General features: G+C 69.7%; 105 protein-coding genes, 1 tRNA gene and 1 CRISPR repeat array (2 of these 107 cut by a window edge). Of the genes, 41 read left to right on the top strand and 65 right to left on the bottom strand.

The genetic code is table 11. The annotated features are described in order from the left end of the window. Positions 1–587: the 3' portion of an NADP-dependent oxidoreductase gene (locus U9J66_RS09130; protein WP_042283827.1), read on the top strand. The gene continues 340 nt to the left of window position 1, outside the view; only the last 587 of its 927 coding nucleotides appear in the window; its start codon lies beyond the left edge, outside the window; its stop codon occupies positions 585–587. Between the two features lie 129 nt (positions 588–716). Here U9J66_RS09130 and U9J66_RS09125 read toward each other — a convergent pair whose 3' ends face one another. The 3 genes from U9J66_RS09125 to U9J66_RS09115 form a co-directional block, all read right to left on the bottom strand. Next, a complete protein-coding gene (locus U9J66_RS09125; RefSeq protein ID WP_161110734.1) occupies positions 717–1,559 on the bottom strand; it encodes a phosphotransferase in 843 nt (280 codons plus the stop codon). Positions 1,560–1,781: 222 nt separating this feature from the next. Beyond that, on the bottom strand, positions 1,782–2,366 hold the full coding sequence (locus U9J66_RS09120) for an HD domain-containing protein (protein WP_017533203.1): 585 nt from the start codon (positions 2,364–2,366) through the stop codon (positions 1,782–1,784). A gap of 199 nt (positions 2,367–2,565) precedes the next feature. Continuing rightward, a CRISPR array of direct repeats spans positions 2,566–2,960; the repeat unit is 29 nt; unit sequence GGGTCCATCCCCGCGTGCGCGGGGAGCAG. Positions 2,961–3,082: 122 nt separating this feature from the next. Then, complete coding sequence (locus tag U9J66_RS09115; RefSeq protein WP_017533202.1) at positions 3,083–3,496, bottom strand: NUDIX domain-containing protein; 414 nt, start codon at positions 3,494–3,496, stop codon at positions 3,083–3,085. A gap of 289 nt (positions 3,497–3,785) precedes the next feature. On the opposite strand from U9J66_RS09115, the gene U9J66_RS09110 reads away from it, so the two are divergent. Both U9J66_RS09110 and U9J66_RS09105 read left to right on the top strand, forming a co-directional pair. Continuing rightward, entirely contained in the window at positions 3,786–4,052 is a 267-nt protein-coding gene (locus U9J66_RS09110) for an AbrB/MazE/SpoVT family DNA-binding domain-containing protein (RefSeq protein WP_017533201.1), read from the top strand. Positions 4,053–4,522: 470 nt separating this feature from the next. Further along, positions 4,523–4,879: a nucleotide pyrophosphohydrolase gene (locus U9J66_RS09105; protein WP_017533200.1), complete on the top strand. Its 357-nt coding sequence runs from the start codon at positions 4,523–4,525 to the stop codon at positions 4,877–4,879. Between the two features lie 95 nt (positions 4,880–4,974). Here the strand turns inward: U9J66_RS09105 and U9J66_RS09100 are convergent, their stop codons facing one another. Beyond that, positions 4,975–5,136, bottom strand: a complete 162-nt coding sequence (locus U9J66_RS09100) for a hypothetical protein (protein WP_017533199.1) — start codon at positions 5,134–5,136, stop codon at positions 4,975–4,977. A 234-nt stretch (positions 5,137–5,370) separates the two neighbouring features. Next, positions 5,371–7,893 carry a tetratricopeptide repeat protein gene (locus tag U9J66_RS09095; protein ID WP_042283823.1) on the bottom strand — a complete coding sequence of 841 codons (2,523 nt, stop codon included), beginning with the start codon at positions 7,891–7,893 and terminating at the stop codon, positions 5,371–5,373. Positions 7,894–8,059: 166 nt separating this feature from the next. Here U9J66_RS09095 and U9J66_RS09090 point away from each other — a divergent pair, with 166 nt between their 5' ends. The 3 genes from U9J66_RS09090 (at position 8,060) to U9J66_RS09080 (ending at position 11,128) form a co-directional block, all read left to right on the top strand. Then, positions 8,060–8,524: a GNAT family N-acetyltransferase gene (locus U9J66_RS09090; protein WP_017533198.1), complete on the top strand. Its 465-nt coding sequence runs from the start codon at positions 8,060–8,062 to the stop codon at positions 8,522–8,524. 159 nt (positions 8,525–8,683) lie between these two features. Continuing rightward, positions 8,684–10,039 carry an MFS transporter gene (locus U9J66_RS09085; protein ID WP_017533197.1) on the top strand — a complete coding sequence of 452 codons (1,356 nt, stop codon included), beginning with the start codon at positions 8,684–8,686 and terminating at the stop codon, positions 10,037–10,039. Between the two features lie 51 nt (positions 10,040–10,090). Next, positions 10,091–11,128, top strand: coding sequence for a nitronate monooxygenase (locus U9J66_RS09080; protein WP_326337493.1), 1,038 nt, complete (start codon positions 10,091–10,093; stop codon positions 11,126–11,128). Positions 11,129–11,149: 21 nt separating this feature from the next. On the opposite strand, the gene fes is transcribed toward U9J66_RS09080, so the two are convergent. Further along, positions 11,150–12,502 carry an enterochelin esterase gene (gene fes / locus U9J66_RS09075; protein WP_042283816.1) on the bottom strand — a complete coding sequence of 451 codons (1,353 nt, stop codon included), beginning with the start codon at positions 12,500–12,502 and terminating at the stop codon, positions 11,150–11,152. 35 nt (positions 12,503–12,537) lie between these two features. On the opposite strand from fes, the gene fepB reads away from it, so the two are divergent. Both fepB and U9J66_RS09065 read left to right on the top strand, forming a co-directional pair. Further along, on the top strand, positions 12,538–13,545 hold the full coding sequence (fepB, locus tag U9J66_RS09070; RefSeq protein ID WP_014910508.1) for a Fe2+-enterobactin ABC transporter substrate-binding protein: 1,008 nt from the start codon (positions 12,538–12,540) through the stop codon (positions 13,543–13,545). 343 nt (positions 13,546–13,888) lie between these two features. Further along, complete coding sequence (locus U9J66_RS09065) at positions 13,889–16,348, top strand: penicillin acylase family protein (protein ID WP_326337492.1); 2,460 nt, start codon at positions 13,889–13,891, stop codon at positions 16,346–16,348. A 142-nt stretch (positions 16,349–16,490) separates the two neighbouring features. Here the strand turns inward: U9J66_RS09065 and U9J66_RS09060 are convergent, their stop codons facing one another. The 9 genes from U9J66_RS09060 to U9J66_RS09020 form a co-directional block, all read right to left on the bottom strand. Beyond that, a complete protein-coding gene (locus tag U9J66_RS09060) occupies positions 16,491–17,363 on the bottom strand; it encodes an oxidoreductase (RefSeq protein ID WP_326337491.1) in 873 nt (290 codons plus the stop codon). Between the two features lie 163 nt (positions 17,364–17,526). After that, positions 17,527–18,189, bottom strand: a complete 663-nt coding sequence (gene leuE, locus U9J66_RS09055; protein ID WP_326337490.1) for a leucine efflux protein LeuE — start codon at positions 18,187–18,189, stop codon at positions 17,527–17,529. A gap of 131 nt (positions 18,190–18,320) precedes the next feature. Continuing rightward, on the bottom strand, positions 18,321–18,866 hold the full coding sequence (locus tag U9J66_RS09050) for a GNAT family N-acetyltransferase (RefSeq protein ID WP_014913033.1): 546 nt from the start codon (positions 18,864–18,866) through the stop codon (positions 18,321–18,323). An 82-nt stretch (positions 18,867–18,948) separates the two neighbouring features. Further along, complete coding sequence (locus U9J66_RS09045; protein ID WP_014912016.1) at positions 18,949–20,262, bottom strand: nucleotide disphospho-sugar-binding domain-containing protein; 1,314 nt, start codon at positions 20,260–20,262, stop codon at positions 18,949–18,951. 55 nt (positions 20,263–20,317) lie between these two features. Next, complete coding sequence (locus U9J66_RS09040) at positions 20,318–21,712, bottom strand: NDP-hexose 2,3-dehydratase family protein (RefSeq protein WP_014911243.1); 1,395 nt, start codon at positions 21,710–21,712, stop codon at positions 20,318–20,320. Further along, positions 21,709–22,830 (bottom strand): DegT/DnrJ/EryC1/StrS family aminotransferase, encoded by a 1,122-nt coding sequence (locus U9J66_RS09035; protein ID WP_014911770.1) that lies wholly within the window; start codon positions 22,828–22,830, stop codon positions 21,709–21,711. The genes U9J66_RS09040 and U9J66_RS09035 overlap by 4 nt, the downstream gene beginning before the upstream one ends. Positions 22,831–22,873: 43 nt before the next feature. Next, entirely contained in the window at positions 22,874–23,440 is a 567-nt protein-coding gene (locus U9J66_RS09030) for an LmbU family transcriptional regulator (RefSeq protein WP_014910516.1), read from the bottom strand. Positions 23,441–24,054: 614 nt separating this feature from the next. After that, positions 24,055–25,320 (bottom strand): nucleotide disphospho-sugar-binding domain-containing protein, encoded by a 1,266-nt coding sequence (locus tag U9J66_RS09025; protein ID WP_326337489.1) that lies wholly within the window; start codon positions 25,318–25,320, stop codon positions 24,055–24,057. Positions 25,321–25,429: 109 nt separating this feature from the next. Continuing rightward, on the bottom strand, positions 25,430–26,695 hold the full coding sequence (locus tag U9J66_RS09020; protein WP_042284000.1) for an activator-dependent family glycosyltransferase: 1,266 nt from the start codon (positions 26,693–26,695) through the stop codon (positions 25,430–25,432). Between the two features lie 312 nt (positions 26,696–27,007). Here U9J66_RS09020 and U9J66_RS09015 point away from each other — a divergent pair, with 312 nt between their 5' ends. The 3 genes from U9J66_RS09015 (at position 27,008) to U9J66_RS09005 (ending at position 30,635) form a co-directional block, all read left to right on the top strand. Further along, on the top strand, positions 27,008–28,321 hold the full coding sequence (locus U9J66_RS09015; RefSeq protein WP_267880659.1) for a nucleotide sugar dehydrogenase: 1,314 nt from the start codon (positions 27,008–27,010) through the stop codon (positions 28,319–28,321). Positions 28,322–28,326: 5 nt separating this feature from the next. Continuing rightward, positions 28,327–29,307, top strand: coding sequence for an NAD-dependent epimerase/dehydratase family protein (locus tag U9J66_RS09010; RefSeq protein ID WP_017533186.1), 981 nt, complete (start codon positions 28,327–28,329; stop codon positions 29,305–29,307). A gap of 101 nt (positions 29,308–29,408) precedes the next feature. After that, positions 29,409–30,635: a class I SAM-dependent methyltransferase gene (locus U9J66_RS09005; protein WP_014910068.1), complete on the top strand. Its 1,227-nt coding sequence runs from the start codon at positions 29,409–29,411 to the stop codon at positions 30,633–30,635. 58 nt (positions 30,636–30,693) lie between these two features. On the opposite strand, the gene U9J66_RS09000 is transcribed toward U9J66_RS09005, so the two are convergent. The 7 genes from U9J66_RS09000 to U9J66_RS08970 form a co-directional block, all read right to left on the bottom strand. Continuing rightward, the gene (locus tag U9J66_RS09000) at positions 30,694–31,548 is read right to left on the bottom strand and encodes an ABC transporter permease (RefSeq protein ID WP_017533184.1); all 855 of its coding nucleotides are present in this window, start codon (positions 31,546–31,548) and stop codon (positions 30,694–30,696) included. After that, complete coding sequence (gene lanKC, locus U9J66_RS08995; protein ID WP_326337488.1) at positions 31,548–34,091, bottom strand: class III lanthionine synthetase LanKC; 2,544 nt, start codon at positions 34,089–34,091, stop codon at positions 31,548–31,550. Before lanKC ends, U9J66_RS09000 begins: the two co-directional genes overlap by 1 nt. A gap of 171 nt (positions 34,092–34,262) precedes the next feature. Then, positions 34,263–35,108, bottom strand: a complete 846-nt coding sequence (locus U9J66_RS08990; RefSeq protein WP_326337487.1) for an SAM-dependent methyltransferase — start codon at positions 35,106–35,108, stop codon at positions 34,263–34,265. After that, a complete protein-coding gene (locus U9J66_RS08985) occupies positions 35,105–36,604 on the bottom strand; it encodes an aromatic amino acid lyase (RefSeq protein WP_161110748.1) in 1,500 nt (499 codons plus the stop codon). The genes U9J66_RS08990 and U9J66_RS08985 overlap by 4 nt, the downstream gene beginning before the upstream one ends. After that, on the bottom strand, positions 36,594–37,736 hold the full coding sequence (locus U9J66_RS08980; RefSeq protein WP_161110749.1) for an AMP-binding protein: 1,143 nt from the start codon (positions 37,734–37,736) through the stop codon (positions 36,594–36,596). Before U9J66_RS08980 ends, U9J66_RS08985 begins: the two co-directional genes overlap by 11 nt. A gap of 126 nt (positions 37,737–37,862) precedes the next feature. After that, positions 37,863–38,858: a dTDP-glucose 4,6-dehydratase gene (rfbB, locus tag U9J66_RS08975; RefSeq protein WP_017533179.1), complete on the bottom strand. Its 996-nt coding sequence runs from the start codon at positions 38,856–38,858 to the stop codon at positions 37,863–37,865. Positions 38,859–38,860: 2 nt separating this feature from the next. Next, entirely contained in the window at positions 38,861–39,760 is a 900-nt protein-coding gene (locus U9J66_RS08970) for a sugar nucleotidyltransferase (protein ID WP_014908547.1), read from the bottom strand. Between the two features lie 276 nt (positions 39,761–40,036). Between U9J66_RS08970 and U9J66_RS08965 the strand changes: the two genes are divergently transcribed. Further along, on the top strand, positions 40,037–41,290 hold the full coding sequence (locus U9J66_RS08965; RefSeq protein WP_326337482.1) for a nucleotide disphospho-sugar-binding domain-containing protein: 1,254 nt from the start codon (positions 40,037–40,039) through the stop codon (positions 41,288–41,290). A gap of 30 nt (positions 41,291–41,320) precedes the next feature. On the opposite strand, the gene U9J66_RS08960 is transcribed toward U9J66_RS08965, so the two are convergent. The 3 genes from U9J66_RS08960 to U9J66_RS08950 are packed head-to-tail and all read right to left on the bottom strand — an operon-like array spanning position 41,321 to position 44,092. Further along, positions 41,321–42,589 (bottom strand): activator-dependent family glycosyltransferase, encoded by a 1,269-nt coding sequence (locus U9J66_RS08960; RefSeq protein ID WP_326337480.1) that lies wholly within the window; start codon positions 42,587–42,589, stop codon positions 41,321–41,323. Positions 42,590–42,635: 46 nt separating this feature from the next. Continuing rightward, a complete protein-coding gene (locus U9J66_RS08955; protein WP_014909297.1) occupies positions 42,636–43,595 on the bottom strand; it encodes a daunorubicin resistance protein DrrA family ABC transporter ATP-binding protein in 960 nt (319 codons plus the stop codon). A gap of 26 nt (positions 43,596–43,621) precedes the next feature. Further along, positions 43,622–44,092, bottom strand: coding sequence for a hypothetical protein (locus U9J66_RS08950; RefSeq protein WP_326337477.1), 471 nt, complete (start codon positions 44,090–44,092; stop codon positions 43,622–43,624). Positions 44,093–44,418: 326 nt separating this feature from the next. Between U9J66_RS08950 and U9J66_RS08945 the strand changes: the two genes are divergently transcribed. The 3 genes from U9J66_RS08945 to rfbH all read left to right on the top strand — a co-directional run bounded on the left by U9J66_RS08945 (position 44,419) and on the right by rfbH (position 47,520). Continuing rightward, a complete protein-coding gene (locus U9J66_RS08945) occupies positions 44,419–45,441 on the top strand; it encodes an NAD-dependent epimerase/dehydratase family protein (RefSeq protein ID WP_042286017.1) in 1,023 nt (340 codons plus the stop codon). A 70-nt stretch (positions 45,442–45,511) separates the two neighbouring features. After that, the gene (locus tag U9J66_RS08940; protein ID WP_017533173.1) at positions 45,512–46,093 is read left to right on the top strand and encodes a dTDP-4-dehydrorhamnose 3,5-epimerase family protein; all 582 of its coding nucleotides are present in this window, start codon (positions 45,512–45,514) and stop codon (positions 46,091–46,093) included. Between the two features lie 104 nt (positions 46,094–46,197). Beyond that, positions 46,198–47,520, top strand: coding sequence for a lipopolysaccharide biosynthesis protein RfbH (rfbH, locus tag U9J66_RS08935; protein WP_014908459.1), 1,323 nt, complete (start codon positions 46,198–46,200; stop codon positions 47,518–47,520). Positions 47,521–48,395: 875 nt separating this feature from the next. Here the strand turns inward: rfbH and mftF are convergent. Further along, the gene (gene mftF, locus U9J66_RS08930) at positions 48,396–49,838 is read right to left on the bottom strand and encodes a mycofactocin biosynthesis glycosyltransferase MftF (RefSeq protein WP_326337475.1); all 1,443 of its coding nucleotides are present in this window, start codon (positions 49,836–49,838) and stop codon (positions 48,396–48,398) included. Between the two features lie 230 nt (positions 49,839–50,068). On the opposite strand from mftF, the gene U9J66_RS08925 reads away from it, so the two are divergent. Then, positions 50,069–51,070 carry an LLM class flavin-dependent oxidoreductase gene (locus U9J66_RS08925; protein WP_442789851.1) on the top strand — a complete coding sequence of 334 codons (1,002 nt, stop codon included), beginning with the start codon at positions 50,069–50,071 and terminating at the stop codon, positions 51,068–51,070. Between the two features lie 120 nt (positions 51,071–51,190). Continuing rightward, complete coding sequence (locus tag U9J66_RS08920) at positions 51,191–52,486, top strand: nucleotide disphospho-sugar-binding domain-containing protein (protein ID WP_161110753.1); 1,296 nt, start codon at positions 51,191–51,193, stop codon at positions 52,484–52,486. Positions 52,487–52,498: 12 nt separating this feature from the next. Here U9J66_RS08920 and U9J66_RS08915 read toward each other — a convergent pair whose 3' ends face one another. Together U9J66_RS08915 and U9J66_RS08910 are read right to left on the bottom strand one after the other, a co-directional pair. Continuing rightward, positions 52,499–53,479, bottom strand: coding sequence for a Gfo/Idh/MocA family protein (locus tag U9J66_RS08915; RefSeq protein WP_234305966.1), 981 nt, complete (start codon positions 53,477–53,479; stop codon positions 52,499–52,501). Positions 53,480–53,654: 175 nt separating this feature from the next. Then, complete coding sequence (locus U9J66_RS08910) at positions 53,655–54,974, bottom strand: activator-dependent family glycosyltransferase (protein WP_326337473.1); 1,320 nt, start codon at positions 54,972–54,974, stop codon at positions 53,655–53,657. Between the two features lie 379 nt (positions 54,975–55,353). Here U9J66_RS08910 and U9J66_RS08905 point away from each other — a divergent pair, with 379 nt between their 5' ends. From U9J66_RS08905 to U9J66_RS08890, 4 genes are all read left to right on the top strand, one after another. After that, positions 55,354–56,622, top strand: coding sequence for an activator-dependent family glycosyltransferase (locus U9J66_RS08905; RefSeq protein WP_326337471.1), 1,269 nt, complete (start codon positions 55,354–55,356; stop codon positions 56,620–56,622). 218 nt (positions 56,623–56,840) lie between these two features. Next, positions 56,841–57,776, top strand: coding sequence for an ABC transporter ATP-binding protein (locus tag U9J66_RS08900; RefSeq protein ID WP_036567616.1), 936 nt, complete (start codon positions 56,841–56,843; stop codon positions 57,774–57,776). 11 nt (positions 57,777–57,787) lie between these two features. Further along, positions 57,788–58,954, top strand: a complete 1,167-nt coding sequence (locus U9J66_RS08895) for an ABC transporter permease (protein WP_014911055.1) — start codon at positions 57,788–57,790, stop codon at positions 58,952–58,954. Continuing rightward, the gene (locus U9J66_RS08890; protein ID WP_014911772.1) at positions 58,951–60,111 is read left to right on the top strand and encodes an ABC transporter permease; all 1,161 of its coding nucleotides are present in this window, start codon (positions 58,951–58,953) and stop codon (positions 60,109–60,111) included. Before U9J66_RS08895 ends, U9J66_RS08890 begins: the two co-directional genes overlap by 4 nt. 97 nt (positions 60,112–60,208) lie before the next feature. On the opposite strand, the gene U9J66_RS08885 is transcribed toward U9J66_RS08890, so the two are convergent. From U9J66_RS08885 to U9J66_RS08860, 6 genes are all read right to left on the bottom strand, one after another. After that, positions 60,209–60,484: a hypothetical protein gene (locus U9J66_RS08885; protein ID WP_014911228.1), complete on the bottom strand. Its 276-nt coding sequence runs from the start codon at positions 60,482–60,484 to the stop codon at positions 60,209–60,211. Between the two features lie 32 nt (positions 60,485–60,516). Then, complete coding sequence (locus U9J66_RS08880) at positions 60,517–61,080, bottom strand: hypothetical protein (RefSeq protein WP_161110756.1); 564 nt, start codon at positions 61,078–61,080, stop codon at positions 60,517–60,519. Positions 61,081–61,325: 245 nt separating this feature from the next. Next, on the bottom strand, positions 61,326–62,540 hold the full coding sequence (locus U9J66_RS08875; RefSeq protein WP_326337468.1) for an amidohydrolase: 1,215 nt from the start codon (positions 62,538–62,540) through the stop codon (positions 61,326–61,328). A gap of 487 nt (positions 62,541–63,027) precedes the next feature. Then, positions 63,028–63,888, bottom strand: coding sequence for a cytochrome c biogenesis CcdA family protein (locus U9J66_RS08870; protein ID WP_326337467.1), 861 nt, complete (start codon positions 63,886–63,888; stop codon positions 63,028–63,030). 4 nt (positions 63,889–63,892) lie between these two features. Then, positions 63,893–64,627: a DsbA family protein gene (locus U9J66_RS08865; protein WP_161110759.1), complete on the bottom strand. Its 735-nt coding sequence runs from the start codon at positions 64,625–64,627 to the stop codon at positions 63,893–63,895. Positions 64,628–64,720: 93 nt separating this feature from the next. Then, positions 64,721–64,921: a hypothetical protein gene (locus U9J66_RS08860; RefSeq protein ID WP_042284494.1), complete on the bottom strand. Its 201-nt coding sequence runs from the start codon at positions 64,919–64,921 to the stop codon at positions 64,721–64,723. 128 nt (positions 64,922–65,049) lie between these two features. Here U9J66_RS08860 and U9J66_RS08855 point away from each other — a divergent pair, with 128 nt between their 5' ends. Beyond that, positions 65,050–65,244, top strand: a complete 195-nt coding sequence (locus U9J66_RS08855; RefSeq protein WP_017533157.1) for a DUF1918 domain-containing protein — start codon at positions 65,050–65,052, stop codon at positions 65,242–65,244. Positions 65,245–65,263: 19 nt separating this feature from the next. On the opposite strand, the gene U9J66_RS08850 is transcribed toward U9J66_RS08855, so the two are convergent. Next, on the bottom strand, positions 65,264–65,770 hold the full coding sequence (locus U9J66_RS08850) for a GNAT family N-acetyltransferase (protein ID WP_036567643.1): 507 nt from the start codon (positions 65,768–65,770) through the stop codon (positions 65,264–65,266). A 56-nt stretch (positions 65,771–65,826) separates the two neighbouring features. Beyond that, a complete protein-coding gene (locus U9J66_RS08845; RefSeq protein WP_161110761.1) occupies positions 65,827–66,654 on the bottom strand; it encodes a class I SAM-dependent methyltransferase in 828 nt (275 codons plus the stop codon). A gap of 171 nt (positions 66,655–66,825) precedes the next feature. Between U9J66_RS08845 and fdhA the strand changes: the two genes are divergently transcribed. Beyond that, on the top strand, positions 66,826–68,046 hold the full coding sequence (gene fdhA, locus U9J66_RS08840; protein ID WP_017533154.1) for a formaldehyde dehydrogenase, glutathione-independent: 1,221 nt from the start codon (positions 66,826–66,828) through the stop codon (positions 68,044–68,046). 55 nt (positions 68,047–68,101) lie between these two features. On the opposite strand, the gene U9J66_RS08835 is transcribed toward fdhA, so the two are convergent. The 6 genes from U9J66_RS08835 to U9J66_RS08810 are packed head-to-tail and all read right to left on the bottom strand — an operon-like array spanning position 68,102 to position 73,421. Continuing rightward, entirely contained in the window at positions 68,102–69,349 is a 1,248-nt protein-coding gene (locus U9J66_RS08835; RefSeq protein ID WP_326337466.1) for a cytochrome P450, read from the bottom strand. Then, positions 69,340–70,644, bottom strand: coding sequence for a cytochrome P450 (locus U9J66_RS08830; RefSeq protein ID WP_326337465.1), 1,305 nt, complete (start codon positions 70,642–70,644; stop codon positions 69,340–69,342). Before U9J66_RS08830 ends, U9J66_RS08835 begins: the two co-directional genes overlap by 10 nt. Continuing rightward, positions 70,641–71,192 (bottom strand): GTP-binding protein, encoded by a 552-nt coding sequence (locus U9J66_RS08825; RefSeq protein WP_326337464.1) that lies wholly within the window; start codon positions 71,190–71,192, stop codon positions 70,641–70,643. The genes U9J66_RS08830 and U9J66_RS08825 overlap by 4 nt, the downstream gene beginning before the upstream one ends. Before the next feature lie 28 nt (positions 71,193–71,220). Then, positions 71,221–71,589, bottom strand: a complete 369-nt coding sequence (locus U9J66_RS08820) for a DUF742 domain-containing protein (RefSeq protein ID WP_014911206.1) — start codon at positions 71,587–71,589, stop codon at positions 71,221–71,223. Beyond that, positions 71,586–71,996, bottom strand: coding sequence for a roadblock/LC7 domain-containing protein (locus U9J66_RS08815; RefSeq protein WP_017533150.1), 411 nt, complete (start codon positions 71,994–71,996; stop codon positions 71,586–71,588). Before U9J66_RS08815 ends, U9J66_RS08820 begins: the two co-directional genes overlap by 4 nt. Then, positions 71,997–73,421, bottom strand: a complete 1,425-nt coding sequence (locus U9J66_RS08810) for a sensor histidine kinase (RefSeq protein ID WP_326337461.1) — start codon at positions 73,419–73,421, stop codon at positions 71,997–71,999. It lies immediately after the preceding gene. A gap of 525 nt (positions 73,422–73,946) precedes the next feature. Between U9J66_RS08810 and U9J66_RS08805 the strand changes: the two genes are divergently transcribed. Then, a complete protein-coding gene (locus U9J66_RS08805; RefSeq protein WP_041561740.1) occupies positions 73,947–75,173 on the top strand; it encodes an FAD-dependent oxidoreductase in 1,227 nt (408 codons plus the stop codon). Positions 75,174–75,222: 49 nt separating this feature from the next. Here U9J66_RS08805 and U9J66_RS08800 read toward each other — a convergent pair whose 3' ends face one another. After that, entirely contained in the window at positions 75,223–75,516 is a 294-nt protein-coding gene (locus U9J66_RS08800; protein ID WP_326337460.1) for a hypothetical protein, read from the bottom strand. Positions 75,517–75,654: 138 nt separating this feature from the next. Here U9J66_RS08800 and U9J66_RS08795 point away from each other — a divergent pair, with 138 nt between their 5' ends. Together U9J66_RS08795 and U9J66_RS08790 are read left to right on the top strand one after the other, a co-directional pair. Then, entirely contained in the window at positions 75,655–75,978 is a 324-nt protein-coding gene (locus U9J66_RS08795; protein WP_326337459.1) for a hypothetical protein, read from the top strand. Positions 75,979–76,077: 99 nt separating this feature from the next. Continuing rightward, positions 76,078–76,905: a helix-turn-helix domain-containing protein gene (locus U9J66_RS08790; protein WP_267880663.1), complete on the top strand. Its 828-nt coding sequence runs from the start codon at positions 76,078–76,080 to the stop codon at positions 76,903–76,905. Between the two features lie 131 nt (positions 76,906–77,036). Here the strand turns inward: U9J66_RS08790 and U9J66_RS08785 are convergent. The 3 genes from U9J66_RS08785 to cysS form a co-directional block, all read right to left on the bottom strand. Continuing rightward, positions 77,037–77,109: transfer RNA gene (locus U9J66_RS08785), tRNA-Thr, on the bottom strand. Between the two features lie 146 nt (positions 77,110–77,255). Next, positions 77,256–78,221, bottom strand: coding sequence for a 23S rRNA (guanosine(2251)-2'-O)-methyltransferase RlmB (gene rlmB, locus U9J66_RS08780; RefSeq protein WP_017533145.1), 966 nt, complete (start codon positions 78,219–78,221; stop codon positions 77,256–77,258). 169 nt (positions 78,222–78,390) lie between these two features. Beyond that, entirely contained in the window at positions 78,391–79,791 is a 1,401-nt protein-coding gene (gene cysS / locus U9J66_RS08775; protein WP_014908988.1) for a cysteine--tRNA ligase, read from the bottom strand. 293 nt (positions 79,792–80,084) lie between these two features. On the opposite strand from cysS, the gene U9J66_RS08770 reads away from it, so the two are divergent. Further along, complete coding sequence (locus U9J66_RS08770; RefSeq protein WP_326337458.1) at positions 80,085–81,932, top strand: DUF2637 domain-containing protein; 1,848 nt, start codon at positions 80,085–80,087, stop codon at positions 81,930–81,932. A gap of 297 nt (positions 81,933–82,229) precedes the next feature. On the opposite strand, the gene ispF is transcribed toward U9J66_RS08770, so the two are convergent. The 3 genes from ispF to phoU form a co-directional block, all read right to left on the bottom strand. After that, entirely contained in the window at positions 82,230–82,700 is a 471-nt protein-coding gene (gene ispF / locus U9J66_RS08765) for a 2-C-methyl-D-erythritol 2,4-cyclodiphosphate synthase (RefSeq protein WP_187294578.1), read from the bottom strand. A gap of 31 nt (positions 82,701–82,731) precedes the next feature. Further along, the gene (locus U9J66_RS08760) at positions 82,732–83,214 is read right to left on the bottom strand and encodes a CarD family transcriptional regulator (protein WP_014910398.1); all 483 of its coding nucleotides are present in this window, start codon (positions 83,212–83,214) and stop codon (positions 82,732–82,734) included. A 436-nt stretch (positions 83,215–83,650) separates the two neighbouring features. Continuing rightward, a complete protein-coding gene (gene phoU, locus U9J66_RS08755) occupies positions 83,651–84,313 on the bottom strand; it encodes a phosphate signaling complex protein PhoU (protein ID WP_014912175.1) in 663 nt (220 codons plus the stop codon). A gap of 124 nt (positions 84,314–84,437) precedes the next feature. Here phoU and U9J66_RS08750 point away from each other — a divergent pair, with 124 nt between their 5' ends. Together U9J66_RS08750 and U9J66_RS08745 are read left to right on the top strand one after the other, a co-directional pair. Then, entirely contained in the window at positions 84,438–85,628 is a 1,191-nt protein-coding gene (locus U9J66_RS08750) for a sensor histidine kinase (protein ID WP_014908148.1), read from the top strand. Beyond that, positions 85,625–86,323 (top strand): response regulator transcription factor, encoded by a 699-nt coding sequence (locus tag U9J66_RS08745; protein ID WP_014912466.1) that lies wholly within the window; start codon positions 85,625–85,627, stop codon positions 86,321–86,323. The genes U9J66_RS08750 and U9J66_RS08745 overlap by 4 nt, the downstream gene beginning before the upstream one ends. Before the next feature lie 114 nt (positions 86,324–86,437). Here U9J66_RS08745 and pdxR read toward each other — a convergent pair whose 3' ends face one another. Continuing rightward, positions 86,438–87,886 (bottom strand): MocR-like pyridoxine biosynthesis transcription factor PdxR, encoded by a 1,449-nt coding sequence (pdxR, locus tag U9J66_RS08740; protein ID WP_051067447.1) that lies wholly within the window; start codon positions 87,884–87,886, stop codon positions 86,438–86,440. Positions 87,887–87,920: 34 nt separating this feature from the next. Here pdxR and U9J66_RS08735 point away from each other — a divergent pair, with 34 nt between their 5' ends. Continuing rightward, a complete protein-coding gene (locus U9J66_RS08735) occupies positions 87,921–88,574 on the top strand; it encodes a pyridoxamine 5'-phosphate oxidase family protein (protein ID WP_017533143.1) in 654 nt (217 codons plus the stop codon). Positions 88,575–88,594: 20 nt separating this feature from the next. Here the strand turns inward: U9J66_RS08735 and dtd are convergent, their stop codons facing one another. Both dtd and U9J66_RS08725 read right to left on the bottom strand, forming a co-directional pair. Beyond that, positions 88,595–89,020: a D-aminoacyl-tRNA deacylase gene (gene dtd / locus U9J66_RS08730; protein WP_014911771.1), complete on the bottom strand. Its 426-nt coding sequence runs from the start codon at positions 89,018–89,020 to the stop codon at positions 88,595–88,597. A gap of 47 nt (positions 89,021–89,067) precedes the next feature. Then, positions 89,068–90,918, bottom strand: coding sequence for a DUF2207 family protein (locus U9J66_RS08725; protein WP_161110768.1), 1,851 nt, complete (start codon positions 90,916–90,918; stop codon positions 89,068–89,070). A gap of 186 nt (positions 90,919–91,104) precedes the next feature. Here U9J66_RS08725 and U9J66_RS08720 point away from each other — a divergent pair, with 186 nt between their 5' ends. The 3 genes from U9J66_RS08720 to U9J66_RS08710 all read left to right on the top strand — a co-directional run bounded on the left by U9J66_RS08720 (position 91,105) and on the right by U9J66_RS08710 (position 95,578). Then, positions 91,105–92,064, top strand: coding sequence for a neutral zinc metallopeptidase (locus U9J66_RS08720; RefSeq protein WP_014912414.1), 960 nt, complete (start codon positions 91,105–91,107; stop codon positions 92,062–92,064). After that, a complete protein-coding gene (locus U9J66_RS08715; protein ID WP_326337457.1) occupies positions 92,061–93,074 on the top strand; it encodes a neutral zinc metallopeptidase in 1,014 nt (337 codons plus the stop codon). Before U9J66_RS08720 ends, U9J66_RS08715 begins: the two co-directional genes overlap by 4 nt. A 77-nt stretch (positions 93,075–93,151) precedes the next feature. Then, a complete protein-coding gene (locus U9J66_RS08710) occupies positions 93,152–95,578 on the top strand; it encodes a hypothetical protein (RefSeq protein WP_326337455.1) in 2,427 nt (808 codons plus the stop codon). 48 nt (positions 95,579–95,626) lie between these two features. Here the strand turns inward: U9J66_RS08710 and U9J66_RS08705 are convergent, their stop codons facing one another. The 3 genes from U9J66_RS08705 to U9J66_RS08695 form a co-directional block, all read right to left on the bottom strand. Continuing rightward, complete coding sequence (locus U9J66_RS08705) at positions 95,627–95,926, bottom strand: DUF2516 family protein (protein ID WP_014909848.1); 300 nt, start codon at positions 95,924–95,926, stop codon at positions 95,627–95,629. A 164-nt stretch (positions 95,927–96,090) separates the two neighbouring features. Beyond that, complete coding sequence (locus U9J66_RS08700; RefSeq protein WP_014913414.1) at positions 96,091–97,035, bottom strand: M56 family metallopeptidase; 945 nt, start codon at positions 97,033–97,035, stop codon at positions 96,091–96,093. A 6-nt stretch (positions 97,036–97,041) separates the two neighbouring features. Further along, a complete protein-coding gene (locus U9J66_RS08695; RefSeq protein WP_014909290.1) occupies positions 97,042–97,404 on the bottom strand; it encodes a BlaI/MecI/CopY family transcriptional regulator in 363 nt (120 codons plus the stop codon). Between the two features lie 218 nt (positions 97,405–97,622). Here U9J66_RS08695 and U9J66_RS08690 point away from each other — a divergent pair, with 218 nt between their 5' ends. Next, positions 97,623–98,054, top strand: coding sequence for a hypothetical protein (locus tag U9J66_RS08690; protein WP_014911111.1), 432 nt, complete (start codon positions 97,623–97,625; stop codon positions 98,052–98,054). 63 nt (positions 98,055–98,117) lie between these two features. On the opposite strand, the gene U9J66_RS08685 is transcribed toward U9J66_RS08690, so the two are convergent. Next, the gene (locus tag U9J66_RS08685) at positions 98,118–99,431 is read right to left on the bottom strand and encodes a cryptochrome/photolyase family protein (protein ID WP_326337454.1); all 1,314 of its coding nucleotides are present in this window, start codon (positions 99,429–99,431) and stop codon (positions 98,118–98,120) included. An 87-nt stretch (positions 99,432–99,518) separates the two neighbouring features. Between U9J66_RS08685 and U9J66_RS08680 the strand changes: the two genes are divergently transcribed. The 5 genes from U9J66_RS08680 to U9J66_RS08660 all read left to right on the top strand — a co-directional run bounded on the left by U9J66_RS08680 (position 99,519) and on the right by U9J66_RS08660 (position 104,407). Continuing rightward, entirely contained in the window at positions 99,519–100,478 is a 960-nt protein-coding gene (locus U9J66_RS08680; protein ID WP_161110770.1) for a YbgA family protein, read from the top strand. A gap of 150 nt (positions 100,479–100,628) precedes the next feature. Further along, entirely contained in the window at positions 100,629–101,621 is a 993-nt protein-coding gene (locus U9J66_RS08675; RefSeq protein WP_161112365.1) for an alpha/beta hydrolase-fold protein, read from the top strand. A gap of 110 nt (positions 101,622–101,731) precedes the next feature. Continuing rightward, positions 101,732–103,036, top strand: a complete 1,305-nt coding sequence (mshA, locus tag U9J66_RS08670) for a D-inositol-3-phosphate glycosyltransferase (RefSeq protein ID WP_014909612.1) — start codon at positions 101,732–101,734, stop codon at positions 103,034–103,036. Continuing rightward, positions 103,033–103,575, top strand: a complete 543-nt coding sequence (locus tag U9J66_RS08665) for a YbjN domain-containing protein (protein WP_202421470.1) — start codon at positions 103,033–103,035, stop codon at positions 103,573–103,575. Before mshA ends, U9J66_RS08665 begins: the two co-directional genes overlap by 4 nt. A gap of 85 nt (positions 103,576–103,660) precedes the next feature. Continuing rightward, on the top strand, positions 103,661–104,407 hold the full coding sequence (locus U9J66_RS08660; protein WP_017533133.1) for a phosphoglyceromutase: 747 nt from the start codon (positions 103,661–103,663) through the stop codon (positions 104,405–104,407). Between the two features lie 93 nt (positions 104,408–104,500). Here the strand turns inward: U9J66_RS08660 and U9J66_RS08655 are convergent, their stop codons facing one another. Both U9J66_RS08655 and U9J66_RS08650 read right to left on the bottom strand, forming a co-directional pair. After that, entirely contained in the window at positions 104,501–104,863 is a 363-nt protein-coding gene (locus U9J66_RS08655; RefSeq protein ID WP_017533132.1) for a DsrE family protein, read from the bottom strand. A gap of 5 nt (positions 104,864–104,868) precedes the next feature. Beyond that, complete coding sequence (locus U9J66_RS08650) at positions 104,869–105,654, bottom strand: hypothetical protein (protein WP_017533131.1); 786 nt, start codon at positions 105,652–105,654, stop codon at positions 104,869–104,871. A gap of 209 nt (positions 105,655–105,863) precedes the next feature. Between U9J66_RS08650 and U9J66_RS08645 the strand changes: the two genes are divergently transcribed. Continuing rightward, positions 105,864–106,427 carry an FABP family protein gene (locus tag U9J66_RS08645; protein WP_014910261.1) on the top strand — a complete coding sequence of 188 codons (564 nt, stop codon included), beginning with the start codon at positions 105,864–105,866 and terminating at the stop codon, positions 106,425–106,427. 330 nt (positions 106,428–106,757) lie between these two features. Next, complete coding sequence (ygfZ, locus tag U9J66_RS08640) at positions 106,758–107,777, top strand: CAF17-like 4Fe-4S cluster assembly/insertion protein YgfZ (RefSeq protein ID WP_017533130.1); 1,020 nt, start codon at positions 106,758–106,760, stop codon at positions 107,775–107,777. 74 nt (positions 107,778–107,851) lie between these two features. Here ygfZ and U9J66_RS08635 read toward each other — a convergent pair whose 3' ends face one another. From U9J66_RS08635 to U9J66_RS08610, 7 genes are all read right to left on the bottom strand, one after another. After that, positions 107,852–108,565 (bottom strand): type 1 glutamine amidotransferase, encoded by a 714-nt coding sequence (locus tag U9J66_RS08635; protein ID WP_014912774.1) that lies wholly within the window; start codon positions 108,563–108,565, stop codon positions 107,852–107,854. Positions 108,566–108,574: 9 nt separating this feature from the next. Beyond that, a complete protein-coding gene (locus U9J66_RS08630; RefSeq protein WP_014909188.1) occupies positions 108,575–109,831 on the bottom strand; it encodes a MurT ligase domain-containing protein in 1,257 nt (418 codons plus the stop codon). 86 nt (positions 109,832–109,917) lie between these two features. Next, positions 109,918–112,113, bottom strand: a complete 2,196-nt coding sequence (locus tag U9J66_RS08625; protein ID WP_326337453.1) for a hypothetical protein — start codon at positions 112,111–112,113, stop codon at positions 109,918–109,920. 394 nt (positions 112,114–112,507) lie between these two features. Then, positions 112,508–112,810 (bottom strand): DUF1416 domain-containing protein, encoded by a 303-nt coding sequence (locus U9J66_RS08620; protein WP_014909091.1) that lies wholly within the window; start codon positions 112,808–112,810, stop codon positions 112,508–112,510. Further along, entirely contained in the window at positions 112,807–113,652 is an 846-nt protein-coding gene (locus U9J66_RS08615) for a sulfurtransferase (RefSeq protein ID WP_042284469.1), read from the bottom strand. Before U9J66_RS08615 ends, U9J66_RS08620 begins: the two co-directional genes overlap by 4 nt. Positions 113,653–114,011: 359 nt before the next feature. Continuing rightward, entirely contained in the window at positions 114,012–114,098 is an 87-nt protein-coding gene (locus U9J66_RS26080; RefSeq protein ID WP_354896066.1) for a putative leader peptide, read from the bottom strand. A gap of 146 nt (positions 114,099–114,244) precedes the next feature. Next, positions 114,245–114,550, bottom strand: the 3' portion of a protein-coding gene (locus U9J66_RS08610; RefSeq protein ID WP_017533128.1) for a TlpA family protein disulfide reductase. Its footprint extends 18 nt past the window's final position; 306 of the gene's 324 nt are visible here — the last part of the coding sequence; its start codon lies off the right edge, out of view; its stop codon occupies positions 114,245–114,247.

The following is a 114,550-nucleotide window of genomic DNA, read 5'->3' as shown; positions in this document are numbered from 1 at the left end:
TCCCGGACTCCGTCGACCTGCGCGTCGCCGCGACGATCGGGGTCGGGGGCGGCACCGCGGTACGGGCCCTCGGACTCACGGGGGTGTCCCGTGGCGACATGATCCTGGTCGACGGCGCGTCCGGCGGTGTGGGCACCTTCCTCACCCAGCTCGCCATCGCCCGCGGGGCCACCGTGGTCGGAACGGCGTCCCAGGCCAACCACGCGCACCTGCGGGAACTCGGGGTCGTCCCGATCGAGTACGGGGAGGGCTGGCAGGCCCGGGCGCGGGCCGCCACGGACCGCCCCTTCGACGCGGCGTTCGACCTGGTGACCGGCGGAAAGTTCACGGACCTCCGGGCGCTTTCGAGCGAGACGGCCCCCATCGCGACGCTCGTGGACCCCGAGGTCCCCGAGCAGGGCGGGATCCTCGTCACCGGTAGGGAGCCGGGCTTCGAGCACGCTCTGCAAGAGGTCATGGACGCCATCGCCGACGGCGGCCTCCGGGTGCCGATCGCCCGTGAGTTCCCGCTCTCGGAGATCGCCGCCGCCCAGGACCTCGTCGCCGATGGTCACACGCGCGGCAAGGTCATCGTGTCGGTGGCCTGACCACACGTCGTTCGCGAGGGACGGGAGGGCTCAGGTGGGCTCCGGGCGGTGGAGACCGCGCCGGGGCCCACCATCGCGAACGAGCGCGGCCGATGGGGGCCGGGGCGCGTGGAGCTCGGGACGCGGGGGCTAGCGGCTCTGATCGTCCAGGAGCTCGCGCGCCTTTCGGTGCAGCAGAGGCGCGATGGTCGGGTCGTCGCCGCGCTCGATGCGCAGCAGCAGCCGGGTGATGACGAACAGTTGCGCTCGTATCCCGTCGGGGGTGTCGAGCAGGTCGGCGAACGCCCGACGCACCCGTTCAGCGGTCTCGGGGTGGGTGAGGCTGTGGCAGTACAGCGTGGCGGCGTCCAGACCGGCCGGGCCGCTCCCCCACAGTTCCCAGTCCAGGACGCCCAGGTCGGGGCCGAGCAGGTTGTTCCAGTGCAGGTCGCCGTGGGCGGTCGTCCAACGGGTGACGGTCGGATCGATGGCGTCGCCGAAGAACACCAGCAGGCGCCGGGTGATGGTCTCCTGGTCGACGGCGACCCGATCCGTGTCCTGTTCGGCCAGGCGGTCGAGAGCGTCGCGTAGATCGCTCCACCAGAGTTCTCCCGCCTCGGGCCGCCCGTGCAGGAAGCGCGTGGTCGAGAGGACGTCCCCGGGAAGCAGGGTGGCGGCCTCGGCACGAACTCGGCGGGGAGGGTCGTCCCACTCGGTGACCTCGACGACCTCGGGCCGCGGCACCCCACTGAGCGCGTCGGCGTCGGAGTTACCGGTCCAGGCCCGACCAGAGGCCCAGGCGGGGAACTCGGTGGTGACCCGCACCCACAGGTCACCGTGCGGACCGCGTCCGGGAGCGCCGATGGTGCGATCCCGCCACCCGAACACCGGCTCCCCGACCAGAGTCAGACCGAACCCCTCGGCCGCCTGGACGAGCAGGTTCCGCATGTGGTCACGATGACGTTGGCCGGCGAGCTCCTGAGCTGTGGTCATGGGTCGACGATATGACGCGGGTGGCGACCCGAGTGGGACCTACGGCGACGCCGGTGGCGAGGTGGTGCTGGCCTCGCTTCGTGGGGTGAGAGCTGTGGGTGGTCGGGTGGGATGAGGGATCCCCGCATGCGCGGGGAGCAGGACGCGCCGTCCTGGCGTCTGACCTCAACATCGGGTCCATCCCCGCGTGCGCAAGGTTCAGGGTCCGTCCTACATGTCCGGCTACTTCGGGGGCTTGGAGTCCCGCGCCTCGTGCATCCATGCCAACGGCGACCGGTCCAACGCCAGTTTCGCGAGCCTCTGCGCGCCGTCGGTCTTCAACGCCGCGAGAGACGTGTCGATCCACGCCTGTGTGTCCGTCCCCTGCTCCCGGTACTCCACGGCCTGGAGAAGGCATTCGAGCTTGTCGGCGTCCTTCGCGCATCGCGCCTCCGCCGACTCCTTGGCCTCGTACTCCGCTTCCGCACCACCGATCAACCGCGCGAGACCCTCCGGCATCCCCGCTGTCTGATCCGCGGTCACCTCCGCGTTGCTGGAGGCCTTCAGGTACCGCTTCCCGATGTAGGGGATGTCCGTCAGCCGAGTCTCCTGAGTGTCGTGGAACAGGGCCAGGAACGCGGCGCGCTCTGGGTTCGCGCCTTCGAGCTCCGCGATGACGGCCGCCGTGAGGGCGGTGCGGTGCGAGTGGTCCGCTATCGACTCCGGGTCAGGGACACCGGCAACGACCCAGCCGGTCCGCTTGTAGCGTTTGAGGAGACCGGCCTCGTACAGGTAGTCCAGTGCCCGCACGTCCTGCTGCTCGCCCATTCTGGAAACCCTTCCAGCGCCGTTGAACCGTGCGAAGAGCGTAAGACACCTCTTCGAGTTCGCGCTTCGACCGGGGCGAGATCGTGCCCTCCGAAAGCATCCGGGCCACCGACCTCATCAGGTCGTCCGCGATCCTCTTCGTTGGCATACCTGGCTTACGGATGAGGGGTAGGGACTGTCATGAACGTGGACAGGAGTGAGGTCCAACCCCGCGTGCGCGGGGAGCACCCCACGACCAAGGCGACCGAGGGCCACGACGAGGGTCCATCCCCGCGTGCGCGGGGAGCAGTGCGGGTTCTCGTCCAGGTACGCGGTCACGTAGGGTCCATCCCCGCGTGCGCAGGGAGCAGCCATGAGGGCTCCTTCGTGTTTCGTGCGTGCTGGGTCCATCCCCGCGTGCGCGGGGAGCAGACATGGCGCACCAGCACGGTCTCCTGGGGCTCGGGTCCATCCCCGCGTGCGCGGGGAGCAGGGCCAGAAGCGCGCCAACGAGACGCCCTTCGAGGGTCCATCCCCGCGTGCGCGGGGAGCAGGGTGTCGCACCGGATCTGGTAGAACGTGCGGCGGGTCCATCCCCGCGTGCGCGGGGAGCAGCTTTCTGACCTGCAACGCTATCCCGGCCGACCCGTCATTTCTGCATGTTGTCGAGAAACAGACAAAACCGACACCCCTCGCCCTCCCGTTCGAAGCCGACCGCGTTCAGGCCAACGCCGTGGTCAGGAACGATCCTCCAGATAGCGATAGAGCGCGGTACGGATGAAGGGCGGCATCAGCAGGGTGTCGAGAAGATCGGGGGCGACCCAGGCGAGCTTGACCCCCTCGGTCAGCGGCAGGGCCTCGGCGTCTCCGTCCCACACTCCGGCGTAGAAGGTGAGAAGCCGCCCGGACCCGTGAACATCGGGGACCTCGAACAGCTCGACCAAGTCCTCGACGACCAACCCGGCCTCCTCGTCCAGTTCGCGCACGATCGTCTGACGTGGGCTCTCACCCGGATCGCACCCACCGCCCAGCACCGACCAATGACCGGGCCAGGCGATCTGAGGAAGGTCATCGCGCAGATGCAGCAGGAGGTCTCCGCGGGCGTTGGCGATGATGGCCACCGCGCCACGAGACCGGTCGTCGACTCGCATGCGGCCACAGTAGACGTCTTCCGTCGGCCGCCGGAAGACGAACGGGTGCGCCGAGCACAGGTGTGAGCACCGCTCCGATCGTCATCCGGAGAATGCGGTGGCCGTCGATCACGGGGGTGAACGACGCTCGCAGACTCGGCAGGTCCAAAGTGAATCGCCAAGGCTTCGGAAAATCCGACTTTCTGACTGTAGGATTAAGACAAGGTGCCGCCGGTTGGGGAAGCGGCGCAGCACGACAGAGAGGTCCTCGAAAGTGAAGGACACGAAGAAGAGACGTCGACGTTCGGTGATGCGTCGTAAGAACCAGCTCACTCTGCCTCGGGAGGTCACCGAGGCGCTGCACATCCGTGAAGGCGACGAGGTCGAATTCGAGATCGGTGAGGACGGTCAGGTCGTACTGCGCGGCATGACCGTGGTCCCGGCCGATCAGGCCTGGTTCTGGGACCGGGAGTGGCAGCAGGGTGAACGGGAGGCCAGTGAGCAGATCGCCGCCGGTCGGACCGAGGAGTTCGAGGACGCGGAGTCGATGTTCGACGCTCTTGAACAGGAGCGCTGAAGATCCGTTGGCCACGTTCGCTACCACCCCCCGCTTCAAGGCGGACTTCAAGAAACTGACCAGGGAGCAGGTCACGCGCTTTCGGCGCGTGGTCACGGGCGAGTTCGCGCCCGATGTACAGAAAGGGGAGTTCCGCCCCAGCCTTCGGGTCAAGGGCGTCCAGGGCGCTCCGGGTGTCTACGAGATGACTTGGGCACCTGATGGTCGAGCCACATGGGAGTACGGAGACGAACGCTTCCCAGGCAAGCCGCACGTGATCTGGCGTCGGGTCGGCACTCACACCATCTTCAGCCCGGGCCCTCCCTGAGCTCGAAACGTAAGGAGATCTGAGTGGGTGTACCCACTCAGATCTCCTCAGGTCATGTCGAAGACCCGTGCCCGGACCTCCGAGCCGCCAGGACGTCCGGACACTCCCTCCCCCTCTCCGGTCCGAGTGGGCCGTCCCCGCTCAAGCGTGATATCCCTCGACCATGTCCATCTCCTCGCTTCAGCTCGCCCTGGCCGACTTCGCGCGGCGGCGGGACTGGGAACAGTTCCACACCCCCAAGAACCTGGCCATGGCGCTGGCCGGTGAGGCGGGCGAGCTCGCCGCCGAGTTCCAGTGGCTGACCCCCGAACAATCCCAGACGGTCATGGAGGACCCCGCCAAGGCCGAGGCCGTACGCCAGGAGATGGCCGACGTCCTCTCCTACCTCCTGCGCCTGGCGACCGTCCTGGACGTGGACCTCGAACAGGCCCTGAAGGACAAGATCGACCTCAACGACACCAGGTACCCCGTCGACCGCGCCTACGGCACGGCCACCAAGTACACCGACCTCGACCGGTAGGAACAGTTTCCCGTCCGGGCTCGCCCGCTACTTCTCACAGCGCGTGGATGCCTCCGCGACACCACTCCGGCACGAAGCAGGTGGACGTTCCGCCTTCAGACCTGCGGCCGCGCCGGCACGGAACGGCCGGGGGCCGAGACACGTGTGTCGAACCTGGTACTGGCCAAGGCGCGCTCGGCCATCGTGATCAACTCCAGCACCTCACGGGCCAGGTAGGCGGTCGCGCCGCGCGGACCGGGGCACGCCGGAGGCCACACTGGACTGCCAGTGCTCCTCTTCCCATGTGGCCATCGGTGCTTTCCTTTCACAGAAATACGATCCATTAAAGTATAAAGCTTTAAACTTTAATAGATGAGTGCTCTGTTCAAGGATTTCCCCTCACAGGAACCGACGATCTCAAGACTCTGCTGAAAGAGACCTGTCATAGGGAAGAGACCGACCGGTAGGAACAGCTTCCCGACCGGAAGGCCCCGCGCCCACGGCACAGGCGGTCACTCGGACGGGCTCGCGTCCCTCTCCTTCCCCCCCTCTTCCTCATCGTCGACGGGGCCCAGGTCGACGATGAGGTGCTCGGACATCGCCCTCAGAGCGAAGGGGACCACGGGCACGGCGAGAAGCAGCCAGGCACCGGCCTCCGGTCCCAGGATCAGAGCCGGGGCCAGGCCCACGATCGACGTACCGACCGCGGCCAGGGTCGCCACCGGTCGGGGCAGGAAGAACCCGCCCCTGCGGAACAGGTAGGGGACGGTCAGGACCACGAGGAACACGGCCAGACCGGCCACCAGGAGCGGCGTTCGAACCGGATTCGTGTCCTGAGAGGTCAGCGCGCCCAACAGCAGCGCCTCGGGAACGAGGAACGCTGCGCAGGCACAGATGACGTGGAGTCTGACCCTCCTGTAGTAGCTCTTGTACCTGGAGCGGAACCACAGGTTCGACCACCCACGCCCCATGAACCTGCTGTCGGTGTGTTCCAAGCATGAGGAGAGGAGCAGCATCGCGTCCTCGTCCCCCTTCATGGCGAGGCCTCTCACCTCCGCGATGGCCTCTTGGTGGCGCTCTCTCATGTGGAGAAACCACCCCAGGTTCACACGCGGCCCCGGTTGATCGGGGGCCGCCTCCGCTGCGGCACGCCATAGTCGTTCCGCGTCGTCCCACCGTTCATGGAAGTACATGATCGGTCCGAGGACCTCGGCGATCTCGACGATCAGCTCCGCTCGCTCCGTTTCGGGAACACTCTGACGAAGCCGCTCGGCCTCATCATGATCTCCGTCCTGGAACATCAGCTCGGCCAGAGCCCAGGTGGCGAGGGCATAGCCGTTCGCCGAAGCCTCCCCGAGGCGACCCACGGCCTCCTCTCGGTCTGCGTATCGGAGCAGGTGGATGCCGAGTTCGTGCATCTGCCAAGCGCCCCCGGCCTCGGCCGCCGCCCGGTACCACTTCTCGGCCTCATCGGGGTCTTTCTCACGCTCGGCGTACAGCGCCGCCAGGGTCATGGCCCTGACGTCTCCGCCCTCTGCCGCCCGTAGGAACCACGGCCGGGCCTCCTCATAGCGCTTGCGGAGGAACAGGTAGAGGGCGAGCATGCTCATACCGTCGAGGTTCCCGTGCTCGGCGGATCTGCGTAGGATGCCGATGTTCTCGTCCGTGGGCCCCTCATCCCAGTAGTGGAGCGCGACGTAGTAGTGGGCGGTGCCCGCGTCAATGTCCAGTGCCAGGTCGAACGCCAGTCTGGTCATGTCGGTGTGCCCCCTCCTCCCCGCGATGACGGCCGCCCGGACCAGCTCATCGACGGGGAGCGGTCGCAGCGCCCGTACGCAGTACTCCTTCCGGTCATGGGCCACGGCCCGCATGCCGTAGGAGATGCGATCGGTGACCTCTCGAAGCCGTCCCTCGGCGGCCTCCCACACCTGTTCGGGGATCTCCTCCTCATCGAATCGGTGCGCCGTCTCCAGGAGGTAGTAGTAGGGGTCCCACAGGCCGGGCCCGGTGTCGTCCGGAACGAGCAGGCGGGCGACTCCGTACCGTAGCTCGCTCACCCAACGCCAGGCCTCCTCCAACGGTTCGGGGTCGGTGTCCTCCCTCAGATAGAGGTGGTGCAGCTCCTCCAACAGCTCTCGTGACAGCGGCCTCCACAGCCCGGTCTTACGCAGATCGAGCGCCGCGGCCACCAGGGCGTACCCCCTGGGGTGACCGTCGTCGCCGGGTTCGCGGGCCACACGCCAGTCCCGCAATACCTGGGGGCCCGCCACCAGATACTCGGCGACGCGTGGGCTCCCCTCCTGCGCGGTCAAAGCCGCCTCCAAGCGCTCATCCTTCGCCTCGGAGACCCGATCGACCTCGTCCGCCGTCCAGACCTGCCCGATCGGCAGAGGGTCGGCGGCCCTGAGCAGGCGGACGGTGTCGCTCGTCCCATCGACCCGATCGAACTGTGCCTTGAGCGCCTTGTTGTTGATGGTGGCCACCACGGTGACCCGGGCCTCGATCAGCCGGTTCAGGAGGGACAGGTTCACGGAGTCGCGGGACAGATAGCGGTTGAGGTCGTCCAACCACAGCACCAGACCCGACCGAAGCCGACGGGTCCCGGCCAGCGCGGGGAGTCCGCTCAGATCGGCGTTCTCGGCCGGGGCCAGGAAGGTGTGGCGGGGCAGCTCCGCCCGAACGGCCTCGAACGCGGCACGGGTCTTCCCCACGCTGGAGGGTCCGGTGACCAGTACGAACCCTCCCCGCTTCGCGTCCCGGATCCTCGCGCGGAGTTCCCGGTCCGTCTCCCTGAGCACGTACGGCGGGAGAGGTGGGAGCCCCTCACTCTGTCTGGTGGGGTGCACCCCGACCGTCTCGGGCGCCGTGTCCCCGCACCGGGGCCATTCGTGCACGGGAGGGAGCGGGACGGTCTCGTCCGGCCGCTGTTGGTGAAGGTGGATCTCCCCGAACTGGTCACGCATCTGGATGACCAGCCCACCGTGGACGTCCCTCATCGAGTTGGAGACGGAGCGATCCGAGGAACCGTCGAGCATGGTGGCTTCTCCTGGCCGGGGGGCGGGGACCCTTACGAGTATGCTGACGCGCTCCCGAACACGCGATCCCGGCCCGTACGCGGTCGGAAGGGTCGTCGGGTCTCATCTCGAACGCCCGCGGCCACCTGCTCGCCGGCCGCGGAGGCCCGGGTGATCTACTCGGACCATGAGCATCAGCACCACCTTGAACAAGGTGAGCGCGCACGACGCCCCGGCGCTCGCCGAGTTTCTCCAGGTCGTGGACCTGACCCTCAGTGGACTCGACTCCCCCACCGTCCGCCTGTGGGTCGAGCGTGACGACGACGGCGCGATCATCGCCAGTACCGGCTACGAGATCGGCGACGACCGCGCCCACGCGCTCATCAGAAGCGTCGCGGTCCACCCCGCGCACCGTTCCTCCGGCAAGGGGAGCGCCCTCGCCCGGTTCGCCTTCGAGAAGGCCGCGGAGGAGGGCGCCTCCACCGCCTGGCTGTTCAGCCGCCGCTCCGGCCCCTTCTGGCGGAGCCTGGGCTGCGCGCCGGCCGACCGGTACGAACTCGCGAACGTCCTGAGCGAGACCCACCAGGTACGGCTGTTCAAGGAGACCGGGCAGCTCGACCGCGAGGTCGCCTGGTCCCGGCCCCTGACCTGAGCCACCGTTCTCAAGGGACTCGACCGGGCGCCGAGCGGCCGGCTCTTCCGGACCCCTCCCTCGGGCATCTGAAAACACGTGGAGTGCCGGGACGGGCACTGTTACCGTCGGCGAAACCCGCACGGCCCGAGCACGGGTCCCGACGGAAGCGGTCCGGCCATGACCACGTCCCCCCGACACGAGACCCCGGGTCCTTCCACCTCCGAGCCCGCCACCCCCACGGCCTCCCCCGGCGACGGCAGGGTCTCCCTCCTCGCCCGGCTGGGCGTCTACACGAGCCTGTCCACCCTGGCCGACTTCGTCTACGGCGCCGTCTTCGTCACCGTCATCCTCGCCCGTGGCGCCGACCCGTGGATGGTGGGCGCGATCATCGCGGCGGGACAGGTCATCGGGCTGTTGATGGAGGCCCCGAGCGGTGCCCTGGGCGACCGGTACGGACACCGTCGTCTGCTGACGGTCGGCCTCGTGTTCTGGGGCGTCGGGCTCCTCACCATCGGTATGGCCTCGGGCCTGGTCCTGACCCTGGTGGGCATGTGTCTGGGCCACGTCGGTGCCTCGCTGAAGTCCGGCACCCTGAGCGCGATCCTGGTCAACCGGGTCGGCACGACGGACCGCACCGCCCGTATCGAGCGGATCGTCCGGATCTCCGCGGTCTCCACGCGGCTGGGTTCGGTCCTGGGCGCGGCCTCGGTGATGATCGCCGGCACGTGGCTGTCCGCCGGTCCCCTGGTGGCCGTGGGCGGCGTCCTGCTCCTGGTCCTGGCCCTGCTCGCGCCGAAGTGCTTCCCCACCACGCCGGTCGACCCGGACCGTCGGGTCGGCGCGATCCTCGTGGAGTCGGTGGTCCTGGTCGCCTCGCGCCGTTTCCTCCCGCTGGTACTGCTCGCGTCCGCGCTGATGGTCGCGACCATGCTCCTCGTGGTCGCCTGGCAGCCCCTGTTGGCCGCCGAGTACGGCGGCGAGGACGTGCGGCTGAACGGTCTGGTCCTGCTGGTGATGAGCCTGGCCCTGATGGCCGGCGCCGCCTGCGCGCGCTGGGTGGACCGGGACCGCCCCCATCTGTGGGGGCCGGTGGTGGCGAGCGGTATCGCCCTCCCCCTGCTCTTGGCCGCCTATGACGTGATCCCGCTGGTGGTGGGGCTGGTGCTCGCCGAGTTCCTGATCGGTCTGGGCGGTGTGCTGTCGGGGGTGTGGAGCCAGCTCATGTTCACCGACGCGAACCGGAACACGATGTTCTCGGCGGTGACGGTGGTGACCCTGTTCGGCGCCGCGGTCACGACCGGCTCGTTCGGGCTGCTGTGGGACCTGTGGAGCATCCCCACCGCCGTCGCCCTGCTGTCCGTGCTCGCGCTGGTGGTGGCGATGGCCTCGCTGGTCCTGTCCCGACTGGTCCCCGAGTCCATCGACTTCACCTGGGCGGTGCGGCGGAACGCGGAGGCCGAGGAGCTCGACGTGGAGAACGGTGAGCGCTCCGAGGACACGCGTTCTCGGGAGGAGTCGCCGAAGGGCCCCTGACCCTCGACCTGTTAGCCTGCGCCCGAATCGACCTGGGGGGAACGAGTGACCATGGACCTGTCCGAACTCCTGCGGGAACGCCCGATCGTCCAGGCGCCGATGGCCGGAGGGGCGTCGACCTCCGAGCTGGTGACGGCGGTGGACAGCGCGGGCGGGCTGGGTTCGCTGGCCGCCGGCTACCTGGGCGTCGAGGCGTTGGCCCGGCGGATGAAGGAGGTCCGGGGCGCGGGCACGACCGTGTTCGGGGTGAACGTGTTCGTCCCCTCCGAGGCCGCCGCCCCCGAGTCGGTGACGGAGGCCTACCGCGCCACGCTCTCCTCGGACGCGCTCCGTTACGGCGTGGAGGTGGGCGAGGCCCTGTACGACGATGACGGCTGGGCCGCCAAGATCGACCTGCTCGTCCAGGCCCGGGTGCCGGTCGTGAGCTTCACCTTCGGCTGCCCGTCGGCGGAGGTACTGGCCGGGTTCCGGGAGGCGGGGTCGGCGACGATCGTCACCGTCACCACGGTGGCCGAGGCCCGGACCGCCGTGGAGCGCGGCGCGGACGGGGTGTGCGTTCAGGGGCTGGAGGCCGGCGGTCACCGGGCCACCTTCGACCCGAAGCGTGCGGACGACCGCCCGCTGCTGGAGCTGCTGCCGGAGGTGGTGGCCGCGGTGGACGTGCCGGTGATCGCCGCCGGCGGGATCATGGACGGTTCCGACGTCGCCGCGGTGTTGGCCGCCGGTGCCGCCGCGGCGCAGTCGGGCACGGCGTTCCTGCGCTGCCCCGAGAGCGGCGCGCAGCCGCTGCACAAGGCGGCGTTGGCCGGGTCCGACTTCGCGGAGACCTCGCTGACGCGGGCCTTCACCGGTCGTCCGGCCCGTGGGCTGACCAACCGGTTCATGGCCGAGCACCGGGACGCGCCCGACGCCTACCCCGAGGTGCACCACATGACGAAGCCGCTGCGCGCGGCGGCCGCCCGGATGGCCGACCCGCAGGGCATGGCGCTGTGGGCGGGCACCGGTTTCGCGCGCTCGCGGGAGCTGTCGGCGGGCGAGCTGGTGTCGACGCTGCGGGCCGAGGCCGTGGAGGCGGGCGCCCGTATCTGAGTGCCGCGCGCCCGCCCCCGGTCAGCGGGCGTGGTCCTCGGTGAGCGCGATCAGCCCGTGGGGCAGGTCGACGCGCCAGCACGCCTTGTCGTGTCCGCCGTTGTACTCGGTGAAGTCCGCGAAGTCGCCGGGAAGTCCGAGTTCCCGGCCGCGTTCGATCAGGGCCTCGTGGACGCGGCCGTTGGCGCCCAGGAGCGCCCATTCGTGCAGGCCGGCGCTGAGGTGGACGTGTTCGGGCAGTGCGTCGGCCTCGCGCACCAGACGCACCGTGCGTTCGGTCTCTCCCCCGGTGACGGCGGGGTTGGGCCACCAGTAGGAGCCGGACTGGGACAGCACCCGTCCGAAGCGTCCGGGCCGGCGCAGCGCCGCGTAGAGGGCGGTGAGTCCGCCCAGGCTCTGGCCGGCGATGAGCGTGCGGCCGGGGTCGTCGGTGACGGGGTGGAGCTCACCGAGCCAGGGCAGGAGTTCGGTGTCGAGGAAGTCGACGAAGAGGTCGTGGCAGGCCAGCTCCCTGGTGCGGGTGGCCTGGTCGAGTGAGTCGACCATGACCGTGAGCATCGGTGGCAGGGTGCCGTCGGCGATCAGGCCGTCGAGCAGCGGGGCCAGGGGCAGGTCGTGCCAGGTCCGTCCGTCGAGGAGGATCGCGACGGTCCAGGTGCCGTCGACCGGTTCCCGTGCCGGTCGGTGGATCCAGACGTCGCGGGTGTTGCCGAGCCGCTCGGAGGCGAGGGTGCGCCGGGTGAGGGTTCCGCGCGGGGCGTCGGGGTCGTGCCGGAGTCGGGGCGGCGCCTCGGGTAGGGAGACCACCGAGTGGTGGGCGTCCAGCGCTTCGCGGGCGCGGGGGTCGGGGCGGGCGTGGGCGAGGGCGTCGAACCATCGGGCGACGGCGGGCCGGTCCTCGGGGTCGGAGAGGGCCAGGGCGCGTTCGCGGCGCGTGCGGGTGGTGGCCGACAGGGCGTTCTCGGGGGCGGGCGTGCCGTCGGCGGGGACGGGGGCGACGCTGTAGGAGGCCCGCCAGTCCGAGCGCATCAGGTAGGTGAGGTGCCACACGTCGGTGCCGGGGATCCGCTCCATGCGGTTGCGCTCGTAGGAGTCGGCGGCGGCGATCCGGTCGGCGGTGAGGATGACGTCGGCGAGCTCGTCGCCGCCGCGCCAGAGGAAGGTGGCGGTGCGTCGGCCCTGGTCGTCGCGTTCTCCGACGATCGGTGTGCCGGTCCGTTCGACCCGTTCCCAGAAGGCCTCGGTGTCCGTGTCCCCCTCGGCGGCGGCCCGTTCGAGGTCGGTGATGAGCGGCGAGACGCCTCGCGGAGGACGGGTGGCGCGCTTGAGACGGGGCGGGACGGTCATGAGGGTCGGGTTCACATCGCGTGACATTGACATAAGGATAGCCTTACCTAAATATTGCTCCCATGAAGCTAACGCACTCCAGATCCACGCTGGTCACCGGGGCCTGCTCCGGCGCCCTCGCCCTACTCGTGCTCGCCGCCTGCGGGACCGACCCCGGCGACACCGACAGCCCCTCCACCACCGAGGGTGAGGCCTCCGGCACCCGGACCGTGGAGCACGTGTTCGGCGAGACCGAGATCCCCGCCGACCCCGCCAACGTGGTCTCGGTGAGCGTCACCAGCACCGCGGTGCTTCTGAGCCTCGACATCCCCGTCACCGCCTCCTCCACCACCAGCCCCTCCGCCCTCACCGACGACAACGGTTTCTTCGCCCAGTGGGCCGAGGTCGCCGTCGAACGCGGCGTCGAGCCCCTGCCCGGCCCCGAGGTCTCCCTGGAGGCGGTCGGCGCCGCCGCCCCCGACCTGATCGTGGGCAACGGCTTCGGCGCCGACGCCATCGACCAGGACACCTACGAGACGCTGTCGGAGATCGCGCCCACCGTGGTCTACGGCGAGTCCGACACCCCCTGGACCGAGCTCACCGAGCAATACGCCGAGGCCTTCGACCGCGGCGACCGGGCCGACGAGATCGCCGAGGAGTACGAACACCTCGTGGCGGAGACCTCCGAGGCCCTGTCCGCCGAGGAGGACGTGGTGGTGCTCACCGGCACCCCGGACGGGTTCAACGTCTTCACCTCCGAGTCCGCGCAGGGCCGCCTGATCGACGAGCTCGGTCTGACCCTGCACGAGATGCCCGAGGACCTCGCCGCCTCGGGGAACCAGGGCGGGCCCGAGCGGGCGGACATCGTGCGCCTGTCCCCCGAGCGCGCCTCCGACTTCGGCGACAGCACGCTGCTGTTCGTGAACACCCAGGGCGAGGAGCCGGCCGACTACGCCGAGACCGCGCCGATCCTGGAGAGCACCCCGGCCTACGAGGAGGGACGCGCCTTCACGCTGGGCGCGGAGGCCTTCCGGCTGGACTACTACAGCGTTCCGCTGATCGCCGACCGGCTGGTGGAACTCCTGGGTTGATCGCGCGGCCCCGAGCCGACCCCAGGGCTCGGGGCCGCCACGATCACGGCGATGGCCAAGGATCCGGTCGGGGCCTTTCCGCCTCCAGGGGGCGCCGATTCGTGGGGCCCCCGACCTTCGGGAACACCCTCCGGAACCCCTCTCCGGGCACGTCACAGGGCGGGCGCTCGACTCGGGCCGATCCCGCCCCGATCTCCCCTTACCTACCTGTTGGTAACGATTGAAACCGGCAGGTCGTGAGGCCTGGAACACGTGACGCGGCACACTCTATGGTTCCGCCATGGGTGTATTGCGGAAAAATGTCCTACTTCGTGTCCTTTTGTGGTTTATAGCGACGATCGCCGTGCTGGCCCTCATCGCCTCCCTCCTGGGGGTGTGGGCGGTACGCCGGTCCTTCCCGACCACGGACGGAGAGCTCTCCCTCCCCGCCCTGGGCTCCCCCGTCACCGTGCTGCGCGACGAGTACGGGGTCGCGAACATCTACGCGGACGACGCCGAGGACCTCTTCGTCGCCCAGGGCTTCACCCACGCGCAGGACCGCTTCTGGGAGATGGACTTCCGCCGTCACGTCACGGCCGGGCGCACCGCGGAACTCTTCGGTGAGGCCCAGGTCGAGACCGACGTCTACCTGCGCACCATGGGCTGGCGCCGGGTCGCCGAGCAGGAGTACGACCTCCTCGACGAGGACTCTCGGAGCTACCTCGACGCCTACGCCGCCGGGGTGAACGCCTGGCTCGACCAGAACGACGGGCTCTCCGCGAGCCTGGAGTACGGTCTGCTCGGCATCACCGCCGACGACTACGACATCGAGCCGTGGACCCCCACCGACAGCCTCGCCTGGCTCAAGGCCATGGCCTGGGACCTGGGCGGCAACCTCCAGGAGGAGACCGACCGCGCCCTGCTGCTCGCCAACGGTCTCGACCGCGACCTGATCGAGGAGCTGTACCCGGCCTACCCGACCGAGCGGCACGTCCCGATCACCGACACCGACGAGCACGACGGCGCCGCCCCCGACGCCGACCTGGCCTCAGCCCCCGAGCTTCCCGACGAGGCCCTCGACGCGCTCGCGAACCTGTCCGGCGTCCAGGACACCATCCCCGACCTCATCGGCCCCTCCGGCCACCCCGACCTGGGCTCCAACTCCTGGGTGGTCTCCGGCGAGCACACCGACACCGGTTCCCCGCTCCTGACCAACGACCCCCACCTCGGGGCCTCCATGCCCTCCACCTGGCATCAGATCGGCCTCCACTGCACCGAGGTGAGCGAGGCCTGCCCCTTCGACGTGAGCGGCTTCGGCTTCTCCGGGCTGCCCGGCGTGATCATCGGCCAGAACGACTCCATCGCCTGGGGCTTCACCAACCTCAACCCCGACGTCATGGACCTGTACCTCGAGCGGATCGAGGGCGACGAGTACGTGGTCGACGGCGAGAAGCGCCCGTTGGAGATCATCGAGGACACCATCGAGGTCGCCGGCGGCGAGGACGTCGACATCACCATCCGCGCCACCCACCACGGGCCGATCATGTCCGACACCGGGCTCGGCGCGAACCTGGCCACCATCGGCGAGAACCCCTCCGAGGGCGACGACGCCCCCTACGCGGTCTCCCTCAGCTGGACCGCGCTCCAGCCAGGGGCCACCGCCGACGCCATCTTCGCCATGAACCGCGCCCGCGACTGGGACGAGTTCCGGGCCGGCGCCTCCCGCTTCGAGGTCCCCGCGCAGAACCTCGTCTACGCGGACGAGGAGGGCAACATCGGCTACCAGGCGCCCGGCCGGGTGCCGGTGCGCGGCGAGGGCGACGGCCGTTGGCCCGCCCCGGGCTGGGACTCCGACTACGACTGGGATGAGGAGTACCTGCCCTTCGACGAGCTGCCCAGCGTGCTCAACCCCGAGTCCGGGTTCATCGTCACCGCCAACCAGTCGGTCGTCGACGAGGACTACGAGCACTTCCTCACCACCGACTGGGACTACGGCTACCGGAGTCAGCGGATCAACGACCTGTTGGCGGAGCGGATCGCCGCCGGTCCGGTCACCGTCCAGGACATGGAGGACGTGATGATGGACTCGCGCCACGAGGCCGCGGTCGACATCACCCCCTACCTGTTGGACGTCGAGGTCGACGGGGTCACCGCGAAGGCCCAGGAGGAGCTGGCCGACTGGGACCACGTCAACGACACCGACTCGGCGGGCGCCGCCTTCTACAACGCCACCTGGCGCCACCTGCTGCCGCTGCTCTTCGACGAGCTGGGCGACGTGGACATGAACACCGGTTCGCGCGGCATGTACGTGGTGGGCCTGCTGCTGGAGGACCCCGAGTCCTCCTGGTGGGAGGGTGAGAAGGCCGACGGCCGCGAGGAGGTGCTCGCCACCGCCATGGACGAGGCCGCCGAGGAGCTCACCGACCTGCTCGGCGACACCCCCGCCGACTGGCGTTGGGGCGATCTGCACACCCTCACCGCCACCCACGAGTCCTTCGGCAGCTCCGGGATCGCCCCGGTGGAGTGGCTGTTCAACCGCGGCCCGGTGGAGAGCTCCGGCGGTTCGAGCATCGTCAACGCGACCGGCTGGAACGCGACCGAGGGGTACGGCATCACCACCGTCCCGTCCATGCGCATGGTCGCGAACCTGGCCGACCGGGACGCCTCCACCTGGATCCACCTCACCGGTAACTCCGGGCACGCCTTCCACCCCAACTACGACGACCAGTTGGAGCTGTGGGCCGAGGGCTCCTCGCTGCCGTGGGCGGTGACCGAGGAGGCCGTCCGCGAGGCGAGCACGGACGAACTCACCCTCACCCCCTGACCGGTCCTTGAGGCGCGCGGCCCCGGATGGTGTAACGCCATCCGGGGCCGTCGGCGTTTCAGCACCGCGTTCTCCCCGCCCGGAGGTGGCCACGTGCCGGGGTAACGATGCCCATGTTCTTCTGCGTTACACCGGACCGGTCTCACAACGGGAAGGAGACCCCGGTCAGCTCTTCGGACAGATCCCACAGCCGGCGGGCGGCCTCGGCGTCCCGAGCGGCGGAGGAGCGACTCGACGGGCCGGGCGCGCCGTTCATGAACAGACCCGTGGGGCCTGCGAAGAAGGCGCCGGGCACGTCCTGGGTGGCGGCGTGGATCGTGGGCAGGGCGCCGTGCGCGGCGCTCTGCGCGACGACCTTGTTCAGCACCCCCATGGCCCGGTCCTCCAGCGCGTTCCCGGTACGCCCCTGAAGGTTGGTGGCCGCGTAACCGGGGTGGGCCGCCACGGCCAGCACCGGCGATCCGACCTCGTCGAGTCGGCGCTGCAACTCCAGGGTGAAGAGCAGGTTGGCCAGCTTCGACTGCCCGTACGCCCGGTAGGGGGTGTACCCCTTCTCCAGGTTCACGTCGTCGAAGTGGATACCGCGCGAGAGCCGGTGCAGCCCGGAGGAGACGGTGACCACCCGCCCGGTGACGTGTTCCAGCAGCAGATTGGTGAGGGCGAAGTGGCCCAGGTGGTTGACGCCGAACTGGGTCTCGAAGCCGTCCTCGGTGGTGGACTTCGGGACCGCCATGAGCCCGGCGTTGTTGATCAGGAGTTCGAGGTCGCCCTTCCACCCCTCCGCGAAGGCGCGCACCGAGGCCAGGTCGGCGAGGTCGAGACGGCGGACCTCGGTCCCGCCCTCGATCGACCGGGCGGCGGCCTCCCCCTTCCCGGTGTCGCGCACGGCCAGGACCACACGGGCCCCGAGCCAGGCCAGGACCTTGGCGGTCTCCAGGCCGAGGCCGCTGTTGGCCCCGGTGATGACGGCGGTGCGACCGTTGAGGTCGGGCATGGAGATCTTCTCGGCGCTCATCTCCTCAACGTTAGGGCGGTCACCCGAAGATCGTCGACCCTCTCGACGGGACGCGTCGGACCGGTCCCCGAGAACCCGCCGCCCGGGAGCGTGCCCCCGGAAAGGACGAGGCCCGGCCCTCATGAGGAGAGGACCGGGCCGAAGCGGTGGTGGGCGGCCGAGGTCAGGCGGTGCTGAGGGAGAGCTTCACCGCGAACCCCAGGAACAGGGCGCCCGCCACCGAGGTCGCTCCGGCGGAGAGACGCCGACGCCGGGAGAAGGCCGCCGCCAGCCGGGTGCCGCTGAAGATCAGGGCGGACAGGTACAGGAAGCTGACCAGCTGCAACAGCAGACCCAGGACCAGGAAGGACAGCGCCGGGTAGGCGTAGTTCGGGTCGACGAACTGCACGAAGAAGGAGATCAGGAACAGGATCACCTTCGGGTTGAACAGCGAGACCACCAGCGCCCGTCGGTAGGGCCGCTCTCCGGTGCTCGGCGCCGGGGCGGCGTCGGCGGCGCGCTGCTCCTCGGCCCGCTGATGCCGGGAGGTCCACATGGCGTGGGCGGTGCGCAGCATCCCGATCGCCATCCACACCAGGTAGGCGGCGCCCACGAACTTGACGACCGCGAAGATCAGCGGGTTGGTGCCCAACAGCGTGGCGGCGCCCGCGGCGGCGAGGATCATGAGCACGGCGTCGCCGGTGAAGACCCCCGCGGCGGCCGTGTACCCGGCCCGGGTGCCGCTGCGCGCGGCCACGGAGAGCACGTAGATCGAGTTGGGCCCCGGGAGGAGCACGATGAGGATGAGACCGGCCAGGTAGGTGGGCAGGTCGATGATGCCGAGCATGATCGCAGTGTTCCACCCGGTGAACGGCGTCCACCACCCTGTTCGTGGGTGGTGAGCCCCACTCCGCGGTATCGGACGTCCGGGGCGGGGGCTCCCCGCCCCGGACGGTTCCGTCCGCTTCCGTCGGGCTCCTACCGAGGGACCAGTCGTTCCAGGACGGGGGCGCCGCCGCGCTCCCACTCGTCACGGGTCACCGCGTAGTAGTGCATGTCCCACAGTCGACCGCGGAAGAAGGTGTGGTCGCGCAGGGTCACCTCGCTCCGGAGGGAGGACAGGGCCGCCCCGAAGCGGGCGATGCTCGCCTCGGTGCTCTCGATGTACACGCGCCGGATGTGGTCCCACCGGGCGAACCCGTAGTTGGCCAGCAGGAGCATCGCCTCGGCCCCCTCACCGTAGGAGAGCATCTCCGTGTTCATCGAGATGCCCATCTTCAGGTGGCCGGCCGGGTCGCGGTCCCGCAGGCTTCCGAAGCCCACGAACCTGCCGTTGGAGCGCAGGCAGATCGCGAAGAGGGTGAAGTCCTCCTGTACCGCCATCTCGAAACCGCTGCGGAAGTCGTCGAGGGCGGGCAGCGTCTCCAGCCCCGCGCGCAGCAGGCTGTCGTACAGGTCGTCGGCGCTGTCCGGAGTGGCGGTCCGGAACACGACGCGCCGGGTCTCCAGGTGTGGAACAAGCAACAGGTTCTCCCGATGTTCGTTGGTGGTGCTCTCCGAAGGGGACGCCCACGACCGAGGCGTTTCGGAGACGGCACGACCCGTGTCAGGCGGTGGGCACCGGATCGTCCGGCCGGACGCCCCCCATGACGAGCTCCTCGACCCGCCGGGCGAACTCCGCCGGCGTGGGTGTGCCCAGCATCCGTTCGCGCAGCAGGCCCGCCCCTCGACGGAACCCCGAGCCGGCCAGGAGCGACCGGAGGGCCTCCCGCGTCCTCGCGGGCGTCACGTCCTCACCGGAGAGCTCGATGGAGGCGCCCTGGGCGGCGAGTCGCCCGGCCAGGACCCGCTCGTCGAACTGGTACTTGGGCATGACCAGGTCCGAGATGATCAGCTGCGGAACGCCGAGCGACATCGCGGTCAGACAGGTGCCGGCGCCGCCGTGGTGGACGACCGCGTCGCAGGTCTCCAACAGGGGTTGCATGGGCACGTGCGAGAAGATCCGGACGTTGTCGGGCAACGTCCTCAGTTCCTCGCTCTGTTCGTCCGGCAGGGTCGCGATGATCTCCACGTCCAGCTCGGCCAGAGCCGCCAGGAAGTCGCCCAGATGGTGGTTGCCGTCGAAACGCTCCATGCTCGACGACCCCATGGTCACGCACACACGGGGATGGTCGGGCCGAGAACGCAGCCAGGCGGGCACCCGCGCCGCGCCGTTGAAGGGAACGTACCGGATCGGTCGACGGGACGTCCTCGTCCCCAGGTCCAGCTGGACCTCCTCGGGGAAGGGGTCGAGCGTGACCTGGCCGTGGACCAGCGATTCGCCGAACTCGACGCCGTAGCGGGCCGCCCGGCCCGCGAGCCAGCGCGCCAGGTTGTCCCTCTCCCACGCCTGCTCGGGGTCGGGGGTCCTGTCCTCGATCTCGATGCGCATCTGCGTCAGTACGTCCATGCCCCAGAGGAAACGGGCATGAGAGGCGCCCGCGGCCTCGGCCGCGATGCCGCCCGCGTAGGTCTTGGGCTCCCAGATCACCAGGTCGGGCCCCCACTGACGGCACAGGGCGACCAGGTCGTCGAGCATCAGGTCGTTGACCATCCGCAGCCAGTAGTTCACGACGCCGCCGTACAGCTCCAGCAGCTCGTCGGTGTCCATACCGTCGAGGTCGACGGTCACGCCCAGGCCCGCGCCGGCCTCACCGTCGACGTGCTGGCTCTCCAACGCCTTGAAGGCCCGCAGATACTGTTCGAGGGCGTAGGGAGGACCCACCGCGCAGAACGGCAGACCCGTCTCGACGACGGCCTCGCGCAGGTCCGGCTGGCTCGCCACCCGGACGTCGTGGCCGGCGGACCGCAGTGCCCAGGCGAGGGGGACCATGCTGAGCATGTGCGTCTTCTCGGCCTGGGTCACGAAGAGGATGCGCATCCGGCATCTCGCTTTCTATGCTCGTCCGTCCACCGCCGCCGGCGGTGGACGCTCTTCACCAGAGGCCGTGCAGGCAGGCCAGCAACGTACGCGCCTCGATGGTGAGGTAACCACCGTGGCGGACGAGTTCGGTGAGCTGTCCCACCGTCGCCCAGCAGTGACCCTCCGGCGCCCGGTCGGGCAGGATCCCACCAGCGTCGATCACCCTGTAGCGGGTCCGTGCCGCACGGAACCGGCCCCCCTCCTCGGAGAGCACGACGTCGCGCCGGACCCGCTCGGGGTCGTCGAGCGCGAGCGCCTCGGCGAACCCCTCGGGAAGCCCGGGGTCCTCCTCCGGCGAACGCAGACGCACCGTGGGACCGAACTCCACCATGTCCGCCAGCCCGGGTTCGGCCCGGGTCGCGAGCAGTACGTGGAGCACCCCGCCGATGTCCTTGGTCAGGAACACCGCCGTGTGGACGTCGTGAGGTTCCAGGAGGGGCTGGGTCCATCGACCCACCTCTCGCCCCTCGGCCCGCACGTCGACGGCCATCACCCGGAACTCCCGGCGGGCGTCGTCCACGATCTCCTCGTCGGTGATCGACCACCCCTCGACCTCGGTCAACGGAACGAGCCGCCGGTCCCGGGTACAGGCGACCTTGACGTCGGTGAGCAGGCCGACGATCCCGGCCAGCGTGTTCGCCGCCGCGGGATCGTCGTCCTTCACGTGGTACGAGCGTCGCAGTGCCCGGACGAAGGCGTCGTCGGGCTCGCCCGGGCCCGGTTCCTCGGCGGGTGCCAAGGGCAGGCAGGCCAGCACGGTCCGGGCGTCCATGTTGATCACGTCGTCGGTGGCCATCAGCCGGTTGATCTGCGCGAGCGTCAGCCAGCGGAAACCCTCCCGCTCCTCGACGTCACCCTCGACCTCGACCACCATGTTCCGGTTGCGCTTGCGCCAGAACCACTCGCCCTGCTCGGACTGGAGGACGTCGACCAGGACGCGTTCGCGGGGCGCGGAGCGGAAGTGCTCCACGTAGGGGGTGGCGCGCCCGTTGTGCACGCCGATGTAGTTGCTCCTCGTCGCCTGGACGGTCGGCGACAGTTGTCGGACGTTGAGGTTGCCGGGCTCGAACTTCGCCTGCATCAGGAAGTGCGGCGTCCCCCCGATGTCCTTCATCAGGAGACCGAGGATGCCCACCTCCGGCTGGTCGATGATCGGCTGGGTGATGACACCGTCGTCGGTGTCGATCCTCAGCCCTTCGATCGAGAAGAACCGGCCGCTGTCGTGGACCAGGTTCCCCTTGTCGTCGAAGCCCCATCCCCGCATCCGGTCGAAGGGGATCGGGGCGACCTCGAAGGCGTCCTCACGCGGTAGCCCCGTCCACCACTCCCAGATCTCGTCGTCCGTGCTCTGGGAGGTTCCGTGGCCGGAGGCCGACCCGGTGAAACGAGCGGCGTCCCTCCCGGTCACAGGGATTCCACGGTCGTACGCAGGGCCTCGATGATCTCGGCCTGCTTGGACTCGCCCAGGGAGGGGAACATCGGCAGCGAGAAGATCTCGCCGGCGACCTCCTCCGTGTGCGGCAGGTCCCCCTTCCCATAGCCGAAGCGGGAGAAGCCCGTCATCGTGTGCACCGGCCACGGGTAGCTGATGTTCAGGGAGATGTCATAGGCCTTCATGGCCTCGATGATGCGGTCGCGCTCCGGGTGCCGGACCACGTACAGGTAGTACGAGTGCTCGTTGTACCCGACGGTCTCGGGCAGGATGAGCCCGCTGTCGAGCAGGTCCTTCAGGCTCTCGTCGTACCTGGCCGCGATGGCGCGGCGAGCCTCGATGTAGCCGTCGAGACGGGTGAGCTTACGGCGCAGGATCTCGGCGTGGACCTGGTCGAGGCGGCTGTTCTGGCCCCCCTGCTCCACGACGTAGTACTGCTGCTCGTCCATCCCGTAGTAGCGCAGCCGGCGCAGTCGCGCGTCGATCTCCGGGTCGTCGGTGATGGTCGCGCCCGCGTGGCCGTAAGCGCCCAGGACCTTGGTCGGGTAGAAGGAGAAGGCGCCCGCCTGCCCCATCGAACCGGCGATCCGACCCTTGTAGCGCGCGCCGTGGGCCTGGGCGCAGTCCTCGAGCACGGGGATGTCGTGAGCGGCGGCCAAGGCCTGGAGGGGATCCATGTCGACGCACTGCCCGTACAGGTGGACGGGCAGGATGCACCTGGTGCGCGGGGTGATCGCCGCCTCCACCAGGTCGACGTCCATCAGATAGGTCTTCGGGTCGATGTCGACGAAGACCGGTACGGCACCGACCATGTCGATCGCCAGAACGGTCGGCGCGGCGGTGTTGGAGACGGTGATGACCTCGTCCCCGGGGGAGACGCCGAGCGCTCTCAGCGCCAGCACGATCGCGTTCGTGCCGTTGTCCACACCGGCGCAGTGCGCGACACCGTGGTAGTCCGCGAAGTCCCGCTCGAAGGCCTCGGCGAAGGGACCCCACACCAGTTGACCGGACTTGAAGACGGTGTCCACCGCGTCGAGCAGGTCTTCCCGCTCCTGCGCGTACTCCTCCAGGTAACCCCAGACGTACGTGGTCAAGATCCTCACCCTTTTCCTTGAACGGTCGAATCGCTCAGTTGTTCTACTGGGCTTCGGCCTTCTCCACCACCGAGGTCAGCGCGTGTTGCGCGGCGGTGTCGAGAGTGGTACCGATCCAATCCACCAGTTCCATGCCGGAGCTCTCGGCCGCCTTCTGCCAATGCTCCTTACGGGAACCCCTCACGTTCACCTGCACGGAGGAGATCTGAGCGGGTGTACGTTTCGCTCCGGCCTGGGTCCGTCTCCGAAGTTCGTTCCTCGACCATCCCTCGGCCTCGGCCTGGGAGAGCCAGTGCTCCTGCTCCTCCAAAGAGAGGCCGGCGACTTCGGCGTGATGCTGCATACTCAGCTTCTCGCGCCGACGCTCGGGAACGAATTTGCGCGCCACCCACGCGTAGTTGCGCAGTGTCTGATAGTCCAGAGAGGTAGCCGCGATGGCACACTTGTAGCGGTTCGGATAGTTTTCCTGGCCGTAGACCAGCCAGTCACCCAGCCACCATCCCGAGGAATCGGAGATCACGAATATGTGATGCCCGATGGCCTCCCAATCGTCGATCGGCATCCCGGTGGGGAGCAGGAGTGTCGTCCTGCGTGTGGTCACTCCCCGCATGGCGATTCGACCGTTACGCCGCGAGTTGCGGCCGATACTTTCTGTATGGCTTTTTACAGGCATCGCTACCTTGACCATGGGAGATGAATTACTTCCTCTTGCACGATGAGCGATGTAAGGGGGTGGCGGTAATTTACCAGCTTTCACTCGATTAACACACCCCTCGGGTCATATATCCGATTCATGGATGCCCATAACCCACCCCCGAGCGCCACCGCCCCCGCAGGACACAAGGCCGACCCGAAGGTGGGGCGCGAGAGAAATGGAACTCCGTTCCATAAAGAGGGGTCGGCAGGTTTCAACTGGTCAGAGGCGCTTCATGACGACTCTTCACCCTTCCAGCGAGCCACCCGGAGAAGGATGGGCGGCCATGCCCACGAGCAAGGAAGAGGCCGACCCGAAACATGAAATGCGAGGATGGACATCAAGATGCTCGCCTTCTCCCGGCCACCACGCCGACCAGAACCACCGACAGGGCGATAGGCGGCCCCCGAAGCCCCCGAGCCCGCCACGAATGTAAACGTTTACTTAACGTCGGCGGGATCGAATCGATATCGAAAAACCTTGTTTCGAGTTCGTGTACATTCCGCAGTCATTCGTTCACGCGATTGATTTCACGGAACGTGTGCGATCCGTTCCAATTCGGCGGCCACCGCGGCGGGGGTGGGCCGGGTCCTTATCCACTCGCCCAGCGATGCCGACCTCTCGGTGAGACCGGTCTCGGTCAGGGCCCTCTCCGCCGCGCGGAGGAAGTCCTCCGGTCCGGCGGACCCGGACTCCAAGAGCACGGCCGCGCCGGCACCGGTGATCCGCCGCGCCAACTCAGGGGTGTCGAACATCCGACGGTCGGTGAACAGCACCTGCGGGAGCCCCTGTTCCAGGCAGGTGAGGGCGCTGCCGAAGCCGCTGTGGTTGATGGTGGCGGTGCTGGTCGCGGCCAGAGCGTGCAACGGCACGTAGTCCACCAACCGCACGTTCGAAGGAACCGTGCCCAGGTCCTGTCGGGCCTGGAGCGGGACGGTGGCCACCACCTCGGCGTCCACCTGACCCAACGCCTCCAACACCTCGCCCAACGGCAACGTGTACCCACCGAACCGATCCGTCGCGCTGGTCCCCAACGTCAAACACAGACGCCGACCCTCGGGCCGTTCACGCAGCCAGTCCGGCACCACCGCGCGACCGTTGTAGGGAACGAACCGCATCCCCAGATACCGCACCCCCAACCGGCCATCGACCGGTATCCGCAACACGTCCGGAACCTGATCGATGGTGGCCTGACCCACCACCAACTCCTCGTCGAAACCAACCCCGTACCGGGCCGCCAACCCCGACAACCACTCACCCAACGGATCCTCACGGACCTCGGGGACCTGCTCCTCCATCCGCCCCAGGTAGGAACCCCTCATCCGGGCGAAGGTGTCCACACCCCACAGGAAGCGCACGTGCGCGGCCCCGGCGGCGCGCGCGGCGACCGGGGCGCAGAGGGTGATGGGGTCCCACACCACCAGGTCGGGTTTCCAGGTACGGCACAGGTCCACGAGGTCGCCGACCATGGGCTCATTGACCATCCGCCACCAGAACGTCACCATGTGTCGCATGTGTGTCGAGAGTTCGGACCACGGCAGCTCCCAGGTCCGCGCGTCGTGCCAGTCGACGGCCTCCATCGTTCCGGAACGGCCCCGCAGCCGGCGCAGCACTCGGGCCAGGACGTCCCCCCGGCCGACCGGGGCGAAGGGCAGCCCGGCCGCGGAGACCGCACCGGCCAGCTCCGGCTGGCTCGCCACCACCACCTCGTGCCCCGCCGACCTCAACGCCCACGCCAACGGGACCACCGCGAGAAAGTGACTTCGTTCGGCGATCGTCGCCACGACAACACGCATAACCGTCTCCGTACCGAATCGTCCCGATCCACCGGCGGGACGGGCCCGCGGCACGCCGGGGAGATGTCCACGATCGGGGTGTCCTGCCGGCGGGACACCCCTGCCGCCGTCAGGTCCGCCCGTCGGTGACGTGTCGTTCCAGACGGCCGACGAGAGCGGACGGGCCGCCTTGAGAGCGCATACGTCCGCGCAGCTCCGCCGCGCCCCGACGCGCTTCCTCGTCCTCCAGGACCCGCAGGGCCGCCCGGCGCAGATCATCCGGGCCGACTCGGTCGGCCTCCAACGAGATCCCGCCGCCCGCCTCCGCCACTCCGCGCGCCAACAGTCGTGTGTCGAACAGCCGGGAGTCGGCGACCATCACCTGGGGGAGACCGTAGGACATCGAGGTGAGCACGCTGCCGGGGCCTCCATGGTTGACGGCGGCGGTACTGGTCGCGGCCAGAGCGTGCAGCGGCACGTAGTCCACCAGCCGCACGTTGGAGGGCACCGTTCCCAGTTCCTCCCTCGCCTTCGGAGGGACTGTGGCCACCACCTCGGCCTCCACCTCGCCCAGCACGTCGATGGAGGACCGGAGCAGAGAGGAGTCCCCGCCGTACCAACCGGTCGAACTCGTGCCCAACGTCAGACACAGACGAGGACCCTCGGCGGGCCGGCGCAGCCAGTCGGGCACCACGGCGCGACCGTTGTAGGGAACGAACCGAGACCCCTCGTACCGGGCCCTTTCCCCGACGTCCAAGCGCATCCCGGGCGGGATCTGGTCGACCGTGAGCTGTCCGACCACCAGTTCCTCGTCGAACTCCACCCCGTAACGGGCCGCCAGCCCCGACAGCCACGTGCCCAGCGGATCCTCACGGGAGTGGGCGGGCTGCTCCGCCATACGTTCCAGATAGGAACCCCGCATCCGGGCGATCAGGTCCAGACTCCACAGGAAGCGCACGTGCGCGGCCCCCGTGGCGCGCGCGGCCACCGCCGCCGCGAAGGTCGTCGGCTCCCACACCACGAGGTCGGGTCTCCAGGTACGGCACAGGTCCACGAGGTCGTCGGCGAGGAGTTCGTTCATCGCCTTCCACCAGAAACCGACGATCTGTCGGTAGTGAACGCGCAGCACGTTCCACGGCAACCGCCAGGTCCGTTCGTCGCCCCAGTCGACCGCGTCGGCCGCTCCCGGCAGGCTGTACAGCCGACGGGTGAGTTCCCGTAGACGGTGGTCCCGTCCGACCGGGGCGAAGGGCAGCCCGGCGGCGGAGACCGCACCGGCCAGCTCCGGCTGGCTGGCCACCACCACCTCGTGCCCCGCCGACCTCAACGCCCACGCCAACGGAACGAGATTCAGGAAATGTGTTCGCTCCGCGGGAGTCGCGATCACCACACGCATGTTCACGCCTCCCTTATCATCGGCGCACTCACGATATTCAACCTTGTTCCCCTCTCGAATGAAGAACTCCCGGATCTCTCATAACGTGGACCTTCATCCGCCGGGGAATCCTCGGACCGCGCGAAGTCAACATACTCTCGCGGCATGTGCACACCTCTCCCCCGGTGTAGCCTGCCCCGCGAACAGCCTCTCCCCGAATCTCTGGTCCATTCATCGATGCGTGGATCCGATGGCCCCTATTCCGCCTTCGAATGCACACTGAACGGAGTTCGCATGCGTTTCCTGCCGGTTGGAAGAGGTCCTGTCGTATCCGTGATCGGCATGGGATACGTCGGCTCCTGCCTCGCCGCGACTCTGGTCGAGAGCGGGCTGGAGGTCACCGGCGTCGACAAGGACGAGAAGACCGTCTCCGGGCTGCGCGAGGGCGTGAGCCGCTTCCGCGACCCCGGGCTCCCCGAGATGATCGCCCAAGGCGTGGACACGGGCAGACTCCGCTTCACCACCGATTACGGCGCGGTGTCCGACTCCGACGTGGTCCTGATCTCGGTGGGCACCCCGACCCGCGACCACGGCCGTCTGGTGGACGACCAGCTTCGCGGCTGCTGTGAGGAGCTCGCGCGACACCTGCGCCCCGGTCAGCTGGTCATCCTCAAGAGCACGATCCCCCCGGGCACAACCCGACGGCTGGTCGTTCCGCTGCTGGAGAGCGGCGGTCTCACCTGTGGCGAGGACTTCGGGCTGGCGTTCTGCCCGGAGCGTCTCTCCCAGGGCGCCGCCCTCGACGAACTGCGCAGCCTGCCGGTGATCGTCGGCGGGTGGTGCCGGGAGAGCTCCTCGGCCGCGGAGGAGTTCTGGCGGCGTGGTCTCGGGGCCCACGTGGTCTCGTGCTCCTCCCCCGAGTCCGCCGAACTCGCCAAGCTGGCCAACAACTGGTGGGTCGACCACAACATCGCCCTCGCGAACGAGCTGGCCCAGGTCTGCGCTTCGTTCGACGTGGACGTCATCGAGGTCATCGAGGCGACCAACTCCATCCCGAAGGGGAACGGACGGGTCAACATCCTCCTCCCCGGCGTCGGGGTCGGCGGATCCTGCCTGACCAAGGATCCGTGGATGCTGTGGCGGGCCGCCCGTGAGAACGGCGTCGACCTGGAGATGATCAGCGCCGCCCGTAAGGTCAACGACTCGATGCCGGAGCTGACCGCACGGCTGATCCTGGACGAGCTGGCGCGGGCCGGAAGGGCCCCGGAGGAGGCGCGCGTCGCCGTCCTGGGGCTGGCGTTCAAGAACGACACCGGTGATCTGCGGGAGACCCCGGTCGCGCCCGCGGTCGCCTACCTTCGCGCGGCGGGGGTGGACGTGCGCCTGTACGACCCGTTGACCGAACCGACCGAGGTGGAGCGGATCTTCGGCTCCACGCCGTGCGCGTCGCTGGACGCGGCGGTCGAGGGCGCCGACTGTCTGGCGCTCCTCGCCTGGCACGGAGAGTTCCGGCGGATCGACTTCACCCTCCTGCGCGACAAGGTCGCCCCGAACTGCGCCGTCGTCGACGGACGCGCCCACCTCCCCGTCCCCGCAGTGGAATCGCTGCGGGAGGCGGGCTACTCCTATCGCGGGATCGGACGGTAACGAGCATGGCCAAAGTCATCGTCACCGGGGGACGCGGTTTCCTCGGCAGTCATCTGGTCGAACACCTCACGGCCACGGGCGACGAGGTGATCACCTTCGACACCGACCGTCACACGGACCACCCCTCCCCGGAGGGAGACCGTTTCGTCGCGGGCGACGTCCGTGAGAAGGAACAGCTGGCGAAGGTCATCACCGACGGCGTCGACACCGTCTACCACCTGGCGGCGGTGGTCGGCGTCGACAACTACCTGGGCCGCCCCCTGGACGTCATCGACGTCAACGTCGTCGGTACGCGCAACGTCCTCGAACTGGCGGGCGAGGTGGGCGCGAAGGTGGTCTTCGCCAGCACCAGCGAGGTCTACGGCAAGAACCCCGACGTCCCGTGGCGGGAGGACGCCGAGCGCGTGCTGGGTCCGACCACGGCCGACCGGTGGGGCTACGCGTCGAGCAAGGCCCTGGCCGAGCACTACGTGTTCGCCTTCATGCGTCAGTACGGGGTGCGGGCCTCCATCATCCGCTACTTCAACCTCTACGGGCCCCGGCAGCGTCCCGCGTTCCTGGTCAGCCGGAGTCTGCACCGGGCGCTGCGCGGTATCGCCCCGGTCGTCTACGACCAGGGGAAGCAGACACGGAGCTTCACCTACATCGAGGACGCGGTGCAGGCGACCGCCCTCGTGGGCCGCTCCTCCGTCGCCGACGGCGAGTGCTTCAACATCGGCGGTTCGGAGGAGATCTCCATCCGCAGCGTGATCGAGCTGATCATCGAGTCGACCGGACTCGAGGCCGACATCGCCGACCTGGACACCGGTGTGAGCTTCGGTTCCGCCTACCAGGACCTGAACCGCCGCGTCCCCGACGCCTCGAAGGCCCGTTCCCTGTTGGGCTGGAGCGCGACCACCCCGCTCCAGGAGGGGATCGAACGGACGACCGAGTGGGCCCGGTCCAGCCCCTGGTGGCTGGCCCGGCCGGACAGAGCACCCGAATAGCACGGCGACCGCATCCGCGCACGTCCCCGTAACGGTTCTCCCCCTCCAGCGGCGGGCGGCCTGTGGCCCGCCCGCGGCGACCGAACGACAAGGAGTAGTTCATGGCCCGCACTTCCGAGTGCCGCATCTGTTCAGGTCTCGTGACCGAGTTCATCGACCTGGGACGACAGCCCTTGGCGGACGCGTTCCGGCTGCCGCAGTCCCCGGAGCCCGAGTTCTTCTACCGTCTCGCCGTGGGCACCTGCGCCGACTGCCAGATGGCCCAGCTCATGGAGGAGGTCCCCCGTGAGCGCATGTTCCACGAGGACTACCCGTACCTGTCCTCCGGGTCCACGGTCATGCGGGCGCACTTCGAGGGGATCGCGACCAGGCTGTTGGAGACCGAGATGAGCTCGGACGACCCCTTCGTCGTCGAGATCGGCTCCAACGACGGCGTGCTGCTCAAGACGGTCGCCGCGGCCGGCGTGCGTCACCTCGGTGTCGAGCCGTCGGGCGGCGTCGCCGACCTCGCCGCGGCCGAGGGGGTCTCGGTCCGCAAGGACTTCTTCGAGGAGTCCGTCGCCCGGGAGATCCTCGCCGAGCACGGCCACGCGGACGTGATCTTCTCGGCGAACACCTTCTCCCACATCCCCTACGTCGACTCCGTCCTCCGGGGGATCAAGGCCCTCCTCGGCCCCGACGGCGTGTTCGTCTTCGAGGACCCCTACTTCGGGGACATCGTCGAGCGCACCTCGTTCGACCAGATCTACGACGAGCACTTCTTCTTCTTCACCGCGCGGTCGGTGGCGAGGATGGCCGAGCTCAGCGGGATGGAACTGGTCGACGTGGAGCACCTGCCCACGCACGGCGGCGAGATCCGCTACACCCTGGCGCACGCCGGAGCCCGTGAGGCCTCGGAGGCGGTCAAGCTGCTCATGGTCGAGGAGGAGCGACGAGAGCTGACCTCGCCCGCGACCCTGGCCCGTTTCGTGGAGAACGTGGAGCGCGTGCGCACCGACCTGCTCGCGGAGCTGCGCCGGATCAAGGAGCGCGGCGAGCGGGTCGTGGGCTACGGCGCCACCGCCAAGAGCGCGACCGTGCTGAACTTCTGCGGCATCGGCCCCGACCTGGTGGAGTTCATCTGCGACAGCACCCCCGCCAAGCAGGGGCGTCTGACCCCCGGGACGCACATCCCGGTGCGCGGGCCCGAGGAGTACCGCAGCGCCTACCCCGACTACGCCCTCCTGCTGGCGTGGAACCACGCCGAGGAGATCATGGCGAAGGAGACGGAATTCCAGAAGGCCGGCGGCCGATGGATCCGCTACGTCCCCGAGGTGAGCGTCTCCTGATCGGCCCGCCGGCCTCGCGTGTACGCGTGTGATGGTCGGTGGCGGACGGGTCTTCGGTTCAGACCGTCATCCTGGCGAACCTCCTGACCGCCAGGGCGAAGAACAGCAGCCCCGCACCACCGACCATCAGGACCTCGACCGCCCCCGGCACCTGCCAGGAGAACCAGGTGACGCCGGGGTTGAACAGGGCCTCCGCCTCCGGGGTGGTCTCCACCCTCTCGAACACCGCCCTGCGCATCGGGTCGACCGCGTAGGTGATCGGGTTGACCAGCGCCATGGTCTTGAGCCAGGCCGGCAGGTTCGCGATGGGGAACAGGGCCCCGGACAGCAGGACCAGGGGCATGATGGCCATCTGCGAGATACCGAGGAAGGCCTCGGGGTGGCGCACGAGGGTCGCGGTGAGCACCCCCAGCGCGGAGGTGGTGAAGGCCAGGACGAACATGAGTCCGGCCAGTTGCAGGAGCAGCACCGGGTGATAGGGGACCCCGGCCAGACCCGCCATGATCAGGAGCAGGCTGCCCTGGAGCAGGGCCAGGACGGAACCGCCGCACACCTTGCCCAGCGCGATGGCGCCGCGCCGGGCCGGTGAGGCGAGCATCTCCCGCAGGAAACCGTGCTCCCGGTCGGAGACGACCGACCCCGCCGACGCGATGGCGGTGCTGATGACCAGCATCGCGATCACCCCGGGGAACATCACCGTCGTCAATTCCACCCCGCCGGGCGCGTCGGGCATGAGCGACCCGAAGCCGACCCCGATCACGAAGAGCATCATGAGGCCCTGGAGAAGGGTCGCCATGGCACGACCGACGTCGTACAGGAAACGCATCAGGTCCCGGTAGAGGACCACCTTCACCACGCGCAGGTCGTGGGACAGACCTCGATTGACCACCCGCTCGGACACGGCCGCACTCATCAGGCGCCTCCGACCCCGGTGTCGATGGAGAGGTCACGGAAGAGGGGGAGGAAGGGGCCTCCGTTCCCTCTCGCGGTGGCCAGGGCCAGCAGCAGACCGGCGCTCCCGGTGGCCAGGTCCATGGACAGACGGAACCCCCGTCCGCTGGGCAGGGCGAGTCCGCCCTTGTAGGGCACCAGGAAGCTGCGGAGTTCGTCGACGCGGTCGTCGACGGCGCTCTTCTCGGCCCCCAGGCGCGCGAGTGCCGCGATCTGGCCTCCCTTGCCGAACATCAGGTCGCCTCGCACCGTGAGGACGGGGTGGGCCGAGCGGGCCAGATCCGGGATCGACTCCCTCAGTCGCCCGTCCTCCCGGTACGCCAGGATCTCCTGGGCGACCAGCGCCAGCCCGAGTCCACCGCCCTCGATATGCGGCAGGCCTCGGATCCCTCGATCACTGACCAGCAGGGCCCCGTCGTCGTTCTCCGTGCACTGGTCGAGGTCGCGGTGGAGCGCGCGCACGGCCAGGTCGAGGCAGCCTTCGTCCAGGGTGCGCTCGTAGAGCCGAACGTAGAAGAGCGCCGCCCCGGTCCATCCGCGCATGAGTCCGGCGCGCAGTTCGGTCCCGGTGCCCGCCGACCCCGGAAGCCTGACACCGGTCACCCGATCGCCGATCTCGTCGGCGAGTTCGAGGGCCTTGTCGAGGAACCGGGGCTCGCCCCCGTCCCGGGACAGGTGCAGCAGCGACGCCCCGATCCCGGGCAGGCCGGAGAACAGGGAGAGGCCGCCGGTCGGGGTGTCCGAGTGGCGGTCGATCAGCTCCACGGCCTCCTTCCGGTATCCGAGGTGGTCCAGCGTGTACGCGATGCCCGCCACGCCGTCGTAGAAGCCCGGGGCGAGGCGACGCTGCCGGAACACCGAGGAGACGAACCATTCCTCGTACTCCGGGCGTCGACCGTGACCGCACACGTCCAGGGCCCAGAGGATCCCGGCCGCGCCGTGGGCGAACCCGTACCCGCCGGAGACGCACTGCTCGATGTCCCCGGGGAAGAGGCGGTCCTCTCGGTCGGGTGTCGCGGCGGCCCTGATCCCGGCCGCCAGGAGGCTCTCCAGCTCCGCGGGGGACTCGATGTCCCGTGCGGGGTCGGTGCCCTCACCGCCGGCCGTCAGCTGCTCGACGCTCGGTCGTGTCCAGCCGCGCGGCACCGGGAACGTCCGCTCGACCAGGTCGGCGTAGGACCGGATCTTGCCCGGGGCCATCGTCGAGATGGGGGCGAAGGCGAGGAAGGCCGTCAGACGGAGCAGCGCCAGGCTGTGCTCGTCGATGCCCCGGCCCTCGCGGTGCGCGACCATGAACCCCGGGGCGCCCAGCCCCGGCGTCCAGTCCTCGCCCACCTCGAACGACTGCTCGAAGTCGATGACCGTCACCTGATCGTCCGGACCGACCAGCACGTTGTTCAGGTGCAGGTCGCCGGCGACCATCCCCCGATCGTGGATCGCCCGGACGATCTCCTCGACGGTCCGGAGCACCTTCAGCATCCGCTCGGTGAACTCCGCGATCTCCTCCCGCGAGGGGTGGGCCCGGAGTACCAGCGGATGGTGGGCGGCGCACCAGGAGTACATCGGCAGGCCCTCTCGGTACTCCTGTACCAGGAAGCCGTGCCCGCCCATCGTGAACTCGTCGTACAGACGAGGAACGCCCGGGATCCCGTCGAGGCGGCGCAGGGCCCGCTTCTCACGTTCCTGTCGGACGATCGCGTCCTCGCCGTTGCCGTCGACACCGGTGTGCGGCCGCGCCTCCTTCAGCACGACCCGCTCCCCATCGCTGAGGCGTGTGGCCAGGTAGACGCCGCCGGAGTTGGAGAAGTGCAGCGCCTTGTCCACCCGATAGGGGTGGGCCTCCTCCGAGCCGCCCCGAGCCCGCATCTGGCGTTCGAGGAACTCGGGCGGGCTCACCCAGGGAGGCACGGAGAACCCGGGGCGCCTCCGGTCGGGGACCAGTACGCCGTCCGGCCGCCGCATCGCGGGGACCGGGCGGCCGTCGATGTCCAGGCACTGGAGATCGGCGAAGGCCCCGTACCGCACGTACAGCGGACCCTGCTCCCAGCGCAGGTCACTGAGGATGTAGGGCCCCTCGTGACCGCCGACCCGCTCGCCCAGCCCGGTGAGGACCTTCTCCAGTTCCTCCTCGTCCCGGGGGTAGATCGTGATCAGTTTGCCGCTGGAACCGCGGGGCGCGTACTTGGAGTTGCACAGGTACTGGATCCTGCGATCCAGCAGGTACTTGAAGGGCAGACCCTCGGCGACGCAGTAGTCCCAGACCTCGTCGCAGAGCGCGTCGCCGTTGTCCAACGTCGCCGACACGTGGATCTTCCAGCCCTGCTCGGGAAGCACCACCCCGTCAGGGGAGACGTGGGTCCACAGGCCGTGGTCCCGGCGCGACCAACCGTCGGGGACCCGCCGTTCCGACACCGAGAAACCGTGGGTCTTCAGGAAGGGCGGCCCCTGGACCCAGCGGCGGGGGTCCTCATAGAAGAGGGGGTCGGCCTGAATGTAAATCTCCATGTTGTCGAACACGGGCCATGCTCCATTCGGTGGATCGTCCAGGCCGCCGGCGGTGGGGCGGGGCCCCACCGCCGCAGGCGGGAGGGGAACAGCGGGAGGGACCGGACGTCATGGGACGGTGACGGCCCCCGCGCGTGATGGCGGGCCGGCCGTTTCACGGGGCCGGGAGCGTCACCGCATCCAGGGAGCCGCCGCCCAACCCGGGCGCCGGCCGGTCAGAACGCTCAACTGGAGGGGAAGCGGCCGCAGCAGGAGGGTGGTGAAACCCAGGGTCCCGCGTACTCCTCGCAACCAGGCGTCCCGGTAGTCCGCCATGAAGCGGAGGATCTCCGCCTTCCGTTCGGGAGGCGCCTCGTCGAGCCCCCATTCGGCCAGGGCCCGCACACACGCCCACATGTACTCGTCCCATTCGGTGGGCGTGCTGACATGGGCGTCGATCGGAAGACCCCCGCCCGCCATCACCATGTCGTAGACGCCGTCCAGGTCCGTGTGGTATTCGGCGGGGATCCCGAGCGCGCGCTCGGTGGCCTCGTCCGGTGTCCGCTCCCAGAACGGTTCGCCCAGCAGGATCAGGCCCCCGTCCCGGAGCTGAGGTCGGATCAGCTCCCGCAGGGCCTTGCCCGTCCCGCCGAGCGCGTCGCTCAGACCCACGCAGATGACCAGGTCGAACTCGTCGAACCGGCCGTTGAACTCCCAGGCGTCGCCCACATGGGCCGTGAACCGTTCACCGAGGCCGCGGCACTCGGCGTCGGCGACGGCGCGCTCCACGTGTCCTTGGGAAACGTCGATCCCCACACCCCGGGCGTCGGGGTGCAGTTCCAGTGCTCGCAGGATCCAGGCCCCGAGGCCGCATCCGATGTCGAGGATCCGGGGGGAGGGCCCCAGTCGCGCGCTGCGGATCAGCCGTTCGACGGTGGTATCGGAGAACGGCCCGATCGGCAGGTGCGTACCGTCCAGACGGTTCCAGATGACCTCGTCGGTGAAGGGGCCGGAGCCACCGGTTACTTCGGGGATCACTGCTGTCGTCCCTCCTCGAGGACCAGTTCACGGCCCCATTCCCGGACCAGTGTCCTGGCGGCGACGACCTCGGCGGCCAGGGGCCGGTCCGCCTCCAACGGCGGGCAGATCCGGGCCAGGTCCCGCCACCGGTCTCCGTCCGCCGGAGCCGACTCGGTCAGGGCCGCGCACTGGGCCAGACCCACGGCCAGGGACCCCAGGACGTTCCACGCGTGCTCCACGGCCTCGGAGACGGCGTTGGCCCCGTTGAGGGCCATCGGGACGTGGTCCTGGTTGCCGTTGTTGCACGGGAGCGCCGTGAGCGAGGCCGGGGTGACGAGCTGGCGGATGCGGCTGACGAAGGAGGTCGTGCTGATCTGCACTCCGGCCAGACCGCTTCCGGCGCCGGGCCGGGGGGTGAGCATCGGCGGGAGCCCGCCGTTGGTCTCGGGGGTGCACAGGAGCGAGAGCTGCCGGTCGGCCAGGAAGGCGACCTGTTGGAGGCACAGCCCCAGCTGGTCCGAGCTCAACGCGACGGGCATCGCGTGGAAGTTGCCCCCGTGGAGCACCTCGCCGTCGACCAGAACCGGGTTGTCGGTGACCCCGACCGCCTCGCGCAGAAGGATCGGCTCCATCGCGTCCAACTGGTCCAGGACCGCGCCCAGCACCTGAGGGGCGCATCGGAGGCTGTAGGGCTCCTGAAGCGGGCGCGAGGGCGCGCGGACCGCGGACTCCGGCATGTACGAGCGGATCCAGCCCGCCACGGTGGACTGGCCGACCTGACCGCGCACCATCGACAGGTCCGGGTGATAGGCGACCGGATCGGCCCCCAACAGCGTGGCCATCCTCCCGGTGAGGAGGGCGCCCACACGGAGCAGGGAGAGGACCTCGCGATGGTTGTGCACGGTGCGGGCCAGACCGACCGACGTACCGTTGACGAACGCGAGCGCCTCGCGGGCCGGCCACCGGACGGGGTCCGCGCCGAGCTCGGCCAGGACCTCCGCGGCCGGGCGGGGCACGAGGGTCCCGTCGTCCTCGCGGTGCCAGCACTCGCCCTCTCCGGCGAACGCGGAGGCCGCCGAGGACAGGGGCTGGAGGTCTCCGCTGGCGCTCACCGTGCCGTCACGGGGGATGACCGGGGTGAACCCGCGGTTCCACAGGTCGGCCAACCCGCCCCAGAGTTCGGGGGAGACCGACGAGTATCCCGAGCGCATGCTGTTCAGCCGGATCCATACCGCGAGCCGGCTCACGTCCGCGGGGAGCGGCTGTCCCTGGGCCGTGCCCAGGTGCGCGATGAGCCCTCTGCCCTGCTCGTCCACGGACTCCGAGGCGCTGAACTCCACCAGTGCCCCGTAGCCGCGATTCATCCCATAGACGAGTCGTCCGTCGGCCAACGCCTTCTCCAGGGCGCCCACGCTGGAGCGCATCCGGAAGACGTCCTCCTCGTCGGCCTCGATGGAGGCCTCCCAGTCCGCCGCGCGGAGCAGGGCTCCCAGGCTCGGGGGTCTACTTTGCACTGATCCTCCTCAGCTCCAGCCCGGGGTCGGGTTGGAGACGCCTCAGCTTGCCGGTGTCCGACCGGTCGATCCCCTCGACGACCGCGATCCGGCGAGGGCGGCAGGGCAGCCGCGACAGCAGCGTGGTCGGGTCGATCCGCGCGGGGTCGTCCCCCGGCCTCGGCACCAGGAGCAGGTCGAAGTGCTCACCGATCACGGGGTCGGTCACCGGAACGCAGGCCAGATCCGAGCACGGGAGAGCGGACCTGGCCAGCTCCTCCAGCGCGTCGAGATCGAACCTGCGGCCGTTCACCTTCACGAGTCGGCCGCGCCGGTAGGTCATCTCGATCGTTCGCCCGTCGAGCGCGGTCACGTAGTCGTCCATCCGCCACTCGGTCGGCGCTCCCCCCTCGGCCGGGCGCGCGAGCCGGGGACCGCTCACCACCAGGGGTTCCTCGCCGTCTCCGGGGCGGGGTCGCACCAGTTCGAAGTCCGGGCAGAGCCGCCAGTGGCGGTCTCCCGAGCGAGAGTGCCTGGTCGCCACCACACCGGTCTCGGTGGAGCCCAGCAGTTCGAGGATCGAGCCCGAGTCCCCGAGTTCCTCCAGGAGTTCCACGGCCTCGGACGGGAGCTTGGCGGTGCTGTGCACCAGGCTCAACCGCCGCATACGACGGGTCCAGGACGACCGCCGCCTCAGGATGCGGTAGGTCCAGGGGATGGCCATGACGGCCCAACGCTCGTGCGAGGTGCCCTCGGGCATGGGGGCGAACTGCGGCCGGTACCAGACGGGGAGCCCCAGCCGGGCCGGAACGAGCACCGAGACGATCATGCCGTACAGGTGTCGGGGCGGCGCGAAGGACAGGACGGCCTCGGGATCGTCCCCGGCCAGCATGTCCGCCACCAGGCCCGCCTCGTCCCACAGCTGTTCCCGGCTCCGGACCCAGGTCCGGCCCTCGCCGGTGGTGCCGGAGGTCCGGAAGCGCAGCTCCTCGGGCATCGCCTCCAGGACCAGGTCCCGCGCGGTCCGGGTCTCCAGGTCCCACCGCACGACCCAGGGCCGTTCGGTGAACCGAGGGCCCTCCAGGCCCTCGGAGAGCAGCCGGGCCGCCGTGATCCGCTCGTATCCCGTGCCGCCTTCACCGACCACGGTCATCGGTCCTCCCTCATGCTCCTGCCACATGTCGAATCGGGTGCTCGGGACGGACGACGCCCATGATGGGGCCGCATTCGTCCCGCCGGCGGGACGGGTGTCCCGGTCGCTCCCCGACCCTCCGGTCGTTCACGCGCCGTTCTCGGCGGTCACCGCCATGCGGTGCTTGAGCGGTTCCCACCAGTCGCGGCGTTCGGTGTACCACCGGACCGTCTCCTCCAACCCGGAACGGAAGTCGATCCTGGGCCGATATCCCAGCTCGCGTCGGATCAGGGAGAAGTCGACGGCGTACCTGCGGTCGTGCCCCTTGCGGTCCTCCACGTAGCGCACGCGGGACCAATCGGCGCCCATCGTCTCCAGCAACATCCCGGTGATCTGCTCGTTGGTCATGCCCTTGGAGGCACCGATGTTGTACCGCCGTCCCGGGGCGCCCTCCAGGGCGACCAGGGCGATGCCGTCGCAGTGGTCGTCCACGTGGATCCACTCCCGCACGTTCGTACCGTCCCCGTAGAGAGGGACCGTCTCGCCGTCGAGGAGGTTGGTGATGAAGAGCGGGAGCAGCTTCTCCGGAAACTGGAACGGGCCGTAGTTGTTGCAGCACCGGGTGATGTTCACCGGGAGCCCGTAGGTCTTGTGAAAGGCCCTGACGATCAGGTCGGAGGCACCTTTGGAGGCCGAGTACGGGGAGTTGGGCTCCAGCGCGTCGGACTCGTCCCAGGCCCCCGTGCCGATGTCCCCGTACACCTCGTCGGTGGAGACGTGGACGAACTTGCGCACACCCGCCCTGAGCGACCGATCGAGCAGGGTGAACGTCCCGTTCACGTTCGTCGTCACGAAGTCGGACCCGTCCGCGATCGAACGGTCGACGTGGGTCTCGGCGGCGCAGTGGACGACCACGGACACCCCGGAGAGCACCTCGTCCAACGTGTCGGCGTCGCGGATGTCCCCGTGCACGAACCGGACCCGCGGGTCATCGAGAACGGATTCGAGACTCGTACGTGTTCCGGCATAGGTGAGTTTGTCGAGCACGACGACCTCGACGTCCCCGAACCCCGGATAGTGACCCGACACCAATCGTCGGACGAAATTCGAGCCGATGAATCCGGCTCCGCCGGTGACCAGCACTCTCAAAGGACTTCACCTTCGCGATATTCTCTGTCGAGACTTCGGGCCACGTCTACCACGTATCGGCCATAAGGCGAGTCGCCCATCTCGCGTCCCAGACGGAAACACTCCTCCGCGTCGATGAACCCCATTTCCAGGGCCACCTGTTCCACACAGCCGACCCGGAGGCCGTGTTCGTGCGTCAACCGGCGTACGTGCGCGCCCGCGTCGAACAACGACTCCTCCGTCCCGGTGTCGTACCAGAGGAAGTCGTCGTCGAGCGGAACGAGGTGTGCGCTCCGCTCCTCCACGTAGAAACGGTTCACGTCCGTGATCTCCAGTTCACCGCGGGGCGAGGGGCTCAGCTCCGCGGCGATCCGGGAGGCCCGATCGTCGTAGAAGTAGAGGCCGGTCACGGCCTGTTTCGACCTGGGGTTCTCGGGCTTCTCCTCGACGGAGACCAGTGCCCCGTCCTCGTCGAACCCGGCCACGCCGAAGCTCCGCGGTTCGGCGACCTCCTTGCCGAACAGGACGCACCCGTCGAGGTCCGCGGCGGCCTTCCGCAGCCTCTCCCCCAGCCCCGGACCGTGGAAGATGTTGTCGCCCAGCATCAGGGCGCAGTCGCCCCCGGCGATGTGGGGTTCGCCGATGACCAGGGCCTCGGCGATCCCTCGGGGCCTGGCCTGGGCCGCGTAGGAGAGTTCGATCCCCAGGTGCCGGCCGTCCCCCAGGAGAGCACGGAATGCGCTCATCGCATCCGGGGCGCAGACAATCAATATCTCTCGGATACCGATTTGCATCAGCACGGAAAGTGAATAGTAGATCACCGGTTTGTCATAGACCGGAAGCAACTGCTTGGACGTTGCCCGAGTCACCGGCTGGAGCCGGGTTCCTCGTCCTCCTGCAAGGAGAATTCCCCTCATGTTCGCTCCTGTTCGGGGTCGAACGACGGCGACACAGTACAAGAGAATGGGGAAGGGAAGACCAAGGCCGAATCACCGACCTATCCGCGGTGGCGGGGCCGTGCTATTTTCACCGTTCGACACCCGCGTCCCGACCCTCTTCCACCCCGGGGCGGTCGGGCCCCGGGCGACCGCCGCGCTCCCCCGCGCGCCGCGCCCGGATGACGATCGAAAGGGAACTGGTAGAGCGTGCGTGTCCTCATAGCGGCCAACGGTTCACGGTCGAGTCTTTTCAGCATGGTCCCCCTGGGTTGGGCCCTGCGGGCGGCGGGCCACGAGGTTCGTGTGGCCACCCGCTCCGCACTGGTCGACGCCGCGGCCGACACCGGCCTGACCGTGGTCGCGGTGGGCGAGGAGACCTCGGGCGAGGCGCCCGGATCCGCCGACGCGGCGAGAACGGCCACGGGCGTACGCGATCTCCTGCCGGACCCCGGCGAGATCGCGGACCTGTCCTGGGAGAGCCTGCTCTCGGTCCAGAGGACCCTGGCCGACGAACGGTTGAGGGCGGTCAACGAACCGATCCTGGACGACCTCGTCCTGCTCTGCCGGCAGTGGCTTCCGCACCTGGTGCTGTGGGAACCGACGACGGTCGCCGGCGCCGTGGCCGCCGAGGCGTGCGGCGCCGCTCACGCGCGTTTCCTGTGGAGCCCGGACCTGCACGGCGCCCTCCGTGAACACTTCCTCTCCCGGCGGGCCGAGCCGGAAGCGGACCGGAGCGAGGATCCGCTGCGGGAGTGGCTGGCCCCCCACGCCGAGCGCCACGGCGTCGGTTTCGGCGAGGAACTGACACGAGGCCGTTTCTCCCTGACCCCTCTGGCCACCGTGCTGGACGGAACGCAGGACGGTCCCGAACGTCTACGCCACATCCACTACGGCGGCCAGACCACCATCCCCACCTGGCTGCGCGACAGGCCGGGAGAGACCCCGGCCCCGGACGCCCCTCGGCGGGTACTCCTGGATTGGCGCGCCGCCGGGGCCGCCGGAGGAGACCCCGACGACAAGGCCCTGCGCCGGGTACTGGACGGACTCGGAACACTCGAGAACACCGAGATCGTGCTCGTGCTCCCCGAAGGGGAGGACGAGGACGCGGAGATGCCGTCCGGCGTCACCCGGGCCGTCGGGCAGGGGGCGCTGCACGCCTTGGCCCCCACCTGCTCGCTCGCGGTGCACGCGGGAGGCATCGATACGTTCTGCGAGGTGGGCCGGCACGGGGTGCCCCAGCTGGTCCTGCCCGATCCGGGACTTCCCGACGCGGTCGCGTCGGCGGAGCGCCTTGCCGCGCTCGGCGCCGGCTCCGTCCTGCCCCACGGCGAGGCGGAGTCCGACTCGGTGGCCGAGGAGGCCGTCCGGCTGCTGGCGGACCCGGAGACGGCCCGGGCCGCGGAACGACTGCGCGAGGCGTTGGACGCCGCCCCCACCCCGGACCGGCTGGTGGAGCGGATCGAGCGACTGACCGCCGAGCACTCACGGTTCGAACCCTCTGAGCTCTGAGTTCGACCGAACGGCGGTCCGCCCGAGGGTTCAGGCGGGCCGCCGTTCGATCGTGTGCCGTTCCAGGCACTCGACGATCGCTGCGGGGTCGTGCTGTGAGGCCATTCGCTCCCGCAGCGCCAGGGCCCCGCGGGTGAGGGACTCGCCTTCCAGTGCCCGGACGGCCCCCTCGTACAGGGTCCGCGTATCGACCCGCTCGGGCTCCGGGGCCACGGCCGCGCCCGCCTCCGCCATCCGGCGCGCCAGAACCGGTTCGTCGAACAGACGCGCCCGCCCCACGATGACCTGGGGGACGGCGTGCGCCGCCATGGTGAACACCGTTCCCGGCCCTCCGTGGTTGATGGTGGCGGTGCTGGTCGCGGCCAGAGCGTGCAACGGCACGTAGTCCACCAACCGCACGTTCGAAGGCACCGTGCCCAGGTCCTGGCGGGCCTTGAGCGGGACGGTGGCCACCACCTCGGCGTCCACCTGACCCAACGCCTCCAACACCTCGCCCAACGGCAACGTGTACCCACCGAACCGATCCGTGGCGCTGGTCCCCAACGTCAAACACAGACGCCGACCCTCGGCAGGCCGGCGCAGCCAGTCCGGCACCACCGCGCGACCGTTGTAGGGAACGAACCGCATCCCCAGATAACGCACCCCCAACCGGTCATCGACCGGTATCCGCAACACGTCCGGGACCTGATCGATGGTGGCCTGACCCACCACCAACTCCTCGTCGAACTCCACCCCGTAACGGGCCGCCAACCCCGACAACCACTCACCCAACGGATCCTCACGGACCTCGGGGACCTGCTCCTCCATCCGCCCCAAGAACAACCCCCGCATCCGCGCGAACAGATCGACGCTCCATAGAAAGCGCACGTGCGCGGCCCCACAGGCACGCGCCGCCACCGCACCGGCGAACGTCGTCGGCTCCCACACCACCAGGTCGGGTTTCCAAGTGCGGCACAGGTCCACGAGATCGCCGACCATGGGCTCGTTGACCATCCGCCACCAGAAGGGGACCAGCTGCCGGTGCCCGTCCCTGAGGTGTCGCCAGGTCAGCCTGCTCTCGTCCTCCTCACCGAAGTCGAGCAGGGGAAGCCCGCCGGAGGCGAAACGGCGGCTGATCCGCCCGAAGTGGTGGTCCCGTCCGACCGGGGCGAAGGGCAGCCCGGCGGCGGAGACCGCACCGGCCAGCTCCGGCTGGCTCGCCACCACCACCTCGTGCCCCGCCGACCTCAACGCCCACGCCAACGGAACCAGACCCAGGAAATGGGTCCGCTCGGCCTGCGCGGCGATCACTACGCGCACACGTCCTCCTCCATGCCCTCGGCGCCCCGACCGGGGCACCCCCGGCTCAGGCCTTCGCGGGCCTCGGTTCGGGTTCCGGATCGGGGTGACCATCGACGCGATAGCCGGTCCCCGTATAGGCGAGGTACACGTCGTCCAACGACGGCGGTGTCACGGAGACCGAGCGGATACCGGTGCTCAGCCGCGCGAACAGTTCGGGGAGGAACCTCTCCCCCTCGGCCACGTGGATCACGACCTTGTCGCCCTCGACCGAGGCCGTGACGCCGAACTCCTCCTGGAGCGCCCTACCGAGCTCCGCGCCATCGGCGGAGATCAACTCGACGCGGTCCCTGCCGATACCGGCCTTCAGCTCGCGAGGCGTCCCCTGGGCGACGATCTCGCCCCGGTCCAGAATGGCGATGCGATCGCAGTTCTCGGCCTCTTCCAGGTAGTGCGTGGTCATGAAGACCGAGGTCCCGTCGCGCAGGTTGTTCTCCCGCATGCCCTCCCAGATCACCTGGCGCGTCTGCGGGTCGAGGCTGACCGTGGGCTCGTCCAGGAACAGCACGGCGGGACGGTGCAACATCGCACGGACGATCTCCAGCCTGCGCCGCATGCCCCCCGAGTAGGACCCGGCGACCCTGTGCTGGTGCTCGACCAGGCCGACCATCTCCAGCGCCTCGTCGACGCGCTCATCGGCCACACCCTTGGGGACGCCGTAGATGTCCGCGTGGAAACGCAGGTTCTGCCAGCCGGTCAGGTAGAGGTCCAGCGTCTGTTCCTGGAACACGAGACCGATCCCACGACGCACCTCCTCCTGGGCGGCGACCACGTCGTGTCCCGCGACCAGGGCCGTACCGCCCGTGGGCTCGGTGAGGGTGCACAACATCCGGATCATCGTGGACTTCCCGGCACCGTTGGGGCCGAGCAGACCGAAGATCTCGCCCCGGCCGACGTCCAGGTCGACGCCCTTGACCGCCTCGATCTCCCCGTAGACCTTGCGCAGTCCGCGGGTGGAGATGGCCATGTCCGGGGCGACCTCCGAAGGGGCGCTCACGAGGTCCCCCGGTCCACGAGGTACTCCCGGGTCCCGGCCCCGGCGACCAGGGACTCGACGAAGGCCACGCCGGTCTCCTCCCACTGGGCGCGGTAGAGGGCGAACACGTTCACCGGGCGGAGGGTCCCCTCGTCCAGCAGGTGCTCGGGGAGCGTGCCCTCCCTCGCCGGGACCGCCCCGGTCGCGGCCAGTCCGCGCACCTCGGGCTCCGGGGTCCAGAAGTAGAGTTTGCGGATGCTCCACATGGCGAACGCGTAGTTCACGGTCAAGGCGACCACCGCGGTGTGGACGTCCTCCGGGGCCTCCCGGTCCACGGTCACCGCGCACTTGACGTACCCGCTGTTCGGGTTGAACTCGTGCAGCGAGACGTAGCCGAGGAGCGCGCGTTCCTCGCCGACGCGCACGAAGAACTGCGCGGAGATCTCCTGCATGCGCCGGTTCGGCCAGATCGTGGGGGACGAGAGCACGTCCCGTCGATCGATGCCCCGCACCCCCCGGTCCGCGAACTCGGCGTGGACCTCGCGGCCGGTCCTGGTCCGAGTGGCCTCAAGTGCGATTCCGGGCGTGTGGATGTGTGGAAGTATCACGCCGACACCCCTGCTATCTCGTCTGGGTCGTTCCGTGCCGATGAGCAGGCAGACCCTAGCACCGGGCCGAACGCCGGACCGGGCCCCGATCGAGGCCGCGAGGTTGAGCGGCCGGACCGTCCGGTGCACACTCTCCCCCGACATCGACACGGCCCGGTGCGACCACCCCGGTGGTCCCGCCGGCGAGACATCCGAACCAGAGGGCCATGGGCACCGCACCCCGGTACGACCCGTCCGAGCAGAGCTTCTCCGACCTGTCGGGAGAGCGCGTCCTGGTGTTCGGCGGCACCGGATTCCTCGGCCGCCACGTGTGCGCCGCCCTGCGCTCGGCGGGGGCACGGGTCGTCACCGTGTCGAGGAACGCTCCGGCCGGAGGTACGCCCGACGACTCGGTCCCGATGGACCTCGCGTCCGCGACCGAGGCCGAACTCGTCCGGCTCGTCCACGACCACGCCCCGAGGGTCGTGATCAACGCCGCCGGAAGGGCCCACGGCGGCGAGCCGAGCGAACTCCTCGCGGTCAACGCCGAGGCCGTGGAGCGGTTGGCGCACGCCCTGCCCGCGGCACCCGAACCCCCGAGGCTCGTCCACCTGGGCAGCATCCACGAGTACGGGACCGGCGAGGTCGGGACCGGTTTCCTGGAGGACGGCCCGACCCGGCCGGTCGGCGCCTACGCGGCGGCCAAACTCCGCGCCACCCTCGCGGTCATCGAAGCCGTCCGTACCCGGGGACTGGACGGGACCGTGCTGCGCATCGGCAACGTGGTGGGCCCCGGAGCCCCACGTCAGAGCCTCCTGGGCACGGTCGCCCACAGCCTGGTCGAGGCGGCCGAGCGGGCCCGGACCTCCGGCGAACGTCCACGGCTGCGGTTGACCCCCTTGCGCGCGCAACGGGACTTCGTCGACGTGCGCGACGTCGCGGAGGCGGTCCTGGCCGCGGCGACCGCGCCCCTCGCCTCGGTCAGAGGACGGGTCGTCAACGTCGGCTGCGGGCGGGCGATACCCGTGCGACAGGCGGTGGAACGGATGATCGCGTTGAGCGGCGCCCCCCTCGACATCGTCGAGCGGGCCTCGGAGACGGGCCGCTCCGATCCCCGGTGGCAACGGATGGACATCGGCGCCGCCGGCGAGCTGCTGTCGTGGCGTCCGCGAAGGGATCTGGAGCGCTCCCTGTCCGATCTGTTGGAGGAGGCACGCCGTTCCCGGGCACGGCGGACCGCCGCGGAGTAGTAGCGTTCTGCGGTCTTCGGTCCATGGAACCCGCTCCGGCGGACCACCGCACCCGGGTGAAAGGAGAAGCGTGGCAGCCGACATCTCGCGGACCGCCATCCCAGGTGTGCTCATCTTCGATCCGGCCCGCATACCCGACGAGCGTGGTGTCTTCTACGAGGGCATCCGGACGGAGGACGTCGAGGCGGCGGGGGAGGCTCCCTTCCGACCGCACCAGATCAACTACTCCGTCTCCCGCCGCAACACTCTGCGGGGCGTCCACTCGGTGACCGTGCCCCCGGGACAGGCGAAGTTGGTGACGTGTGTACGCGGCGCCGTACGCGACATCGTGGTGGACCTGCGCATCGGCTCACCGACCTTCGGCGAGCACCACGTCACCTCGCTGGACGAGGCCTCGGGACGCTCGGTCTACGTACCTCCGGGGGTGGGCCACGGGTTCCTCTCCCTGGCCGACGACACCTGTATCTGTTACGTGCTGTCCACCGCCCATGTGCAGGGCACACAGGTCGACGTCGATCCCCTGGACCCCGAGCTCGCCCTCCCCTGGGGGTTCACCGAACGACCCCTGATGTCGGAGAAGGACGCTCGGGCGAACGGGGTCGCGGAGGCCGCCGCCGCGGGACTCCTGCCCCTGTGGGAAGAGACCCGTTGAGACCACCCGCGGCGGACGTCCCGCCGGACGCCCCGTGACGTGAACACCGCCGTGCCCCGCCGTCTCGAAGCCCACCGAGACCGCCCCCACTCAGGAGGAGTCGGATGGAGACCAGCGAACGACCAGCACAGATCCTCGAAAGTGTCCGCGCCTATCACCGCGAGATGGACCGGGACACCGGGTTCGTGCCGGGCGAGACCGAGATCTGGACCTCCGGCGCCGTACTCACCGAGGACGACAGGGCGGCCCTGGTCGAGGCCGCCCTGGACATGAGGATCGCCGCCGGACCGCACTCGAGGCGTTTCGAGTCGGCGTTCGCGCGCTATCTGGGTCTGCGCAAGGCGCACCTGACCAACTCCGGATCGTCCGCGAACCTGCTCGCGCTCTCCGCCTTCACCTCCCACCTGTTGGGGGACGAGCGGCTGCTCCCCGGCGACGAGGTGATCACGGCCGCGGCGAGCTTCCCGACCACGGTGAACCCGGTCCTCCAGAACGGGCTCGTCCCCGTGTTCGTGGACGTCGAGATCGGCACCTACAACACCACCGTGGATCAGATCGCCCAGGCGATCGGCCCCCGGACCCGGGCCATCATGCTGGCCCACTCACTGGGCAACCCCCTGGAGTCCACCGAGATCCAGCAGCTCGCCGAGGATCGCGGGCTCTTCTTCATCGAGGACAACTGCGACGCGGTCGGGTCCACCTACGACGGTCGGCTCACGGGCACCTTCGGGGACGTGTCCACCGTGAGCTTCTACCCGGCCCACCACCTCACCATGGGAGAAGGCGGGTGCGTGCTCACCTCGAACCTCCCCCTGGCCAGGATCGTCGAATCGATGCGCGACTGGGGGCGCGACTGCTGGTGCGATCCGGGGCAGAGCGACGCCTGCTTCCGCCGGTTCGGCTTCCAGATGGGGAACCTTCCCGCAGGCTACGACCACAAGTACACGTACTCCCACGTGGGCTACAACCTCAAGAACACCGACCTCCAGGCGGCGCTCGGCCTCAGCCAGCTCACCAGGCTCGACGAGTTCGTGGCGGCCCGACGCCGCAATTGGAGCCGGCTGCGCGAGGCGTTGGAGGACGTTCCGTGGCTCCGTCTGCCCGAGGCGACCGAACGCAGTGAGCCCAGCTGGTTCGGTTTCGTTCTGACCGTGGATCCCGACGCCCCCTTCGACCGCGCCGCGCTCGTGTCCTTCCTGGAAGCGCGCAAGATCGGCACCCGTCTGCTGTTCGCCGGGAACCTGACCCGGCATCCGGCCTACATCGATCGGCCCCACCGGATCTCCGGCACCCTGGCCAACAGCGACGTCATCACCGACCGGTCCTTCTGGGTCGGCGTCTACCCGGGCCTCACCGAGGAGATGATCGACTACGTGGCCTCCTCGATCATCGAGTTCGTCAAGAAGCACGCGGGCGGGACACGTTGACCCTCGGGTGGGTCCGGCGGGGGCGCCGCGCGCTCTCCCGGACCCACCGCGACCGGGTTCCGGCCGAATACCGGCCGCTGTGACCTGCCCGAACAAGCCATCCCCGAATCGGTGTTCAAAACCGGGTTTCCATCGAGATTGCCTTGGGTTAATTTCTACACCGAGGCACTCGAATGGACGAGCCTCGAGCTGTACCGGCAGGCGTCGGAGAAGTCCGATCGCTCGCCTTTCAGAAATCGTCCCATCACTTCTAGGAGCCGAAGAACAATGCCCATGAACGACATCCTCGCGCTCCAGGAATTGGAGCTCGAACTCGCCTCGGAAGAGACCCCGCTCATGTGCAGCAGCCTCAGCGCCGGCACCTGTAGCGTCGCCCAGACTCTTTAGTCGCAAGCCCACGACCTGTAAGATCATGGGCGAATCTTCCTCACCCCGTGTCAAGTGATCACTGAAAGGAACTTCGTCTTGTATCTCAATGACATCCTCGCGCTCCAGGAATTGGAGCTCGAACTCGCCTCGGAAGAGACCCCGCTCATGTGCAGCGGCCTGAGCATCGGTACCTGTAGCGTCGCGCAGACCCTGTAGGACACACAGGAATTTTCGAACCCATCTACACAGGAGGTGATATCGCCTTGACTCTCAATGACATCCTCGCGCTCCAGGAATTGGACCTCGAACTCGCCTCGGAAGAGACCCCGCTCATGTGCAGCGGTTACAGCATCGGTAGTTGCAGCGTCGCGCAGACCCTGTAGGACCGAGGGCCGTCCAGGCCGCCGACCCCAGGGTGCGTGACAAGGTCGACGCCCCTTGGAACCGGCGCCCACGGCCGAGGCCCCGGAGATGACCGACATCGCGTCGCCACCTCCGGGGCCTTCTCACTTGCGTGAGCGCCCGCTCCGGATCAGGACACCGTCACCGGACCTCTGCCCCGACAGACGCGGCAGGAGCGGCGCGGCGGTCCGCTCGCGGATCGCACCGGACCACATTCCGGCTCCATGGATCAGGTCGTCGGCCAGACCCACCAATGTCCAACGCACCGGATCGACGGGGGGTCGGAGGGCCAGCCAGTCACGTAGCGCCGGAGCGACGGCCAGAGCCCCCAGCACGGCGAGCCTCCGTCCCCGACCGGCACGCCCGACCAGTACCAGGGGCAGGACCGGGAACCCCAGACGGATCAGGGCGCGCCCCATGCCGATCATGGCCGCGCCGACCGGTTTCGCGGTCACCACCTCCGCGACGGACTCGGGCACGCCCTCGCGACGCAGTCGATCCGACAGCCCCAGCACCGCGGCGCCCAGCACCGCTCCGGCCGCCGCGGGGGAAAGGGCCGGCAGGGCCAAGGCGGCGGCGGTGGGGCCCGGCCTCAGCATGACGGCGGAGATCCGGTCCGGATGCCGCACCGCGAGCGGTCCGGAGGCCCTCCCGTAATGGAACCTGCGCGACATGTAGGTGCGCCACGACACCGGTTCGGTGTGGCTCACCCGGACGTCGGGGGCGTAGCGCACGCTCCAGCCCGCGTCGACCAGACGCCACACGGCGTCCACGTCCTCGCCGCAACGCAGGCCCCCGTCGAAGGGAACCCCGTCCACGGCCGAGCACCGCACGACCATCGTGCAGGTGGGCAGGACACCGATACGCGTACCCGTCCTCACCAGGGCCTCCGTCTCCCCCATGTCCATGGGGAAACGGGAGACCGAGTACGCGGCGAGCAGCGGATCCCCGGTCGCGACGGGCAGGATCCGCGGAGCGACCGCGCCGACCTCGGGGTCGGCGAAGTGGGCGAGCAGAGGTGGCAGCCACCCCGGTCCGGGCACACAGTCGGTGTCGACGAAGGCCACGAAGTCGACCTTCCCGGCGCACGCCGCGAACCCGGAGTTACGGGAGGCGGCGGGCCCCCCGTTCTCGGACCGGACGACCAGCGTCGCACCATGGCGGGCGGCGATCTCGGCGACGGCCTCGGGGTCCGGGGAGACGTCGTCGACCACGACCACCTCGTCGATCGCCCCGACGTTCCCGGGATCGCCGAGCGCACGAAGGAGCCGATCCAGGTCGTCGACACGGCCGAAGACCGGGATGACCACGGCGGTCCGCGACCGCTCGGGGGGCGCGGGGGGCCGGGGATGGGCGCAGCCGGCGTTGATCAGGCGACGGGCCACGAGGCCCTGTTCGACGGTCTCCACCCGCCCGTCCCAGAGTCCGGCCAGGGCCTCGGCCTCATCGGAGGAGAGGTGAAGGACACCCGGGGGGTCACCACCGACGACGGCCCGGCCACCGGGGCGGACCACCGTCCCGTCGGCCGGCACGATGCCGAAACCCATGGGGACAGGGGTGGATCCGGTCCTGGGGACCACCGTTCCGACGCTTCGGCCCCCTCCCGACGCGTCCGCTCGCACTTCACCATCGGGGGGACTGGTCATCGGTCGGTCCTCTCCTGGACGCGGGGGCGCCCTCACCGTGGTGGCCACCGGCCCGAGGCCGACGGCCGGAGGGAGCGGCGCGCGGGCGGACCTACGATAACCATCCCCGTGCGGAGCGGACCGCAGCACCGATGAAGGAGACCGCCTTGCCCGTCCCCCTGTCCCTGGTGGACCCCCTCCCGATCTTCGCCGGCGCGACCCTCGCGGAGTCGGTCGAATCGGGGATCGAGCTGGCCCGCGACGCCGAGAGGCTCGGCTACCACAGGCTCTGGTACACCGAACACCACAATCAGGGCTGTTACGCGGGTTCCGCGACCAGCGTCCTCATCGCCCACGCGGCCTGCCGGACCGAGCGCATCAGGTTGGGCGCCGGGGGCGTGATGCTGCCGAACCACTCCCCCCTCGTGGTCGCCGAGCACTTCGGCACCCTCGCGACGCTGCACCCGGACCGGATCGATCTGGGTGTGGGGCGCGGGGTGGGCGGGCCCGCGCACACCTCCCGCGCACTGCGCAGAAGCACCGACCGCACCGACTCCTACGAGGAGGACCTCGCCGAACTGCGGGGCCATCTGTGGGACTCCCCGGACGACGACGGGGAGGAGTCCGTACGGGCCTTCCCCGGTACGGGCACCCGCGTCCCCCTGTACCTGCTGGGTTCATCGGTCGCCGCGGCCCGGACGGCCGCCTCCTCGGGCCTGCCCTTCTGTTTCGCCTCGCACTTCACGCCCGACCCGTTGGAGGAGGCTTCGCGCGTCTACCGCTCCGAGTTCCGTCCCTCCCCGCAGTGCGCCGAGCCGTGGTTCATCGCCGGTGTCAACGTCACCGCCGCGGAGACCGGGGCTCAGGCGCAGGAGGAGGTATGGGCCGCCCGGCGACGTCTCTCCCCGGCCCTGTCGTCGGGTCGTTCGAACGCCGAGGAGACCCGCGCGGCCTTCGATTCACCGCTCGGGCGACGGTTCCTTCAGCGCTACACCTACTCCGCCATCGGTGCCGCGGAGGAGACCGCCCGCTACCTGAGGTGGTTCGCGGAACACGCGGGCGCCGACGAGCTCATGATCGAGTTCCACACGGGAAGCGCCCGGGCCCGGGAGGTCGCGCTGCGGCTGGTGGCCGACGCGATGCTCACGGGGTGAGCACGCCGCCGGGGGGCCGACCGTTGTCCCGCCGGCGTTACAGCCGAATGCCCGAACCGGGCACCGTCCACCGTCTCGGACGACCGGCCCTATGAACGACCACCGACCCCGGGGAACGACATGCGCGTGCTCTTCGCGAACTTTCCGCTCCAATCCCACCTGCTCTTCATGGTGCCGACGGCCTGGGCGCTGCGCTCCGCGGGACACACGGTCCACGTGGCGGGCCATCCGGAGTCCGCTCCCCACGCCGCGGCGGCGGGTCTGCCCTTCGTCCCCGTGGGCGAGCCCTATCGGGGGTGGGAGTTGATGCGACGCAAGGAGGCCTCGGGCACCGCCGGGCGGGACCGCTTCGTCATCAAACGTGAGTACATCGAGGGAGAGCACACCCGGGAGCTGCTCCTGAAACTCGTCGAGGGACAGGTCAAGTCCGCGGACGTGATCCATGGCCCCACGATCACCGACCTCACCGCCTTCTGCCGCTCCTGGCGACCGGACCTCGTGCTCTGGGACCCGATGTTCCCCGCCGCGCCGATCGCGGCGGAGGCCGCGGGGGCGGCCCACGCGCGTTTCCTTCCCGGGCAGGACTACTACGGCTGGCTGAGGAACCGGTTCCTGGACGTCCACCGGGCCGACGACGCTCGGAACCTCGGAGCTTCGGACGTCCCGGAAGAGGACGACGATCCCCTGGGCCACTGGCTGGGCACGTGGGCGTCGCGCTACGGGGTCCCCTTCTCCGAGACCCTCTCCCTGGGGCACTTCACCGTCGACCTGCTACCGGACTGGGCACGGCTCCAGGGCGGACCCGACCCCCTGAGGATGCGCTATGTCCCCTACAGCGGACGCGCCGTCCTCCCCCGCCGCTTCCGGGAGAGGCCGCGCGGGCCACGGGTGTGCCTCGTGCTCAGCACCACCTCGGCGCGCCAGCCCCTCTTCCCCTCGGCCACCCCCGAGGAGCTCCAGGAGATCCTGAACGTGTTGGCCGACCTCCCCGTGGAGGTCGTGGTCGCGGGGGCCGGCCCGTGGCGGGGCTCGGTCGACGCTCCGGACAACGCCGTTCTCGTGGACTTCGTCCCCCTCCACGAGCTGCTGCCCACGTGTTCGGCGGTGATCCACACCGGCGGTTTCAATGTCTTCGGCAACGCGCTCCATGAGGGCGTCCCCCAACTGCCGCTCAGACCCTGGATGCACTTCGACTCGTTGTTGCGGGCCGAGCTGCTCGCCGGTCAGGGCGCCGGGATCGTGAGCGCGCCCGAGTCGCCCGCCGCGAGTGTTCGACGCGGCCTGATCAGGCTGCTGGACGAGCCGGGTTTCCAGGAGGAGGCCCGACGGCTGTCCGAGGAGACACGGACCCGTCCCCTCCCGGCCGAGATGGTCCCCGTGTTCGAAGAGCTCGCCCTACGACACCGCGCGACGTGAGGACCGGGCCGCTCAGGGCTCCCCCGCCGCCCGACGCACCCCGTCCAACAACCGCGCCAGGTCGAGGATCGTCTCGGGCACACCCGGCCGCTCTCCGAACTCGATCGCCGTCGCGAAGTCACCGAGGACGTTGGCGAACTGGTGATCGGCCTCCACCTCGATGGTCTCCTCCCCCTGTCCCTCACGCAGCCGCAACACCGGTCGCATCTCCGCGGGCGGCGTGAACGCGCGGTCCACCGAGAGGGTTCCGCCGGTGCCCCAGATCGCGTAGGAGTTCCGGTACTGGACGCCGATACCGAAGGCGAGCCGGGCGGAGGCCCCGTGGGCGTCCGCCAACAGGACCGAGCCGCCGACGTCCACCCCACGATCGGGGTCGTGGCGCAGTACGGCGCCCCGTACCCGGAGTTCCGTGCCCAGGAAGTACTGCGCGAGACGCAAGGGGTAGACCCCCACGTCCAGCAGGGCTCCCCCGCCGAGAGTCGGGTCGTAACGAATGTCGTGGTCGGGGCGCCGGGGCACCCCGAACTCGCTGTCGACGGAGCAGACCCGACCGATCGCGCCGGAGTCCAGCATCTCCCCCACCCGGCTCTGCTGGGAGTGGTGGAGGAACCCGAAGTTCTCCCGCAGGACCCTGCCCCGGCTCTTGGCGAGGTCGACCAGTTCGGCGGCGCCGGCGTGGTCGGTGGTCAACGGCTTCTCCGAGAGGACGTGCAGGTCGCGGGTGAGCGCCCGTGCCACCCACTCCCTGCGCAGGGCCACCGGGAGGGGGATGTAGACCGCGTCGAGGTCCTCCCTCTCCAGAAGGCGCTCGTACCCGGTCACCGCGTCGCAGTCGAACCGTTCCGCGAACCTGCGCGCCTTCTCGGGGTCACGGCTGGCGATGGCCACCAGTTCCGTACGCGGGTTGTCGACGGCGGCGGGGAGCACCCGCCGCCAGGCGATGTCGGCACACCCCAGAACGCCCAGTCGTACGGTGCTCTCCCTGCCCCTCACGGCCTTCACACTCCAGTGATCCCGATGATCCCGACGAACCGTTCCCACTCCGCCCCCACGTCGACCCGGCCTCGGCCGGAGCCTTCCGCGCCGGCCGCCGTGTACTCCGTCTCCGGCCCAGTACACCATCCTCGAACCGCACGGAGATCGCCGACGGAGACCGTCCCCGCCTCCCTCATCGCTCGGAGGGGCGCGGGGCTCCGGTGGCGGCCCCCGCCCGTACGGACCCCCTTCGCGCGGCCAACCGTTCCAGTTCGACGGTGAGCTCCCCGGGTGCGGGCCGGGAACGGATCCCCGCCGCGATCCGGCGGGCGCCGCGACCCAGTTCCTCGTCCTCGAGGACGCGCCGCGCGCTGTCGGCGAGGAGTTCGGGGGTGGCCCGCGCGACCGGCACGTCCAACGCCGCGCCCAGCGCGCTCAACCGACGCGCGAGCATGGGGTTGTCGAACCAGCTGGCCAGGATGGCCTGGGGGAGCCCCGCGGCGAGGCCGGTGAGCACGCTCCCCCAGCCTCCGTGGTTGATGGTGGCGGTGCTGGTCGCGGCCAGAGCGTGCAACGGCACGTAGTCCACCAACCGCACGTTCGAAGGAACCGTGCCCAGGTCCTGTCGGGCCTTGAGCGGGACGGTGGCCACCACCTCGGCGTCCACCTGACCCAACGCCTCCAACACCTCGCCCAACGGCAACGTGTACCCACCGAACCGGTCCGTCGCGCTGGTCCCCAACGTCAAACACAGACGCCGACCCTCAGGACGCTCACGCAGCCAGTCCGGCACCACCGCGCGACCGTTGTAGGGAACGAACCGCATCCCCAGATACCGCACCCCCAACCGGCCATCGACCGGTATCCGCAACACGTCCGGAACCTGATCGATGGTGGCCTGACCCACCACCAGTTCCTCGTCGAAGCCAACCCCGTACCGGGCCGCCAACCCCGACAACCACTCACCCAACGGATCCTCACGGGAGTGAACGGGTCTCTCGGCCGACCGCTCCAGGAACAGCCCCCGCATCCGCGCGAAGATGTCGGCGCCCCAGATGTAACGGACGTGCGCCGCTCCACAGGCGCGCGCCGCCACCGCGCCGGCGAAACTCACCGACCCCCAGACGACCAGGTCGGGTTTCCAGGTGCGGCACAGGTCCACGAGGTCGTCGGCCATGGAGTCGTTGACCATCCGCCACCAGTGCGGGACCACCCGGCGGTAGCCCTCGATCAGGTAGTCCCAGGTCACCTCGTGTTCGGGGGCGTCGGCCATCCCGAAGGGCGGGGTGTCCTTCTCCAGGACGCCGAGCAGGGAGTAGGCGCGCATCATGCGCCAGAAACCGTGGTCCCGGCCGACCGGGGCGAAGGGCAGCCCGGCGGCGGAGACCGCACCGGCCAGCTCCGGCTGGCTGGCCACCACCACCTCGTGCCCCGCCGACCTCAACGCCCACGCCAACGGGACCAGACCCAGGAAGTGCGGTTTCTCGGCCGCCGTGGTCACCAGCACGCGCATCTGCGCCCCTCCTCAGCCTCCGTACACGGGTACCCCCGGACGGTGATGCTCCGCCGTCCGAAGGACGTACGCGACAGCCGCCCGGGCGCTGGACAAGGAATACCGGAAAGACCGCTTCACCGGGTTTCGACGACCACCTCGGGCGCTGAGGCCCATCTCCGTCGCCCTCTGTTGCTCATGTGAATCCTGGTGCCCATGGGGCATCACACGTGCTCTGGGCCTCCCGGCCGCGCCGGGCGTCCGGCCCCACCACCAAGGGCCGACGGCGCCTGGCCGCCCGACCGATGCCCGGATACTCTGCCCCTCCCCCGCGCCACCGCGGGTGTGGCGACGCGGGCACGACGTCGAAACGGGCCCGTTCTCAGAGAGGGGTGCAGCGATGCGGGTGGTCGTCGCGACGATCGCGGAACGGACCGATCTGCTCAACCTGGTCCCGTTGGCGTGGGCGTTGAGGTCGGCGGGGCACGAGGTGGTGGTGGCCAGCCAGCCGGAGCTGGCCGGTGCGGTCTCCGCCGCCGGGCTGCCCTTCGCCCCGGTCGGCCGGGACCACGGTTTCTGGCGCATGATGCGCGCCTACTCCCTGCTCGGCGTCCTGGAGAAGGACACCCCGCCCTTCGGGATGGCCGACGCCCCCGAACACGAGGTGACCTGGGACTACCTGATCGAGGGCTACCGCCGGGTGGTCCCGCACTGGTGGCGGATGGTCAACGACTCCATGGCCGACGACCTCGTGGACCTGTGCCACACCTGGAAACCCGACCTCGTGGTGTGGGACCCCATCACCTTCTGTGCCCCGGTCGCCGCGCGCGCCGCCGGGGCCGCGCACGTCCGTTACATCTGGGGCGTGGACACCCTGGCCAGAGTCCGGGGGTTGTTCCTGAGGCGGATGGAGGAGCAGGTCCCCGAGGTCCGTGAGGATCCGTTGGGTGAGTGGTTGTCGGGGTTGGCGGCCCGGTACGGGGTTGGCTTCGACGAGGAACTGGTGGTGGGTCAGGCCACCATCGATCAGGTCCCGGACGTGTTGCGGATACCGGTCGATGGCCGGTTGGGGGTGCGGTATCTGGGGATGCGGTTCGTTCCCTACAACGGTCGCGCGGTGGTGCCGGACTGGCTGCGTGAACGGCCCGAGGGTCGGCGTCTGTGTTTGACGTTGGGGACCAGCGCGACGGACCGGTTCGGTGGGTACACGTTGCCGTTGGGCGAGGTGTTGGAGGCGTTGGGTCAGGTGGACGCCGAGGTGGTGGCCACCGTCCCGCTCAAGGCCCGACAGGACCTGGGCACGGTTCCTTCGAACGTGCGGTTGGTGGACTACGTGCCGTTGCACGCTCTGGCCGCGACCAGCACCGCCACCATCAACCACGGGGGGACGGGGACCGTCTGGACCGGACTCGTGCACGGTCTGCCCCAACTGTTCGTGCCCCGGCCGACCTTCGACGAACCGATGCTCGCCCGACTGATCCAGGGCCAGGGCGCCGGTCTGGTGGTGGAACCGGACCCGGACGAGATCCTGCGGGCGTCCGAACGAGTCCTGACCGAACCCGCTCTCGCCGAACGGGCGACACTGCTGCGCGAACAGATGCTGGACCGGCCCACCCCCGCCGCCATGACCGCGGAACTGGAACGGATCGCCGCCTCCCCCTCCCGTTGAGAGCACGGCCCTCACCGGAACGGATACGTATCGCCCGCTCACGCATGGTCGCGATCCGCGCCCGCCTTCTCCCCCCGTCTCTTTGTGGTTCACTGCGCATCGGCCAAGGTGAACGACCGTTCCCAGAAACGTCTCAGCCGTATTCGCCGACCGTGTTACGGAACACCGGTGGCCGATCATCCGACGATGTCGAACAAGAGAAAGGTGAGAACGTCACCGTGGCATTGCTAGAAGTCGAGAAGCTCTCCAAGAGCTACGGCTCGAACACAGCGGTCGCCGAGGTCGGTTTCCATATCGACAAAGGAGAGACCTACGGTCTCCTGGGCCCCAACGGCGCGGGCAAGAGCACGACGATCTCGATCATCGCCGGCGTGCTCAAGGCCGACTCCGGTTCCGTCCGTATCGACGGACAGGAACACGGTGTGAGTAACGCGGCGACCAAGGGACAGATCGGTTTCGTCCCCCAGGAACTGGCCCTGTACCCGGACCTCAACGCCTGGGACAACCTCATGTTCTTCGCCCGCCTCTACGGCCTCTCGGGGGCGAAGGCACGCAGCAGATGCGGCGAGATCCTGGAGATCATCGATCTCACCGACCGCGCGAAGGAGAACGTCTCCACGTTCTCCGGCGGCATGTCCAGACGTCTCAACATCGGGGTGGGCATGCTCAACCGACCCCGACTCCTCATCCTCGACGAGCCCGCCGTCGGCGTCGACGCCCAGAGCCGGAACGCGATCCTGGAGAGCATCCAACGCCAGGCCGCCGACGGCGTGTCCGTCCTCTACACGACCCACTACATGGAAGAGGCGGAGCGGCTCTGCGACCGGGTCGGCATCATCGACTCCGGCCGGATCCAGGCCGAGGGGACCCAGCGGGAACTGATCTCCCAGGTCGGTGAGGACGACACCATCGTCCTCTCGCTGGGCGGCGGCAAGGACCGGGCGGTCCGAGCTCTGAAGGAACTCTCCGAGGTCCGGGAGGTCAGCGTGGAGGGCTCCGAGGTCCGCCTGCTCCTGAAGGACGCGCGATCGGTGATCGCGAGGATCCTGGAGGTCGTCACCGCGAGCGAGGCCGTTCTGCGCTCGGTGGAGGTACAGGAACCGGACCTGGAGGCGGTCTTCCTGCACCTCACCGGCAAGGCCCTGCGGGAATGAGGAAAGAACCCATGAGCGCCTTCTTCACCCTGGTCCTCAAGGACCTGCGCCAACGTCTCAAAGACGGCACCCTTCTGGTCTTCGCCATCGTGCTGCCCCTCGGTCTCGCCTTTCTCCTGAACATGCTTCTGGGCGGCGATCCCGAAACGGAATTCACCGCGCACTACGGTGTTTCCGACCTCGACGGCGGTGAACTCTCCTCGCTTTTCGTGGACGAGGTCCTGGAATCCCTCGAAGAGGAGGGGATCGTGGAACTCACGACCCTCTCCTCGGAGGACGATGCGAACGAGGCGGTGGATTCCGGGGACGTCTCCGCGGCCTTCGTCATCCCCGAGGGGTTCACCGAGGCCCTGCGGAACGACGAGTCCGCCGAGATCCGTGTGATCGGCGACGTCGACTCCCCCGAGGAGGTCGAGGTGGCGGTCGGCATCGCGGAGGCCTTCGCGTCCGAGCACCACCGCGTGCAGCTCGCCGTACTGACGACCGATCCCTCCTCCGAGGAGGAGGCCGCGCTCACCGAGCAGGCCGCCGGACACCCCACCGCTGTCAGGGTCGTCGAGGACACCGACGTGGACCGGCGACAGCTCGATTCCTCCACCTACTACGCGGCGGGCGCGGCGGTCTTCTTCCTGTTCTTCGCCGCGATGCCGGGTGTGGTCAGTCTCTTCGAGGACCGCCGCACCGGGACCCTGGTCCGGTTGGCCGCGGCGCCGATCGGCACCTTCACGATCCTCATGGCCAGGTTGGCGAGCACGCTCCTCTTCGGGCTGGTCAGCATGGGCCTGGTCATCACCGTGTCCACCCTCACCTTCGGCGCCCGATGGGGTGATCCGCTCGGGGTCGCCGCCCTGACCGTCGCGGCCGTCCTGGCGGCGGTCGGAATCGTGTCCGCGGTGGCCGGGTTCGCCGACAACTCCGAACAGGCGACCAACTGGTCGACGGTCGTGGCCCTCCTGCTCGGGCTGATGGGCGGAGCCCTGTTCCCCCTGGCCAATCTGGGCCCCTGGGCCGCCCTGACCTACGTCACCCCGCACTACTGGTTCCTGCGAGGTCTGACGGACCTGACGGCGGGCGGCGGAGCCGTGTCCCTGCTCCTCCCGATCGGCGTCCTGTCGGCCATGGGCGTGGCCGGCGTCGCGGTGGCGCTGAACCGCATGGGAAGGATGCTGCACGCATGAGCAAGACGCTGGCCATCACGGCACTCAACCTGCGTCGAACGTTCCGGGACCGGGGCAACATCTTCTTCATGTTGCTCCTCCCCCTGATCATGGTCTTCATGATGGGGATGTCCTACGGCGGGGACCAGCAACGGCTCGGACTCGTGGTGAACGGCCAGGACCAGCCCCTCGCCGAACGCCTGGCCGACGAGCTGGAGGAGAGCGGACGCTTTCCCATCGAGCGTCTGGGCGACTACGAGCAGCTGCGCGACCGGATCGAACAGGGGCGGATCAACGGGGGTCTGGTCATCCCCGAGGACTACGACGAGACCCTGCGCGACGGTGGGACCGTCGAGATCGGGTTCGTGACCCGCCCCGACGACTGGAGCTCCTACCCTCTCCGGACCTGGGCGAGTTCGATCGCCTCGCAGGAGGCGTCGGTGATCGGCGCGGCCCAGTTCGCCTCCGAGAACGGCGACGAGGGGTTCGACGAGAACCTGCGGCGTTCCGAGGAGGCCGATCCCCCCGGCATCGAGGTGGAGACGGTCACCACCGGAGAGGCCGTCTTCCCCCAGGACGTCGGCCAGTACGGTCTCGCAGCCCCTCCCCTGCTGTTGCTGTTCACCTTCGTCATCTCCCTGACCACGGCGATCGGGGTCGTGGAGATGCGGCAGAAGGGGCTCAGCCGTCGGATGTACTCCACGCCGACGCCCCTGAGGACCCTGATCGCGGGGGAGGCGCTGGGCCGGTTCGTGGTCACGATCTCCCAGGCCCTCATCATCCTGGTCGGTTCCTCCCTGCTGTTCGGGGTGGTGTGGGGAGACCCCCTCGCGATCTCGGCGGTGGTGGCGGCCTTCTGCCTCGTCGGCGCGGGTACCGCCATGCTCATCGGCTCGCTGTGTCGCAGTGAGGGCGGCGCTCTGGCCGCGGCCCTGGTCGTGGGCCTCGGGGCCGCCGGTGCCGGCGGAACGATGGTGCCGTTGGAGGCGCTCTCCGGACCGTCCCGAACGGCGGCCTACGCCACCCCGCACGCCTGGGGGTACGAGGCCTTCAGCGAACTCATCAGGCACGGCGGCGGGATCCTCGACATCCTGCCCCAGTTGGGGGCCCTGTGCGGGTTCGCGGTCGTGCTCTTCGGGCTCGGAGCCTGGCGGATGAAGTGGGTCCTCACCCGCTGACATGGAACGGCGGGCCCCCGCGGAACGACTCTCGGTCGTGTCCGTGGGAGCCCGCCGTCACCGCGGTCGCCCCAGGCGGTTCCTCCGCCTCCGACGGTCACACCTCGGCCGCGCCGGTGGAGACCCGTTCGGTGATGAAGGTGGCCAGGTCCTCGAAGGTCTCGCCGCGGAACGAGGTGATCTCCTCAAGGAGCATCACGTCGTAGATGTCCTCGAGGGCGAGGAGCAACTGGACGATGGAGAAGGAGTCGAGGTCCTTCATGCTCTTGGGCTCGGGGAGATCCATCTGTGGTTCGGTGGTGGTGAACATCAGGATGGTGTAGGCCTGCACCCTGATCTGGGAGAGCAATTCGTTCCGGTCGATTGCGGCCATGAATATCCGCCCTTTCTGACAGAGCCGACGGCTTACGAAGCCCGACTCTTCTGTGGTCCGCGCATGATCCAGCTCCGAAATCGGTGGCTCTGGATTTCCCATACTTCTCGCTCGATGGTGAACGCCCTGGCGCGATTCGCGGATTCACCGTCCCGCTCCTCGTCCGCACCCCTGGACTCGCTGATCACCGCCTGACCGACGGGGATCATTCCGACGAGCTCTTCCGTGGACCAGAAGTGAATATTATTCACGTCCCATTCGGAGAAGACGTGTCCGATGAAGAACACATAGGTCTCCACCCCCACTCCCAGGATGGGAGAGCCATCCTCCACGAGGATGCTGACCTGCGCGGACTTCTCATCGGAATCGACACCGAAGACGGCGCACACACCGACCGTGGAGCCCTGGGACCTCTCTTCGACCAAGAAGGCGGCATCGAGAGTACCGAGATCCTCCGGCAGGGAACCGAGGAAGACGCCGGCGCCCCTCACATCCTCCAGACCCGATCCATCGAGAACCTCGATTATCTCTTCACGGTTCTCGAAACGAGTCGGACGAAGCATGACCCTACGGCTCGCGAGCTGGGGAGAGGACATCGGGAGCGCACCTCGATTCATTTTCGGTTCTTGTCACGGGGTAACGTTTTCCCGACCGTCTCGCCGGCGGGACGGCACTGAACAGCACCTACGGTGCGCAGCGCGTCGAGATGTTATCCCACATATCGCCGCCCCGGTCATATCCCATATTCGCGACGTTCGGCGAGGACACGACCGGGGTGACGGGCCGGCCCGGGGCGTCGACCATGGGGACACCCCCATGACCTGCACCGCCGTCTCCGGGATCAACCCTCCCGGTAGTACGGGTCCGCCATCACGCCCTCACGTCGTTCCTCGTCGTAGGTGTACACCTCACGGCCGCCGACGAACACCCGCAGAGCACGGCTCATGATGTCGAGCGGATCGCCCGACCAGACCACCACGTCGGCGTCCAGCCCCGGCTTCAACGAGCCCACACGGTCGTCCAGGCCCATGATCTCGGCGGGGTTGATCGTGAGCGCGCGGATCGCGGAGTCGCGGTCCATGCCCTCCTTGACGCACAGGATCGCCTGGTAGACGAGGTATTCGATGGGGATGACCGGGGCGTCGGTGGTCAGGGCGACCTTGACGCCCGCCCGGTCCAGGATCCCGGGACCGGCCAGAGTACGGTTGCCGACCTCGACCTTGGAGCGGCTGATCATCAACGGCCCGGTGATGACCGGGATCTCGCGTGCGGCGATCTCGTCCGCCAACAGGTGGCCCTCGGTGCAGTGGTTGATGATGAGCCGGTAGCCGAACTCGTCGGCCAGCCGCATAGCGGTGTGCATGTCGTCGGCGCGGTGCACGTGCTGACACCAGGGGACATCGCCGTCGAGTACCTGGACGAGGGTCTCCAGCGTGTTGTCCCGGTCGAAGGGGGTCCCCTCGCTCCGGGCGTGGTCGCGCTTGGCCTTGTAGTCCTGCGCCTTGGTGAAGGCGTCACGGATGACCGCGGCCACACCCTGACGCGTGGACGGCAGCCGGTCCATACTTCCGTAGACGCGCTTGGGGTTCTCGCCCAGGGCGCTCTTGACGCTGGCCGGCTCCTTGAGCAGCCGGTCCTCCACGCTCCGGCCCCACATCTTGATGGCGACGGTCCGCCCGCCGATGGGGTTGCCCGAACCGGGCTTGATCACGGAGCTGGTGACACCACCCGAGAGGGCGTCGACGAAACCCTGGTCGGCGGGGTTGATGCCGTCGATCGCCCGCATACGGGCACCGTTGGGGTCGGTCATCTCATTGGTGTCGTTACCCGCCAGGCCGATCGTCTGCTCACAGATACCGACGTGGCCGTGGGCCTCGATGAAGCCGGGCAGGACCCACTTGCCGGCGGCGTCGACGACCTCGACGCCCTCGGGCACGGTGACCTCGTCGGCGGCGCCCACCGCGGTGATCCGCCCGTCCGAGATGAGGACCGTCCCGCCCTCGATGGGGTCTCCCACGACGGGCACGACGTATCCGGAGGTGATAGCGATATCCATGGCGGGCAACCTAACGCAGACCGCCTCCCGGCAGGGGCCGACGGCCTCTCCCCCTTCGCCCGCGAACCCCTCCCCCCAGGCGTTTCCCGGGCCCGAGAACATCCGCTCCACACCCGATGGCGCCACCGCCCCGGTGGACCCGGGTTCCGCTCGTCCGATTCCTCTCGAGAGGGACCGGACGCGGTGGGGGCGTCCGGGCGGACCCGACACGCCCGCCCGGACGCCCTGTGACGTGGACGCGCCCGTACACGTCCACGCGGGTCTCTTCCCGACCCGCCACATCGACCGGACCGGGCACCTTCGGTCGATCCACCGCCACGGAGGGTGAGGATTCGCCCTCCCGACCCTTCGTGGAAAAGAGATGTTACGCATCGGAGCGCCTGATTCCCGGCGGCCGAGGGTTTTTGGCCGAACACGGCCACGCAGGGTGTCGCTCTCAGGTCACTCCTGTCACAGAGACCCCTGTGACCTCTGGCTTCACCACGCCCTACTCCACCCGTTCGGGCTCCTCGTCCTCCTCGCGACGGGCCCGTCGGCCGGCGAGAAGGCTCCCCGCCACCACGAGGGAGACCGTGCCGGACAAGGCGACCAGAGCGATGAGATCGGTGACCCTCCCCAGCCGGGAGAGCGCCTCCTGGGCACGGTAGGTGACATCGGCCGCCCACTCCGCCCCGGGCGGAGGGAAGGACGCGGTGCCGTCGGAGGCCACGAACAGGACCCCGACCGCGATGAAGAGCGCACCCGAGAGCAGGGCCGTCGTGTGGGTGGCCAGCGGCCCGATCCGCACGGTGCGCCCCCGCAGCCAGGAGCGTCGGCCCAGTTCATAGCGGTCCCAGAGCGAGGCGAGCAGGAGCAGCGGCAGTGCCATCCCCGCCCCGTAGGCGGCCATGAGCAGCATGCCCCTGACCGGGGTGCCGGTGGCCGCGACCGTGAGCACCGCGCCCAGGATCGGACCGGAACAGAACCCGGCGAGCCCGTAGACCGCGCCGAGCCCCAGCACGGAGAGGTTCCCCCGACCGCTCGCGAAACGGCCCTGCGCCCGCGCGAGGACGCCCCAGGTGAACCCGAGGCCGAGGACCTGGGCGACACCGAAGGCGATGATCAGACCGCCCGCGACCATGATGAGCAGGTCGCGGTGGCCGTAGAAGAGGGTGCTCACCATCGCCGAGCCCGCGCCGAGCGGCACCAGCGTCAGGCACAGCCCCGCGTAGAAGACGCCGGTGCGAAGGAGCAGCCGCCCCGAGTCCCGGAAGGCGTAGGCGAAGAACGACGGCAACAGCATGGCGCTGCACGGGCTGAGCAGGGCCAGCAGGCCACCGAGCAGCGCGGCGACGAACCCGATGTCCACGCGGTCACTCCTCGGCGACGGCGAGCGCGGTGTCGACGCTGCGCACGAACACGTCCAGCGGCAGTGCGCCCATGATGGGATCACCGTTGACGATGAAGGCCGGGGTGGCGCTCACGCCGATCTGCTGCCCCTCGACGAAGTCGTGGCCCACCGCGATCCCGCTCCGGTCCGCCTCCATGGCCTCATGGAAGCGGTCGGCGTCCAAGCCCAGCTCCTCGACGATCTCGTCGAGGATCCCGTCGGGGTCGTCGGAGGACTTGATCTCCTCCTGACGCTCGAAGACCGCCTCCTGGTACTCCCAGAACGCCTCCTGCTCGCCGGCGGCGACCGCGCCCACCGACAGGGTCTGCGACAACTCGCCCAGGTAGGGGAACTCGCGCCATTCGATCCGCAGATCGCCCGACTCGACGTAGCGTTCGACCAGTTCGGGCTGGGTCTCCTGGGCCCACTTGGCGCAGTAGGGGCAGGCGAAGTCGGAGTAGGCGACCAACACCACGGGGGCGTCGGCCTCTCCGAGCGCCATGGGGTCGTCGGCGTCGCGACGGGCCAGGGCCTGACCCCACTCCCGCTGTTCGGGGTCGATGTGGTCCACCGTCGAGGCGATCTCGGTCGGCGACTCCTCGTCGGCGTCGCCGCCTTCGAGCCTGATCCCCACGACCACCGCGATGACGAGGGCGGTGAGGACCGCACCCCCCAGAAGCAGTGGGGAGATCCCCTTTTTCCCGCCATCCTTCGGCATGCCTGCGTCGTCCCCCCGTCTGCGTGCCGGACAGAGGCCACTCTACGCACCCCGGAGGCGTCTTCGACGCACCCGTTCCCGGGGGAGGGAGGGCTATTCGAAGAGTCGGGTGGCGTACAGGATGGCACCGGCCACGAGCGCGGCCAGAGCACCGGAGGAGACCAGCGACGCCAGCCCGAGGACGACGCCCTCCAGTTCCACCCAGGACTCCAGGAAGTCCCGGACCGGGGATCTGGTGAGGGCGAAGACGAGCATGAAGGCGACGAACGCGATGACCGGGGCGACCTTGTTCACCCGAACATCCTAGGTGGGCCGTTCCCCCAGGTGGATCCGGGTGGTGCGGGTTCGTCCGGATCCCGCTCCGGGTACCACCCCGACTGTGACCGGTCCGGGGAGGCCGGCCGTCGACACGGGAGGGTCACATGCGAGCGTCCATCGGAGACCGTCTGCTCACCCACGGGGTGACCAGCGTCGAGGGAGGGCACGAGGCCGAGATCATCGAGGTGCGCGGGGCCGACGACGGGCCGCCCTACCTGGTGCGCTTCCCCGATGGTGAGGAACGGCTCATCTACCCGGGCCCCGAGACCGTGGTCCGGCCCCGGGAGCCCGAGGACTGACCGGGCCGGCCCCGGCGACTCAGGGGGCCCGGAGCAGGTACTCCCGGTGCGGGCGCCCGTAGGCCTCGCGCTCGCCCACCGGGGTGAAGCCCAGCTTCTCCAGGACCCGCGCCGAAGCGGGGTTGGCCGGGTCCACCACCCCCGTGAGCAGGGGAAGGGACAGCTCGTCGAAGGCCGCCGCCACGCACAGGCGGCCCGCCTCGGTGGCCAGGCCCCTCCCCCATCGGTCGCGTGCCAGGGTGTAGCCGAACTCGGCGCCCACCTCGCGGGCCTCGAAACCGGCGTCGCCGATGAGCCGGCCCGTGGCGATCTCCTCCACCGCCCAGAAGGCGTAGCCGTGCTCCTCCTGATGACGGATGTAGTCGGCCACCATCACGGCGGTCTCCTCGGGAGAGGCCGCCTTGCCGTAGGCGACGTAACGCATCACCTCGGGGTCGCCGTAGACCTCGTGGGCGGCGTCTCGATCCTCGGGCACGAAGGGCCTGATCCGGATCCGTTCTCCCACCAGGGGAAATCGCATACTCATGGGCGCCACACTGCCGCCCGCGCGAACGACCGTCAACGCGTTTTCCCTCGCGCGGACTACGTCCTGCTCGCGCGCAGAGAGTACATGAGGGGCACCCGGGGCCGACCCTCCGGGAAGCGGTAGTACCCGTCCGCCGACCTCTCGAAGGAGGAGAAGCGCGGGAACAGCGAGACGTCGTGCTCGTGGAGGAACTCCAGACGCAGCCCCTCGGCGGCCAGAGCGGAGACCACCTCGCCGATCGGATGCTGCCACTGCACGTTGCGGTTGTTCTCGGTCCTGGCCTCCAGGTCCGCGTACGTACCGGCGGACTCCTGCACCCAGGCCTGTCGGGCGAAGTAGTCGTCCACGATCCGCGAGCCGGTCTCGTCGTCGAGGATGTCGGTGAGCGGGTGGAACTCCGCCAGGTACAGGAACCCGCCGGGGGCGACCAGCGACGCGGCGGTCCGGGCCCACCGTCGGATGTCGGGCAGCCAGCACAGGGCGCCGACCCCCGTGTAGACGATGTCGTACCCCCGCTCCGGTACGGCCTCGGCCGCGTCGTGCACGTCGGCGTGCACGAAGGCCGCCCGCTCCTCGGGCAGACCGAGTTCGGCGGCCAGACCTCGGGCGACCTCCACGGCGGGTCCGGAGAAGTCGAGTCCCACGACGCGTGATGCCCCGTGCCTGGCCCAGGAGAGGGTGTCCATGCCGATGTGGCACTGGAGGTGCAGCAGGGTCTTCCCGGTGACGTCGCCGACCTCGGCGCGTTCGAAGTCGCGCAGGGCGTCCTCACCGGCACGGAAGCCGTCCAGATCGTAGAAGTCGCTCGCGACGTGCAGGGGGACCCGCTCGTCCCAGTTGGCGCGGTTGATGGAGAGCCAGTCGTCCGGGGTGGGTGTGTACATGCCGGCAAGCTACCAAGCGCGGACGGGCCGTATCCACCTCTTTTCCGCCGGTCCTCGACCCGCTCCGGTTAACCGCCTCTTCCAGCGGAAACGACAGGAGGACGCCCTCCGAACAGGGCGTTCCACGAAGGACGATCCTCGCCGCCCGACGGCAGAGAGGTGGGAAGGAAGATGACCGGCAACAGAGGAGTGGTCTACCAGGGCCCCGGTCGGGTCGAGGTCCAGGACATCTCCTATCCGGAGTTCGAACTCAAGGACGGCCCTGGGGTCAACCCCGCCAACGTGGGGCGCAAGGTCCCGCACGGCGCGATCCTGAAGGTCGTCGCGACCAACATCTGCGGCAGCGACCAGCACATGGTCCGCGGGCGCACCACCGCGCCGGAGGGACTGGTGCTGGGCCACGAGATCACCGGCGAGGTGGTCGAGACCGGCCCGGACGTCGAGTTCGTGAAGGTCGGCGACCTGGTCTCGGTACCGTTCAACATCTCCTGCGGGCGATGTACGAACTGCAAGGCGCGGCGCACCGAGATCTGTCTGAACGTCAACCCCGACCGCCCCGGCTCGGCCTACGGCTACGTGGACATGGGCGGCTGGGTCGGCGGCCAGGCGAAGTACGCGCTGGTGCCCTACGCCGACTGGAACCTGCTGAGGTTCCCCGATCGGGATCGGGCCATGGAGAAGATCATGGACCTGACCATGCTCTCCGACATCTTCCCCACCGGTTTCCACGGCTGTGTGAGCGCCGGGGTGGGCGTGGGGTCGACCGTGTACGTGGCGGGCGCGGGCCCCGTCGGCCTGGCGGCGGCCGCCTCCGCTCGGTTGTTGGGAGCGGCCGTGGTCATCGTCGGCGACCTCAACGAGGAGAGGCTGGCCCAGGCGCGCCGGTTCGGCTGCGAGACGGTGAACATCTCCCAGGGGGACCCCGGAGACCTGATCGCGGAGATCCTGGGCACCCCGGTGGTGGACCACGCGGTGGACGCGGTCGGCTTCGAGGCGCACGGCTCCGGAGAGAAGGCCGGGCAGGAGGCTCCGGCGAGCGTCCTGAACGACGCCATGAAGGTCACCAAGGCCGGTGGGGCCATCGGTATCCCCGGTCTCTACGTGACCGGCGACCCGCGCGCGGTGGACGAGGCCGCCAAGGTGGGATCACTGTCGATCCGCTTCGGGCTGGGCTGGTCGAAGTCGCACGCCTTCTACACGGGCCAGTGCCCGGTGATGAAGTACCACCGGCAGTTGATGATGGCGATCCTCAACGACCGTGTGCGCATCGCGGAGGCGGTCAACGCGGTGGCGATCCCGTTGGAGGAGGCCCCGGAGGGCTACCGGTCCTTCGATCAGGGGGCGGCGAGCAAGTACGTGCTCGACCCCAACGGCTACCTCGGCACCGGCTGAGCGGGCGGATGGAGAGCCGCCCCACGGTGGTGGGGCGGCTCATCCGAAGTGCGGATCAGGCGGGCCGCAGCCGCACGTCGAGACGGGTGTGCGAGTTGACCACGATCGACGGGGAGCGCGGCACGTCGCCCACGACCTCCAGGTCGGGCCGGCGGGAGAAGATCCGCTCCAGCGCGATCCGGCCCTCCAGGCGGGCCAGGGGCGAGCCGATGCAGAAGTGCGCGCCGTAGCCGAAGCTCGTGTGCGTCTCACCGCGACGGACGTCGAAGGCGCCCGCGGTCGGACCGTAGCGCTCGGGGTCGCGCCCCATCGAGATGTAGGAGATGAACACCGGGTCGCCCTCGGCGATGCGCACGCCCTCGGCGGCGGGGTGGACGTCGGCGCCGTCGATGTCCTCGGTGGCGAAACGGGTGAAGAAGTTGGCGGTGGGCGAGTCCCAGCGCATCGTCTCCTCCACCAGGTTCTCCCACGGGACCTCGCCGGACAGCAGGAGGTCGCGCTGTTCGGGCCGGGTACTGAGCGCGCGCACGGCGTTGACCAGCAGGTGTGTGGTGGTCTCGTGGCCGGCCGCCAGCACCACGTACATGGTCACGACCAGGTCCTCGCGGGGAAGCCGGTCCTCGGGGGGCAGGGCGAGCATCGCGCTGATCATGTCGTCGCCGGGCTCGCGCTCCAGCCGGGACACGTGCTCGTCGAGCCAGGAGTGCAGGCTCAGTTCGGCGTCGCGCCCGTCGCCCAGGGTGTCGTCGAACAGGGCGGTGTACAGCCGGCCCAGTTCGTCGTGGTCGGCCTCGTCGACTCCGAGCAGGTGGCCGATGACGCCCATCGGCAGCGGCCAGGCGAACAGCGAGCGGAAGTCGACCACGCCGTCCTCGGCCTTGTCGGCGGCCCGCTCCAGGTCGTCCAGGAGCCGCTCCACCAGGGCGGCGATCACCGGGGTGAGCGCCTCGACCCGGCGGGCGGTCAAGGCCTGGGACAGGGGGCGGCGCAGTTTCCGGTGCTCGGGGCCGTCGACGACGGTGATGGCGTTGCCGGCGGGGGCCGCCAGGCTCAACAACGGCCAGTCCTTCGGGAGCTCGCCGTTCTGGAGCGCCTTCCAGTACGAGGGGCTCTTGGCGAAACGGTCGGAGTCCTTGAGGACGTTACGTCCGGCCTCGTCACCGGTGACCGCCCACATCACCACGCCGCCGGGCAGTTCGACCGGGACGATCGGACCGTGCGCGCGCATCCTCGCGGCGTCCTCGTGCAGGTTCGGACTGAGGGGATCGAGGTGGTGGATCGGTCCGGACAGGGTCAGAGCCACAGTGAGTCTCCCAGGGGGTCGGTGGAGATGGTGGGCGGGGTGAAGGTGACCGGAAGCGTCTCCAGGGCCCTTATGAGGACCTGGGGCTGCCAGCGCAACCGGTCCGCGGGAACGGCCAGATGCAGGTCGGGCAGGTGGGTGAGCAGGGTCTCGATCCCACCGACCGTGATGATCTCGGCCATGGCCCGGGCCATGTGGGGACATCCGTGGGGGCCGTGCGAGAACGACAGGTAGGCGCGGCTGTGGTGCCGTTCCCTGGGACGGCCGGGCGGCCGGAACAGCGGGTCCTGGTGGGAGGCGGCCAGCCCCAGCAGCACCATGTCCCCACCCTGGATGGTGGTCCCGGCCAGCTGGGTCGTCCGGGCCGCCCACCGTCCCGCGAAGATCTGCGTCGGGGTGTCGTCCTTGAGGACCTCGCGGGCGGCCTCGGTCACCGAACGTCGGCCGCGGGTGAGGGCGTTGGTGTGGGTCTGGTCGGTCAACATCAGCCTGATGGTGTTGCCGATCCAGCCCGCGCAAGTCTGGTGCCCGGCGATGATGGTGATGAAGATGTCCGCGCTGAGCTGCTCGTGGGTGAGCCCGAGCCCGCTGTGCGCCAGGTGGGAGGCGACGTAGGGGCCGGGCTCCTTCATGGCGCGCTCGGCGAGCCGATCACAGATGGCGCCGACCCGCGCCATCCCCTCGATGGGGTCGCCGCCCGCACCCATGAGCTGGAGGAAGCCGGTGACCAGGTCGTCGTGGTACTCCTCGGGGACGCCCACCATCCAGCCCAACGCCAGCACGGGCAGTCGTTGGGCGTAGGCGGAGATCAGCTCGACCTCGCCGTCCTGGGCGAACTCCTCGATCAGCCGGTGCGAGGCCCGCTGACAGAACTCCTCGAACTCCCACTGGTCGATCCGGGAGAGCGCCTCGGCGAACACCACCGAACGGCGCCGGTGTTCCTCCCCTTCCGTGTACAGCATCGCCTCCGACGCGAACCCGCCACCGATCAACGGCCACATCGGCCACTCGGGGGGCAGATCGTCGAACAGGTTCCAGCGGCGGAAGGAACGCGCGAACAGGTCGGGATCGGAGGTGACCTGGAGCAGCTCGGAGTAGCCCATCACCAGCCAGGCCGGCACGTCCCAGGCCAACAGGACGGGCGCCACCGGCCCGTGTCGGCGACGCAGCTCGGCGAACAGGGCGGGCGAGTCGCGTCGATAGCCCTCGTCACCCAGCCGCATCGCGTCCCGATGCGTCTCCGGCAGGGGGATCGAGACCTCCGGACGTTCGACCTCGGTGTCGGGGGCGCTCATCCCACCGGCTCCTGTTCCAGCAGACGTTGCCGGTGCGCGACCAGCTCGGCCAGGGTCGTGCGCACCTGCCCCGGGTCGCGGGCGTCGCAGCGCAGCAACGGCGTACCGGCGTCGATGTCCAGGCTGGCGCGGATCTCCTCCAGACTCCAACGCTCGGCCTCGTCCCCGAAGGGGTTGTGCGCGACGAGGTAGGGCAGACCGGCCCGTTCGACCCGGTCCAACGCGGCGAACGACCCCTCCACGTCACGGGTGTCGACGAGCACGATCGCGCCCACGGCACCCTCGCAGAGGCGTTCCCACAGGGCGTGGAAACGCTTCTGCCCCGGTGCGCCGAACAGGTAGAGGACGATCTGCTCGTCGATGCTGATCCGACCGAAGTCGAAGGCGACCGTGGTGGTCGTCTTGTCCGGCCGGAGTTCCAGCCCTTCGTCCACTCCGGCACCCGCCTGGGTCATCTCGGCCTCGGTGGTCAGCGGCGTGATCTCGCTGATCGACCCCACCAACGTGGTCTTGCCCACGCCGAAACCACCGGTGACGAGGATCTTCATCGAGATCGTCGCGGACGGCGCCAACGGTTCATACGGGGAGGTTGATGAGCCCAACACGCAGTTTCTCCAAGAGTCGACGGTCATCGGCCGGGGACGCGAACCCCGACGCCGCGCGCTTCGCGGGACGGTCGGCGGAACGGATCGCGATGTACCCCTGGTCGACGAGGTCTGCCAGCAGGATCGTGACCGCCCCCAACGGGATCCCCAGCCGCGCGCCGAGCTCGGCCGGGGCGATCGGACGGTCACAGATCCGCACGATGTCGGCCTGTTCCAGGGACAACCCCGAGGTGTCGGCGCGTTCGGTCACCACCAGGGCGAAGGGATCCAGCCGAAGTGTGGTGCCGCTGCGCCCACCGACCACCATGAACAGGCCGTCGGGCACGTCGGGATCTATCACGGGGCCCCCGCCTCGTCGACGTGACGGCTGGGCGTGGCGAGCTGTTCGGGAAGACGTTCCACCAGACGTCCCATCTCCGTGGCGACCACTCCCAGGTCGGCCGAGGGGCTCGACAGGTCGGCGAGCACCGCCAGGGCCGACCCCGAACCGGCGCCCATCACCAGCAGGTGGTGCGGGTCCAGATCCACCGCGACGGTGCGGACCGGGTCCTCGATGCCGAACACCGCGTTGACCTGCCCGCCCGTGGCGAGAAGCCCACAGGCGGAGGCGGCCAGACCGTCGGCCTCGTCACGCTCCAGAGTGCTGTCGGCGGAACGGACCAGACCGTCGGTGGACAGCAGGAGCACGTGGCGCACCCCGGGCAGCTCGCGCAGTTTGTCCATGAGCCAGGTCAGGTTGGTCTGCATTCAGGAGTCCTCACGATTCTCTGCGACGGGTTTCGAGGTCGGCCGTGTGTGGGCGTGCCACTGGGCGATGCGAAGACTGGTGGCCGCGCGGTCCTTCGGCGGCTCGACGGTTCTGGGGGCGGCCGTCTCCTCGGGGAGGGTCGCGCCACGACGTCGTCTGGGCAGGTATCGGGGGCGTTCCTCGTCGTCCTCGGCGTCGTCGGCGGGGAGTGACGAGTCCTGGAGCGCGGCGAGCGGGGCGCCGACGGGGGTCGGGACCCTGGACGAGGGCACCGCGGTGAGGGTGCCCGTCGAGAGGGCCGGGGCGCTCGCCCCCACGGCCGCCTCATCGGTGCGCAGCAGACCCTTGCGCGGGATCCACACGGTCGCCCTCGTGCCGCCGCGCGGCGACGGGGAGAGGTCCACCCGGATGTCCAGCGGGTCGGCGGCCCTGCGGACCACGAGCAGACCGAGCTGGTTGGCGGACAGTTCGGCGATGTCCGGAGGACGGTTCGGGTCGAGGCGACGGCGCACCTCGGCGAGCTGCTCCTCGGTCATGGCCAGGCCGCTGTCGTCGATGTGCACGCCGAGCCGCATCGCGGTGTTCTCGAAGTGCACCACCACGGCCTCGGAGGGCGCGGAGAAGGAGGTGGCGTTGTCGACCAGTTCGGCCAGGATCTGGATGATCGAGTTGACGGCCCGCCCCTCGACCACGATCGGGGTGTTGGGCATGTGCATCTGGACCCGGGCGAACTCGGGGACACTGCCGACCGCCGCGCGCACCAGACGCTCGATGCGCAGAGGCTGGGTCCAGTTACGGCCGATCCGGTCGGCCTCGGCCACGGTGAGCAGACGCTGGATGAGCATCTCCAGACGGGAGAGACCGGCCTCCATCACCATGAAGTCCTCGCGCACCTGCTCCCCCGTGCCGTGGGAGTCGAGGGTCCTCCAATAACGGCCGCTACGTTCCTGCACGTCGGCGCGGAGCTGGGAGACCCCGGCACGGGCTCGGGCCGCGCAGCCCTTGACCACGCTGAGAAGCCGCCGACGCTGCTGGTGCCCCCGCCAGAGGGTGTCGGTGACCGACTCGATGAGAGGTCGGGCGAGCGGGTCGGTGCCCTCCGAGCCGTCGAGCTCGGCCATGACCGTCTGGGCCGAGGCGCCCTCCCGGATCCGCTTGGTCACCAGGGGGAACACGTCCTCGGTCACGACCTTGCCGACGTTGTCGCGTCGGGACAGCTCCGCCCGCAACCGGTCGGCCCGCGCCTCGGCGTGGGCGGCGACCGAACGCGCCTCCTGGATCAGCCGCTCGTCGCGGAGCGCCGCCTCCGCGGCCTCCCGACGGGCCCGGCGTTCACGAAGGAGCGAGCGGACCGCCACGACCGAGAGCACGAGGGTGCTCACCGCCAGAACCCACGTCCAGATCTGTGCGGGGTCGGGTTCCACTGGAACCGTTGTGTCTGTCAACAACATGCGCTGGTCGTTTCACGTCGAGGACCGGCCGGGGGAGGACGTCGAAGGACCCTGGGGCGTCGGTCCGGGGCGGGGAAGGGTCCGGGCGGAGGGGCGGGAAGGGGTCGGTGCGGTCGATCAGGGGTGATTCCCGGGCGAGGACGCCTACGGCTGGTCATTTTGCCACCGTGGAGACCACCTCAAACGGGAGAAGGATCTCCCGAGGGCGTTTTCAACCCTTGTTCCCCCAACGCGGGACGGCATTCTCACTGTTCACAGCAGTCCCATACTGCTCATGAGCGCAGTGGAACTTCCTGAAAATTCTTGGCGAGGCTCTCCGAGCCCGCGATAGGAAAGTCTGATTCGTCTTGTTCAAGAAGAATCGACACCGCCTCCTCTTCAAAGGACGCGACCAGAGGCCCACGGGCCCCGTGGGAGGGCCTCGGCCTCCTGTACACCGACCACCACGCTCTGTACGTTGGAGATCCGGAACCCGTCGATCACAGTCGAGGTGATCTCATGACCCGGACGACCTGCTGCGTGATCGGAGGAGGACCGGCCGGGATCGTGCTCGGCCTGCTCTTGGCCCGATGCGGCGTCGAAGTGACCGTGTTGGAGAAGCACCGCGACTTCCTTCGGGACTTCCGCGGCGACACCGTGCACCCCTCGACCCTCCGTCTGCTGGACGAACTCGGCCTCTCCGAGGAGTTCTCGCGCCTGCCCCAACGACGGCTGGACCGCGCCCGGCTCCCGGTCGGCGTCGAGGACCGCTGGGTCACCCTGGCCGACTTCACCCAGCTGCCCGCCCCGTACGACCACATCGCGATGGTCCCCCAGTGGGACCTGCTCGACCTCCTGGCCGGGGCCGCGGCCGAAGAGCCCGGCTTCACCCTGCGCATGAACACCGAGGCGACCTCCTTCATCGAGGAGGGCGGCCGGATCAACGGGGTGCGTTACCGGACCCGCGACGGGGAGACCGGCGAGATACGCGCGACCATCACCGTGGCCTGCGACGGCCGCGACTCCCTGGCGCGCGGGCTCTCCGGACTGGGCCTACGGGACTTCTCCGCACCGATGGACGTGCAGTGGTTCCGACTGCCCCGCCACGACGACGACCCCGACGGCGGCATCGGACGGATGAGCGAGGGGAGGTTCAGCCTCCTCATCGACCGGGGCGACTACTACCAGGCGGCGGCGATCATCCCCAAGGGCACCGACTCCCGGAACCGCTCGCACCCGCTGGAGGAGTTCAACGAGACCCTCGTGCGACAGTTCCCCTGGTTGGAGGGGCGCTCCCTGGTGGCCGACTGGGACGACGTGAAGCTGCTGGACGTACGCGTGGACCGGTTGCGCCGCTGGCACACCCCCGGCCTGCTGTGCATCGGCGACGCCGCGCACGCGATGTCGCCGGTGGGCGGGATCGGCATCAACCTGGCGATCCAGGACGCGGTCGCCACCGCCCGCCACCTCCAGGCACCGCTACGCCGCGGCCGGGTCACCAGGGACGACGTGGCGGCGGTCCAGCGACGGCGACAGCCCGTCACGGTCCTGGTGCAGGGCTTCCAGCGCGTGGCGCACCGCAGGGTGATCCTGCCCGCGCTGGAAGGACGCCTCGACCTGCGTTCGACGGAACCGCCCGCTCCGTTGCGCGTGGTCGAACACCTGCCCTGGGCCCGCCGCGTTCCGGCCTACTTCCTCGGCTACGGGGCCCTTCGAGAACGCCCGCCCGCGGCCGCGATGCGCTGACCCGCGCGGGGCCCGTCGTCCGCACGAAGACGCCGGACGACGGGCCCGTTCACGCGGCCGACTCGGAACGGAGCCCCTCCAGCTCCATCTCCATCTCCATCTCCATCTCCAACCACAGGGTTCGTACGCCCTTACGCGGATGGTCCGAGTGGCGCCACCGGCCGGTGCTCTTGGTGAGGAGGAGGATCAGCCCCGAGGACAACACCGGTCCGCTCCCGGCCCCTCCCGACCAGGGCAGCCGATAGTCCAGGCAGGTCAGTACGCATCTCCCTCTTCTGCGCATGCCCACCTTCCAGGGAACTCCCCCCGAGCCGGCCACCTCCTCGGCAACCCGACTCGTCAACCAGATCGAGTCCTCCCCTCCGGGCCCCAGTTTCTCGGCCAGAAAACGTCTGACCTGCCGAGATGGATCGCCTCTCGGGTCGAGCCACCTCTCCACAGCACCCATGGAACACCCCCCGGTGTAGGTCACAGGTATCACATGAACAACATCGATGTAAACGTAAGAATCGAACATCGACCCTTCAGTATGTACTCTACAAGTCTTCTACCTGCCAACATGTGGAAAACGTTGAAACCTCAAGAGAACTATGCTTCTCTAATCATCAGTTACCCTCCACGCCTGGAAAGGAAAGAGACCATGCAGGTGAAGCAGATTAGAGGCTGCGAAAACGGGGGCTTCCCCAAGGTGTTCCGCACCGACAAGGGGACATTCCTCGTGCAAGGCGCTACGGTTGACTCGATGCCCACTCCCGAGCATGAAACGGTCATCGAGGTGCCCGCGGAGATCCTGCGGGGTCTGTGATCCCCTGGCTCTCGGGAGGGGCGGGGCCCGTCTGGCCATCATGCCCAGGACGGAGGCGGGCCCCCACCTGGACGCATAGCGGAGAGCAGACAGAACTCAATGGGTGAGTACCGGAGGAAGCGGCAAAGGCAATTCGGGCAAGAACTGAAGAATCTGCGCAGTGAAGCAGGCATGAGCGGCCGAGAGGCGGCCGAACTGGCGGGCACCGACCAGTCCACCATCTCGCGCGTCGAGAACGGCCACATCCGACCGTCGCACGAGCTCCTCACCCGCCTGCTCACCACCTACGGGGCGACCGCGGCGATCAAGGAGGGCCTGGCGTCGGAGCTCACCGAGCTCGACGTCGGCGTCAGTAGCTGGCGGTGGTTGGAAGAGCGCAAAGGCCCGCGCCAGATCTACGTTCGCGATCTCGAACGCGAGGCGCTCAGGCGTCGCGGCTATCACTTGGACGTGATCCCCGGCCTGTTGCAGACGGCCGCCTACGCCGAAGAGGTGATCCGGGCCAGTCCCACGATCACCCCGGAACAGGTGTCCGAGGGCATCGCCCTGCGGATGGAACGACAGAACATCCTCTTCGAGAAACAGCGGAGCTTCAGCTTCGTCATCACCGAATACGCGCTACGCCGCCCGTTCGGCACCTCGGAGACGATGCGGACCCAGTACGAACGTCTCCTGCACCTGGGCACCTACCCCACCATCGGTCTCATGGTGATCCCGCTCTGGGTCCCGCACCCGGTCCTCCCGCACGGCTTCACCATCTTCGACGACTCCTACGTCTACATCGACACCGTCACCAAACCGGTGAACGTCATCGAGACACCCGAGGTCAAGTCCTACATCTCCATCTACGAGGACCTCGTCGAGACGGCCCTGCCCGAGACGGAGAGTCTGGAACTGATCGCCGCACTGGCCAAGGACACCGACTGAGCCGTATCCGAGGAGCGGCCCCGGCGGTGGCCGGGGCCGCGAGCGGCCCTACCGGACCCTCGCCGAGAAAGGACACGACCGCCACCGGCGATACGCGGGGCGCGGCCCGTACAAAGGCCGGGCATGAGAAGAGCCGACGAGGGGACTTGAACCCCTAACCTATCGCTTACAAGGCGATTGCTCTGCCAATTGAGCTACGTCGGCCGACAGCCGAAGCCCTGTGGCTCCGGAGTGTCCACCCGAATGGTACCGGCTCCGACGACGAGTGTCCTACTCGGCCTCGTTCCGCCGCCGATCACCGAGGGCGCGTCGGCCCGGATCGTGCGACACGAGCCGGGCCGGTTCGATCTCTAGGCCTTGCCGCCACGGTGACGGGCGACCTCGTAGAGGGACACACCCGCGGCCACGGAGGCGTTCAGGGACTCCGCGCCGCTGATCGGGATGCTCGCGATCACGTCGCAGGTCTCCCGCACCAGTCGGGACAGCCCCTTGCCCTCGGCGCCGACCACGATCACCAGAGGCCCGGTGGCCAGGTCCAGGTCGGGAAGCTGGATGTCGCCATCGGCGTCCAGACCGGCGACGAACAGCCCGGCCTTCTTGTAGGCCTCCAGGGCACGCGTGAGGTTGGTGGCCTGGGCGACGGGCAGCCTGGCCAGGGTGCCCGCGGAGGTCTTCCACGCGGTCATGGTCACACCGGCGGCGCGACGCTCCGGAATGAGCAGGCCGTGCGCGCCGAAGGCCGCGGCGGAGCGGGCGATGGCGCCCAGGTTGTGCGGGTCGGTGACCCCGTCCAGGGCGACGATCAGCGGCGGGGTGTCGGACTCCAGCGCCCGGTCGAGCAGCCCCTCGGCCGCCCAGTACTGGTAGGGCCGCACCTGGAGCACGATGCCCTGGTGGGCGGCGCCGGGCAGACCGTTGCTCTCACAGCGACGGTCCAGCTCGGTGCGGGTCACCTCCTGCACGTCGACGCCCTGGGCGCCCGCCATCTTGGCGGCCTCGTTGACGCGGTCGTCCGGGTCGAGGCTGTTGGACAGGAAGAGGCGGGTGGCCGGCATGCCGGCGCGCAGCGCCTCCACGACCGGGTTGCGTCCGATCAGCAGGTCGGAGTTGTCCGGGCGGTTGGGCGAACGCTCCTGCTGACGCCCGCTCCCGCGGCCCTCGCCGCCGGCGGGACGCTTGGCGGCCTTGTGCCGCTGCTTGCCCTCGTACCAGTGACGCTGCTCGGCGGGCAGGGTACCGCTCTTGGGTTCGAGTGAACGCCGGTTCTTACCGCCGCTGCCCTTGGTCGGGCCCTTCTTGCTCTTCTTCGCCGGCATGGTCGCCGCCTCCTGATACGTGTCGCGAGCATGCCGGAAGAACTCTTCCGGCCGATGGGTCGCCGTCTCGCCGATGGGCGGCGGCGCAAACCCCCAGCCTAATGGTCGCGTGCCACCGCACGCGTCGTTCGGGGCCGGGAGGTCGTCCCGGCCCCGTCCGTCGGCGCGATCAGCCGCGTCGCAGGTCCCAGCGGGGGCCCTGCGGGGTGTCCTCCACCACCACGCCGGCCTCGGTCAGCCGGTCGCGGATGGCGTCGGCCGCCGCGTAGTCCTTACGGCCCCGGGCCGCCTGGCGCTGTTCGAGGGCGACGGCGACGAGCGCGTCCACGACCTCGCGCAGCCCCTGGCCCTCGGAGGCCCACTGGTCGCTGAGCGGGTCCAGTCCGAGCACGCCCAGCATGACGCGCAGTTCGGAGGCCAGCTCCCGGACACGCTCCTTGCCACCGGCCGCCAGGGCGGTGTTGCCCTCGCGCACGTGGCCGTGGACCACCGCCAGGGCCTGAGAGACCCCGAGATCGTCGTCGAGCGCCTCGGCGAAGGCCTCGGGCACCTCGGCGGCGGGGGTGATCTCGCCCAGGACCTCGACCGCGCGGGTCAGGAAGCCCTCGATGCGCTGGTAGGCCGAGGCGGCCTCCTGGAGCGCGGCGTCGGAGTAGTCGATGGTGGAGCGGTAGTGCGCCTGACCGAGGTAGTAGCGCAGTTCGACCGGGCGGACCTTCTCCAACATCTGCGGGATGCGCAGCGAGTTGCCCAGGGACTTGCTCATCTTCTCGCCGCCGACGGCCAGCAGACCGTTGTGCAGCCAGTACCGGGCGAAGCCGTCGCCGGCGGCCCGGGACTGGGCCTGCTCGTTCTCGTGGTGCGGGAAGACCAGGTCCAGGCCGCCGCCGTGGATGTCGAAGCTGGGCCCCAGGTACTTGGTGGCCATGGCCGAGCACTCCAGGTGCCAGCCGGGGCGGCCGCGTCCCCACGGGGTCTCCCAGCTGGGCTCCCCCGGTTTGGCGCCCTTCCAGAGGGCGAAGTCGCGGGGATCGCGCTTGTCGCGTTCGCGGTCGGTGTCGGCGGCCTCCACGACCTGGTCCGGGCGCTGGTTGGACAGCTCCCCGTAGGCCGGGTAGGAGCCGACGTCGAAGTAGACGTCGCCGGAACCGTCGTCGGCGGGGTAGGCGTGCCCCGCGTCGATGAGGCGCCGCATCAGTTCGATCATCTCCGGCACGTGGCCGGTGGCGCGCGGCTCGACGGTGGGCGGCAGGCAGCCCAGGGCGTCGTAGGCGTGGGTGAAGGCGCGCTGGTTGCGCTCGCTCACCTGCCACCACGGGACGCCCTCCCGCGCCGCCGTGGCGATGATCTTGTCATCGATGTCGGTGACGTTGCGGCAGAAGGTGACCTCGTAGCCGAGGTGGGTCAGCCATCGGCGCAGGATGTCGAAGTTGACTCCGGAGCGGATGTGACCGATGTGCGGAGGAGCCTGCACCGTGGCACCGCACAGGTACAGGGAGGCACACCCTTCGCGGAGTGGGGAGAACTCGCGGACCTGTCGGGCACTGGTGTCATAGAAGCGCAGACTCACGCTGTCAAGACTAACCGCTTTCCCCTCACGAGCGCGTCACAAACCTGGAACACCGATCGACCCCGATCCGCTCTGGACAGCCCCGAGCCCCCATATATGCCGAACCGTATCCGGCCCGCTCGGATGTGAGATGCCACCCGCGTCCAAGGCGACTTCCCCTCGACTCGACTCACCACCCACTGCCAATGACTCCATAACAGGACAGAACACCCCTCCTTCCGGAGGTCGGGAAGCAGCCGGAATCGGCCGGAATCTCGTGTTAGTGCCACCGCCTGGACTACGCTGCGGTGACGATGGCCCCTTACAACAACGCCCCCGAGACAGGGACACGTAACGGTCGGAGTGCGGGTCGCGGCACGGGAGCCGGTGCTCTCGTCGGTGGCGCGCTGTTCGTCAGTGTCATCGCCCTGTGCGCCCTCATCCTCGCCTACCAAGGCATCTACGCGTTCGCCGTGATCGTGCACGAGGACAGCCCGCTGGCCCACGTGTTCCCGGTGACCTTCACCCTGCTGGTCCTCATGGCCTTCTGGGTGAGCTACGTGCTGCGCACGGCACCGCCACGGGAACGCCTGTGGGTCGACCTCGGCGTGATCCCCGCGCTGATGCTGGCCGCCGCCGTGCCGATGATCCTCAACAACACGGGACGCGTCGACACCATCGCCGAGAACTCGCCCGGCGCGCTCCGCGTGGTGGTGGCCGTGGCCCCGTTGGCCGCGCTGTTGGTGGCGTTCCTGCTGTGGCTCGCCGTCCGCGCCCACATCCGACGGCGGAACCGCCGCTCCCGGCCCCGTCCGGTCCCCTCGGACGACCGCGCCACGGTCGTGCGCGGTACCTCCAGGCCGGAGCCCGCGAGGAAGGCCCCGCCCCTCAAGACCCGGCTGCTGGACCTGGGGCGGGAACCGGAACGGGACGAACCCGCGCCGACGGCCGCCGAGTCCGACGAGGAGAGCCGCTCGCGGATCTCGCCTCCGCCCGTGATCGAGTCCACCGAGCCCGCTCGGAAGGACGTGCCGGAGGAGCGCGAGCCGGACACGTCCGAGAGCGTCGACTCCGAGGCTCCCACCGAGCCGATCCCGGCCCCGGAGCCCGCCGAGGGCGGGCGACCGGCCGAGACCGTCGCCGACACCGAGCCCCTCGCCCCGGTCCGGGCCGAGACCCCGGTCGAGAAGACCGCTCCCGCTGAGGACGAGGAACGGGCCGGCGCACCCATGGTCCCCCTGCCCCGCCGCTCCCGCACGGGCGACAACCCGATCAAGCGGGCCGCCGAGGAGCCTCCGGTCGTGCCGGGGGCCGCCGCTCCCCCTCCGGAACCGATCGGGAACGAGAGCGTGCCCGCGCCCCGCGCGGCGGCCGAGCCCGAACCGGAGGAACGGGTCGAGGACGACCGGGACGTCCCGGTGTTCGACGACCGTCTCGACGAGGGGTTCGCCCACGAACCCGAGGTCGGCGACCCCGTCTCGGACGAGGCCGAGGCGCCTCCGCTCGCGCCGGTGGCGGCCGAACCGGAGCCCGCCGAGTGGGAGGCCCCCGTCGCGGAGGAGGGTTCCGAGGTCGAGGAGCGTCCGGAGTCGACGGACGAGGTCGAGTCGGTCACGCCCTCGGACGCGGCCGACCCCGAGGACGACGAGCCGCTGTGGGAGCCCCCGTCCGCCGAAGGACCGGGGTCGATCCTGGCCGACTACGTCCCTCCGGTCTGGACGCCGCCCGAGGACGGCTCCTCCGCCACGGAGGACGACGACGTCGTTCCGCCGGTCGAGCCCCTGGGGCGGGTCGAGGACCCGAACGTCCCTCTCACCCTGGACCACGACACCGGTCCCACGGTGCGCGCCGCCTTCCGCCTCGGGGCCAAGCGGCCGGAGCCGGAGGAGGACCCGGAGCCGGAGCGGACCTCGGAGACATCGAGCGGGCCCGCCGAAGCCGAACCGGCGGAGCGGGCTCGGGAACCCGAGCCCGAGCGGGAAGAACCCCCCGCTCCGGAGCCGGAGCCCCGACCCGCCCCGAGAACCGCCTCCGAGCCCGCCGTGCCGGTCCGTAAGCGACCCATGGTGCTCAAACCGCCGCGGCCGCCCATGCCGGACTTCGCCTCGGGTCCCCCGTCCCGACGGGTGCGCAGTGAGCCGTTGCCGCCCGAGGACCACTGATCGCCTCTTCGGCCCCGGAGCCCGCCACAGGGCGCCGGGGCCGACGTGTGTCCGCTCCCCCCCGCGACCCGAAGGGGGAACACCTCGTGGCCCTCGCGGCGGGCCGGCGCGACGGCGACCCCCTCACCTCGTCCACAGCCTGTGCACGAGCGCCCCGACCTCAGAGCCCCACCCCACGCGGCCAGGGGTTTCGGGCGTAGGCGGGGACTCTCAGTCCGTGGACCGGATACCGGGTCCGGACACACCGATGGGGGCCGTGCCGGGTGGGCACGGCCCCCATCGGAGACGATCGTCCGGTCAGTCCCTGGGCGCGCAGAGGGCGGTCGCGACCGCCGCGATGCCCTCGCCGCGGCCGGTGAGGCCCAGACCGTCGGTGGTGGTCGCGGAGATGCTCACGGGAGCCCCCACGACCTCGGAGAGCGTCTTCTCCGCCTCGTCACGCCTGGGCGTGAACCGGGGACGATTACTGATGATCTGCACGGCCACGTTGCCGATCTCGAAACCGGCCGCGTGCACACGCGCGACGGTCTCGGTGAGCAGGGCCGCGCCCGAGGCGCCCTTCCACCGGGGATCGGAGGTGCCGAAGTTGGTCCCGAGGTCTCCGAGTCCGCACGCGGACAGCAAAGCGTCACAGGCCGCGTGGGCCGCGACATCACCATCGGAATGGCCGCTGACACCGTCTTCTCCCGGCCATTCCAGACCGGCGAGAAAAAGTGTTCTTCCAGGAGAAAACGGGTGGACGTCCGTTCCGACGCCCACCCGAGGCATTTTCGTCATGAATTACGTGATTCCGCGAGTATCAGTTCGTCAGAACCTCGTCGAGGAGGGCTTCCGCCTTGTCCTCGTTGGTCTTTTCCGCGAGCGCGAGTTCGCTGACGAGAATCTGCCGCGCCTTGGCGAGCATCCGCTTCTCGCCGGCGGACAGACCGCGCTCCTTGTCCCGGCGCCACAGGTCGCGAACCACCTCGGCGACCTTGTTGACGTCGCCCGATGCCAGCTTCTCCAGGTTCGCCTTGTAGCGCCTGGACCAGTTGGTGGGCTCTTCGGTGTGCGGCGCGCGCAGCACCTCGAAGACCTTGTCCAGGCCTTCCTGCCCCACCACGTCACGAACGCCGACCTCCTCGGCGTTCGCGGCCGGCACGCGCACCGTCAGATCGCCTTTGTCAACCCTCAGAACGAGATAGGTCTTCTCCTCGCCCTTAATGGCGCGAGTCTCGATCGCTTCAATACGAGCAGCCCCATGATGGGGGTAGACAACAGTGTCGCCGACCTTGAAAGCCATGTGACAGGTACCCCTTCCGCTACCACAAGGATACCATGAATCTGTGACTTAACGTACCTATTAGCTTTGCGAACATGCAGGTCAAGCCACACTTTTCAGGGCTTGACAAAGTGTACCCGAGGAGTCTCCGAGACCTGGTCAGAGCACTTCCGAGAGGGCCGGAACCCCCTCTGTTCAGCCGGATCGTGACGAAGCGGAGATAGTCTTCGGATAGGGTTCGCCCTCCCTCCGGACACCCCCCGCGAGGCCCCATCGCGATCTACGTCACGATTTCGGACGGGGGTGACCCTCCATTGACCCGGCCGGATCTCCCGGGCGTGTCCCACCGCGCCCCACACCCCCACCACGCTCTCGTCGATCCGCCCTCCCGGGCCGCTCCGAGAACACCGAGGGCCCCGGAACCCGAAGGTCCCAGGGCCCATCGACGCACCCGCGGTCAGGCCTCGGGTTCGTAATCTTCGCGTTTCTCTCCGGTCACCATGTAGACCAGGTTGTCGGCTACGTGCACGGCGTGGTCACCGAAGCGTTCGTAGAACCGACCGACGAGGGTGACGTCCATGGTCGCCTCCACCCCGTACTCCCACTCCGGGGCGAGGATGCGCTGCAACAACTTGCGACGCAACCGGTCCATCCGGTCGTCGTCCTTGTCGAGTTCGAGGGCGGTGTCGGGGTCCTTCTCGGTGATGACCTCGCCGGCCTTGGTGACGAGCAGCTCCGCCTGGTGTCCCATCTCCAGGACGATCGAACGGACCGGCTTGGGGATGGCCGAGTCGGGGTGACGGCGCCGGGCGATCTTGGCGAGGTGGACCGCGTGGTCCCCCATCCGCTCCAGGTCACCGCGCATGTAGAGGGCCGTGATGATCGTGCGCAGGTCGGAGGCGACCGGCTGCTGTCGGGCCATCAGACTGAAGGCGGTGTCCTCGATCTCCTGGTCCAGGCGGTTGATCGCCTCGTCACCGGAGATCACCTCCTGCGCCGCCGTCAGATCGCTGTCCAGCAGGGCGGTCGTGGCACGCGCGATGGCGTGCCTGGCGAGCCTGGTCATCTCGACGAGGCGTTCGCCCAGGCTGTCGAGGTCCTCATGGTACGTATCGCGCATGTCCCCCATGTTCGCAGTGCCGATCTGAAGGATCGGCCAAGAATCGGTGAACGATGGAAGAACCTCGGTTGTGTCACATGCCCTGACCGGGTAAAGCCCCAGTCGGCACGTTTACGATCGAATCGTGCAAGGGGAACTTCTCGCCGCCGTGACCGGCATCATCGGACTCGTCCTGGGCATCGTCATCGGTGCCGCGGTCGCCGGTCCGCTCTTCCGTACGCGATCCGGACGCCTGGAGCCGAGCCCCTCCCAGGAGGGGGGCGCGCTCCCGCCCGGTATCGCCGAGGTGCTCTCAGCGCTTCCCTCCTCCGCCGTGGTCCTGGACTCCGGCGACAAGGTGTTGCGCGCCTCCTCGGCCGCGCGGGCCTTCGGGCTCGTACGCGGTGAGGAGCTGGTCATCGGCGAACTCCTCTCGCTGGCCCGCAAGGTCCGGCGGGACGGGGTCATCCGCGAGACCGACATCGAGGTGGCCGTCCGCAAGTTCGGCCCCGACGCCACGTCCTTCGCCGTAAGGGTCGCTCCACTCGGCGGGACCGGGTTGGTGCTGGTCCTGGCCGAGGACCAGACGGAGCATCGAAGGGTCGAGGCGGTCCGCCGCGACTTCGTGGCCAACATCTCACACGAGTTGAAGACCCCCGTGGGGGCGTTGTCCCTGCTCGCGGAGACCGTGCAGGACGCCAGCGACGACCCGGAGGCGGTCCGTCGGTTCACCGCGCGCATGCAGACCGAGGCCACCCGGTTGACCGCGGTCATCCAGGACCTCATCACGCTCTCCCGCATCCAGGGCGCCGAGCCCATCGCGGAACCGGCGCCCGTGGACCTGGAGGCGGTCGTCGAAGAGGCGATCGACGCGGTGCGCATGCCGGCCGACGCCAAGGGGATCGAGCTGGTGGGCAGCGGCGCCGAGGGGCTGACCGTGCTCGGCGACGAGGCGATGCTGGGCACCGCCCTGCGCAACCTCATCACCAACGCCGTCGCCTACAGTCCGAAGAACACCCGTGTGGCGGTGTCCGTGGGCACCTCCCGGTCGAGCATCGACATCAGCGTCGCCGACCAGGGCATCGGCATCCCCCAGCAGGACCTGGAAAGGATCTTCGAGCGGTTCTACCGTGTGGACGCCGCTCGAAGCCGGGCCACCGGTGGTACCGGGCTGGGCCTGGCGATCGTCAAGCACATCATGACCCACCACCGTGGAGAAGTGACCGTGTGGAGCAAGGAGGGGTCGGGGTCGACGTTCACTCTACGTCTGCCCAGACCCGAGAGCCGGGAGATCGACGTGTCCCGGAACGACAACCACCAGGAGACGGCACAGTGACGCGCGTACTCGTAGTAGAGGACGAGGAGTCCTACAGCGACGCCCTGTCGTACATGCTGCGCAAGGAGGGTTTCGAGGTCGCGGTGGCTCCCACCGGCACCGTGGCCCTGGAGACCTTCGACCGGACCGGGGCCGACCTGGTACTGCTCGACCTCATGCTGCCGGGGCTCTCCGGCACGGAGGTCTGCCGGACCCTCCGGCAGAAGTCCAACGTCCCCGTCATCATGCTCACCGCCAAGGACTCCGAGATCGACAAGGTCGTCGGTCTGGAGCTGGGCGCCGACGACTACGTGACCAAGCCGTTCTCCTCCCGCGAGCTCGTGGCGCGCATCCGCGCGGTGCTGCGTCGTCGGGGCGAGGACGACGTCGTCCTTCCCGCCGCCCTGGAGGCCGGACCCGTCCGTATGGACGTGGAGCGGCACGTGGTGACGGTGCGCGGCGACAACGTACAGCTCCCGCTGAAGGAGTTCGAACTGCTGGAGGTGCTCCTCCGCAACGCGGGCCGGGTGCTCACCCGTATGCAGCTCATCGACCGCGTGTGGGGCGCCGACTACGTCGGGGACACCAAGACCCTCGACGTGCACGTCAAGCGCCTGCGCGCCAAGATCGAGGAGGACCCGAGCCACCCGCGCTACATCGTGACGGTGCGCGGCCTGGGGTACAAGTTCGAGCCGGTCACCGTCGAAGCGGAGTGACCCCCGGCCCGGGGCCCTCGGGTCTCCCGTGCCGCCGTCTCCCCGTCCTTCCTCTCTTTCCGGCCCGATCCCGGACGGTGACACCACCGTCCGGGATCTCTCATGTCCGCTCTTCTAGGCGTACCGTTCCACGGCGCGGGCCAGGACCTCGCAGGCCCGGCGCAGACCCGTGTAGGAGGCCGTCCCGTAGCCGATGACCAGCCCGTGCACGCTCGGCTCCGCGTGGCTGGAGCGGGAGGTGTCCTCGACCAGGACCCCCTCACGCGCGGCGGCGGCGACCACCGGCGCCACGGCCTCCTCCGGCAACGGCAGCAGGACGTGCAGACCCGCGGTGTCGCCGACCGGCCGGGGGCCCAGGTGTTCCACCAGCAGGGCTCTGCGGCGGGCGTACTCGCGTCTCATCCGCCGCAGGTGTCGGTCCAGGTCCCCACGTTCCAGCAGGAACGCCGTGGCGACCTGCACGGGCCCGCTGGTGCGGTCGGACAGCTCCGCCCGGGTCCGGGCCAGCCGGTCGGCCAGATCGGGTTCGGCGACGATCCAGCCGATGCCCAGGTCCGGGTCGAGGGTCTTGGACAAGGTGCCGAGAAGGACCACCCGTGCCGGATCGAGCCCGTACAGGGCGGGTAGAGGGGCGACGTCGTAGCGGAACTCGGCGTCGTAGTCGTCCTCCACCACCAGCGCCCCGGTGCGCTCGGCCCAGTTCAGAAGGCGTTCGCGGCGGGGAACCGGTAGTCGACCGCCGAGCGGGTACTGATGAGCGGGCGTGGTGTAGACGAGACCGAGATCGTCGGGGAGCTCCTCGGGGCGGATACCGTCACCGTCGACCGGGCAGGGGACGACGTGGTCCCCACGGGCGGCCAGGATGGAACGGGCCCGCCCGTAGCCGGGCTCCTCCACCCCCGCTCGAACGCCGGGCCCCAGAAGCGCCGCGACCAGGTCGAGGCCGTTGCCGGTACCCCGGGTGACCAGGATGTTCTCCGGTCCGATGTGGATCCCTCGGGACCGTCGCAGGTGTTCGGCCAGGAGTTCGCGCAGTCGTGGCAGACCACGGGGATCGGGGTCGTCGGAAGGGACCTGTTCGGCCGCGTGGCGCCAGGCCCGGCGCAGGGCGGCGCGATCGTGGTCGTGGACCCAGGGGGCACCGGCGCGCAGGTCCACCAGACCCTCGTTCCGGGCCTGTTCACGAGAGATCCGTCCACGGACCTCCGCGTTCGACGGGGCCGCCCGCTCCCGACGTTCGAGGTCGCGCCGGTGCCGCGCGCTCGAGAGCTCCCGCTCGGCCACGAAGGTGCCCGAGCCATGACGTCCTTCCAGCCACCCTTCCGCGTAGAGCTGCTGGTAGGCGTCGGTGACGACCGTACGGCTCACCCCGAGACGCGCGGCCAGCGCTCGGCTGGAGGGAAGACGTTCCCCCGGCCGCAACGCCTCGGAGACCATGGCCTCGCGCAGCCCCGACGCCAGTTGGGCGGTGAGCGGCTCGGCGGCCGACCGGTCCAGCCGGAGCACGGGGTCGACATCGGGACGGGACAAAGTGGTCCTCCGTTCCGGGTGGAAAGTGGCCATGGTCGGCACGTCCACTTCTTTCTACTTTGGAGCCATGCTCTCCACCACCGAACGCACGCGTCTTCGGCGTGCCAAGCACAAGGCCCGGACCGACCGCACCGAACTGTACGACCTGCTCGACGAGGGCCTGATCTGCCATCTGGGCGTCGTCGTGGACGGCTCGCCCCGAGTGATCCCCACCGGATACGGACGTATCGACGACACCCTCTACCTGCACGGTTCGACCGGGGCCCGCTCTCTTCGGGAGGAGGGGGAGGTGTGCGTCACGGTGACCCTCCTGGACGGGATCGTGCTGGCCAGGTCGGCCTTCCACCACTCGATGAACCACCGCTCCGCGATGATCTTCGGAACACCGCGCGTGGTCACCGACCCCGAGGAGCACGAGGCCGCGCTCCGCGCGATCACCGAACACCTCGCCCCCGGACAGTGGGACACGGTGCGTCTTCCCGACGCCAAGGAGACGGCCGCGACCCGGGTGCTGGCGCTGTCCCTGGAGGAGGCCTCGGTGAAGGTGCGCACGGGCCCGCCCGGCGACGACCCGGAGGACCACGCCCTCCCGATCTGGGCCGGTGTGCTCCCGACACGTATGGTCTTCGACCCGCCGATCACCGACCCCGACCTGGCCCACGACCTGCCCGTTCCCGAGCACGTGGCGGCGCGCGTCACCCTTGGGCACCGGACGGTCTGACACGGGGCCCTCGCCCCGGTTCAGACCTCCAAGAGGACGGTGAAGGGCCCCTCGTTGGTCAGACCGACGGACATCCGCGCCCCGAACACACCTGTGGCCACCTCCGCCCCCAGGTCGCGCAGTTCCTTGACGACGGCGTCGACGAGGGGCTCCGCGACCGGGCCCGGTGCGGCCGCCTGCCAGGTGGGGCGGCGACCCTTCCGGGCGTCCCCGTAGAGGGTGAACTGGCTGACCACCAGGATCGGGGCCCCGATGTCGGAGCAGGACCGTTCCTCCTCCAGGATCCGCAGCGTCCAGAGCTTGCGGGCGATCTTGGCGGCCTCGGCCCCGGTGTCGGTATGGGTGGCCCCCACCAGGGCCATGAGGCCCGGACGGGTGATCTCCCCGACCACCTCGCCGTCCACCGTCACCGACGCGTGCGACACCCGCTGCACGACCGCGCGCATGGGCTCCCCCGTTCCTCTCGGATCCTCTCGTCCCGGCCGGGACGTTCCTATCTCGATCGTTGCAGCTGGTTGAGCAGGCGGGCGCGGCGGGTGTTGGTGATGACACCGCTGAGGGTGACCACGAAGGTGGTGATGGAGTCTGCGAAGTCCTCTATCCGCCACTCGCGCGGGCCGGTGTACCAGGCCAGGCCGTCACCGGTGAGCTCCTCCGGGGTCAGGTCGGAGATGGCCGCCGAGGCCAGGATGTCGGCCCAGCGCTCCACGTCGTCGAAGATCACCGCGTAGGGCAGGCAGCGCGAGTAGAGCTCCACCCGCTGTCCGGGCGGGGCCTCCTGGGCCCGGGGGCTCAACAGGTAGTCGCGAAAGCCCATGGTGTGGGCGTAGACCGAACTGCCCAGCCTGGTCTTGGCCGGCATGTACTGGGCGCCGGCCGTGATCGCGGCCCCCGCGATGATGACGGCGAGGCCGGTGAAGGCCGCGCCGGTGAACGCGGCCAGCAGCCCGGTCAGGACGACCCCGACCGCGGTGGTGGCCATGCCCGCGGTGGTCCACACGCTCCGGACCCGACTCGGCGAACGGGAGAACCAGCGGAGCCGGACCATGTCCTGGTACAGCTCCTCGCGTACCCGATCGATCCGCTCGGGCAGGTTACGGGAGTAGCGGGGGGAGGCCAGCTCGGACAACCGCACGGAGCGTTCCTCCCCGAAGAACGCGTCGAGCAGAAGCCGTTCGGAGGCCAGCAGGGTGTCGCCCGGCGGGCCTTCCAGACGGACCAGTCGCCAGTCCACCGAGGTGAAGTGCTCGTGCGGAAGCTCCTCCAGGCGGATGTAGCCGCGCACCGCCAGATCCAGGACCGAGGCGGTGAGGTCGGCGATGTCCACACGCTCGTCGATCAGCGTGCCGATCTGGCCGGGGTGGACGTCGTCGGGTGCGTGGAAGCGGAGTCGGCCGTGCTCGCCGGGTTCGAGCGGGGCGTGATCGCCCTGAGCGGCCTCACGTCGCAGGGCCCGCTCGTCACGGCCGCGCAGACGGATGAGCGCGACGAGGCCGCCCACCAGGACCACCAGCAACAGGCCGAACACACTCGCGGTGGCCGGTGTGACCTCGAAGGCGGAGGCCAACGACCAGCGGCGGTCCAGTAGGGGCTCGCCCTCCGCCGTACCGGGCGGATAGTTGACGACGATGTCGAGGCGGTCGCTGGGGTCCATGTCGGTCTGGAGGAAGTGCGCGACGACCGCCTCCCCGCCCATGTCGGAGGCGGTGCAGTACATCGAGCTGCGCGGCTCCCCGGCCAGGCACGACAGAGCTTCGGGCGGCATGGGGGCGGTGACGGTCACGTCGGTGGTGCGGACGGTGTGGCTGTAGGCGCCCACCGCCCGCCACTCCAATTGGACGCCCTGGACGACCTCCCCGACCGCCCCGCGCACCTTGTAGGAGAGCCGTACGCCCCGGGTCCCCTCGGTCGGGATACGGACCAGCAGGGCGCCGTCGACCTCCTCGGTCTCGATGTCCAGAGTGGCGCCGTCGGCGTCGACCGCCGAGACACCGTCGATCTCGAACCGGCGGTCGTGGTCGGTGTCGTAGATCATGGTGGAGGTGAGCGCCCGGGTGAAGGTCTCGGGGGCCTCCCCCTCGAAACGGATCGCCTCCTCCCCCGCGAGGACACCGTGCCGGTCCAGTTCGAGGTCGATCTCGTTGGTGATCACCGGGGCCGAGGCGTCACGGGCGGCGATGATCCCGGGGGCGCGCCCCGGTACTGTGGTCTCCGGTGCGGACGCCGTCGCCGCGTGGACCCTTTCCTCCGACCACGCCACGGTGACCGCCGTGACCAGCGAGGAGAACACGAGCAGGGCCGTCGCCCAAGCGACGGCCGGGCGCCAGGAGCCGACCCACCACATGACGCGAGAGCCTATCCGGTCCTCCCCCGGACCCCGTCCGCAGGGCGCCGCCCCACGTGGCGTCGCGTACCGGCGCGCCGATCCGACGTCACCCTCCACCGTCCCCACCGGACCCCTCCGTCCCGTCTTCGCTCGTCCATCGTGCCGAACGCTCCCGACCCTCTCCCTACGCGCGGGTGTGATCCCGTGCTGAGGGAGAGACGCCCGGAGGCCGACCTCGACCCCTGGGCCGAGCGCCACGGCCTCCTCCAGCGCATGGGGCTCGGTGTGTCCCTGTCCCTCGGCACCGGGCTGGCCGCGATCGGATTCACCGGGTTCCTGGCGATCTCGGCGATGTTACCGGCGGCCGCTCCGGCCTGGGGCGACCCGGTCGGGACCGACCCCACCGAACTACTCTCGGAGGAGGCCTCTCACGCCCCTTCGGAGGGCGGGGACGCTCCGATCGACGACCCCCTCGGCCAGAACCCGCTGTACGTGGCGGACGAACTGGGCGAGGTGACCTGCTCCCCTCCCCCGCTGGACAAAGAGGATCCTCGTTCGGTGGAGGCGTTCGTCCACTCGATCGCCGACTGTCTGGACACGGCCTGGGGAGACTACTTCACCGACGCCGGACTGCCGTTCTCCTCTCCCAACCGGGTGTACTGGTACGCGGAGGGGCACAGCCCGTGCGGCCCCTTCCCCAGCGAGGGCACGGCGGCCTTCTACTGCCAGGCCAACCAGGGGCTGTACCTGGGGGTCAAGGACATCGTGGCCGCCTCCGGCGGGAGCGACGCCCCCGAGGCGTACACGTTCCTCCTCAGCCACGAGTACGGCCATCACGTGCAGGGGCAGTCCCGGATGCTCGCCGAGTTCCACTCCCTGCGGGCCGGCGCCGACGACGAGACCGCCGACGAACTGACCCGCCGCAACGAACTCCAGGCCAACTGCCTGGGAGGCGTGTTCGTGGGCGCGGCCGAGGACTCCCTCGGCTACGGGCCCTCCGAACGGGAGAACATCCTCGACGACGTGGCGCGCCGTTCCGACCACGCGGGCACGAGCACCCACGGATCCGTCGAGAACGGGCGCCTGTGGACCGAACACGGCCTGGACCGCAGGAGCCCGGCCTCCTGCAACACCTGGGAGGCCCGCGAGGAGTTGGTGCGGTGAGCGGGCCCCTCGTCCCGAACACGCCCGACGGGGTCTCACGGCTGGAACACGCGCGCCGGACCCACCGGGCCCACCGTCGGGTGCTCGGCGCCGTCTGCGGCCTTCTCGTGGCCCTGCTGGCGCTGTCGCTGCTGGCGTGGAGCACGGCCCGGGAGGAGGGACCCGCCTCGGAGACGGTCGCCGAAGCCTCGGGGAACGGGGACGACTCCCCCGGCCCCGACGGCGCGGTCCTGGACGCCCCGACCGGCCGCTCGGGGCCCTACGCTCCGGAGGTCCCGGACCGCCCCGTGGGGGAGACGGCCCTGGTCGCCAACCCGCTGTACGACACCGGACGGTTGAGTCCGTTGCCGTGCCCGGTACCGGAACTGGACGTGGACGTGCCCGGCTCGATGGAGCACTTCCTGCACATGGTCGCCGACTGTCTGGACGACGCCTGGCAGACCCAGTTCGAGCGGGCGGGCATCCCCTTCGACCCGCCGAACCGGGTGTTCTGGACCGACCCCGGGGAGAGCCCGTGCCGCTCCTACCCCTCCGCCGCCGGCGCCTTCTACTGTCGTGCCAGTGGCGCCATCTACATCGGTACCGAGGACGTGGTGGACAAGTGGAACGGCTCGGAGGACAGCGTGGTGTACGCGTCCCTGCTGGCCCACGAGTACGGGCACCACGTCCAGGGCGAGTCCGGGCTGCTGGAGTACTACCACGATCAGCGGCGGCTGGAGGAGACCGACATCGGGCGCAACGCCTGGACCCGTCGCAGCGAACTTCAGGCCAACTGCCTGGCCGGCGCCTTCCTGGGCTCGGTCAGGGTGAGCTACCCGCTCTCCGACGACGACCTGGAGACCCTGCTGGACGACGCCGCCGCGACCGCCGACCGTGAGGAGGGGGCCGAGGAGGAGCGTACGCACGGTTCCATCGAGAACAGCGTGACGTGGACCCGCGAGGGCTGGGAGGGCCAGTCGCCGGGGTCGTGCAACACCTGGGATCTGGAGGACGACTCGCTCGTCGATTGAACGAGGTGACGAATCCGCCGTCCACAGGCGGGATCGCCCTCTGTACCGGCGGCGACGGTGCGTGGCACCATGGTGACATGACGGATACAGCCGACCCCCTCGGCTCGCACGAGCCCGTCCCCTCCTCCCCGACCCCCTGTCCCTCCCCCACCCCACCGGCCGATCCCCCCTCCGCGGCCCGTACGCCCAACGGGGTGGAGTTGCGCGTACACGGGGTGAGCGGCGGCCACGCCGAGGAGCTGCTGGACGTGGAGCCCGCCATGCGCGTGGGCGGCGATCGGCTGGCCGGGTTCTTCCGCTGGCGTCGAGAACCGGACACCGAGACCGTCCCCGGTGTGCGCCGAGAGATCTTCGCCTGGGGCAACCTCACCTCCGGCAGCGCCTCCCGGGCCTTCTGGCTCCTGCTGCTGCCCTTCATGATGATCAACGTGGCGTACTGGATGCGCCCGGGGCACATGGACGGCAAGCGCACCGGGGTGCCCAGAGCGGCCGGGATCGCCTACGGGGCCGGGGTCCGTCTCTCGGCCCTCTCCCTGACCATGCTCATCACCCTGGCCGCCGCCGGTGTCGGAATGGACCTGATCGCCTGGCAGTGCGGCGGTCAGGGACGGGAATGCGCGAGGGCCCTGCCCTGGGCGTCCTTCCTCGTCGCCCCCGGCTCGCCCCTGTCCACCCCGGGATGGTCCCTGCTGGTCGGCGCCGTGCTGCCGATCGCGGTCGTGGGCGTCCTGTGGCGACTGTCGCGCCGGACGGCCGCCGACTACGAGGTGGTGACCGGTCCGGTCCGCTCCGACCACAGCGACGACGCCCCGCTCAGCCACCCCGACTTCTGGCGCAACAGCGAGATCATGGCGAGGCTCCGTTCGGCGCACATCGCGATCGCGGTCGGGACGGTCGCCGCCTTGCTGCTTCTGCCGCCCCTACTGCACGATCTGGCCGGTCGAGACGCCCCGGGGACGACCGGGACCGGGCCGTGGGCGGTGGGAACGGCCCTGGCCATCCTGTTGGGCGTCGTCACCGCGGCGAGCACCGCGAGCGTGCTGATCCCCGGCCGGGACCCGAGATGGAACGTACGCGCCGACCGGCTCTGTCGGGCCCTGCGCGACCTCGCCCTGGCGTTGACCGTCCTCGTGGCCGTGTACACGGTCTGGCCTCGGCCCGGATGGACCGCCGAGGGCAGGCTGCCCGGCGGCGGCACCATGCTCAACACCCTCTTCGCCGTCCAAGGGGCCCTGGTCCTGCTCCTGGTCGTGGCGGCCCTGGTGCTGTTCGCGACGGACCGACCGCACTCGGGCACCGCCATGCGCGGTCTGGCCGGGCCGTCCACGGCCGCCCTGGGCATCCTCTTGGGCGGTGGCTTCTCGGCCGCCCTGGTCTACCAGGGGGCCCGGTGGCTGAGCGGCTGCGGCACGATCGACGCCGCGGAGGCCGGTTGCGTGACCCTGTCACCGCCCACCGCCTACTCCTGGCTCCAGTTGGCATTCTCCTTCGAGGCCCTCATCGTGCCCCTCGTCGTCCTGGTCCTGGCCCTGAAACTGCGCGCCATGGCACGGGCACGGCTGCCGGAGGTCGCCGCGCTGTACTCGCGTCCGATCGAGGACCGACGGGCCCGGGAGATCGCCCGGGCCCGCGCGATGGGCCGGATGACCGAGACCGTGCCCTGGATCCTGGCGACACTGCTGCTGCCGGTGGTGCCACTGGTCGGGCTGGCCCTGTACTCGATCCTCACCGGGACCCTCGTGGCCGGCCCCGTCGACGCTCCGGCCGCGGTCGCGGGCCGGGTGCAGGGGGTCGCGCAGAGCGTCGTCGACGCCATGGTGGCCGTGGGATCGCTCATCGGCGGGGCCGCCCTGGTCGCCCTGGTGTGGATCGGCCGCAGCGCCTATCGGGACCGGCCGACCCGACAGGCGGTGGGCGCGCTGTGGGACGTGGGCACCTTCTGGCCCCGGGCCGCGCACCCCTTGGCCCCGCCCTCCTACGCCGAGCGCGCCGTTCCTCAGCTCACCGCCAGGGTGCGCAGGATGGCCGGGGAGAACACCGGGGTGGTGCTCTCCGGGCACTCCCAGGGTTCGGTGCTGGCCGCGGCCACGGTGTGGCAGTTGCCCGACGAATGCCGCGGGCGGGTCTCACTGCTCACGCACGGCTCTCCCCTGGACCGTCTGTACGCCCGCTACTTCCCGGCCTACTTCGGCCCGGCGGCCTTCGCCGACCTCTCGGGGAGGGTCTCGGCCTGGCGCAACCTGTGGCGGGTCACCGACGCCATCGCCGGCCCCGTACGTCGCCGAGGTCCGAGTGGCGCGGAGACGGTCGCCACGGCCGATCCGCTCCCGGATCCGCGCTCCTACGACGCCCCTCCGGGCGAGGCGCGCAGACCGGAGATCCTGGGCCACTCGTACTACACCGGCGACCCGGCCTACGCCGAGGCGCTGTGGCGGGTACTGCCGAAGGAACGTTCCGAGGAGGAGAGCACGGGGGTCGAGAGGCCGCCCCGCCAAGGGCCGTAGGCGGCGCGGGGGCCGACCTCGTCACGGAGGGCGGCCGCGTCCGGTCTCCTACCAGGGGCCGTAGGGGCCGCTGTTGCGGTTGCCGCCCGCGCCCTTGACCGCCGGACGCACGTCCAGCAGGAAGATGAGCGTGGCCACCAGACCGAGGATCACGAACATGCCCGTACCCGTGAGGACCGCGAGCAGGGAGACACCGCTGGCGACACCGGTCAGGATCACCCACAGCTTCTTGGTCTGCTTGTCCATGACCTCGAACGCCTGCGGCGGGGTGCGCAGCGCCTCGATGAACGCGTAGAGGCTGGCCACGAAGGTGACCAGGTAGACGAGCTGCCAGATCCAGTAAAACAAGACACTCTCCAGAGCTACGCGCGGCCGAGCGGGGTTCCGTCCCCTCTCCTCGGTCAACGGACCGGATCCGACAATCGTGCCCGTGGGAGGCGGGGATCACAGCCATCGGGGCCTCGGGCGTGTTCGAGGGCTACCCCTCGGCCCGGGCCCGAAACACCGGTCCGTCAGACCGGAATGTGCCAGAGACAGGTCACGGCCGCCAAGAGGAAGGCCGAGGAGCCCATGATGATCGCACCCGCGTGGTAGGGGAGCTCGTCATCGGGGCGCAGAAGGCGGTTCACCCGACGCATCACGTCCGGCTCGGCGTGCTGGACCGCGGCCATCGCGCCGGCCGGCACCGGAGCGGGACCGGCGGCGCCGAAGCGCAGCAGGGCCATCGCCAGCTCCCGGGAGGAGCTCTTACGGCGGGCCTGGTCGTCGGCGCACATCTCGATGAGGAGGGCCACGGTCTCGTAGTAGGTGCGGACCAGGCGTACCTTCGGGAAGGCCCGCTTGAGCGAGGAGAACGGCAACAGGACGAGGTCGTGCCGCTGCCGTAGGTGGGCGTGCTCGTGGGCGAGGACGGCGGCCAGTTCGCGGTTGTCGAGGACCGCCAGAGCGCCCGCGCTGATCACCACCTGGGACCGCAGGACACCGGGAAGGCAGTAGGCGGCGGCGGCCGGATGGTCGACCACGCGGGCGCCGGGAACGTCGGGGTGGTCGCTGGCGACCAGTTCGAGCAGGTCGTGGTGGCGTCGACGGACCCGGACCACCTGCACGAAGGAGGCGACCAGTCCGGCGAAGAGCACGAGGGTCAGGGTGACCGCCACGACGATGGCGACCAGGTGGCTGATGCCCACCAGCCCCTGGGAGAACTCGGCGAGCAGGAACTCGCCGGTGATCAGGTCGGAGACCATGGCCATGACGCCGCCGGCGGCCCCCAGTTCGTAGGAGGACAGTCCGAAGGCGAGCAGGGCACCGATGGTGGAGACACCCCAGGCCAGGCCGAGGGCCTGCCAGGCGATGACGGCCGTGTAGGGGCCGCGGGAGGGCCACTTCGCCCTGTGGAGAGCTTCCATGGCGACGAGGCAGCAGACCGCGACGATGCTGAGGAGTGCGGCACTGACCATACGGACCTAGTTCCTTGGCTGCTCGATTTCCGCGAGTGCGCGCCGAAGCGCTTCAGCCTCCTGGCCGTCCATGGATTGGACGAAGGCGGCCAGGGCGGCGTCACGGTCCACCGTCTGCCCGAGAGCGTCGAACATCAGCTCGGACACGTAGTTCTCACGGCTGGCTGCCGGACGGTACCGCCACGCACGTCCCTCACGTGCCCGAGTGACGACCTTCTTCTTGGCGAGTCGGTCGAGCACGGTCATGACGGTCGTGTGCGCCAGGTCCCTCTCCGCGAGAGCTTTGCCGACCTCGCGAACCGTCATTGGTTCGTTGCGTGCCCACAGTACATCCATCACCGCGCGTTCGAGTTCGCCAAGCCGATTCATATCGCCAGTCTACGGGCGGTAGTACTACCCCCGGTGGCACCCCCACGTTAATTCGCGATGACCTATGGGGAAGGGGTTCGAGACCCCCTGGTCGGGGACGTCCTCGCGCGGCCCGGTCACTCCACCGTGCCGGGAGGGTGTCGGATCTCGCCCGTCCTGCCCACTGGTCCCGTGAGTCCCACCTCCGAGCCCCGACGGACCGTCGTACCCTCCGTTGTATGGGACACCGGCATCCGAGCAGGCTCAAGAACCCCGAGGTGGGTCACGCGCGCGCCCGTTGGTTGTTGCGCGCCGAGCTCGCCGGGTGCGACGACTGCCGGGCCGAGGGCGACGAGGACGCCCTCTCCGATCTGGCCTCGGGCGGCATCTTCGATTCCCTGCTCACCGGCTTCGTCCTCTCCCGCGTCCAGCGCTGGCACTCGCCCGGCCGCCCCTCCCGATATCCGACCACGGTGTACCGCGTCGCCCCCATGGACGAGCGGGAACTGTGGTGGGTGCCGACACGTCACTGCATGAGGGTGTGCACGGTGACGGCCTCGCAGGAGGTGGACACCGTGCCCGCCCTACGCGAGCTGCGCCTGATGTCGGTCCCCGATCGCGCTCTTGTGCTGGACGACGTCATCGACGGGCTGGCCGAGACGGAGGGGTGACCACGGGGGACCCTCGTACGTTCTTCCGGGACCGTCCCGCGACGCCGGGGAACACGGACCCGGTCAGCGGCCGGGGTCGGCGATCGGTCGTGGATAACCGGCCGTGCCCTCCCCTTCCGCCTCCTCCCAGGGGGTGTGGGCGCGTCGACCGGGCAGTCCGGCCAGTTCGGGCAGGTGGCGCCGCACGTACTCGCCCTCGGGGTCGAAGCGGCGGGCCTGCCGCAGCGGGTTGAAGGCTCGATTCGGTCGAGTGTCGTTGCCGGTCCCGGCCACCCACTGCCAGTTCCCGTACTCGTCGGCGACGTCCCCGTCGGTGAGATGGGCGTCGAAGTGGGCGGCCCCCTCACGCCAGTGCACGCGCAGGGTCCGGGTGAGGAAGGCGGCGGTGATCATCCGGGTCCTGTTGTGCATGAACCCCTCCGCCAACAGTTGCCGCATGCCCGCGTCCACGATCGGGACCCCCGTCCGTCCCTCCTTCCAGGCCTCCAGGGCCTCCGGGTCGTGGCGCCACTCCCGATCGCGCGGGCGGTAGTCACGGGTGGCGATCTCCGGAAAGGCCGCCGTGACCTGGTGGTGGAAGTCGCGCCAGGCGAGCTGGCGGACGTACTCCGGACCACCGGGGAGATCGCGGGCCACCGCCTCCACCTCCAACGGTGAGAGACAGCCGAAGCGCAGGTCGGCGGACAGGTGCGAGGTGGCCGCTCCGGGGAGATCGTCGTGCCGGTCCGGATAGTCGGCCAGGCCGCGGTCGATCCACCTCCGCAGGCGTTCGCGAGCCCGGGTCGGACCGCCCCGTGTCCTCTCCGGCGCGAGCGCCCCGATACCGCCGGGTTCGGCGTCCAGGTCGGGGAGCGGGCCCGGGTCGATCCCCTCGGGTGGTCGGACCCGTGCGGGGGCGGTCCGGATCTTCCGTCGCTCCTCGGCCTCCCAGGCCCGCCAGTAGGGCGTGAACACCTTGTAATGGTCGCCCTTGGCCGGTGTGATCGCCCCGGGGGGCACGATGGTCGGCCCCGGATGGACGCGCACCTCGAGGTCGGTGGCGCGCAGGGCCGCCTCCCTCCGCGCCGCGAACCGGCTCACTCCCCCGCCCAGGTGGACGGCGCGGGCCCCGGTCTCTCGGGCCAGAGCGCGCACCTCGGTCGCGGTGTCGCCCCGCCGCAGGACCAGATCACCACCGAGGTCGCGGAGGCCGGAGCGCAGGTCGGCGAGGGCCTCGGTCAGATAGGCCCGACGGTTACGGGCGGCACGCCGCAGGAGGCCGGGTTCGAGGACGAAGAGCGGTACGACCGTCTCGGACTCTTCGAGCGCGGCGGTCAACGCGGGATGATCGTGGAGGCGCAGGTCCTGGGTGAAGAGGACGAGGACGGGGGTGCCCAAAAGGACTCCTTCACTCTATGGAATCATCACACTACCGCTCGTGCGTGTCGACGGTTGGTCGTCGCCGGTCGGGGTAGAGCCCCCACCATGAAGCCGCCTCCTCGCCCCGTGGTCGGGGTCTCCAGTTGCCTGCTCGGCGCTCCGGTGCGTTACAACGGCGGGCACTCGCGCTACCGGTTCCTCACCGACGAACTGGACCGACACGTGAACTGGCTCCCCGTCTGCCCCGAGGCGGAGATCGGCCTGGGGGTACCTCGCCCGACCCTGCGCCTGCGGGACTCGGACGGCTCGGACCGGGTGGTCTCCACCAAGGACGGCGTCGACCACACCGACGACCTCGCGGGTGTCGCGGATCGCCACCTCAAGGAGCTGCGCCGCCTGGACGGCTACGTGCTCAAGAACAAGTCCCCGAGTTGCGGGCTGCTCTCACTGCCCGTCTTCGACGAGAAGGGCGATCGTCGACGCGGTACCGGGCGGGGCGCCTTCGCGGCCAGGCTCACCGCCCTTCTACCCCTCCTGCCCGTCGAGGAGCAGGGCCGACTGTCCGACCCGGTACTGCGCGAGCACTTCGTGGAACGGGTGTTCGCCCATTCCCGACTGCGCTCCCTACTCGAAGGGGCATGGCGACCGCGCGACCTGGTGGAGTTCCACACTCGGCACAAACTCCAGCTGATGGCGCACTCGCCGGACGGCTACCGGGAGACGGGACGGATCGTGGCCCGGGCCGGCGGGGGCGACCGCGAGGAGATCGCCGCCGCCTACGCGGAGGCCTTCCAACGGACGCTCGCGCTGCGGACCACGCGGGGCAAGCACGCCAACGTGCTCCAGCACATCTTCGGCATGGTGAGCCCGGCACTGGACGACACGCGCAGGCACGATCTCCTGGCCGGAATCGAGGAGTACCGGGAGGGCCAGAGTCCGCTCAGTCTGCCGGTGGCCCTGTTGCGACACCACTGTCTGGCGGAGGACCTGGAGTGGGCCGGTGGGCAGACCTACCTGCGCCCCTATCCCGACGCGCTGCGCCTTCGGCACCCGGTGGCGGTCTGACGGAGAGCGGCGGACCCGCGGGGATTTCGGAGGAGACGTCCAGGGCACGCCGCACCTTCCACACACAACGACCCCACTCGACTACAGTGGGTGACATTCTCGGTCGTATCGAGACCGTTCACCGGTGCCCCCGAACCCCGAGGTCGCGACGTGTTCGTCTCCTTCTCCCGCCGCGTCACCGTGCTTCTCGCCTCCTGCGCCGTGGCCTTCACCGCCGCCTCCCTGGCCACCACGGCCCAGGAGGATCCGGCCGACCGGCTCGGGCCGGAGCTCACCGAACCCGACCCCGAGAGGGTCCTGGGCCACGTACCGCCCCCCGCGCCCACCGATTCCGCCCCCGCTCCGATCCCCCGCCCCGGGCACGTAGCGGTCTGCGGTGAACCCGGCCGGGACGAGATCGTCGCCCTCCCCGACCCGAGCGCCCCGGGTGAGGAACGTCCTCTGTGGATACGCAGACCCCCCGGGCCCGATAGCGCCGACCTTCCCGTGCTGTACCTGCTGCACGGTTCCTCCTCCACCCACGCCACCCTCATGGACGCGGGGGTGGGCGAACTCCTGGACCGCCAGATGTGCCGCATGGGGGTCGAGTTCGTGGTGGCCGCTCCCTACGGCCAGGTCGCCGACGGTTCCACGACGGAGTGGGCCGACGCCCATGACGGCCGCTTCGCTCTGGAGGAGTTCGTCACCGAAGCGGCCGTCACCGCCGTGGAGGGGGAACATCGCCGGTCCCGATCGCTCCGGGCGATCGGCGGGTTCTCCATGGGCGGATACGGCGCGGCCGCCCTGGCCCTGCGCTCGCCCGACCTCTACTCCCAGGTGGTGAGCTGGGCGGGGTACTTCCGGGTCGACGACCCCGACGGCGTCCTCGGCGAGAACACCACCGGCCACTCCCCCGACCGTCTCCTGGGTTCGGAGAAGGCGCGGGATCTGCGGTTCCTCCTGGTGGAGGGCCGTGAGGACCACACGCCGCTCCAAGAGGGATCCATTCACGGCGAGGCAGAACGCTTCTCCTCGCTGCTCGCCGAACGCGGTATGACGGTCACCACCCTGCGGCCTCCGGGCGGCCATGATCTGACCACGTGGAAGAGCACCTTCCCCGACGCCGTGGACTTTCTGGTCTCCGGTTGGGCCGCCTCACCCTGATATCCCCGTTCGTCAACCCCCGCCCCCTCGGACGATCGGGTCGGGAACAGTGTGTACCTTCGTCGCTGTTGTCGACTACTGCCCGCACACTCGACCCGGAGGGACCACCGTTGTCCGGACCCGTTCCGTTGGGAGACCAGACGGCGGTCCCCTCGAGGATCGCGACCGTCAGTCTGCACACCTCACCCCTCGACCAACCCGGCACCGGTGACGCCGGAGGACTCAACGTCTACGTGGTCGAGGTGGCCCGTCGCATGGCCGAACGCGGAGTGGCCGTGGACGTGTTCACCCGGGCCACCACCCCCTCGCTTCCGTCCGTGGTCGAACTCTTCCCAGGGGTGAACGTCCGGCACGTGCCCGCGGGCCCCTACGGCCACTTGGACAAGAACACCCTCGCCCGCTACCTGTGTCCGTTCGTCTTCGGCATGCTGAGAGCCGAGGCCCAGGGAGACCCGGGCCACTACGACCTCGTGCACGGTCACTACTGGCTGTCCGGCCGGGCCGGTGTGATGGCCGCCCGTCGCTGGGGCGTACCGATGGTGCAGACGATGCACACCATGGCCAGAGTGAAGAACGCGGCCCTCGCCGAAGGCGACACCCCCGAACCCGAGGAGCGGGTGCGCGGAGAGGACCAGCTGGTCCGCCAGGCCGATCGGCTCATCGCCAACACCGACGACGAGGCCCGTCAGCTCGTCGACTTCTACGGCGCCCGCCGTGATCAGCTCCACACGATCCCTCCCGGCGTGGACCTGGATACCTTCACCCCGGGATCGCGCACCGAGGCGCTGGATCGGATCGGTCTCCCCCGCGACACCCACCTTCTGCTCTTCGTCGGCCGTGTGCAGCGGTTGAAGGCACCGGACGTGCTCATCCGCGCCGCCGCCGAACTCCTGGAACGCGACCCCTCCCTGCGCGACCGTCTCGTGGTGGGTGTGGTCGGCGGCCTGTCCGGCGGAGGGACGCGCGAGCCCCGCATGCTCGCCGATCTGGCGCGATCGCTGGGCGTCGCCGACGTCGTGCGTATGGAACCGCCACAGGACCGCGCGCGCCTGGCCGACTACTATCGGGCCGCCACCGCGACGGTGGTGCCGTCCTACTCCGAGTCCTTCGGGCTGGTCGCGGTGGAGTCCCAGGCGTGCGGCACCCCGGTGGTGGCCTCACGTGTGGGCGGACTGACCACGGCGGTCTCCGACGGTTTCTCGGGTGTGCTGATCGACGGGCACGATCCGCGCCACTACGCCGCCGAACTGCATCGACTGATCCACGAACCGGCCCGACGTGCCAAGCTGGCCGAGGCCGCGCCCCTGCACGCGGCGACCCTGGGATGGTCTCGGACCGTGGACGAGTTGTTGAACGTGTACCGGTCCGCCCTCGCCCCGAACGACCTCCCCTTGGCCGAGGCCGCGGGCCGATGACGGCGACCGGAAAGGAAGGAAGGCACGTGGAGGAGACGACGGCGCGTGAGAGCGCGATCAAGGCGATCGACGAGGCCGTGACGGAGGCCGACCTGGAGGTCGAACGTCCTCGTGAGGGCTCCTTCCTGGTCACGATCCCCGGCGAGGCCAAGCTCAAGACCCTGGTCTGGCTGGAGGCCGGGCCGCACAGTCTCACCCTGACCTCGTTCTTCTGTCGCCGTCCGGACGAGAACCACGCCGGTTTCTATCAGTGGCTGACGCGCCTGGGCACGGACATGTACGGGATGGCGTTCACCTCCGACGAGGTCGGCGACGTGTACATCCGGGGCCGGCTCCCCCTGGCCGGGATCACCCCGGAGGAGGTCGACCGGTTGCTGGGATGCGTGCTCACCTACTCCGACGAGAACTTCAACACGGCGCTGGAGCTCGGTTTCGCCTCGGCGATCCGCAAGGAGTGGAAGTGGCGTACCGAGCGCGGCCACGACACACGGAACCTGCGGGCCTTCGCCCATCTGGCCGAGACCGCCGACGAAGGCTGATCCGGGAGCGGAACCGCCCGCCCCGCGCGCGAACGGCCACGGGGCGACGGCCGAACGGAATCGGCGAGTGACTAGGCTTGTCCCCATGGGAACTCTGGTACTGCTGCGACACGGTGAGAGTGTCTGGAACGCGAAGGGCCTGTTCACCGGCTGGGTGGACGTGGACCTGTCCGCACAGGGCGAAGAGGAGGCCCGCCGCGGCGGTGAACTGCTCAAGTCCGCCGGGGTGACCCCGGACATCCTGCACACCTCTCTGCTCAAGCGCGCCATCCGCACCGCGAACCTCGCGTTGGAGACCGCCGACCTGCACTGGCTTCCGGTCGAACGCACCTGGCGCCTCAACGAGCGCCACTACGGCGCCCTCCAGGGCAAGGACAAGGCGCAGACCCGTGACGAGTACGGCGACGAACAGTTCATGATCTGGCGTCGCTCCTACGACACCCCGCCGCCGCCCATCGCCGACGACGACCCCTACTCGCAGGCCGGAGACACCCGCTACAGGCTGCTCCCGCCGGAGCTGCTGCCGCGTACCGAGTGCCTCAAGGACGTCCTCGACCGGGCCCTGCCGTACTGGTACGACCGCATCGTCCCGGACCTGGCCGCCGGCCGGACCGTCATGGTCGCCGCCCACGGCAACTCGCTGCGCGCCCTGGTCAAGCACCTGGACGGGATCGGCGACGCCGACATCGCCGGCCTGAACATCCCCACCGGGATCCCGCTGGTCTACGAGCTGGACCAAGACCTCAAGCCCACGAACCCGGGCGGCACCTACCTCGACCCGGAGGCCGCGAAGGCCGCGATCGAGGCGGTCGCCAACCAGGGCAAGAAGTGACGCCGGACCACGACTGAACCGACCTCCACGTGCCCGTACCGCCCTCGCGGTGCGGGCACGTCGTCCGTTCGGAGTCGGCCCCCGCGAGCACCGTCAGTAGACGAGGGCCTGGGCCCCTTCGCGAATGCTCTCCTCGACGAAGGTCGGTGCCCCCGCGATACGCACACCGTCGATCAGGTCGTCCCGACCGAGCTCCCGGCGGGCCGCGCACTGAGTGCACACCGTCATCCGGCCGGCGGCCAGCACGGAGGCCAGCAGGTCGGCCAAGGGCGCCGCGTGCGGCAGTTCGAAGGTCTCGGCCCGTCCGGGGACGGCGAACCAGGTCGCCTCGCCGGTCAGCCACAGGGAGACGTCGACGCCGCTCGCCAACGCGGCGGCCGCGACGGTGAAGGCCTGGTTGCACCGCTCGGGAGCATCCTCGCCGGCCGTGACCTTGATCACCAGGGAACGAGACATGTGCTTCAGCCTAGCGGCAGGCCGGCGACGGTGAGCGCCGCCCCCACGACCAGGCAGACCATGAAGGCCGTCAGGAGGGCCAGCGCCTCGGTCCGACGCGGTGAGACCCGCGAGGGGCGCTCGCGCACACCGTGTTCGATGACCAGGCCGCCCTCGTCCGGGGCGGTCAGGACCACACGGCCGTCGACCACGCGCAGAAGGCCGGTGACACGGACGCGCGCGCCCTGCCGGATGACCCACTCGCGGTACTCGAACTCGATGGTCTCGCCTCGGAAGACCCCGGAGATCGGGCTGCGGACACGGGACAGGAGATCGTCCGCCGCCGCGGCCACCCCGGGCTGAGGCCGACCGACCAGACGCTTGAGGCAGAGCTCGGCGTCGCGCGGCTCGGTACCGTCCGGGTCGACGTAGATCCGTTCGGCGTCCGCCGGACGCCCCTCCCCCACCAGGCCGAACAGGTCATCGGACCCGTAGTCGGCGATCGAGTCGAAGGCGCGTTCGACGACCTGGCCCTCGACCTGGTCGCGGGCCAGGGGGCGATAGTGACGGAGCACCTCGTGGCCGTGCCAGACACATTCGACACCGGCCAGACCGGACTCGATGGGCCCTCCACCGGGACCGGGCGCGGCCACCCCGGTGAGGGTCACACGCTGGCCCTCACGGTCGGCGAGCGCGGAGGGGAGCAGGCGGGCGAGCCCGCGCTGGCGCTGCCAACGGCGCAGGCCGATGATGGTCAGTGGCAGCAGGACCGCCGCGATGGCGAGCAGCGCCACACCGATCACCAGTAACACAGGCAGCCCCTTAGGAGAATGCGTCGGAGGTCGGGACAGCGGTCGACTCCAAGCCCCGTGGCCGCACCGTGTCCGTTCACCATCTTTACCAGTTCTCCGGGAAAGCGGGGCCAATTGGGCATGGCCGGGCCAAGGCTCCGGGGCGCCGCCCGGAGCGCCCGCGCGGCACCGTCACCGGTACCCCCGAGACGCCGATAGTCTCGGTGGTTATGGACTCTGCGGTACACCCTGATCTGGCGAAACTGTCCTTCCTGTTCGGACGTTGGGAAGGCGTCGGCGTCGCCGGATACGTGGAAGAGGAAAAGTTCCAGTTCGGCCAGGAGGTCGAGTTCAGCCCGCGCGCGGGTCTGCCCTATCTGGCCTACACCGGTAAGGCCTGGCGTATGAACCCCGACGGGACCACCGGTGAGCTGGTCACCGAGGAATCGGGCTACTGGCGTGCGCTGTCCGCCGAGGACACCGCGCAGTACGCCGCGGACGATGAGGAGAACATCGTCCACCTCGAGGTGATGATCGCCCACAACGAGGGCTATCTGGAGTCCTACGAGGGCAACGTGTTCGCCAACCGGGTGGAGATGCGCAGCGCGGGCATCGTGCGGACCATCACCGGCCTGGAGGTCGAGGGCTCCCACCGCCTGTACGGCCTGTTCAACGACGGCAGCCAGACCCTGGGCTACGCCTGGGACCTGGCCGCGCGCGGCCACGGGCTCCAGTCGTACATGTCCGCTCAGCTGAAGAAGGTCTCGGAGAGCACCCCGGGCAACGGGAAGTGACCTCGAGGGTCTTCGGACAGAACGAACCCCGGGCCGTTCCCGCCTGAGCGGGGTCGGGTCGGACCAGGTCCGACAGCCCGGGGTTCGGGTGTCCGTCTGGGATTCGCCACGACGCGCGTCGAGCGAACGCTCAGCGTCGTCCTAGCGGACGGCCACCTCGCCAGTCCTGAAATCGATCATTTCTCGGACCACCTCCTTTCCTGCGTGCCTCGAAGGTATGTCGTCCTCCCGGCCCGGGGCAAATGTTTTTCTGTGACGTGTATCCCCAGGTCAGAGCAGCCGCTTCGAAGCCCTGTCGCATCGACCTCCGCTACGGATAACCTCGGCGGTATGACTTCGCCGCTGCTGACCACACACGGTGCCGTGAGCGCCGAGACACCCGACTCCGACGTCGCCGCCCACTACGGCGACCCCTCCCACGAGGGCCGCGCGATCGAACGCTCCGCCGCCTGGGTCGACCGGAGCAACCGGGGCGTGGTGCGGGTGAGCGGACCCGACCGTCTGGGCTGGCTCAACGACCTCACCAGCCAGCTCACCCGGGGCCTCGCCCCGGGCACGGGCACCGAGGCCCTGATCCTGGACACTCGAGGCCACCTGAGGTGGCACCTCTCCCTGGTCGACGACGGCGAGGCCACCTGGATCCACACCGAACCGGGCCAGGGCGCGGAACTGGCCGCCTTCCTGGACTCGATGGTCTTCATGCTGCGGGTGGAGGTCGAGGACCTGTCCGAGAGCCGCTCCGTGCTCAGCGTGCTCGGCCCGAAGCGGGACGAGGTCCTGGCCGCCGTCGAGGGGCCGATCTCCCGCGTCACCGAGGACCAGGTCGACCTGTTCGTCCCCTCAGAGGACCTCGTGGCCATCGCCGAGGGTCTGACCGGTTCGGGGGCCCGCCCGGCCGGCCTGTGGGCCTACGAGGCCCACCGGATCGCCTCCCACCGGCCTCGGGCCGGTATCGACTCCGACGACCGGGCCATCCCCCACGAGATGGACTGGATCGGCTCCGCCGTCCACCTGGACAAGGGCTGCTACCCCGGTCAGGAGACCGTGGCGCGCGTGCACAACCTGGGACGCCCGCCCCGGCGGCTGGTCATGCTGCACCTGGACGGTACCGCCGACCGGCTCCCCCACGTGGGCGCCGACATCGAGATGGAGGGCCGCCGGGTCGGCCGCGTGGGAGGTTCCGCCCGTCACCACGAGATCGGCCCGATCGCCCTCGGCCTGGTGAAGCGGACCGTGCCCACCGACGCCACCCTGACCGTCGAGGGCATCGCCGCCGGCCAGGAGGTCATCGTCGACCCGGACACCGGCGCCAACGCCGACATCGGCGACTTCCGCCGCACACCGCGCTGACGGCCGCAGCGCACACGAACATGATGGAGCCCGGTGGGAGAGATCCCACCGGGCTCCATCATGTCCTTCGACGATCAGCGCAGGGCCGCGGCCAGACGCTCGTCGTGCAGACGCTCACCCCACGCCGGCGGTAGCGGGTTCAGCGCGCCCACACGCCAGCGCAGCAGCAGATCGGCCAGCTGCGGGTTGCGCGGCAGCGCCGGCCCGTGCAGGTAGGTGCCGAGAATCTGCCCCTGGTAGGCGCCCTCGGTGCGGTCGTCGTTGCCGATGCCCTTCACCGTGGTCGAGAGCGGACGGGCCTGCGGACCGATCGCGGTGCGGCCCTGGTGGTTCTCGAAACCGGTGATCCGACCCACCCCCAGGGAGGGGTCGACGTCGGCGACGATCTCGCCCACGGCGCGGGTCTGGCCTCGACCACTGCGGATGTCGAGGATGCCCACGCCCGGAAGCGGGTTGGCCTCGTCGTCGCCGTAGCTCTCACCGATGATCTGGTAGCCGGCGCAGACCGCGAAGACGCACGCGCCCCGGGCCGCGGCCCGGGCGAGTCCGCCGTCGGCGCGCAGACGCTCGGCCGCCAGGATCTGCGGACGATCCTCACCGCCGCCGAGCAGGTAGATGTCGCCCTGCTCGGGCACGGCGTCGCTGGAGTGGACCCGCACGATCTCGGTGGGGATCCCGCGCTGCTCGGCGCGGCGCTGAAGGATGAGGACGTTGCCCTGGTCCCCGTAGGTACTGAGCAGGTCGGGGTAGATCCACACGATCCGCAGGGCACTACTGGTGTTCGACATGGGGGTCTCCTACTGGACGCGGCCGTACGCCGTGCGGATCTGCTGGAAGGCGGTGTAGTTGGCGATGACGTCGACCTTGGTGATGTCGGGACGCTCCGCCTTGAGGCGGCCCAGGATCTCGTCCACCCGGTCGGCCACCTCGAAGGGGACCTCGTCGGTCTCCAGACGCAGGGCGAGGTCGGTGCGACGCTCGCCCATGACGAACACCCGGCGGCCGCGGAGGACGCGGTAGTCCACGTCCCACAGCCAGGAGGTGTCCTTGCCATCGGGGATCTGGGCGTTGACCGCCAGGATCACCGGGACGCGCGGCGGGTCGAGGACCGCGAAGGACTCCAGCCAACCGGCCGGGTTCTTGGCGAGCAGCAGACGGACCTCGACGCCCATGGTGACCACCGAGGTGTAGCGGCCGGCCACCGAGGAGATCTCGCGCAACCGCTCGACCGTGCGCTCGGGGTGGAGTCCGTACCCGGCCGCGGTGGCGGCGGCGATCGCGGCGTTGGACCGGTTGGCGTCGCCCGGCAGGTTGAGCCGGAGCTTGATCTGCTGACCGCCGGGGGCGATCAGGGTGTCGGAGTCGTTGTCCACCGCCCATGCGGTCTCGGGCCGGGAGAGGCCGCACTCGGGGCACTCCCAGTACGGGTCCTGGTCGCGCTTGAGGTGGCCGCCGCACTCGGGGCAGCACCAGGCGTCCTCCTTCCAGCGCTGACCGGCCGAGACCCAGGTGGCGTTCGGGGCGCCCAGACCGGCCCAGGCCACGAGCGGGTCGTCGGCGTTGGCGATCACGTGGGTGTTGCTCTGCGACAGGGCGGTACGCCACTTCTTCGCGAGCAGGTTGATCTCCGAGGCGCGGTCCATCTGGTCGCGGCTGAGGTTCATCAGCACGACGAAGGCGGGCGAGGTGGCCTTGAGGACCTGGGGCAGGTACTTCTCGTCCACCTCCAGCACGCCGTTGATCGCCGACTTGTTGTCGGAGAGCGCGGTGATGTGCCCGGTGGGCATGTTCGCGCCGTACTCGTTGGTGGCCACCTCACCGAGCTCGCGCAGGGCCTGCGCGATGAGCCGGGTCGTGGTGGTCTTGCCGTTGGTGGCGCTGACCAGGGCCAGCCTGCGCCCTTGGGCGAGCTTGGCGAGCAGGTCCGGTTCGACCTTGAGGGCGACGCGTCCACCGATGACGGAGCCGTCTCCTCGTCCGGTGGCCCTGGACAGGCTTGCCGCGCTCCTGCCCAGTACCGAGGCCAGTTGGGCGCGCAGGGGAAGCTCGCTCATCAAATCTCCACGATCGCTAGATCACCCGCACGAACGCGCTTCGAAGGCGGGCGATGTGTCAGGCCAAGCTTATTCTCCATCGACGCTCAGACCCGCCAGTCCAAACGCTCGGGCGGCGGCCCGAGGTTGGGCGGGACCTGCGACGGATCGAGCCCGTCGTCGGCCGGGACCGTCATCGGGCCCCGATCCTCCTCGAGGACCACGCCGTCCCCCGACGTGTCGGTCGGCGTGCCGCCCCCCGCGGGAACCGTTCCACGGCCGAGGCCTCCGGAACGCCGTACCCTCGGTGACTCCGGGGAGACGCCCGCCTCCGCTCCCATGGGGACAACGTCCCTGCCGACGCCGGGGTTCCGATGGTCCTCGGCGGTGGCGAGAGTGGCGGTGGCCAGGGTGAGGATACCCGGGTTGGTGTCGGCCGGGACCGGACCGTCGGGGGTCAGGACGAGAGCCGTCGTGGGCGCCAGGGACCTCAGGGAGGCCGTGTCGGGGGCCGTTCCCCCGACCTCCGCCCCCGCCGCGCCCCGCTCCGGGTTCGGTGTGTCGGCCTCGGCCGCCTTCGCCGTCGCCCGACCCCACACCGTGGCGGATCTCACATGGCGGACCAGGTCCAGCGGGGCGATGGCCGCGGCCGCGTTGCGAATGAGCGCTCCGGACTCGGTGTGCGGCGAAGGGAAGAGAGGCTCGTCGTCGGGCTCCCCCTCCGAGCCGCCGTCCTCTCCCCCGGCCGCCGTCTCGCCCACGGCCCCGCCGATCGCCTCGGTGAGGCCGTGCGCGGCCATGTCGACCCCTCGACCTCCAGAGGCCCGTGCCACCAGAGCGGCGAGCCGTTCGACGCCCTCCTCAGGCCCGGACTGACGCATCAGCACGGGGAGCCGGGAGGGGCCGTCGAGATGACGCAACGCGAGGGGCACCGCCTCCCGGAACATGAGCACCACCTCCACCCCGCCGTCCTCTGCGGCGGACAGAACCTGGTCGACCTCCTCCTCGGGGAGGGTCTCGGCTCCGCAGACCACCACGGTGCGGGTCCGCTCCCTCCGCTTCCGGGAGGCGGTCGCCGCCGACCCCCTGGACGGGGTCCGCGCCTCCAGGAGTTCGCTGAGCGCCGCGACCGCGTAGGTGCCGTACACCCGGGCCGCGCCCGGACCGGAGGCCCGGTCGGTGGAGATGATCTTGACCTGCGCGTAGGTGCCGTCCTCGGCCCGGGTGCCCACGGCCTCGAAGGGACTGAGCCGTTGTTCCAATCGCCATGCCCGCCCCCGGGCATCGGGGACGTCGGCACAGCGTTCGCGGACCCGCTCACGCTCCCGGGGGCCGAGCAGGGCCAGGGCCGGATCGTCCTCGGCCATGTCCTCGGCCGGTGTCACCAGGGCGCGCAGACCACCGATCAGGCGGTCGATGCCCACGTCCGGACCGAGCACCTCCAGCAGGCGCAGCAGGAGCGTCTCGTCGGCGTCGGAATCCTCGTCACGCCCCGAGGCCGCGGCCACCGCGGAGAGGATCCGCGCCCGTTGCCCCGCGTCCAGATCGGTGCCCAGGGTCATCCGGGGCAGGTCGGCCGGGAGCACCCAGTGCCGGGGCCCCACCGCGCAGCGTCGGGCCAACCGGACGAGTTCACGCGTGACGCCGCGGCCGGTGAGGTCGACGACGGTGAGGTCGCCGCCCTCGCGCAGACGTGAGATCCCGACCGTGGTGAGCAGGGCCGACCACCCGGAGTCGGTCCCGCCGACCACGACGACCGCCGAGGTATCGGAGGGGACCGTCACCCCGTACCAGTGCGGCTGGGCCTCGTAGGCGCGGCAGGCCGCCCGCCACTCGGTGTACTTCCGAGCGTGGTCGTGCTGGCGCTCGCGCAGAAGCCGTTCGCGCTCCGCGCGCTCCGCTCCGATGCGTTCCTCGGCCCGGGCCAGCCGCCGGGCCATGACCTGGCGGCTCTGGACGAGGGCGAAGGCGACCGGTGCCGCGATGGCCGCGCAGGCGAACACCCCTCCCAGGGCCAGTGGTCCGGGCAGGACGCGTGTCGACCACAGCAGGGGGAACAGCAGGGCGAGCAGGGTGAGCCCGCCCAGGGCGTAGTAGAGGGGGCGGTTGGTGAGGGCCTCGCTGTCGCGTTGGCCCGCGATCCACTCCTCGCTGAGTCCGTGTGCGTCCTCGGGCGCGGGACGACGCGGTGCGGGACCCGGTGGTGGGATGAGGACCCTGTGCCGCCAGCCGAGGTAGGTGCGCCCGGCATCGTTCCGGGACGTACCGACGTCGACCTTCGACGACCGTTCTGTGGACATCATCCGAACACCTCCTGCCCGACGGCGGGGAGAGAGGACCGCCGGGGAATCGTCCACGCGGGGGCTCCGGCCGCCGGACGGTCGGAGGTCGGGTACCGGTGGCCGACACCCTGCGCGCTCGTCACGGCCGACCCACCCGGGGTTCGGACACGCTCCGTGTCCGAGCCCCCCGAATGGCGTGGCCGTGACACTCACAGTGAAGCAGGGTGCCCCACCGCTTTCCAGTCCCGGACCACCGCCTGTGGACAACCCCTCGGGCACGTGCGCGAACGCCCGCTCCAGGGCGCGTCGCCCCTTCTCCGGGGCGTCTCTCCCCGACACGGCGCGACGGCGCCGGCGGCGACGGGGGTCCCCGTCGTCACCGGCGCCGTCGGCACCGTTCGGTCTCAGAGCACGGTCAGGCCTGGACCTCGAGGTTCACGATCTTTCCGACCTCGGCCAAGACCGGGTACTCGCCGGTGAACCCCTGGGAGGCCAGGACACGTACCTTCCAGGTGCCGTCGGCGGCGAAGAACCGGAAGGTCCCCTCGTCGCCGGTGGCCACCTCTCCGACGAAGTCGTCGGACTCGTTCAACAGCCGGGCGTAGGCGCCGCGCAGCGGTCGACCGTCCCGGGTCACCGTGCCCTGGATGACCGCCTGGTCACCGGCGTCGACGTCGGCCAGGGCCACTCCGCCCTCGGGTGCTCCGCAACCGGTCACTTGGCCTCGGCCTCCCCCAGCTCGACCGGCACGCCCACCAGGGAGCCGTACTCGGTCCAAGAGCCGTCGTAGTTCTTGACGTTCTCCAGCCCGATGATCTCGTGCAGCGCGAACCAGGTGTGCGACGAGCGCTCACCGATCCTGCAATAGGCGATGATGTCCTTGTCCAGGTCGACCCCGGCCTCGGTGTAGAGCTCGCGCAGCTCCTCGGCGGACTTGAAGGTGCCGTCCTCGTTGGCGGTCTTGGCCCACGGGATGTTGCGCGCGGTCGGGATGTGGCCCGGACGCTGCGAGGTCTCCTGCGGCAGGTGCGCGGGGGCCAGCAGCTTGCCGGTGAACTCGTCGGGCGAACGGACGTCGACGAGGTCCTTGACGCCGATGGCCCCGACGACCTCGTCGCGGAAGGCGCGGATCGAGGTGTCCTGCTCCTGGGCCCGGTACTCGGTGGCGTCCCGCTCCGGGACCTCCTCGACGAGCTCGCGGGAGTCGAGCTCCCACTTCTTGCGGCCGCCGTCGAGCAGGCGCACGTTGTCGTGGCCGTAGAGCTTGAAGTACCAGTACGCGTAGGCCGCGAACCAGTTGTTGTTGCCGCCGTACAGGATCACCTGGTCGTCGTTGCCGATGCCCTTGGCGGACAGCAGCTTCTCGAACCCGGTCTTGTCGACGAAGTCGCGACGGACCGGGTCCTGGAGGTCCGTCTTCCAGTCGATCTTGACGGCGCCTCGGATGTGGCCCTTGTCGTAGGCGGACGTGTCCTCGTCCACCTCGACGAGGACGACGTCGGCGTCGTCCAGGTGAGCCTCCACCCAGTCGGCGTCCACGAGGACGTCGGAGCGGCTCATGGGGAACCTCCTGTGTTTCTACGTGCGGTGTCGTGTGTGTCGTTGCGTCGGTTCCGGATATGGGGCCGGAACCGGGGTACGCCGGTGGGCTCCCGCGTCCGGGGGCGTTCGGGGGGTACCCCCGTGGCACCCGGTTCGGGTGTCGATCGGACGTGGAGAACGGGCTGTTCGGGATGGGCGAACGTGGACGCACGGAGCCCGGATACGCGGTGTACGGGGAGTTCGGGTCCGATCACCCACGAGGGTGAGGGGACTCCGTTCTCCGGGTTCCACACGTACGGGAAGTCATCTCGACCGCGGGTGTGGGCACCGAAGGATCCGGTCGCACGGAACGGACTCGGGCTCGAGGCCCGTCCGCCCTAGGAACACGGACAGAGCGCGGCGGCGACGCGGCAGAAATCGACCGCCCGTCGCTTCGTCAGATACGCGCTCGTCAAGGAAGTCACGTTTTAGACGCTACAGGCACGGCATCGTCTTGTCACTGGTGTCCTGGATCACAGGAGGAGCCATCGTCCCCGCTCCACAAGGGGAACCGGAGACGGATGGGGTCCAGGATGTGGGAGAGGCGTCTCGAGAACGCGTGTTCGGGAGCTCAGAGAACGGCTCGACCGAGAGCGGCGATCACGTCCGCCTTACGGGGCTGCCCTTGGGCCCGCCGCACGATCCGCCCCGAGGAGTCCAGGACGAACACCGTCGGGGTTCCGCGGATCTCCAGCCGTCGCACCAGGTCCAGGTGCGACTCGGCGTCGATCTCCACGTGGGTCACGCCCTCGACCATCGCGGCCACCTCCTCCAGGATCCGGCGGGTGGCCCGGCAGGGCTGACAGAACGCGCTGGAGATCTGGACGAGGGTCGCCCTCGCGCCGGGCTCGGCGCCGATGTCCTCGGCGCCGAGCCG

Source organism: Nocardiopsis sp. LDBS1602, assembly GCF_035818715.1.
Taxonomy (GTDB): Bacteria; Actinomycetota; Actinomycetes; order Streptosporangiales; family Streptosporangiaceae; genus Nocardiopsis; species Nocardiopsis alba.
The sequence above is the reverse complement of the archived record's forward strand: the minus strand, read 5'-3'. Positions and strand labels throughout refer to the sequence as shown.

Coding starts and splice junctions, on each gene's coding strand:
- pdxR (WP_051067447.1), bottom strand. CDS start 87,886: ATGGCCACTTTCCACCCGGAACGGAGGACCACTTTGTCCCGTCCCGAT.
- U9J66_RS09105 (WP_017533200.1), top strand. CDS start 4,523: ATGTCCATCTCCTCGCTTCAGCTCGCCCTGGCCGACTTCGCGCGGCGG.
- U9J66_RS08700 (WP_014913414.1), bottom strand. CDS start 97,035: ATGGTCAGTGCCGCACTCCTCAGCATCGTCGCGGTCTGCTGCCTCGTC.
- U9J66_RS08695 (WP_014909290.1), bottom strand. CDS start 97,404: ATGAATCGGCTTGGCGAACTCGAACGCGCGGTGATGGATGTACTGTGG.
- U9J66_RS08665 (WP_202421470.1), top strand. CDS start 103,033: ATGACGGCGACCGGAAAGGAAGGAAGGCACGTGGAGGAGACGACGGCG.
- U9J66_RS09060 (WP_326337491.1), bottom strand. CDS start 17,363: ATGAGCGCCGAGAAGATCTCCATGCCCGACCTCAACGGTCGCACCGCC.
- U9J66_RS08690 (WP_014911111.1), top strand. CDS start 97,623: ATGGGACACCGGCATCCGAGCAGGCTCAAGAACCCCGAGGTGGGTCAC.
- U9J66_RS08790 (WP_267880663.1), top strand. CDS start 76,078: ATGGGTGAGTACCGGAGGAAGCGGCAAAGGCAATTCGGGCAAGAACTG.
- lanKC (WP_326337488.1), bottom strand. CDS start 34,091: ATGGAGATTTACATTCAGGCCGACCCCCTCTTCTATGAGGACCCCCGC.
- U9J66_RS08925 (WP_442789851.1), top strand. CDS start 50,069: ATGAAGGAGACCGCCTTGCCCGTCCCCCTGTCCCTGGTGGACCCCCTC.
- U9J66_RS08825 (WP_326337464.1), bottom strand. CDS start 71,192: ATGAAGATCCTCGTCACCGGTGGTTTCGGCGTGGGCAAGACCACGTTG.
- U9J66_RS08615 (WP_042284469.1), bottom strand. CDS start 113,652: ATGAGCCGCTCCGACGTCCTCGTGGACGCCGACTGGGTGGAGGCTCAC.
- U9J66_RS08875 (WP_326337468.1), bottom strand. CDS start 62,540: ATGGATATCGCTATCACCTCCGGATACGTCGTGCCCGTCGTGGGAGAC.
- U9J66_RS08855 (WP_017533157.1), top strand. CDS start 65,050: ATGCGAGCGTCCATCGGAGACCGTCTGCTCACCCACGGGGTGACCAGC.
- U9J66_RS09005 (WP_014910068.1), top strand. CDS start 29,409: ATGGCCCGCACTTCCGAGTGCCGCATCTGTTCAGGTCTCGTGACCGAG.
- U9J66_RS09045 (WP_014912016.1), bottom strand. CDS start 20,262: ATGCGCATCCTCTTCGTGACCCAGGCCGAGAAGACGCACATGCTCAGC.
- U9J66_RS08710 (WP_326337455.1), top strand. CDS start 93,152: ATGACGGATACAGCCGACCCCCTCGGCTCGCACGAGCCCGTCCCCTCC.
- U9J66_RS09000 (WP_017533184.1), bottom strand. CDS start 31,548: ATGAGTGCGGCCGTGTCCGAGCGGGTGGTCAATCGAGGTCTGTCCCAC.
- U9J66_RS08865 (WP_161110759.1), bottom strand. CDS start 64,627: ATGCCGAAGGATGGCGGGAAAAAGGGGATCTCCCCACTGCTTCTGGGG.
- mftF (WP_326337475.1), bottom strand. CDS start 49,838: ATGGGTTTCGGCATCGTGCCGGCCGACGGGACGGTGGTCCGCCCCGGT.
- U9J66_RS08850 (WP_036567643.1), bottom strand. CDS start 65,770: ATGAGTATGCGATTTCCCCTGGTGGGAGAACGGATCCGGATCAGGCCC.
- phoU (WP_014912175.1), bottom strand. CDS start 84,313: ATGCGCGATACGTACCATGAGGACCTCGACAGCCTGGGCGAACGCCTC.
- fdhA (WP_017533154.1), top strand. CDS start 66,826: ATGACCGGCAACAGAGGAGTGGTCTACCAGGGCCCCGGTCGGGTCGAG.
- U9J66_RS08830 (WP_326337465.1), bottom strand. CDS start 70,644: ATGAGCGCCCCCGACACCGAGGTCGAACGTCCGGAGGTCTCGATCCCC.
- U9J66_RS08920 (WP_161110753.1), top strand. CDS start 51,191: ATGCGCGTGCTCTTCGCGAACTTTCCGCTCCAATCCCACCTGCTCTTC.
- U9J66_RS08680 (WP_161110770.1), top strand. CDS start 99,519: ATGAAGCCGCCTCCTCGCCCCGTGGTCGGGGTCTCCAGTTGCCTGCTC.
- U9J66_RS08970 (WP_014908547.1), bottom strand. CDS start 39,760: ATGAGGGGAATTCTCCTTGCAGGAGGACGAGGAACCCGGCTCCAGCCG.
- U9J66_RS08945 (WP_042286017.1), top strand. CDS start 44,419: ATGGGCACCGCACCCCGGTACGACCCGTCCGAGCAGAGCTTCTCCGAC.
- U9J66_RS08635 (WP_014912774.1), bottom strand. CDS start 108,565: ATGTCGAACACCAGTAGTGCCCTGCGGATCGTGTGGATCTACCCCGAC.
- U9J66_RS08770 (WP_326337458.1), top strand. CDS start 80,085: ATGGCCCCTTACAACAACGCCCCCGAGACAGGGACACGTAACGGTCGG.
- U9J66_RS08910 (WP_326337473.1), bottom strand. CDS start 54,974: ATGCGCGTGCTGGTGACCACGGCGGCCGAGAAACCGCACTTCCTGGGT.
- U9J66_RS09025 (WP_326337489.1), bottom strand. CDS start 25,320: ATGCGTGTTGTCGTGGCGACGATCGCCGAACGAAGTCACTTTCTCGCG.
- U9J66_RS08805 (WP_041561740.1), top strand. CDS start 73,947: ATGACCCGGACGACCTGCTGCGTGATCGGAGGAGGACCGGCCGGGATC.
- U9J66_RS08735 (WP_017533143.1), top strand. CDS start 87,921: ATGCTCTCCACCACCGAACGCACGCGTCTTCGGCGTGCCAAGCACAAG.
- U9J66_RS08895 (WP_014911055.1), top strand. CDS start 57,788: ATGAGCGCCTTCTTCACCCTGGTCCTCAAGGACCTGCGCCAACGTCTC.
- U9J66_RS08965 (WP_326337482.1), top strand. CDS start 40,037: ATGGTCCCCCTGGGTTGGGCCCTGCGGGCGGCGGGCCACGAGGTTCGT.
- U9J66_RS08630 (WP_014909188.1), bottom strand. CDS start 109,831: ATGAGCGAGCTTCCCCTGCGCGCCCAACTGGCCTCGGTACTGGGCAGG.
- U9J66_RS08880 (WP_161110756.1), bottom strand. CDS start 61,080: ATGTCCTCTCCCCAGCTCGCGAGCCGTAGGGTCATGCTTCGTCCGACT.
- rfbH (WP_014908459.1), top strand. CDS start 46,198: ATGGAGACCAGCGAACGACCAGCACAGATCCTCGAAAGTGTCCGCGCC.
- U9J66_RS09125 (WP_161110734.1), bottom strand. CDS start 1,559: ATGACCACAGCTCAGGAGCTCGCCGGCCAACGTCATCGTGACCACATG.
- U9J66_RS09095 (WP_042283823.1), bottom strand. CDS start 7,893: ATGCTCGACGGTTCCTCGGATCGCTCCGTCTCCAACTCGATGAGGGAC.
- ispF (WP_187294578.1), bottom strand. CDS start 82,700: ATGCCTCGGGTGGGCGTCGGAACGGACGTCCACCCGTTTTCTCCTGGA.
- U9J66_RS08660 (WP_017533133.1), top strand. CDS start 103,661: ATGGGAACTCTGGTACTGCTGCGACACGGTGAGAGTGTCTGGAACGCG.
- U9J66_RS09080 (WP_326337493.1), top strand. CDS start 10,091: ATGGACCTGTCCGAACTCCTGCGGGAACGCCCGATCGTCCAGGCGCCG.
- U9J66_RS08625 (WP_326337453.1), bottom strand. CDS start 112,113: ATGATGTCCACAGAACGGTCGTCGAAGGTCGACGTCGGTACGTCCCGG.
- U9J66_RS09115 (WP_017533202.1), bottom strand. CDS start 3,496: ATGCGAGTCGACGACCGGTCTCGTGGCGCGGTGGCCATCATCGCCAAC.
- ygfZ (WP_017533130.1), top strand. CDS start 106,758: ATGACTTCGCCGCTGCTGACCACACACGGTGCCGTGAGCGCCGAGACA.
- U9J66_RS08955 (WP_014909297.1), bottom strand. CDS start 43,595: ATGGCCATCTCCACCCGCGGACTGCGCAAGGTCTACGGGGAGATCGAG.
- U9J66_RS08890 (WP_014911772.1), top strand. CDS start 58,951: ATGAGCAAGACGCTGGCCATCACGGCACTCAACCTGCGTCGAACGTTC.
- U9J66_RS08885 (WP_014911228.1), bottom strand. CDS start 60,484: ATGGCCGCAATCGACCGGAACGAATTGCTCTCCCAGATCAGGGTGCAG.
- U9J66_RS08905 (WP_326337471.1), top strand. CDS start 55,354: ATGCGGGTGGTCGTCGCGACGATCGCGGAACGGACCGATCTGCTCAAC.
- U9J66_RS08760 (WP_014910398.1), bottom strand. CDS start 83,214: ATGGCTTTCAAGGTCGGCGACACTGTTGTCTACCCCCATCATGGGGCT.
- U9J66_RS08980 (WP_161110749.1), bottom strand. CDS start 37,736: ATGACCGTGGTCGGTGAAGGCGGCACGGGATACGAGCGGATCACGGCG.
- U9J66_RS08655 (WP_017533132.1), bottom strand. CDS start 104,863: ATGTCTCGTTCCCTGGTGATCAAGGTCACGGCCGGCGAGGATGCTCCC.
- U9J66_RS08845 (WP_161110761.1), bottom strand. CDS start 66,654: ATGTACACACCCACCCCGGACGACTGGCTCTCCATCAACCGCGCCAAC.
- fepB (WP_014910508.1), top strand. CDS start 12,538: ATGAAGCTAACGCACTCCAGATCCACGCTGGTCACCGGGGCCTGCTCC.
- leuE (WP_326337490.1), bottom strand. CDS start 18,189: ATGCTCGGCATCATCGACCTGCCCACCTACCTGGCCGGTCTCATCCTC.
- U9J66_RS08795 (WP_326337459.1), top strand. CDS start 75,655: ATGAACAACATCGATGTAAACGTAAGAATCGAACATCGACCCTTCAGT.
- U9J66_RS09030 (WP_014910516.1), bottom strand. CDS start 23,440: ATGCGGGGAGTGACCACACGCAGGACGACACTCCTGCTCCCCACCGGG.
- U9J66_RS08645 (WP_014910261.1), top strand. CDS start 105,864: ATGGACTCTGCGGTACACCCTGATCTGGCGAAACTGTCCTTCCTGTTC.
- U9J66_RS09120 (WP_017533203.1), bottom strand. CDS start 2,366: ATGGGCGAGCAGCAGGACGTGCGGGCACTGGACTACCTGTACGAGGCC.
- rlmB (WP_017533145.1), bottom strand. CDS start 78,221: ATGCCGGCGAAGAAGAGCAAGAAGGGCCCGACCAAGGGCAGCGGCGGT.
- U9J66_RS09090 (WP_017533198.1), top strand. CDS start 8,060: ATGAGCATCAGCACCACCTTGAACAAGGTGAGCGCGCACGACGCCCCG.
- U9J66_RS08725 (WP_161110768.1), bottom strand. CDS start 90,918: ATGTGGTGGGTCGGCTCCTGGCGCCCGGCCGTCGCTTGGGCGACGGCC.
- dtd (WP_014911771.1), bottom strand. CDS start 89,020: ATGCGCGCGGTCGTGCAGCGGGTGTCGCACGCGTCGGTGACGGTGGAC.
- U9J66_RS09085 (WP_017533197.1), top strand. CDS start 8,684: ATGACCACGTCCCCCCGACACGAGACCCCGGGTCCTTCCACCTCCGAG.
- U9J66_RS09110 (WP_017533201.1), top strand. CDS start 3,786: ATGCGTCGTAAGAACCAGCTCACTCTGCCTCGGGAGGTCACCGAGGCG.
- U9J66_RS09020 (WP_042284000.1), bottom strand. CDS start 26,695: ATGCGTGTGGTGATCGCGACTCCCGCGGAGCGAACACATTTCCTGAAT.
- U9J66_RS08815 (WP_017533150.1), bottom strand. CDS start 71,996: ATGCAGACCAACCTGACCTGGCTCATGGACAAACTGCGCGAGCTGCCC.
- fes (WP_042283816.1), bottom strand. CDS start 12,502: ATGTCACGCGATGTGAACCCGACCCTCATGACCGTCCCGCCCCGTCTC.
- U9J66_RS09010 (WP_017533186.1), top strand. CDS start 28,327: ATGGCCAAAGTCATCGTCACCGGGGGACGCGGTTTCCTCGGCAGTCAT.